At 30.4% G+C, this 115,343-nt stretch carries 106 protein-coding genes and 1 CRISPR repeat array (1 of these 107 running past the window's edge); of the genes, 64 read left to right on the forward strand and 42 right to left on the reverse strand.

All coding sequences use genetic code 11. The annotated features are described in order from the left end of the window. From rho to FBFL15_RS07690, 3 genes are all read left to right on the forward strand, one after another. Positions 1 to 172, forward strand: partial view of a transcription termination factor Rho gene (gene rho / locus FBFL15_RS07675; protein ID WP_014084047.1) — the 3' portion only. The gene continues 1,733 nt to the left of window position 1, outside the view; only the last 172 of its 1,905 coding nucleotides appear in the window; the start codon falls outside the window, past its left edge; the stop codon is at positions 170 to 172. 309 nt (positions 173 to 481) lie between these two features. Beyond that, the gene (locus FBFL15_RS07680) at positions 482 to 2,896 is read left to right on the forward strand and encodes a TonB-dependent receptor (protein WP_014084048.1); all 2,415 of its coding nucleotides are present in this window, start codon (positions 482 to 484) and stop codon (positions 2,894 to 2,896) included. A 456-nt stretch (positions 2,897 to 3,352) separates the two neighbouring features. Next, positions 3,353 to 3,577, forward strand: coding sequence for a hypothetical protein (locus FBFL15_RS07690; RefSeq protein ID WP_014084050.1), 225 nt, complete (start codon positions 3,353 to 3,355; stop codon positions 3,575 to 3,577). Positions 3,578 to 3,613: 36 nt separating this feature from the next. Here the strand turns inward: FBFL15_RS07690 and FBFL15_RS07695 are convergent, their stop codons facing one another. Together FBFL15_RS07695 and FBFL15_RS07700 are read right to left on the reverse strand one after the other, a co-directional pair. Continuing rightward, positions 3,614 to 4,321, reverse strand: a complete 708-nt coding sequence (locus FBFL15_RS07695; protein WP_014084051.1) for an endonuclease/exonuclease/phosphatase family protein — start codon at positions 4,319 to 4,321, stop codon at positions 3,614 to 3,616. Between the two features lie 53 nt (positions 4,322 to 4,374). Then, a complete protein-coding gene (locus FBFL15_RS07700; RefSeq protein ID WP_014084052.1) occupies positions 4,375 to 4,623 on the reverse strand; it encodes a DUF2683 family protein in 249 nt (82 codons plus the stop codon). A 15-nt stretch (positions 4,624 to 4,638) separates the two neighbouring features. Between FBFL15_RS07700 and FBFL15_RS16985 the strand changes: the two genes are divergently transcribed. The 4 genes from FBFL15_RS16985 (at position 4,639) to FBFL15_RS07720 (ending at position 7,715) form a co-directional block, all read left to right on the forward strand. Beyond that, positions 4,639 to 4,761: a hypothetical protein gene (locus FBFL15_RS16985; RefSeq protein ID WP_262493545.1), complete on the forward strand. Its 123-nt coding sequence runs from the start codon at positions 4,639 to 4,641 to the stop codon at positions 4,759 to 4,761. A gap of 32 nt (positions 4,762 to 4,793) precedes the next feature. Further along, entirely contained in the window at positions 4,794 to 5,216 is a 423-nt protein-coding gene (locus FBFL15_RS07705) for a VOC family protein (protein WP_014084053.1), read from the forward strand. Between the two features lie 135 nt (positions 5,217 to 5,351). Further along, entirely contained in the window at positions 5,352 to 6,353 is a 1,002-nt protein-coding gene (locus FBFL15_RS07710; RefSeq protein ID WP_014084054.1) for a M28 family peptidase, read from the forward strand. A gap of 168 nt (positions 6,354 to 6,521) precedes the next feature. Then, positions 6,522 to 7,715 carry a hypothetical protein gene (locus FBFL15_RS07720; RefSeq protein WP_014084055.1) on the forward strand — a complete coding sequence of 398 codons (1,194 nt, stop codon included), beginning with the start codon at positions 6,522 to 6,524 and terminating at the stop codon, positions 7,713 to 7,715. 14 nt (positions 7,716 to 7,729) lie between these two features. Here FBFL15_RS07720 and FBFL15_RS07725 read toward each other — a convergent pair whose 3' ends face one another. Then, the gene (locus FBFL15_RS07725) at positions 7,730 to 8,698 is read right to left on the reverse strand and encodes a glycosyltransferase family 2 protein (protein WP_014084056.1); all 969 of its coding nucleotides are present in this window, start codon (positions 8,696 to 8,698) and stop codon (positions 7,730 to 7,732) included. Positions 8,699 to 8,795: 97 nt separating this feature from the next. Between FBFL15_RS07725 and FBFL15_RS07730 the strand changes: the two genes are divergently transcribed. The 4 genes from FBFL15_RS07730 to FBFL15_RS07745 are packed head-to-tail and all read left to right on the forward strand — an operon-like array spanning position 8,796 to position 12,524. After that, the gene (locus tag FBFL15_RS07730; RefSeq protein ID WP_014084057.1) at positions 8,796 to 9,974 is read left to right on the forward strand and encodes a glycosyltransferase family 87 protein; all 1,179 of its coding nucleotides are present in this window, start codon (positions 8,796 to 8,798) and stop codon (positions 9,972 to 9,974) included. After that, entirely contained in the window at positions 9,974 to 10,909 is a 936-nt protein-coding gene (locus tag FBFL15_RS07735) for a glycosyltransferase family 2 protein (protein ID WP_014084058.1), read from the forward strand. Before FBFL15_RS07730 ends, FBFL15_RS07735 begins: the two co-directional genes overlap by 1 nt. After that, on the forward strand, positions 10,906 to 11,700 hold the full coding sequence (locus tag FBFL15_RS07740) for a polysaccharide deacetylase family protein (RefSeq protein WP_014084059.1): 795 nt from the start codon (positions 10,906 to 10,908) through the stop codon (positions 11,698 to 11,700). The genes FBFL15_RS07735 and FBFL15_RS07740 overlap by 4 nt, the downstream gene beginning before the upstream one ends. Next, positions 11,697 to 12,524: a glycosyltransferase family 2 protein gene (locus FBFL15_RS07745; protein WP_014084060.1), complete on the forward strand. Its 828-nt coding sequence runs from the start codon at positions 11,697 to 11,699 to the stop codon at positions 12,522 to 12,524. The genes FBFL15_RS07740 and FBFL15_RS07745 overlap by 4 nt, the downstream gene beginning before the upstream one ends. Here FBFL15_RS07745 and FBFL15_RS07750 read toward each other — a convergent pair. The 7 genes from FBFL15_RS07750 to FBFL15_RS07780 form a co-directional block, all read right to left on the reverse strand. Further along, entirely contained in the window at positions 12,512 to 13,318 is an 807-nt protein-coding gene (locus tag FBFL15_RS07750; RefSeq protein WP_148267903.1) for a hypothetical protein, read from the reverse strand. The two genes, FBFL15_RS07745 and FBFL15_RS07750, sit on opposite strands and share 13 nt — an antisense overlap. Positions 13,319 to 13,334: 16 nt before the next feature. Next, entirely contained in the window at positions 13,335 to 14,318 is a 984-nt protein-coding gene (locus FBFL15_RS07755; protein ID WP_014084062.1) for a glycosyltransferase family 2 protein, read from the reverse strand. Between the two features lie 10 nt (positions 14,319 to 14,328). Then, complete coding sequence (locus tag FBFL15_RS07760) at positions 14,329 to 15,210, reverse strand: glycosyl transferase (protein WP_014084063.1); 882 nt, start codon at positions 15,208 to 15,210, stop codon at positions 14,329 to 14,331. Positions 15,211 to 15,240: 30 nt separating this feature from the next. Beyond that, complete coding sequence (locus FBFL15_RS07765; RefSeq protein WP_014084064.1) at positions 15,241 to 16,383, reverse strand: glycosyltransferase family 4 protein; 1,143 nt, start codon at positions 16,381 to 16,383, stop codon at positions 15,241 to 15,243. A gap of 58 nt (positions 16,384 to 16,441) precedes the next feature. Beyond that, on the reverse strand, positions 16,442 to 17,257 hold the full coding sequence (locus tag FBFL15_RS07770; RefSeq protein ID WP_014084065.1) for a 2,3,4,5-tetrahydropyridine-2,6-dicarboxylate N-succinyltransferase: 816 nt from the start codon (positions 17,255 to 17,257) through the stop codon (positions 16,442 to 16,444). A gap of 86 nt (positions 17,258 to 17,343) precedes the next feature. Next, positions 17,344 to 18,195: a hypothetical protein gene (locus tag FBFL15_RS07775; protein WP_014084066.1), complete on the reverse strand. Its 852-nt coding sequence runs from the start codon at positions 18,193 to 18,195 to the stop codon at positions 17,344 to 17,346. Between the two features lie 22 nt (positions 18,196 to 18,217). Next, a complete protein-coding gene (locus FBFL15_RS07780) occupies positions 18,218 to 19,276 on the reverse strand; it encodes a hypothetical protein (RefSeq protein ID WP_014084067.1) in 1,059 nt (352 codons plus the stop codon). A 427-nt stretch (positions 19,277 to 19,703) separates the two neighbouring features. Between FBFL15_RS07780 and panB the strand changes: the two genes are divergently transcribed. From panB to FBFL15_RS07820, 8 genes are all read left to right on the forward strand, one after another. Then, complete coding sequence (panB, locus tag FBFL15_RS07785) at positions 19,704 to 20,522, forward strand: 3-methyl-2-oxobutanoate hydroxymethyltransferase (RefSeq protein WP_014084068.1); 819 nt, start codon at positions 19,704 to 19,706, stop codon at positions 20,520 to 20,522. A 9-nt stretch (positions 20,523 to 20,531) separates the two neighbouring features. Beyond that, positions 20,532 to 21,230, forward strand: a complete 699-nt coding sequence (locus FBFL15_RS07790) for an RluA family pseudouridine synthase (RefSeq protein WP_014084069.1) — start codon at positions 20,532 to 20,534, stop codon at positions 21,228 to 21,230. A 72-nt stretch (positions 21,231 to 21,302) separates the two neighbouring features. Continuing rightward, on the forward strand, positions 21,303 to 22,628 hold the full coding sequence (locus FBFL15_RS07795) for an aldehyde dehydrogenase family protein (protein WP_014084070.1): 1,326 nt from the start codon (positions 21,303 to 21,305) through the stop codon (positions 22,626 to 22,628). Between the two features lie 327 nt (positions 22,629 to 22,955). Further along, complete coding sequence (locus tag FBFL15_RS15750; protein WP_158309092.1) at positions 22,956 to 26,684, forward strand: PAS domain S-box protein; 3,729 nt, start codon at positions 22,956 to 22,958, stop codon at positions 26,682 to 26,684. 60 nt (positions 26,685 to 26,744) lie between these two features. Next, positions 26,745 to 27,599 (forward strand): KPN_02809 family neutral zinc metallopeptidase, encoded by an 855-nt coding sequence (gene ypfJ / locus FBFL15_RS07805; protein WP_014084072.1) that lies wholly within the window; start codon positions 26,745 to 26,747, stop codon positions 27,597 to 27,599. A gap of 187 nt (positions 27,600 to 27,786) precedes the next feature. Beyond that, positions 27,787 to 29,142, forward strand: coding sequence for a hydroxymethylglutaryl-CoA synthase family protein (locus tag FBFL15_RS07810; protein WP_014084073.1), 1,356 nt, complete (start codon positions 27,787 to 27,789; stop codon positions 29,140 to 29,142). Positions 29,143 to 29,147: 5 nt separating this feature from the next. Then, a complete protein-coding gene (yaaA, locus tag FBFL15_RS07815) occupies positions 29,148 to 29,906 on the forward strand; it encodes a peroxide stress protein YaaA (protein ID WP_014084074.1) in 759 nt (252 codons plus the stop codon). Between the two features lie 59 nt (positions 29,907 to 29,965). Further along, positions 29,966 to 30,730, forward strand: coding sequence for a dienelactone hydrolase family protein (locus FBFL15_RS07820; protein ID WP_014084075.1), 765 nt, complete (start codon positions 29,966 to 29,968; stop codon positions 30,728 to 30,730). Between the two features lie 15 nt (positions 30,731 to 30,745). On the opposite strand, the gene FBFL15_RS07825 is transcribed toward FBFL15_RS07820, so the two are convergent. Then, positions 30,746 to 31,204, reverse strand: coding sequence for a DUF1801 domain-containing protein (locus tag FBFL15_RS07825; RefSeq protein ID WP_014084076.1), 459 nt, complete (start codon positions 31,202 to 31,204; stop codon positions 30,746 to 30,748). 461 nt (positions 31,205 to 31,665) lie between these two features. After that, positions 31,666 to 32,124 carry a hypothetical protein gene (locus FBFL15_RS07830; RefSeq protein ID WP_014084077.1) on the reverse strand — a complete coding sequence of 153 codons (459 nt, stop codon included), beginning with the start codon at positions 32,122 to 32,124 and terminating at the stop codon, positions 31,666 to 31,668. Positions 32,125 to 32,332: 208 nt separating this feature from the next. Between FBFL15_RS07830 and FBFL15_RS07835 the strand changes: the two genes are divergently transcribed. From FBFL15_RS07835 to prfB, 4 genes are all read left to right on the forward strand, one after another. Continuing rightward, complete coding sequence (locus FBFL15_RS07835; protein WP_014084078.1) at positions 32,333 to 35,233, forward strand: class I SAM-dependent DNA methyltransferase; 2,901 nt, start codon at positions 32,333 to 32,335, stop codon at positions 35,231 to 35,233. Positions 35,234 to 35,240: 7 nt separating this feature from the next. Beyond that, the gene (locus FBFL15_RS07840) at positions 35,241 to 35,969 is read left to right on the forward strand and encodes a hypothetical protein (RefSeq protein WP_014084079.1); all 729 of its coding nucleotides are present in this window, start codon (positions 35,241 to 35,243) and stop codon (positions 35,967 to 35,969) included. A gap of 354 nt (positions 35,970 to 36,323) precedes the next feature. Continuing rightward, on the forward strand, positions 36,324 to 37,796 hold the full coding sequence (gene guaB, locus FBFL15_RS07845) for an IMP dehydrogenase (RefSeq protein ID WP_014084080.1): 1,473 nt from the start codon (positions 36,324 to 36,326) through the stop codon (positions 37,794 to 37,796). Positions 37,797 to 37,863: 67 nt separating this feature from the next. Then, positions 37,864 to 38,959, forward strand: a protein-coding gene (gene prfB, locus FBFL15_RS07850; protein ID WP_148267904.1) for a peptide chain release factor 2 whose coding sequence is annotated in 2 segments (ribosomal slippage) — positions 37,864 to 37,926 and positions 37,928 to 38,959 — 1,095 coding nt in all. Because the reading frame shifts where the segments join, the coding sequence is not laid out codon by codon here. Between the two features lie 40 nt (positions 38,960 to 38,999). Here the strand turns inward: prfB and FBFL15_RS07855 are convergent. The 3 genes from FBFL15_RS07855 to FBFL15_RS07865 all read right to left on the reverse strand — a co-directional run bounded on the left by FBFL15_RS07855 (position 39,000) and on the right by FBFL15_RS07865 (position 41,948). After that, entirely contained in the window at positions 39,000 to 39,788 is a 789-nt protein-coding gene (locus tag FBFL15_RS07855; protein WP_014084082.1) for a polysaccharide deacetylase family protein, read from the reverse strand. Positions 39,789 to 39,824: 36 nt separating this feature from the next. Further along, entirely contained in the window at positions 39,825 to 41,171 is a 1,347-nt protein-coding gene (purB, locus tag FBFL15_RS07860; protein ID WP_014084083.1) for an adenylosuccinate lyase, read from the reverse strand. A 93-nt stretch (positions 41,172 to 41,264) separates the two neighbouring features. Further along, positions 41,265 to 41,948 carry an SIR2 family NAD-dependent protein deacylase gene (locus tag FBFL15_RS07865; RefSeq protein ID WP_014084084.1) on the reverse strand — a complete coding sequence of 228 codons (684 nt, stop codon included), beginning with the start codon at positions 41,946 to 41,948 and terminating at the stop codon, positions 41,265 to 41,267. A 292-nt stretch (positions 41,949 to 42,240) separates the two neighbouring features. On the opposite strand from FBFL15_RS07865, the gene FBFL15_RS07870 reads away from it, so the two are divergent. Next, complete coding sequence (locus tag FBFL15_RS07870; protein WP_014084085.1) at positions 42,241 to 42,903, forward strand: TrmH family RNA methyltransferase; 663 nt, start codon at positions 42,241 to 42,243, stop codon at positions 42,901 to 42,903. Between the two features lie 100 nt (positions 42,904 to 43,003). Continuing rightward, the gene (locus FBFL15_RS07875) at positions 43,004 to 43,561 is read left to right on the forward strand and encodes a DUF1003 domain-containing protein (protein WP_231847454.1); all 558 of its coding nucleotides are present in this window, start codon (positions 43,004 to 43,006) and stop codon (positions 43,559 to 43,561) included. On the opposite strand, the gene FBFL15_RS07880 is transcribed toward FBFL15_RS07875, so the two are convergent. The 7 genes from FBFL15_RS07880 to rsfS all read right to left on the reverse strand — a co-directional run bounded on the left by FBFL15_RS07880 (position 43,515) and on the right by rsfS (position 49,052). After that, positions 43,515 to 44,270, reverse strand: coding sequence for a superoxide dismutase (locus FBFL15_RS07880; RefSeq protein ID WP_014084086.1), 756 nt, complete (start codon positions 44,268 to 44,270; stop codon positions 43,515 to 43,517). The genes FBFL15_RS07875 and FBFL15_RS07880 overlap by 47 nt on opposite strands. Positions 44,271 to 44,310: 40 nt before the next feature. Further along, positions 44,311 to 44,583, reverse strand: coding sequence for an acyl-CoA-binding protein (locus FBFL15_RS07885; protein ID WP_014084087.1), 273 nt, complete (start codon positions 44,581 to 44,583; stop codon positions 44,311 to 44,313). Beyond that, positions 44,583 to 45,239 carry a phosphatidylserine decarboxylase family protein gene (locus FBFL15_RS07890; RefSeq protein WP_014084088.1) on the reverse strand — a complete coding sequence of 219 codons (657 nt, stop codon included), beginning with the start codon at positions 45,237 to 45,239 and terminating at the stop codon, positions 44,583 to 44,585. Before FBFL15_RS07890 ends, FBFL15_RS07885 begins: the two co-directional genes overlap by 1 nt. Position 45,240: 1 nt before the next feature. Next, entirely contained in the window at positions 45,241 to 46,041 is an 801-nt protein-coding gene (locus FBFL15_RS07895; RefSeq protein WP_014084089.1) for a phosphatidate cytidylyltransferase, read from the reverse strand. Between the two features lie 2 nt (positions 46,042 to 46,043). Continuing rightward, positions 46,044 to 46,643, reverse strand: coding sequence for a hypothetical protein (locus FBFL15_RS07900; protein ID WP_014084090.1), 600 nt, complete (start codon positions 46,641 to 46,643; stop codon positions 46,044 to 46,046). 95 nt (positions 46,644 to 46,738) lie between these two features. Next, a complete protein-coding gene (ftsH, locus tag FBFL15_RS07905; RefSeq protein WP_014084091.1) occupies positions 46,739 to 48,670 on the reverse strand; it encodes an ATP-dependent zinc metalloprotease FtsH in 1,932 nt (643 codons plus the stop codon). A 10-nt stretch (positions 48,671 to 48,680) separates the two neighbouring features. Further along, positions 48,681 to 49,052 (reverse strand): ribosome silencing factor, encoded by a 372-nt coding sequence (gene rsfS, locus FBFL15_RS07910; RefSeq protein ID WP_014084092.1) that lies wholly within the window; start codon positions 49,050 to 49,052, stop codon positions 48,681 to 48,683. Positions 49,053 to 49,138: 86 nt separating this feature from the next. Between rsfS and FBFL15_RS07915 the strand changes: the two genes are divergently transcribed. Continuing rightward, entirely contained in the window at positions 49,139 to 49,870 is a 732-nt protein-coding gene (locus tag FBFL15_RS07915) for a biotin--[acetyl-CoA-carboxylase] ligase (protein WP_014084093.1), read from the forward strand. Between the two features lie 45 nt (positions 49,871 to 49,915). On the opposite strand, the gene FBFL15_RS07920 is transcribed toward FBFL15_RS07915, so the two are convergent. After that, a complete protein-coding gene (locus tag FBFL15_RS07920) occupies positions 49,916 to 51,835 on the reverse strand; it encodes a DUF349 domain-containing protein (RefSeq protein ID WP_014084094.1) in 1,920 nt (639 codons plus the stop codon). A 209-nt stretch (positions 51,836 to 52,044) separates the two neighbouring features. Here FBFL15_RS07920 and FBFL15_RS07925 point away from each other — a divergent pair, with 209 nt between their 5' ends. Together FBFL15_RS07925 and FBFL15_RS07930 are read left to right on the forward strand one after the other, a co-directional pair. Next, positions 52,045 to 52,374, forward strand: coding sequence for a hypothetical protein (locus tag FBFL15_RS07925; protein ID WP_014084095.1), 330 nt, complete (start codon positions 52,045 to 52,047; stop codon positions 52,372 to 52,374). A 12-nt stretch (positions 52,375 to 52,386) separates the two neighbouring features. Further along, positions 52,387 to 53,292 (forward strand): ribonuclease Z, encoded by a 906-nt coding sequence (locus FBFL15_RS07930; RefSeq protein WP_014084096.1) that lies wholly within the window; start codon positions 52,387 to 52,389, stop codon positions 53,290 to 53,292. A gap of 11 nt (positions 53,293 to 53,303) precedes the next feature. On the opposite strand, the gene FBFL15_RS07935 is transcribed toward FBFL15_RS07930, so the two are convergent. Together FBFL15_RS07935 and FBFL15_RS07940 are read right to left on the reverse strand one after the other, a co-directional pair. Further along, positions 53,304 to 55,088 carry a chloride channel protein gene (locus tag FBFL15_RS07935; RefSeq protein ID WP_014084097.1) on the reverse strand — a complete coding sequence of 595 codons (1,785 nt, stop codon included), beginning with the start codon at positions 55,086 to 55,088 and terminating at the stop codon, positions 53,304 to 53,306. Positions 55,089 to 55,093: 5 nt separating this feature from the next. Further along, positions 55,094 to 56,245, reverse strand: coding sequence for a S1 family peptidase (locus tag FBFL15_RS07940; RefSeq protein ID WP_014084098.1), 1,152 nt, complete (start codon positions 56,243 to 56,245; stop codon positions 55,094 to 55,096). A gap of 375 nt (positions 56,246 to 56,620) precedes the next feature. Between FBFL15_RS07940 and purL the strand changes: the two genes are divergently transcribed. Further along, positions 56,621 to 60,307, forward strand: coding sequence for a phosphoribosylformylglycinamidine synthase (gene purL / locus FBFL15_RS07945; RefSeq protein WP_014084099.1), 3,687 nt, complete (start codon positions 56,621 to 56,623; stop codon positions 60,305 to 60,307). A 115-nt stretch (positions 60,308 to 60,422) separates the two neighbouring features. Here the strand turns inward: purL and sppA are convergent, their stop codons facing one another. Next, positions 60,423 to 62,180: a signal peptide peptidase SppA gene (gene sppA / locus FBFL15_RS07950; RefSeq protein ID WP_014084100.1), complete on the reverse strand. Its 1,758-nt coding sequence runs from the start codon at positions 62,178 to 62,180 to the stop codon at positions 60,423 to 60,425. 224 nt (positions 62,181 to 62,404) lie between these two features. Here sppA and dnaX point away from each other — a divergent pair, with 224 nt between their 5' ends. The 17 genes from dnaX to FBFL15_RS08035 all read left to right on the forward strand — a co-directional run bounded on the left by dnaX (position 62,405) and on the right by FBFL15_RS08035 (position 80,788). Continuing rightward, on the forward strand, positions 62,405 to 63,490 hold the full coding sequence (gene dnaX / locus FBFL15_RS07955) for a DNA polymerase III subunit gamma/tau (RefSeq protein ID WP_014084101.1): 1,086 nt from the start codon (positions 62,405 to 62,407) through the stop codon (positions 63,488 to 63,490). 185 nt (positions 63,491 to 63,675) lie between these two features. Next, positions 63,676 to 64,083 carry a DNA polymerase III gene (locus tag FBFL15_RS07960; RefSeq protein ID WP_223302248.1) on the forward strand — a complete coding sequence of 136 codons (408 nt, stop codon included), beginning with the start codon at positions 63,676 to 63,678 and terminating at the stop codon, positions 64,081 to 64,083. A gap of 33 nt (positions 64,084 to 64,116) precedes the next feature. Continuing rightward, complete coding sequence (locus FBFL15_RS07965; RefSeq protein ID WP_014084103.1) at positions 64,117 to 64,533, forward strand: META domain-containing protein; 417 nt, start codon at positions 64,117 to 64,119, stop codon at positions 64,531 to 64,533. Between the two features lie 163 nt (positions 64,534 to 64,696). Further along, entirely contained in the window at positions 64,697 to 66,100 is a 1,404-nt protein-coding gene (gene lpdA, locus FBFL15_RS07970; protein WP_014084104.1) for a dihydrolipoyl dehydrogenase, read from the forward strand. A gap of 65 nt (positions 66,101 to 66,165) precedes the next feature. Then, positions 66,166 to 66,831, forward strand: coding sequence for a hypothetical protein (locus FBFL15_RS15755; RefSeq protein ID WP_014084105.1), 666 nt, complete (start codon positions 66,166 to 66,168; stop codon positions 66,829 to 66,831). Positions 66,832 to 67,079: 248 nt separating this feature from the next. Beyond that, complete coding sequence (locus FBFL15_RS07980) at positions 67,080 to 68,030, forward strand: phosphoribosylaminoimidazolesuccinocarboxamide synthase (RefSeq protein WP_014084106.1); 951 nt, start codon at positions 67,080 to 67,082, stop codon at positions 68,028 to 68,030. A 6-nt stretch (positions 68,031 to 68,036) separates the two neighbouring features. Next, positions 68,037 to 68,420 (forward strand): RidA family protein, encoded by a 384-nt coding sequence (locus FBFL15_RS07985; protein ID WP_014084107.1) that lies wholly within the window; start codon positions 68,037 to 68,039, stop codon positions 68,418 to 68,420. 121 nt (positions 68,421 to 68,541) lie between these two features. After that, a complete protein-coding gene (gene wecB / locus FBFL15_RS07990) occupies positions 68,542 to 69,627 on the forward strand; it encodes a non-hydrolyzing UDP-N-acetylglucosamine 2-epimerase (protein WP_014084108.1) in 1,086 nt (361 codons plus the stop codon). Positions 69,628 to 69,639: 12 nt separating this feature from the next. Beyond that, a complete protein-coding gene (locus FBFL15_RS07995) occupies positions 69,640 to 71,508 on the forward strand; it encodes a heparinase II/III domain-containing protein (protein WP_014084109.1) in 1,869 nt (622 codons plus the stop codon). Beyond that, a complete protein-coding gene (locus FBFL15_RS08000) occupies positions 71,508 to 72,749 on the forward strand; it encodes a glycosyltransferase family 4 protein (RefSeq protein WP_014084110.1) in 1,242 nt (413 codons plus the stop codon). Before FBFL15_RS07995 ends, FBFL15_RS08000 begins: the two co-directional genes overlap by 1 nt. A 3-nt stretch (positions 72,750 to 72,752) precedes the next feature. Continuing rightward, the gene (locus FBFL15_RS08005; protein ID WP_014084111.1) at positions 72,753 to 73,355 is read left to right on the forward strand and encodes a sugar transferase; all 603 of its coding nucleotides are present in this window, start codon (positions 72,753 to 72,755) and stop codon (positions 73,353 to 73,355) included. Then, positions 73,345 to 73,959 carry an acetyltransferase gene (locus tag FBFL15_RS08010; RefSeq protein WP_148267905.1) on the forward strand — a complete coding sequence of 205 codons (615 nt, stop codon included), beginning with the start codon at positions 73,345 to 73,347 and terminating at the stop codon, positions 73,957 to 73,959. Before FBFL15_RS08005 ends, FBFL15_RS08010 begins: the two co-directional genes overlap by 11 nt. 1 nt (position 73,960) lies before the next feature. Continuing rightward, the gene (locus tag FBFL15_RS08015) at positions 73,961 to 74,512 is read left to right on the forward strand and encodes a sugar transferase (RefSeq protein WP_014084113.1); all 552 of its coding nucleotides are present in this window, start codon (positions 73,961 to 73,963) and stop codon (positions 74,510 to 74,512) included. Continuing rightward, positions 74,509 to 75,657 (forward strand): DegT/DnrJ/EryC1/StrS family aminotransferase, encoded by a 1,149-nt coding sequence (locus tag FBFL15_RS08020; protein ID WP_014084114.1) that lies wholly within the window; start codon positions 74,509 to 74,511, stop codon positions 75,655 to 75,657. The genes FBFL15_RS08015 and FBFL15_RS08020 overlap by 4 nt, the downstream gene beginning before the upstream one ends. Beyond that, on the forward strand, positions 75,657 to 77,576 hold the full coding sequence (locus FBFL15_RS08025; protein ID WP_014084115.1) for a polysaccharide biosynthesis protein: 1,920 nt from the start codon (positions 75,657 to 75,659) through the stop codon (positions 77,574 to 77,576). The genes FBFL15_RS08020 and FBFL15_RS08025 overlap by 1 nt, the downstream gene beginning before the upstream one ends. Before the next feature lie 84 nt (positions 77,577 to 77,660). Continuing rightward, positions 77,661 to 78,422, forward strand: coding sequence for a polysaccharide biosynthesis/export family protein (locus FBFL15_RS08030; RefSeq protein ID WP_014084116.1), 762 nt, complete (start codon positions 77,661 to 77,663; stop codon positions 78,420 to 78,422). Next, on the forward strand, positions 78,419 to 80,788 hold the full coding sequence (locus FBFL15_RS08035) for a GumC family protein (RefSeq protein WP_014084117.1): 2,370 nt from the start codon (positions 78,419 to 78,421) through the stop codon (positions 80,786 to 80,788). Before FBFL15_RS08030 ends, FBFL15_RS08035 begins: the two co-directional genes overlap by 4 nt. A gap of 39 nt (positions 80,789 to 80,827) precedes the next feature. On the opposite strand, the gene FBFL15_RS08040 is transcribed toward FBFL15_RS08035, so the two are convergent. Next, entirely contained in the window at positions 80,828 to 81,571 is a 744-nt protein-coding gene (locus FBFL15_RS08040) for a tyrosine-protein phosphatase (RefSeq protein WP_014084118.1), read from the reverse strand. 28 nt (positions 81,572 to 81,599) lie between these two features. Next, positions 81,600 to 82,913 (reverse strand): beta-propeller fold lactonase family protein, encoded by a 1,314-nt coding sequence (locus tag FBFL15_RS08045; RefSeq protein WP_014084119.1) that lies wholly within the window; start codon positions 82,911 to 82,913, stop codon positions 81,600 to 81,602. Positions 82,914 to 83,195: 282 nt separating this feature from the next. Here FBFL15_RS08045 and FBFL15_RS08050 point away from each other — a divergent pair, with 282 nt between their 5' ends. Continuing rightward, positions 83,196 to 84,926 (forward strand): hypothetical protein, encoded by a 1,731-nt coding sequence (locus FBFL15_RS08050; RefSeq protein ID WP_148267906.1) that lies wholly within the window; start codon positions 83,196 to 83,198, stop codon positions 84,924 to 84,926. Here the strand turns inward: FBFL15_RS08050 and FBFL15_RS08055 are convergent. Further along, on the reverse strand, positions 84,904 to 85,332 hold the full coding sequence (locus FBFL15_RS08055) for a DUF2721 domain-containing protein (protein ID WP_014084121.1): 429 nt from the start codon (positions 85,330 to 85,332) through the stop codon (positions 84,904 to 84,906). The genes FBFL15_RS08050 and FBFL15_RS08055 overlap by 23 nt on opposite strands. A gap of 106 nt (positions 85,333 to 85,438) precedes the next feature. Here FBFL15_RS08055 and nadC point away from each other — a divergent pair, with 106 nt between their 5' ends. The 4 genes from nadC to priA all read left to right on the forward strand — a co-directional run bounded on the left by nadC (position 85,439) and on the right by priA (position 90,243). Beyond that, positions 85,439 to 86,296 carry a carboxylating nicotinate-nucleotide diphosphorylase gene (gene nadC, locus FBFL15_RS08060; RefSeq protein WP_014084122.1) on the forward strand — a complete coding sequence of 286 codons (858 nt, stop codon included), beginning with the start codon at positions 85,439 to 85,441 and terminating at the stop codon, positions 86,294 to 86,296. A 13-nt stretch (positions 86,297 to 86,309) separates the two neighbouring features. Next, entirely contained in the window at positions 86,310 to 87,236 is a 927-nt protein-coding gene (locus tag FBFL15_RS08065; RefSeq protein WP_014084123.1) for a YihY/virulence factor BrkB family protein, read from the forward strand. Between the two features lie 114 nt (positions 87,237 to 87,350). Next, positions 87,351 to 87,776 (forward strand): DUF2147 domain-containing protein, encoded by a 426-nt coding sequence (locus FBFL15_RS08070; RefSeq protein WP_014084124.1) that lies wholly within the window; start codon positions 87,351 to 87,353, stop codon positions 87,774 to 87,776. Positions 87,777 to 87,792: 16 nt separating this feature from the next. Further along, positions 87,793 to 90,243: a replication restart helicase PriA gene (gene priA, locus FBFL15_RS08075; protein ID WP_014084125.1), complete on the forward strand. Its 2,451-nt coding sequence runs from the start codon at positions 87,793 to 87,795 to the stop codon at positions 90,241 to 90,243. Here priA and FBFL15_RS08080 read toward each other — a convergent pair. The 3 genes from FBFL15_RS08080 to FBFL15_RS08090 form a co-directional block, all read right to left on the reverse strand. Then, a complete protein-coding gene (locus tag FBFL15_RS08080; RefSeq protein ID WP_014084126.1) occupies positions 90,212 to 90,937 on the reverse strand; it encodes a LytR/AlgR family response regulator transcription factor in 726 nt (241 codons plus the stop codon). The genes priA and FBFL15_RS08080 overlap by 32 nt on opposite strands. A gap of 247 nt (positions 90,938 to 91,184) precedes the next feature. Further along, the gene (locus FBFL15_RS08085) at positions 91,185 to 91,481 is read right to left on the reverse strand and encodes a winged helix-turn-helix domain-containing protein (RefSeq protein ID WP_014084127.1); all 297 of its coding nucleotides are present in this window, start codon (positions 91,479 to 91,481) and stop codon (positions 91,185 to 91,187) included. Between the two features lie 2 nt (positions 91,482 to 91,483). After that, positions 91,484 to 92,083: a hypothetical protein gene (locus FBFL15_RS08090; RefSeq protein ID WP_014084128.1), complete on the reverse strand. Its 600-nt coding sequence runs from the start codon at positions 92,081 to 92,083 to the stop codon at positions 91,484 to 91,486. A 316-nt stretch (positions 92,084 to 92,399) separates the two neighbouring features. On the opposite strand from FBFL15_RS08090, the gene FBFL15_RS08095 reads away from it, so the two are divergent. Together FBFL15_RS08095 and ung are read left to right on the forward strand one after the other, a co-directional pair. Beyond that, positions 92,400 to 93,296, forward strand: a complete 897-nt coding sequence (locus FBFL15_RS08095) for an IS1595-like element ISFbr1 family transposase (protein WP_014082661.1) — start codon at positions 92,400 to 92,402, stop codon at positions 93,294 to 93,296. Positions 93,297 to 93,365: 69 nt separating this feature from the next. Continuing rightward, the gene (gene ung, locus FBFL15_RS08100; protein ID WP_014084129.1) at positions 93,366 to 94,037 is read left to right on the forward strand and encodes a uracil-DNA glycosylase; all 672 of its coding nucleotides are present in this window, start codon (positions 93,366 to 93,368) and stop codon (positions 94,035 to 94,037) included. 117 nt (positions 94,038 to 94,154) lie between these two features. On the opposite strand, the gene FBFL15_RS08105 is transcribed toward ung, so the two are convergent. Continuing rightward, positions 94,155 to 95,690: a YifB family Mg chelatase-like AAA ATPase gene (locus FBFL15_RS08105; RefSeq protein WP_014084130.1), complete on the reverse strand. Its 1,536-nt coding sequence runs from the start codon at positions 95,688 to 95,690 to the stop codon at positions 94,155 to 94,157. A gap of 63 nt (positions 95,691 to 95,753) precedes the next feature. On the opposite strand from FBFL15_RS08105, the gene FBFL15_RS08110 reads away from it, so the two are divergent. Continuing rightward, positions 95,754 to 96,161 (forward strand): PH domain-containing protein, encoded by a 408-nt coding sequence (locus FBFL15_RS08110; RefSeq protein ID WP_317044981.1) that lies wholly within the window; start codon positions 95,754 to 95,756, stop codon positions 96,159 to 96,161. Between the two features lie 41 nt (positions 96,162 to 96,202). On the opposite strand, the gene FBFL15_RS08115 is transcribed toward FBFL15_RS08110, so the two are convergent. From FBFL15_RS08115 to aroB, 4 genes are all read right to left on the reverse strand, one after another. Next, complete coding sequence (locus FBFL15_RS08115) at positions 96,203 to 96,613, reverse strand: hypothetical protein (protein ID WP_014084132.1); 411 nt, start codon at positions 96,611 to 96,613, stop codon at positions 96,203 to 96,205. A gap of 62 nt (positions 96,614 to 96,675) precedes the next feature. After that, the gene (locus FBFL15_RS08120; protein WP_014084133.1) at positions 96,676 to 97,647 is read right to left on the reverse strand and encodes a deoxyhypusine synthase family protein; all 972 of its coding nucleotides are present in this window, start codon (positions 97,645 to 97,647) and stop codon (positions 96,676 to 96,678) included. Between the two features lie 47 nt (positions 97,648 to 97,694). Next, positions 97,695 to 99,089, reverse strand: a complete 1,395-nt coding sequence (locus tag FBFL15_RS08125; protein WP_014084134.1) for a type III PLP-dependent enzyme domain-containing protein — start codon at positions 99,087 to 99,089, stop codon at positions 97,695 to 97,697. A 291-nt stretch (positions 99,090 to 99,380) separates the two neighbouring features. Next, on the reverse strand, positions 99,381 to 100,451 hold the full coding sequence (gene aroB, locus FBFL15_RS08135) for a 3-dehydroquinate synthase (RefSeq protein ID WP_014084135.1): 1,071 nt from the start codon (positions 100,449 to 100,451) through the stop codon (positions 99,381 to 99,383). A 144-nt stretch (positions 100,452 to 100,595) separates the two neighbouring features. Between aroB and ruvX the strand changes: the two genes are divergently transcribed. From ruvX to FBFL15_RS08180, 9 genes are all read left to right on the forward strand, one after another. Further along, positions 100,596 to 101,006: a Holliday junction resolvase RuvX gene (gene ruvX / locus FBFL15_RS08140; protein WP_014084136.1), complete on the forward strand. Its 411-nt coding sequence runs from the start codon at positions 100,596 to 100,598 to the stop codon at positions 101,004 to 101,006. Positions 101,007 to 101,137: 131 nt separating this feature from the next. Continuing rightward, positions 101,138 to 102,637 (forward strand): malate:quinone oxidoreductase, encoded by a 1,500-nt coding sequence (locus FBFL15_RS08145; RefSeq protein ID WP_014084137.1) that lies wholly within the window; start codon positions 101,138 to 101,140, stop codon positions 102,635 to 102,637. Positions 102,638 to 102,721: 84 nt separating this feature from the next. Beyond that, a complete protein-coding gene (def, locus tag FBFL15_RS08150) occupies positions 102,722 to 103,309 on the forward strand; it encodes a peptide deformylase (protein ID WP_014084138.1) in 588 nt (195 codons plus the stop codon). A gap of 48 nt (positions 103,310 to 103,357) precedes the next feature. Then, entirely contained in the window at positions 103,358 to 103,783 is a 426-nt protein-coding gene (locus FBFL15_RS08155; protein WP_014084139.1) for a DUF5606 family protein, read from the forward strand. Positions 103,784 to 103,876: 93 nt separating this feature from the next. Then, positions 103,877 to 104,650 carry a nucleoside triphosphate pyrophosphohydrolase gene (mazG, locus tag FBFL15_RS08160; RefSeq protein ID WP_044032505.1) on the forward strand — a complete coding sequence of 258 codons (774 nt, stop codon included), beginning with the start codon at positions 103,877 to 103,879 and terminating at the stop codon, positions 104,648 to 104,650. A gap of 11 nt (positions 104,651 to 104,661) precedes the next feature. Continuing rightward, positions 104,662 to 105,306: a pyridoxamine 5'-phosphate oxidase gene (gene pdxH / locus FBFL15_RS08165; RefSeq protein WP_014084141.1), complete on the forward strand. Its 645-nt coding sequence runs from the start codon at positions 104,662 to 104,664 to the stop codon at positions 105,304 to 105,306. Between the two features lie 85 nt (positions 105,307 to 105,391). Next, positions 105,392 to 105,877, forward strand: coding sequence for a SixA phosphatase family protein (locus tag FBFL15_RS08170; protein WP_014084142.1), 486 nt, complete (start codon positions 105,392 to 105,394; stop codon positions 105,875 to 105,877). Beyond that, positions 105,874 to 107,970, forward strand: a complete 2,097-nt coding sequence (gene ppk1 / locus FBFL15_RS08175; protein ID WP_014084143.1) for a polyphosphate kinase 1 — start codon at positions 105,874 to 105,876, stop codon at positions 107,968 to 107,970. Before FBFL15_RS08170 ends, ppk1 begins: the two co-directional genes overlap by 4 nt. Further along, a complete protein-coding gene (locus FBFL15_RS08180; RefSeq protein ID WP_014084144.1) occupies positions 107,967 to 108,872 on the forward strand; it encodes a Ppx/GppA phosphatase family protein in 906 nt (301 codons plus the stop codon). The genes ppk1 and FBFL15_RS08180 overlap by 4 nt, the downstream gene beginning before the upstream one ends. Here FBFL15_RS08180 and FBFL15_RS08185 read toward each other — a convergent pair. After that, positions 108,869 to 109,432, reverse strand: a complete 564-nt coding sequence (locus tag FBFL15_RS08185) for an exonuclease domain-containing protein (RefSeq protein ID WP_014084145.1) — start codon at positions 109,430 to 109,432, stop codon at positions 108,869 to 108,871. The genes FBFL15_RS08180 and FBFL15_RS08185 overlap by 4 nt on opposite strands. A gap of 2 nt (positions 109,433 to 109,434) precedes the next feature. Further along, positions 109,435 to 111,342: a DUF294 nucleotidyltransferase-like domain-containing protein gene (locus tag FBFL15_RS08190; RefSeq protein WP_014084146.1), complete on the reverse strand. Its 1,908-nt coding sequence runs from the start codon at positions 111,340 to 111,342 to the stop codon at positions 109,435 to 109,437. Positions 111,343 to 111,741: 399 nt separating this feature from the next. Here FBFL15_RS08190 and cas2 point away from each other — a divergent pair, with 399 nt between their 5' ends. Next, positions 111,742 to 112,071: a CRISPR-associated endonuclease Cas2 gene (cas2, locus tag FBFL15_RS08200; protein ID WP_044032506.1), complete on the forward strand. Its 330-nt coding sequence runs from the start codon at positions 111,742 to 111,744 to the stop codon at positions 112,069 to 112,071. Between the two features lie 106 nt (positions 112,072 to 112,177). Then, positions 112,178 to 114,106: a CRISPR direct-repeat array (repeat unit 36 nt; unit sequence CATATCGTGTTTTCTAATCTTTAATCAAACCACAAC). 137 nt (positions 114,107 to 114,243) lie between these two features. Here cas2 and FBFL15_RS16500 read toward each other — a convergent pair. The 3 genes from FBFL15_RS16500 to FBFL15_RS08215 all read right to left on the reverse strand — a co-directional run bounded on the left by FBFL15_RS16500 (position 114,244) and on the right by FBFL15_RS08215 (position 115,261). Further along, entirely contained in the window at positions 114,244 to 114,414 is a 171-nt protein-coding gene (locus tag FBFL15_RS16500; protein ID WP_158309093.1) for a hypothetical protein, read from the reverse strand. A 97-nt stretch (positions 114,415 to 114,511) separates the two neighbouring features. After that, complete coding sequence (locus FBFL15_RS08210) at positions 114,512 to 114,760, reverse strand: ribbon-helix-helix domain-containing protein (protein ID WP_231847455.1); 249 nt, start codon at positions 114,758 to 114,760, stop codon at positions 114,512 to 114,514. Between the two features lie 147 nt (positions 114,761 to 114,907). Continuing rightward, complete coding sequence (locus FBFL15_RS08215; protein WP_014084149.1) at positions 114,908 to 115,261, reverse strand: hypothetical protein; 354 nt, start codon at positions 115,259 to 115,261, stop codon at positions 114,908 to 114,910. Between the last annotated feature and the right edge of the window lie 82 nt (positions 115,262 to 115,343).

The raw sequence follows: 115,343 nt of genomic DNA on the forward strand, positions 1-115,343 counted from the left end.
GAGTACTCGAAGAGACGACCTTTTGTTAGACACGCAAACGTTACAACGAATGTGGATTATGAGAAAATATTTAGCTGACATGAACCCTGTAGAAGCCATGGATTTTATTAATGAAAGATTTAAAGGCACTAGAAACAACGAAGAATTTTTAATATCGATGATGAATGATTAATTAAAAGTTATTCCTAATTTATAAAGTTTATTAAACAAAATCTCAAAATAATTATTATTCTGAGATTTTTTTTATTTATATAAAATAGGATTATTTATTAAGTTACATGACAATACTTTATCATTTTGTAATAAAATAAGTTTTTATCTTTATTACATAAATAAAATAGAGTGAAAATTTAAATTTATTTTATAATATTTTTCAAAACAAGACTTGCTTTTTCTTTTTTATTAAAAAAAAGTACTCATTATTTGTAACAAAATTAGCTTACAGTTGTCTTGTATGTAGTTAAAAAATAAAATATAAATTATGAAAATTAAATTATTTATCACTTGTCTTTTTAGTTGTATTTCTTTTGGTTTTGCACAAAACACTGGAAGTATAAAAGGAAAAATTATTGATAAAAACACTAAAAATGCTTTGCCTTATGTGAATATTGTTATAAAAAATGACAATAAAATTGTTACAGGAAGTGTTACCAAAGACGATGGTAGCTTTGTAATCAATCAGTTACAAGCTAAAAATTATGTTGTTGAATTTCAGTTTATTGGATACATTACTCAAACAAAGAATGTTGATTTGACAAAAGAAAGTAATTTCAATTTTGGAACAATATTTCTGGTAGAAGATGTCAAAGAATTGAAAGAAGTACAAGTAGTTGCAGAACGCTCGAGCATGGTTCAAAAAATTGATAGAAAAGTTTTTAACGTTGGAAAAGACTTGATCGCATCGGGAACCACGGCTTCAGAAATTATGAATAATGTGCCAACGGTGAGCATTGACCCGCAAACCAAAGAAATCAGTATGCGTGGCAATAGCAATGTGCGTGTGTTGGTTGACGGAAAGCCATCAAACGTGTCTGTGGAGCAGTTATTGCAACAAATTCCGTCGGCTTCTATCAAGCAAATTGAATTGATTACCAATCCTTCTGCCAAATACAATCCGGAGGGAATGAGTGGGATTATCAATATTATTTTGCATAAAAATTCGCAAGATGGTTTTAATGGATCCATAAATACTGGAGTAACTTTTGGAATTACACCAAAAACCAATTCGGCATTAAACATGAATTATCGCGTGGGGAAAGTCAATTTTTATACCAATTATGGTTTCAATCATGGTATCAATGCCAATCACGGATTTGTGAATAGCGAACGACCAACGCAAGAAAACAGACAAGATTTCAACTTTAGAGATAAAAATACTACTAATTTGATCAAGCTAGGAATGGATTATTACATCAACGACAAAAACACTTTGTCGGTCTATACCAATCAAAGTTTTACCAATGGTTCGGGCAATGGAAAAACAATTGTTGCTTATCAAGATGCTTTGGCAAATGGAAATACCAACCAACTTTTTTCAAGCAAAAGCAACAATAAAAATCAGACGTATGATTTGGTTTTCAAACATGATTTTGAGAAAAAAGAGGAGAATTTAGAAATACAAATGAATTTTTCGCATACCGAAGATGATGAAAATACTAATTATGATGAAACGATTTTGAGTCCATTTTTCAATTATAATCGGATTAATTTGGTAAATGGAACAACCGATTATTTTCAATTCAATACCGATTATGTAAATCCAATTTCTGAAACTTCAAAAATAGAACTAGGAGTTGAAGCACGTATTCAAAACTCTGGAAATCAATTTGATGATGTCAATCCGAGTTTTTCTAGTGCTAATAATTCATTTGATTTTGGAAGAAATATCTATTCGGCTTATACCAATTATAGCAAACAATTTGGAAAATGGAGTACACAATTGGGCGTTCGTTTAGAATATTTTGAATTGGATGCCAATTTTGCCATCAATCAAACCAATCCTATTTTTTCTGAAGTGCAAAACACCAAAGACAAATTGTTTACTGCCTATCCATCAGCATTTTTTACCTATACCATAAACGACAAAAATTCATTCAACTTCAATTATTCCAGACGAGTAGATCGCCCAAGCATTGGACAAATAAGCCCTATCAGAGAATGGACCACGCCTTTGATGGAATCGAGAGGAAATCCCGACTTGCTGCCGCAATTCACCAATTCATTTGAAGTAAATTACACCAAAGGAACTAAAATCGGCTCCATCACAAGTGGTGTTTTCTATAGATTAATCTCCGATGAAATATCCAGAACCGTTTATAATGACCCTAATAATGTTAATAGAAATATTTTGTCTTATGCCAATTTTGACAGCAACAAAGCTTACGGAGCCGAAACATCTGCCAACTTAAAGTTCACCAAATGGTGGGCTGTAAATGCGAGTGCCGACGTTTATTTTAAAACGGCAAAAGGAACCATTCAAAACGCTTCGACCAACGTTTTAGAAAATGCCGAGGTAGATATTGTAACCTTCAATACCCGAATCAACAACACCTTTACAGCATCTAAAAATTGGAGATTTCAATTGTTTGGGATGTATCGCGGAAAAGATAGAGGCTTGCAATATGACAGAAAAGCAATGTATAAAATGGATTTTGGCACCACATACAACATTTTGAAAGGAAAAGGCACCATCACCGCAAGATACAACGACGTATTTGAAAACATGCGATTTGCATTTGAGGGTAATATTCCCTACCGTCAAACAGGAGCCTTCTATTGGGAGAGTCAAACCTTCTACCTTGGCTTCAACTATGTTTTTGGTGGAGGAAAAAATCGTGCATTAGCAAGAAAACAAAGAGATGCCAACGAAACACAAGGCGGAGGCGGCATGTTCTAAGAGTATTTCGACAAAAATAACTTAAATTATTTAAAAGCGTTTTGAAGCAATTCAATACGCTTTTTAATTTTATAGCAATTGGGAATAAAAAAGTAGAAATCAGAAGATATAAATGTAATTTTTTATAGAGAATATGACAAAAAATAATTTATTTGTTGAAGATATAATTCTAAATATGTCAAATTCAATTGTAAATATGCCAAATTCAATTATGAATATGCCAAATTTAATTGTAAATATTCCAAATTCAATTGTAAATATGCCAAATTCAATTATAAATATGCCAAATTCAATTGTAAATATGCCAAATTCAATTGTAAATATGCCAAATTCAATTGTAAATATGCCAAATTCAATTATGAATATGCCGAATTCAATTATGAATATGCCAAATTCAATTGTGAATATGCCAAATTAAATTATAAATATGCCAAATTCAATTGTAAATATGCCATATTGAATTATGAATATGCCATATTCAATTATAAATATGCCGAATTCAATTATGAATATGCCGAATTCAATTATGAATATACCAAATTCAATTGTAAATATGCCGAATTCAATTATGAATATGCCAAATTCAATTGTAAATATGCCAAATTCAATTGTAAATATGCCAAATTCAATTGTGAATATGCCAAATATAATTATAAAAATTCTAAATCGAATTATAAATAATTAGAAATTAAAAAGAAATAATAAAGAAACTATCTATTATTTTGGAATTAGATGAACAGCAATGCCTTTATGGTCGCTTAATTTGTTTTTTTCTATAAAAACTTTTGCATCTATTCTTTCAAAATCCAAATGGGAAGGAATAATAATGTGATCAATGTTTTGAGGTAATTGCTTTGTTGCGATTATAAGCTGATGTTTTTTAAATAAATTTTCAAGTCTATCGGTGGTGCTTTTGTTTATGGTATAATTTGCTTCACTTTTAATAAAAGAAGTATTCAAATCACCAACAATAAAAATATTTTTATTTTCTTTAGCTATATTTTCGCAATCGATAATACAATTTTGGAGTTCATTTTCAGCAAAAGGTTGTTCTTTATAGCGAGTTCCGATAATTGTTGCATAAATAACAATTGGTCCAAATATGGTTTCAAATTCTAAAGCAACACTCGTTTTATCATCACATACAAGAAATTGTTTTTTTGGGGCAATATTTGAATAAATCGATGTTCTATATGCTTTTTCGCCATTCAAATAATCGGAATAATTTAATTTTTCATAAATAGAATTTTCAGGAATTGCGGTAGAAAAATGTCGAAATTTGAAATTAGAAAGGTTTAAAGGGATGGATTCAGTTAAAATTAAAAAATCAAAATGTTGTTCATTTAAAAAATTTTCAATTTTCAAATACTGCTTTTTTGTAGAATATTTTTTAGCCCAATCAATATTAAACGTAGCGATTTTCATGTAATTATTTATTTGAAGGCGATTTTATTTATTAATAAAGCAGCACTTTATGTTTAAAATAGTATAGATTTCGAGTTCTTAAATCCTAAACTTCCCCATAAATCATTTGCATCAATTTCCACAACATTACCATTTTTAGCACTTTCTGCACGTTCCAAAACCATTTTTACAAATTCTGGATCATAAGTGTTTTCCTCTTCTTTTTTATCTTTTCTCATTTCAAAAGAAACATTTAAAGCTTTGAATATAGCAATCAATGCTTTTGAAACTTTAGAATCTGCATGAACTATAAATGTATTCATAACTTTATAAAATTAATGATTACAAAATTACAAATTTTATTTGATATGAAAACCAATCATTTTCAACAAAGTGCAATTAAAAAATGGGCCTATAATGCTATCGATATTGATGATTTAAGTATATTTGTAATTCAATAAAATAAATAATTAATTAAATATATTAAAATAAAATGATCAAAAATTCCATATATAGTTGTTTATGGTGTCCAAACAATGCAATAGAAATGGCCCATTATTATGTTGATGTTTTTACAAACGCCAAAATATTATCTGAAAACCCAATGGTTGTAAAAATAGAAATCAATAACACCATTTTTATGTTATTAAATGGAGCCGAAAGCCCTTTTAGTGTAGCAAATTCTTATGTAATTGAATGTGATACACAAGAAGAAATCGATCATTATTGGAACAAATTAGGCTATAAAGGGCAATATAAAAATTGTGGTTGGCTCGAAGATCAATTTGGGGTTTCTTGGCAAATTGTTCCAAAGATTTTAGGAGAATTAATGAATGATCAAACAAAATCGAATCGAGTAATTGAGGCATTTTTAAAAATGCAAAAGTTTGATATTCAACAACTTATAGATGCTTAATGTTACATTATTTTGAGTTGATGTTAAAAATAGGGGAGGGCAAGACTGATTTAGATAGGTGTAGCTTGTTAAAATATTGTGATTTAATTTTATTGTAAATCAAAATTGTTATTTTTGTTACAAAATTAAAAAAAAATGAAAAGAAAATTATTTATTGGCATAATGAGTGTCATGTTAGTAAGTTGTGCTACTACAAAATCGACTTTATCTGAAGATTATACTCAAAAATACCTTAACTCCATAACAGCATCGGAGTTAAAACAGCATTTGACCATTGTGGCATCTGACGAAATGGAAGGAAGAGATACGGGGTCTGAAGGGCAAAAAAAAGCGGGCTTGTATTTGATTGAACATTATAAAAAAAATGGCATCCCATATCCAAAAGGGGCTACCAATTATTATCAAAAAGTTCCAGCTGCCTTTATGGGAGGTGGATTACCTGATTCAGAAAACATTTGGGCTTTTATTGAAGGGTCGGAAAAGCCGAATGAAATAGTAGTAATTTCTGCACATTATGACCATGTTGGAGTTCAGGGAGGCGAAATATATAATGGCGCTGATGATGATGGATCTGGAACTGTAGCTTTGATGGAGATAGCTCAGGCTTTTCAGTTGGCAAAAAATGAGGGGCATGGGCCAAAACGTTCTGTATTAATTTTTCATGCCACCGGCGAGGAACATGGCTTGTATGGCTCGCAATATTATTCTGAAAATCCACTTTTTCCATTTGCCAATACCATAACAGATGTGAATATTGACATGATTGGTAGGAGAGACGAGTTTCATCCAAATACCAATGATTATGTTTATTTGATAGGCTCAGATTATTTGTCATCTGATTTGTATGCTATTTGTGAAAATGTAAATACTAAATATATTAATACTACATTAGATTATAAATTTAATGATAAAACAGATCCAAACCGATATTATTACCGATCAGATCATTACAATTTTGCAAAACATGGAATTCCGTCTGTGTTTTTATTTAACGGTGTGCATGAAGATTATCATAAAAAAACTGACGAAGTAAGTAAAATAGAGTTTGATGCTTTGACAAAAAGAACCAAATTAGGTTTTGCCATTGCTTGGGAGTTGGCAAACAGACCCAACCGACCTGTAGTAGATAAAAAATAATTGAAAATATTTGTAAAAGAAGTTGCTTTTTAGCAGTAAATCAATGCGTTAGGGATAGAAGCGGCATCCTTTTTTTGTAGTTGGGTAGGGCTTTTTCTGCCCTGCCCAACTACAATAAAAGATATAGCGAATAGCCCGGCCCCTTGTGGGAACGCCCAAATTATAGTTATGAAAAAATTAAATAAAATTGGACTTTTGGCATTTATTATCATGTTTATATTGTCATGTGGAGTAAAAAAAACAAGAAATATGCTTGTAAATGGTGATTATGATGCTGCAATAAAAAAATCGGTTGAGGGGTTGCGAAGCAATAAAAACAGCAAAGGCAACCAGGAATATGTATTGATTTTGGAGGAAGCATTTGCAAAGGCCAAGGAGCGGGATTTGAGAAATATTGCGACATGGAGCAAGGAACAAATACCATCTAATTATGAGAAAATATTTAACACATACAGCCTTTTAGAACAACGGCAAGAACAAATTAGACCCTTACTTCCCCTTCAAGTATTTGCGGAAAATAGAACGGCTGTTTTTGAATATGAAGATTATTCTGATGAATTGGTAACAAGTAAAAACAAATTAGTAACCTATTTGTATGATAATTCAAAGGCTTTATTGCTTACAAATGGTAAATTAAATTGCAGAAGGGCTTATGAAGATTTGAAGTATGTGAATGAATTGGTAGCAAACTACAAAGATGTGCTTACGTTGAAAGACAAAGCATTTCAAAAAGGTTTAGATTATGTATTTGTAAGCACAAAAAATGAGACTAATATGGTAATACCGAGCCGATTGCAACAAGATTTATTGGATTTTAGTACGTATGGTTTGAATGACCAATGGACGGTGTATCATAATAAAAAAACATCTGGAATAGATTATGATTATGAAATTATTGTAGGTTTTAGGAATATAATAATATCGCCAGAACAAATCAAAGAACGTGAATTTATCAAAGAAAAACAAATCAAAGATGGAGAAAAAAATGTTGTTGATACAAAGGGTAATATTGTAAAAGACAACTTTGGAAATCCAATAAAAACAGACAATATAATTACAATAAAAGCTCAAGTATATGAATACAGACAATATAAATCTGTACAGATTATGGCAAAAGTAGATTATATTGACGGTAAAAGTAAGCAGTTTTTAAAAACATTTCCTATAAGTAGCGAGTATGTTTTTGATTATATTTATGCCAATTATAATGGCGATAAACGGGCTTGTGATGATCAATATTTGACTAATTTTAATAAAAGAGCGGTTGCTTTTCCAAGCAATGAACAAATGATATATGATACAAGCGAGGATTTGAAAAGAAAATTAAAGGATATCATGAATAATTACCATTTTAGGGGGTAGATGCGTTTGATTAATTAAACTTTTAATTGTCTTTTTCCTGAAATGCTATCCATTCTATTTAATAGAAAACTTCTTACAGGAAATTTTTTTGACATTATTTTTTTAATATATATAAAATTATCTACTATGGCTAATAAATTTTGTTCAAATAGCGGTTTATGTTTTGTATCAACTTTAGTTAATTTTAAAGCTTTTTCATAAGAAAATGTTAATTTTTTCAATTGACTTTTACAGTTTTTGAATTTATGCAAATTATAATTTATAGAATATGTTTCTAGTAATTTTATTTTTGTAATGTCTGTTTTGTTAAAAAATACACCTCCAACTTGTTGATTTTCATGTATTCTATAATAAAATAGTTTATTAGGAATTAATAAAAAAGCATCTTTTGATGCTGCAATAATGGCAATCCATTCATCATGATGAAAATCTTTTACGAGAGGAATAGGTAATATTTCATTTATAAAAGAAGATCTGATTGCCATAGAAGCTCCAGTTGCAAAATTGCCAGCATGAGTAATTATTTTAAAATAATCAAAAGGTATTTTTTTTTCTTCAAAAAATTGAGGGATATCCCAAATGGCATGTTTTTCAATTACCTCGCTTTTATTATTAATGCAAAAACCATTTGATGCAATTACATTTATATCTTTTTTTTTAAGAAATATATCAATATATGTGGCTACTTTTGTGTTTACCCAAATGTCATCTTGATCAGATAAAAAAATATAATCACCAGTACATAATGAAATGGCTTTTTCAAAGTTTTTAACGCTTTTTAAATTGATTTCATTTTGAAAAAGTGTTATTAAACTTGGATTTTTCATAGCATAATTATCAATAATACTAATTGTTTTATCAGTAGAACCATCATCACAAATAATAATTTCATCAACCTTTAAAGTTTGATTTAGTATAGAGTCTAATTGTTCTTCTAAAAATAATTCGCCGTTATAGGTACAAAGTGCTACTGAAATTGTCATTTTTAAATTTTATTTTGAGCAAAAATAAATGAAAAAAATTAAAATTCTAAACATTCAAAATGAAAAAAAAATTATATTTGCTAAATAAATTGTATGTATGATTAAAAAGTTACAAAATAGCCCTTTTTTTAAATCCCAAAATAGTATAATTACTTTATGGATCTTGTTGAGCATTTTTGCAGCTTATAAACAATTTCAAATTAATCGTATTAATAATTATTTAATATATAAAAATGTTTACAATCATACCCTTCATCAATGGTCGTTATATGCCTCATACCCGAATGAATATTTAGACCACAATCATTATGGCCCCATTTTTAGTTTGTTAATTGCCCCATTTGCTATAATGCCTGATCAGTTGGGGTGTATGCTTTGGAATGTTTTTAACGCTGTTGTGTTGGTGTATGCCATAAAACAATTGCCTTTGAATTATCAGAAAATCAATCTAATATTGTGGATATGCTGTCATGAATTTTTAACTACTTCGTTAAGTTTTCAATTTAATCCTATAATGACAGCTATTATAATTTTAAGTTTTGTGAAAATTCATCAAGAAAAAGATTTTTGGGCAGCATTTTTCATCATTTTAGGAGCATTTGTTAAAATATATGGTATTGTAGGATTAGCTTTTTTCTTTTTTTCAAAAAATAAGTTAAAATTGCTTCTTTCTTTGTTATTTTGGGCAATCATATTGTTTATTCTACCTATGTTTATTTCGTCTAAAGACTTTATTATACAAACGTATTTTGAATGGTTTGATAGATTAATTGTTAAAAATAGCGAAAACGCATCACTAACTTCTATGCAAGATATTTCTGTAATGGGAATGATCAAACGGGTTTTGGCTAATCCAGATATTAGTACTTTACCTATTTTAGGTTTTGGATTATTACTATTTGGATTACCTTATTTAAAGTGGAAATCATTTTCTGATCTACAATTTAGATTGTTACTCTTGGCTTCGGTATTGCTATTTACAGTTATTTTTAGTTCAGGATCAGAATCTCCTACCTATATAATTGCTTTTTTGGGTGTCGCAATATGGTATGTAGTTCAAGAAAAACCCATTAATACTATCAGTTTATTTTTATTTATATTTGCGCTACTGCTTACAAGTTTGTCTCCATCGGATTTGTTTCCAAAATACATCAAAACACATTACGTACAACCTTATGCCTTGAAAGCCTTACCTTGTTTTTTGATTTGGCTCAAAATAATAGTTGAAATGATGTTTATAAATAAAAATAAACCTACAAATTATTTAGATAATTAATGAAAAAAAATATTACAATTGTAATCCCATCCTATAATGAAGCTACAAATATTCCAGTAATGATTGATGCTTTGCACAAAGTATTAGAGCAATTGCCTTATTTGTATAAAATAGTATTTGTAGATGATGGTAGTTCAGATAACAGTTTGTCAATCCTCGAAAATATTTCAAAAACAGATTCTAAAGTATTTTACATTCAATTGTCTAGAAATTTCGGACATCAAAATGCTTTGAAAGCTGGTGTAGATTTTGTAAGAAACCAATCGGCTGCCATTATAACGATGGATGGCGATATGCAACATCCACCTGAATTAATTGCAAATATGCTCGAAAAATGGGAAGAACATTATGATGTAGTTTATACAATTAGAGAAGAAGATAAAGATTTGTCATGGTTTAAAAATAAAACATCCAAAGGATTTTATTCATTAATTAACCAACTATCTGAAGTAAAAATCGAACCTGGCACGGCTGATTTTAGATTAATGGATAGAAAAGTAGCAGATGTTTTTTCAAATTTTTCTGAAAATGAGTTGTTTATTAGGGGTTTAATTTCTTGGGTTGGATTTAAACAATTTGCCATACATTATAAGCCTAATGCAAGATTTTCTGGGAAAAGTAAATATACTATTGTTAAAATGATACGATTTGCCATGCAAGGCATCACGTCATTTAGTACTAGGCCGTTGTATCTTGCTGTATTTCTTGGAGTTGTACTGTCTGCTTTTGCATTTTTATTTTTTATAATATACGTATTATATAGTGTTTATTTTGGACATGTCATTTCAGGATGGGCTTCATTAATAAGTACTGTGGTATTTTTTGGTGGATTAAATCTTATAGTTTTAGGAATTATAGGAATATATGTTGGAAAAATGTTTATTCAAAGTAAAAATAGACCTAATTATTTAATCAGTAAATCTAATTTTCAATGATATTATTAAGTTTTGATATAGAAGAATTTGATATGCCTATGGAATACGGCAAGTCGATTCCTTTTGAAGAGCAAATTTCAATTTCAAAAGCTGGAACAACAGCCATTTTAGATTTATTAGATGTACATCAAATAAAAGCTACATTTTTTTCGACTGTTGTTTTTGCAAAAAATGCTCCAGACATCATCAAAAGAATTATAGCTTCGGGTCATGAATTGGCCTCTCATACCTATTTCCATAGCGATTTTAAGGTAGCACATCTCAAAATGTCAAAAGATGAATTGGAACAATTATCTCAATCAGAAGTAATAGGATTTAGAATGCCTCGTATGTATCCTGTAGATGAAATGGAAATTTTTAAAGCTGGATACCAATACAATTCTTCTATAAATCCTACATTTTTACCAGGAAGATACAATCATTTAGACAAACCTAGAACTTATTTTATGCAATCGGGCGTGCTTCAAATTCCAGCTTCTGTAAGTCCAATGATTAGATTTCCACTATTTTGGTTGAGTTTTCATAATTTACCATTATTTATATATATATTTTTGTCAAAAATAACTTTAAAACATGATCAATATTTGAATATATATTTTCATCCATGGGAATTTACCGATTTGGATCAACCCAAAAAATTCAATTTCCCAGGATATGTTTCCAAAAATACGGGTGCAAAAATGATAGCAAGATTTGATCAATATATCGTGCAAATGAAACAAAAAAATTATATATTTGGAACTTTCAAAGAGTTTATAACTACAATTGACGCTAATACTATTTCAAATTGATTGATATATCTATTATTATTACAACTTATAACGCCGAAGAATGGCTACAAAAAGTACTAATTGGTTATTTGAATCAATCATTTACTAATTTTGAAATAATAATTGCAGATGACGGATCAACATCCAAAACAACATTATTAATAAAACAATTTGAAAATCAATTTAAACACCCCATTATTCATGTTTGGCAAGAAGATCAAGGGTTTCAAAAACCCAAAATATTAAATAAAGCTATTCTTAAATCTAATGCTTCATATTTAATATTTACTGATGGTGATTGTATTCCGCACCAGCATTTTGTAAAAACTCATTTTAAACAAAGGGCTGAAGGCTATTTTCTTTCTGGAGGCTATTTTAAATTGCCGCTATCTATATCAAAATTAATTAGTCCAAAAGATATAGCAACACAACGTTGTTTTGAAGCTAAATGGCTGATACATAATGGGTTAAAAATTAATTTTAAAATTACAAAACTGATAAAAAACGCTTATTTTGCAGCATTTATGAATTGGATTACTCCCACTAAGCGGTCTTGGAATGGGCACAATGCTTCGGGGTGGAAGCAAGATATATTAGACATCAATGGCTTTAATCACGAGATGCAATATGGAGGTTTAGACCGAGAAATGGGGGAACGTTTATTTAATAATGGTTTGTTATCAAAACAAATTCGATACAGTGCCATTTGTATTCATTTAGAGCATAAACGCGGGTATGCTAATGCTGAAATATGGAAAAAAAATAATGAAATAAGAAAATATAATAAGAAAAATAAAATAACATTTATTAAAAATGGAATTAGTAGCTTAATTTATACAGAATAATCTTTCTTTTTTGTAAAAAATTTATAATATTGTCTTACTAAAAATAACACCAAACTACTATTATTTAATAAAAATAAAAATGATGTTCCAGAAAAGTAAATTCTAGAAAAAGTGGTGGTAATGAACCTGTTTCTAAACGCAAATTTGTATTTTTGTTTGATATTTTTTAACGATTTGTAAAAACTGTCGTCTATTTTTCCATTACTTTTATGTATCAAATTAAACCCAATAACATAAGATGTAAATCCTAAAACATCTGCAATTAAGCAAATATCGGTTCCGTAAAAATGAAAACCAGATAAATTATTAGACAAAGATAAATTAGCAGCGTTTTTTACTAATATAAAATTTTCATCTACAGTTTTTACTTTTAAAGGTAAATACTTTTCTGTGATTATTCTTCCATTTCCTTGTGTGATATGGGTAGCTATCCATTTTAAATTGATGCCACCTGCATTTGATAATATAGCCCAATTCTTATCTTTAACTTCAATTTCGTTAATTAATTGTTGTAAATATTGAATATCATGATCATGTAAAATAATATCTTGATGACATAAAATAATATATTTTCCTTGTGCTTCTTGCAAAAATCGATTCAATCCTTGATAAGCATCAAATGTACAACCTTGAGTATTATCTATTTTTAAAAATTCTGAATTATCTTTTGTAAAACCTTTAGCAATAAATGAATGCATCATTTCTAAATATTCACTGTTTTTTGTTACTAAAGTACAAATAGAAAAATCATATTTATAAGTTTTTTCTTTAGTAATTACTTGAATTTCCGTCATATTTTGTTGCATTATTTTATAAATAATTGATTTTTCTTGCAGACATAGATTGATCAATCAATTCAATGATCTCGTTTATATTTTTTGAATCATGATTCTTTTTCAATTCTCGTAATCTTTTTTGCGAAATCATAATTTTGTTATTCATTTTTAAATAACCAAAATAACTTTTATATATCCAAAACTGACATTGAATAAACCGATTTAGAACGGTATTAATAAAAATTTGAATATTCCAAAAAATATTTTTATTTGCATAAATATGTATAGCTTGTAAGATAAAACTATTTCTATTGTATGTAATTTTGACAAAATTTGATTTATTCATTGTATTTGTAGAAGCACTCACTTTGTGGTAACATACCGATTGGTGCTCATAAATACACCGCCAACCTAGCTGCCATGCTCGCAATCCTAAATCAAAATCTTCAAAATAAAATGGGGAATATATTTCGTCGAATCCATTCAATATTTGTAATTTTTTTCTATCAATTAAAGCATTTGCACCTGATAGATATGCAGTATATACTGGTTCCGTACTTTCAGAAACAAAATAAAATTTATTCGCTTTTAGTTTACAACCTTTAAGTCTAAGGGTTCGTGCTGCATCTTCAATTTTTTTGCCATCAAAGTTCATGATCCTGCCCATAACACCAAACGTTGTTGGAAGTTGAAAATATTGAAATTGATTTTCAAAATAATCCTCTTCGAGTGCAACATCTGTGTTTAATAAAAAAATCAAATCTTTTTGTGCCTTTGCTATGCCTTTATTGCAAGTTTTTGAAAAGCCAAGGTTTTTATCATTTTTAATGATATTAATTTCAGGATATTCATTTGTTATAAAAGCGATAGATTGGTCTTTTGATGCATCATCAATCAAAATAATTTCATAATCAATTTTTGAAAAATGTAAAGCCTGAAACACACTTGGAAGATATTCTTTCAACAAATGTGCACCATTATAATTGGGCAATATTACAGATATACTTTTTTTAAGCATTTTTCAAAAATTATTGTATTCTTTTATAATTTTTATATTCAAATAAGCGAATTCCCGTTATTTCTTCAAAATAAGCTAAAAATTTTCTTCTTAAACTAATTTTATTTTTTATTTTTGTAGGATCAATTTCAAATTTCCAATTGGTTTTGTTAATTCTATCAGAAAATACTTTTGGATGTGTCTCCTCAAAGGCTATTAAATGATCGGCATTTCCATAATCAAAGTCGGCTGCCAAAGGATAGGTTTCCGAAATCCATTCGTCGTCCGAATTATAAAAAGTATTAAAATTTCTTACTTTATTAGTTAATCCTTTAGGTGGTTTTACCCAACCATAGTGATATATATAAGCATCTATTAATTTTACTTTTATTTTTTTATTATCTAGTCTAAACCCTTGAGCATCTTTGTAAGAATGTATCCCTTTAATATTTTTAACTATTCTTATTTCTCTTCTGTACCATCTTCTTGAATGTGCAAAATAATCATAAGAACCATAAAAATGTTTATAATGAAATAATAACCCTTCTATTTTAGGATTATTCAAACAAATTTCCATCTCTTTTTGAATGGTTGCTAAATATTTTTCATGAACACATTCATCTCCTTGTATATAAAAAGCCCAATCAACATCAGTACTTATAGCCTCAAATGCTTTATCAGTTTCTAATGCAAATACGGTTCCGCCTTCTCGCAAATTATCGTTCCATTGGGTTTGGATAATTTTAATTTTTGGATCTTTCAGACTTTGCAACAAAGCTAAAGTTTCATCATCTGAATTGCCGTGAGCTACAATAAATTCATCGCAAATGGGCAATATAGATTGTATAGCCTCTAAAACCGTATAATCGTTTTTTACAGCATTTCGTATAAATGTAAATCCAGCTACTTTCATCTTTTTTTTAAACGTTGTTTTAAATAGAAATTAATCATTTGATACTAATGCTTGATATAAATCCATCACTTGTTTTGCAATAATAGGATCGTTAAATTTTTGAACAAATTCAAAACTTTTCTCTACCATATAGGCTCTTTTTTCAGATGAGTTCCATAATTCTAATATTTTGTCCTTAATTTCATCACAATTATTTGGATCTATATATGCCGAAAATGGTCCTCCTGCTTCTGGAAAAACACCATCTTTGCTAGTGATTACGGGTACTTTTGAATACATTGCTTCAATAATTGGTATGCCAAATCCTTCAAATAATGATGGGTAAACAAACAGTGTTGCCAATTGGTATAATGTTGCCAACTCTTGATGCGATAAGCCATTGATAAAAAATACTTGATCATTCATTTGATTGTCAGAAATATATTTTTCTATTTCTAAACAATATTTTGTTTTTTTTCCTAAAATTACTAATGGAATGGAAGTATCTTTTATGGCTTTTACTACCTGAAAAATGTTTTTACGAGCCTCTATTGTTCCTACATTTAAAATAAATGTTTCAGGTAAATCTAATTTTTTTAATAATGCATTTTTTTCTGAATCAGTACTTTTTTCTTTAAATATATTATGACACCCTTGATAAATTACTTCAATTTTATTTTCTTTAATTTTAAAAAATTGCATAATATCTGATTTCGTTTGTTCAGAAATAGCAATGATTTTATCAGCATTTTGTGCTGCTTTTTTAAACTTATAGGTATATATTTTGCGGTCTATCCATTTATAAAAATGGGGATGGTGCAAAAATATTAAATCATGTATCGTAACTACGCTTTTAATGGAAGTTGATTGAAGTCCAAACGGGAGTTCTCCTGATAATCCATGATAAATATTTATATTATCGTTAATTAAATCATTAACTACAAAATATTGTCTCCATAAATTATAAAAATATTCAAATAATTTATTTTTTGGTCTTTTTTCTATACAGTTATTATTTGAATATCCAAATAAATTTTTATCACTTTTTTTAGGATTATATAAAAAGTATGAATTTTTACTATAATTTGTACTTAATATTCTAATCAAATCCCGACAATAATTGCCCAAACCAGTTTTATTATGGTAAATTCTTTTGGCTTCGTATCCAATAATGATGGGATTTTCTAAATTCATAAAAAAAAATTTATAAAAAAACTAGTATCACGTTTTTTTGTAATACTAGTTTTGTTAATTATATAGCTACATCATATTCTCTTAAAGCATCATTCAAACTTGTTTTCAAATCTGTTGATGGTTTACGTGTTCCAATAATCAAAGCACAAGGCACTTGAAATGATCCTGCTGCAAATGTTTTTGTATAACTTCCTGGTATTACTACAGATCGTTCTGGTACAAATCCTTTCATTTCTTTTGGTTCTGCACCCGTTACATCTATAATTTTTGTAGAAGCTGTAAGACAAACATTAGCCCCTAAAACCGCTTCTTTACCAACATGTACTCCCTCTACAACTATACATCTCGAACCAATAAAAGCCCCGTCTTCAATAATAACGGGGGCAGCTTGCAAGGGTTCTAACACACCACCAATCCCAACACCACCACTTAAATGTACGTTTTTTCCTATTTGAGCACAGCTCCCAACGGTAGCCCATGTGTCCACCATAGTCCCTTCATCTACATAAGCACCAATGTTTACATAACTTGGCATTAAAATGACTCCTTTTGAAATATAGGCTCCATGTCTGGCAACCGCATTGGGAACCACTCGAATGCCTTTGGCAGCATAACCTCGTTTTAATGGCATTTTGTCATGATATTCAAATATTCCAGCTTCCAATGTTTCCATTTTTTGAATAGGAAAATACATGACAACAGCTTTTTTTACCCACTCGTTTACTTGCCACCCATTTGTTGTTGGTTCCGCAACCCTCAAGGCTCCCGAATCCAATAAATTAATTACTTCTCGTATGGTATTTTGTGTGTTTTCTTCTTGTAATAAGGCTCGATTTTCCCAAGCATTTTCAATTATTATTTGTATATTTTTCATTGTATTGTTTGATTTTTTGGCAAATATAATGCTTTTAAAGTATTAACCAAATTGTTTTAATAGCATCATACTTCATTTTCTTGTATTTAAGGCAATTTAATTTCATACACCTTGCCACCTCCTTTGTTTTCGTTTTCATCACACAACCACATCGTTTGATTGTCTGTAAAACAAATGGCTTCTTTTTGCGAAAAATGATTTAACTCTATCAATTTTGTTTTATTTTTCAATATGTTATCGGAAGAAAATGCTTCTAAAATCCAAATTTTATCATGTGCCAAAACTGCAATTTTTTGCTTATCTGGACTTATCGCTAAACTCGTAATGGCTCCATGCTGATACTCATTGTTTGTATAAAATTTGCCAATCAATTCGGCTTGATGGTCTCCAGCTCGATTTGGAATTTTATAGACCAAACTCATCCCATCAAACTTTTTACTCCTATTTTTTGTAAACAAATAAAAGTAACCGTCCATTTCAAAAAAACCTTCCAAATCAAACCATAAGGCTGTTTTTTTTGGCGGAAAATCAGTTTGTTCAGGATACGAAAAACCAATTCTTTCTGTATATTTTGTGCTTTTTTGGTCTAAATCGGTTGCTGCTATTTTATATATAGCCAAATCTTTTCTTTCATTATCATTATTACCAAAATCACCAATATATAAATTGCCCGCTGCATCTTTTGTAATATCTTCCCAATCGGTATTTTCTAAATTTGTAATTTCAATTTCATGCACTTTTTTGCCATTTTTATCTATACATGTCAAAGCATTTGGATTGCCACTATCTTCTAATGTCCACAATACTTGCCGTTTGTCGTCATAAATCATGCCCGAAACTTCTTTCAATTTTTTGGGCAATGTAAACACTTCTTGAATGACTTCTTTTTTTGATTCACAGCCCATGAAAACAAAAGCAATAAATATAATTTTTTTCATAAATTTATTATATATGTATTATTTATTTTAATAAAATATTAATATTGTTAAAATTTCTTGTAATATACTCAAATGCAGCCGACATCAAATTTCCCATAGATTGGGCTTTTTTAAAATTCAAATCATTGGTATAACTATAAATTTCCATTTGCAACCGTTCCAAATGACTTTTTGGAGCAATCTCATCTTTTCCCATAATTCGTAATAAATTTTTTATTCTATGTTCTGCTGTAAGTATTCTTTTGGCTAAAACTGCTCTTTCTTCATTTTTATATTGTTCTATCGAACTATCTTGCAGTTTTTCTTTAACCATTTTTACCATCGGATAATTTTCCTTAAAAAATTGTGGCCTGTATATCTTAAAACTGCCTTCATACGACTGCTGGTCAAAATCGATGGCCCTTATTTTATACACCACATGATCAAAATCATGTATGGGAATAATCACATAATTATAAGCCCGCATATCGCCAAGAAGTCTAATCATACATCTTTCGTTAAACTTTACAAATTCTTTTGCAATTTGAGATTTTTCTGTTTCCGTGCACTGATCCAACAAGGTACTAATAAACACATCTCCAGGAATTCCCAAGATATGTTCCTCTATCAATGTATCCTTATATAACAAAAAATTGATTTTATCGGCAGATAATATATGTTCTAATTCCAACCCATAAACCCGAGAGGCATCGGCTTTTTTAACATAAAAATACGTATAATTATCATTCAAAATATTTCGTACTTTTATACGAAATGGTTTCGAATTGCCAAACGTACAAAAATCAATTGCATCTATATTTAAAAACTTCAAAATATCATTGTTCCCATCCGAATGCAGCAAAGAGTAAATTTTTTTCAAAGTCAAATCTATTTCATCTCTTTCAAATTCATTATAATATACACGAATCCATAGCGTATCCTTGTCATTTTTGTCAAAAACACTTATAGCACCCGAAAACCTTAGCAAATCATCATACGAAATCGATACCTTCGAAACCCTATCATATCGTTCCAAATAACCCATCAAATCCAAATTTACAGGATAAGTTGGCTTTTTAAAAAGCACTTCTGCTTCACTCATTATTATTTTGTTTTTCACAAAAATATACATTTTTTTCAAAAAAACACCATTCCTCAAAAAAATTTAACCATTTTATTGAAATATTCTAAACAAAAATGTTCAATAGGGGCGTGCCATCAAAACAAGGCAGGCCCTTATCAACTAAACTGTCTATTTGGGCCTGCCTTGTTTTGATGTCGGGCTATCACGAGCACATGGTGCCTTGCTCTATCCCTCACGCAAACAAACACTTTGCCAAAAAAATGAAATCTTTTTAAAAATAATGTGCTTACCGCTATCAAAAAAACATATTTTTCATTATTTTGCTTGTTTTTTGAAATTAATCCATTAATTTTACCTCAAATTTAATGGTGTTTTAAAATAATCAAACACCCTTTCCATACAACAAAAAATCATTTGAAAATAAGACTTTTATAAAAATTAAAACATGTCAGTAGCAAAAAAAGATTACAAACGAATAACTACAAAATCGCTCATTGAAATGAAAGCCAATGGCGAAAAAATTTCTATGCTTACAGCATACGATTATACGATGGCAAAAATTGTTGATACCGCAGGAGTAGATGTCATTCTTGTTGGTGATTCTGCTAGTAATGTTATGGCTGGACACGAAACTACGTTGCCCATCACACTCGATCAAATGATTTATCATGCTTCTAGCGTTGTAAGGGCCATCGAGCGGTCTTTGGTAGTAGTGGATTTGCCTTTTGGTAGCTATCAATCCGATTCTAAAGAAGCCCTCCGATCGGCAATTAGAATTATGAAAGAGAGTGGGGGACATGCCGTAAAATTAGAAGGAGGTAAAGAAATTAAAGATTCTATCAAAAAAATATTAAACGCTGGCATACCTGTTATGGGTCACTTGGGTTTAACACCACAATCGATATATAAGTTTGGTACCTACACTGTAAGAGCAAAAGAAGAAGAGGAGGCAGCCAAGTTGCTAGAAGATGCTAAATTATTAGAACAAATAGGATGTTTTGCATTAGTTTTAGAAAAAATACCTGCTCATCTAGCCGAAAAAGTAGCCAAAAGTATCAGCATTCCTGTAATAGGGATTGGTGCTGGTGGTGGTGTAGATGGTCAAGTTTTAGTGATTCATGACCTTTTAGGAATGAATAACGAATTTAGTCCAAGATTTTTAAGACGGTATATGAATTTATTTGAAGACATGACTCGTGCTATTGGCCAATATGTGTCTGATGTAAAAAGCAAGGATTTTCCTAATGTAAAGGAACAGTATTAGAACCAAATTGTGAATAAAAAAATCATTTCGACAGCAGAAAATCTTCAAGTTATATATGAAGACAACCATTTAATTGCCATAAACAAAAGGGTAGGCGATATAGTGCAAGGCGACAAAACAGGCGACAAACCTCTTGTAGATATTGTAAAAGAATATTTAAAAAATAAATATAATAAAGAAGGAAATGTATATTTAGGTGTAGTCCATCGTTTGGACAGGCCTACTTCTGGCATCGTGATATTTGCAAAAACAAGTAAAGCCCTTCCTCGAATGAATGCTATTTTTAGCAATCGATTGTCTCAAAAAACCTATTGGGCTATTGTTAAAAATCATCCTGCACTATTTGAAGGTAATTTAACACATTATATTAAAAGAAATACTATTAATAATACTTCAAAAGCTTATTTAAAAGAAGTTCCTGATTCAAAATTGGCAAGTTTGGATATTAAAATTATCCAAAATTTAACCCATTATACTGTTTTAGAAATAGCACTGCACACAGGCAGACACCATCAAATAAGGGCTCAGTTGGCAGCCATAGGAGCTCCAATCAAAGGCGATTTAAAATATGGTTTCGATAGAAGTAACCCCGACGGCGGAATCCATTTGCATGCTAGAAAACTACAATTTGAACACCCCGTTTCAAAAACTACTATACTTATAGAGGCTACACCCCCAAATGATGTGTTATGGAATAATTTAATTTGAAATAACTTCCATTATTTCGTTTTTTTTTATTATTTTTGACTGATAATGTGTATTTAAAATTAGTGAAATAAAATGGAATATCGTTCAAATATAAGCAAAAGAAAACAGTTACTAAAAAAATTATTATCAACGATATTATTTTATGAAAAAGATATCATAAATGCTTTATATCTTGATTTCAAAAAACCCGAACTAGAATCTGTTCTAACAGAAATTAATATTGTTCAAAATGATTTAAAGGATGCCATTTCTAATATCAATTCATGGTCTAAACCCCAAAAAGTTTGGCCTTCACTTTTAAATTTTCCGTCGAAAGATTATATTATAAAAGAACCATTTGGTAAAGTACTTATCATGTCGCCATGGAATTATCCCTTTCAATTGGCATTATGTCCAATGATTGCTGCAATTGCTGCGGGTAATCAAGTGGTACTAAAACCATCGGAACTTTCAGAAAACACCTCGTTAATTTTGAAAAAAATTATTGACGAAGTATTTGAAAAACAACATGTAGAAGTGGTACTTGGTGATAAAATAGTAGCCCAAAACTTACTAGAAAGACGTTGGGATTTTATATTTTTTACAGGGAGTGTTGCTGTTGGTAAAATAGTGGCACAATATGCTGCAAAACACCTAACACCAACCATTTTAGAATTAGGAGGTAAAAATCCCTGTATTGTAGATCAAAATAACGACATTAAATTAGTAGCCAAGCGGATAGTTTGGGGAAAATTTATGAACACAGGTCAAACCTGTATAGCACCCGATTATGTTATAGTGCATCAAGCGGTTAAATCAGATTTGATAGCATGTTTGAAAACTGAAATTGTCAATGCTTTTTCAGAAAATCCTTTTCAATCACCAGATTATGCAAGAATTATAAACAAATCACATTGGCAAAGGTTACATCACATGCTCAATGAGAAAGTGATATTTGGAGGAGTATCTGATGAAAAATCACTTTACATTGCCCCAACCCTAATAGATGAACCACATTTTGACGATTTGGTTATGCAAGATGAAATATTTGGCCCCATTTTACCAATACTAACTTATGAAAATGAGTCTCAAATAGAAGCCATTATTTCAAAATATGAAAAACCATTAGCCTTGTATGTTTTTTCAACTAATAAAAATTTTTATAATACTATTATTTCAAAATACAGTTTTGGTGGCGGCTGTATTAATGATACTGTAATCCAATTTACTAATAAACGATTACCATTTGGAGGAGTGGGCCATTCAGGGCACGGAGCTTATCATGGTAAGTTAAGTTTTGATAACTTTTGTCATCAAAAATCTATTATTTATAAATACAATTGGCTAGATCTTCCATTTAGATATGCCCCTTATGGAAATAAAATAAAATATTTAAAAAAATTAGTCAAATTAATTTAAATATTAAACTAAAAACAAATTATTGCCCCAAACAATTAATTTTTTTGTAAGATGAATAATATAATTAGCCTATTTTATGATTTATGTAAAATCAATTCTCTTAATTGTTTTAGATGTTTAGATATACAATCTAATTTTATAAATAATTACGTTTATTTAAGTATTATTTTTATCGTAATTCTTATAATATTATTTGGCCTATGCATCAATATATTAGTAAAAAAATCTAAAGTTATTTATAAAAATAACATCAAAGCTTCAAACAAGTTTAACGCTATATACAGTTTAGGTTTTTTACTCATTGGATTTACTTTTCCAACCATAGAGATGGTATATCAACTTTACCATGTCAGAGAAGATTTTATTTCAAATATAACTAGTATAGTTGGGATAAGTTCATTATTAATGTATTTTTTTGCAAGAAAAATAAAATGGTTTTTTAATAATGTGGTTATATTATTTCAGTTATTTATTTTAGCTTACTTTTTTATTGTATATTATGATTTAATATCCCATTTTCAAATAGACAAAGTAACACTTTCAAATTATTTTGTTATATTAATTTTATCACATATCATTTGTAATGATATAAAAAAATATAAAATATTTGTAATTATTGACGTTATATTATTAATAAATTTATTATTTAATAATGTATTATTATTTAATGATATATTAGTTATAGTATTTACTTCTTTATTTCTACTTACATCAAGTTATTTGACTAGTTTTATGATTGATATTCAAAATGAAAACTTACAAATATCTAATGAAATTTTAAAAAGTATAGATTCTATTGTTATTATTGCAGATAAAAATGATCAAATTATATATTGCAACGATGGTATTGCCACAGTTTTAGGAATGATGCCAAAGGATTTTATAGGTAAAAATTTTAAAACACTTTTTTTATCGAATATATTAGATGAAAATAACTTTAATTTTTCGCAAATTAATATTACAAAATCTAAAAATGGCGAATTTAAACACATCAAATGGAATGATACTTTATTTACAAATAATCAAATTATTCATATTGGCCATGACGTTTCGGATCAAATTAAATTACAAAAACAATATATTGGATTAATAGAAAGTGCCAATGAAATTATTTGCGAATTAGATGTATATGGCAATGTAACTTTTATAAATAAATTTACCGAAAAAATTACAGGATATACACATGAGGAATTAAAAAATAAACGAGTTACATATTTTATTGAATCTAACTTTTTACCACAATTTGTTCAATTTTATAAATATATATCACCCGAAATGACTTGTTTTTCGGCCTTAGAAATACCTTTAATTTGCAAAGATGGTTCCATAATTTGGATTTCACAAAAAGTTTCGATCAAACGAGATTTTCAAAACAAGGTAACGGGATTTTTTTTAATAGGACGCGATGTAACAGAATATAAGTTGTTAGAATTTCAAAAACAAAAAAGAGAAGAAAAAATTAAAAAATACAATGAAACTTTACGATATTTATCTATAAAAAGACAGTTTAATTTAGAAAAATTTGATGCAATACTTCAAAAATATTTGAATGTTACGTTTGAAGCCCTTCAAATAGATACTGTAAGTTTTTGGAAATATAGTGCCGATTTGCTTGTTTGTCATTATTCGCTTTCATCAGAAAACATTTGTTCTTTGGATAAACAAAAAATGAATCGTGCTGGTTTTTTTAAATATTTTAATACAATTGAAACCAAAAAACAAATTATTATTGATCTAGAAAACCCTTCGGAAATTTCGATTGAATTGAATCAAAATCATTTTAAATCGCTTTTTAAGGCCATGTTGGATACACCAATCATTATCAATGGCGAAATAAAAGGTATTTTATGTTTGAGTGCCATTGACGAAAATAAAATTTGGGATAACGAGGATATTAATTTTGCTAAATCAATTGCAGATTTAATTGCCATTGCCATGGAATCTAGTACAAAATTAGAAGCAGAAAAGAATTTGGCTTATCAAAATGAGCTTTTATCTGTAATTGTTAATAATACGGAACAATTTATTACCAATAAGACTACAGAAGAAGTTTTTGAAATTACCATTAATGCTATTGCAAAAGTTACACAACCTGATAGATTATCTTATTTTGAATTTGATAGCACAGAAAATATTTTTAAACAAAAATACAATTGGCTTCAATCAAGCAATCAATTAGAACCTGCCTATTTAGAATATCAAAATGTGCCATTTGATTTTATTGAAAATTTGTTTAAACGGGGTTCAAAATTTCATTATTATCATGCTAAAATAGATGATATTCCTGAATCTGAATATAAAAATTGTTTGCAAAAATTAGGAATTGAAATCATTATATTATTACCATTAATAGTAAATAATGCTATTTATGGCTATTTTGCATTTGATTTCACAAATAGTGATCATGTTTGGATATCTAATGAAATCAAAATATTACAAACATTGGCAAATAATGTTTCTTATACTATCGAAAAAAACATTTATAATACCTTAATTACTAATAGCGAAGAACGTTTTAGGCTCATTGTAAACACCATTCCAGGTACCGTATATTTGTCTAAATTTGATGATAAATCTACAAAAATATATGTTAATAATGCCATCGAAAGTCTTACAGGATACAATACACAAGACTTTTTAGACAACAAAATATATTTTATTGATTTGATTCATCCAGAGGATAAAAATTTGGTTTATAACCAACAATTAAACGCTTTGATGAGTGGCAAAAAATTCAATACTATATATAGAATTATTAAGAAAAACGGAGATTTTGTTTGGATTGAAGAAATTGGAGATGCTATTCGCCGAAATGGTGAAATTTTGTATATTGGTGGAATTTATATTGATATTACAGAACGAAAGATTGCCGAAAAAGCCATTATAGATAAAGAATTTGCTGAAGCTGCAAACCGGGCTAAATCAGAATTTTTAGCCAATATGTCGCATGAAATTAGAACTCCATTGAATGGAATTATTGGATTTACAGATTTGCTTGTCAATTCAGAAATGAATGAAGTGCAAGTCAAACAAATGAATACCATTCATGAATCTGCAAACATGTTAATGGAAATTGTGAATAATATTTTGGATTTTTCTAAAATTGAATCAGGCAAAATTGAGCTCGATATGGAAAGAACTGATTTTCAGGAATTTGCAGATAGTGTTATCAACTTAACTCGACATGACATCATTTCAAAAGACATTCAATTTAATAATTTTATTGATACTGAAATACCAAAAAACTTATTGGCCGATAATTTTAAAATTAAACAAGTGCTCCTTAATTTGTTGAGCAATGCAACAAAATTTACCGAAAAAGGGGCTATAACATTTAACATAAAAATGTTGCAAAATGTCAATAATTCAAAATACACATTAAGATTTTCTGTTCATGATACTGGTATAGGCATTCAAAAAGAAAATCAATATAAAATTTTTAAAGCCTTTTCACAAGAAGATAGTTCAACAACCCGAAAGTTTGGTGGTACAGGTTTGGGACTTACCATTTCAAATAATTTATTGGGATTGATGGACAGCAAACTCCAATTGGAGAGTACCTATAACAAAGGGAGCCATTTTTATTTTGATATTACTTTTGATAAAGATGATACAGAAATTATTGAAAAAGAATCGCTTTTAATACCTAAACATTTTGAAATACCTGATTTTGATGACAATCAAAATAAACAAGTTAAGATATTAATTGTTGAAGATAATAAAATTAATATGCTACTGACCGTTGCATTAGTTCGAAAAATATACCCAAATGCAACAATTTTTGAATTGTACGATGGCAAACAAGCAGTTGAAAATTTGGAAAAAATAAATCCTGATTTAATCATATTAGATATACAAATGCCCATTATGAATGGATTTGAAGCTGCTATTGCCATAAGAAAAATGGATGCTTTTAAAAATTTACCTATAATTGCGCTAACAGCTAGTGCCATTGTAGGAGAGGGCAAAAAATGTTTAGATGCTGGAATGAATGACTATGCAACCAAACCCATAACAAAGGATATTTTGGAAAAAATTCTTCAAAAATGGTTGTAAGTTTCAATTAAAAATAATTAATTTGTATCCATAATTTAAGAAACATTTAAAATCAAAAATATGAAATGGATTGGAAGAAGACAAAGTGATAATGTAGAAGACCAACGTGGCGTTTCTGGTGGAGGTAAAGCGCTCGTAGGTGGCGGAGCTATTGGAATTATTATATTATTACTCAATTTATTTGGTGGACAAACTGGCAAAATGCTGACACCAATGTTGGAACAAGTGCAACAAAATCAGCAAACGCAACAAACTACCGCTGCTCCATTAAGCCAAGAGGACAAAAAAATGGGTGAGTTTGCTGCCACCGTACTTGCAGATACCGAAGATGTATGGACAACAATATTTGAACAATACAATGGTCAATATGAAAAACCAAAAATGGTTCTTTTTACTGGCGAAGTGCAAACAGCTTGTGGCGGTGCATCTGCTGCTTCAGGGCCATTTTATTGTCCGGGCGATCATAAAGTATATATGGATTTAGATTTTTTTCAAGAACTCCAAACCCGTTTTGGTGCAAAAGGAGGGGATTTTGCTATTGCTTACGTCATTGCTCATGAAGTAGGACATCATGTACAAAATTTATTGGGAACCTCTACCAAAATGCGACAAATGCAAGAAGGAAAATCGGAAGCAGAAGCCAATAGACTATCTGTTGCATTAGAATTGCAAGCCGATTTTTATGCAGGAGTTTGGGCAAAATACAATCAAAAATATTTGGATGTGGACGACATTGATGAAGCATTAAGTGCTGCACAAGCCGTTGGCGATGATGCTATTCAGTCTAAAATGCAAGGGCATGTTGTACCTGAATCGTTTACGCATGGCACTTCGGCACAAAGAAAACATTGGTTTATGAAAGGATTTCAAACGGGCGATATCAAACAAGGAAATACATTTGAATCTTTAGAATAATCGCATTAAAGTATTTCATATAATGGAGAATTTCGATGAGTTTGTTAAAGAATTATACAAATTTCACTGATTTTTTATCATTATCATAAAACTGCTTGTTTTGTGCTAAAAAAAGTCATTTTCAAGTCGATTTTGAGAATGGCTTTTTTTACTTTTGTCTAATAATTATTAAAAAACAATAAACAATATGAATGTTGGAATCGATAGTATCAGCTTTGACATACCTCAATTATTTTTGCCCATCAAAACATTGGCCGAGAATAGAAATATTGAACCAGACAAGCTTATAAAAGGACTTGGACTTACAAAAATGTCATTTCCAGATGTATATCAAGACGTTGTAACTTTTGCTTCAAATGCCGTTTGGAAACTAATTGATAAAGAGCAAATTAATCCAAATGAAATAGATAGAATATATGTTGGGTCTGAAAGTGGTGTGGACAGTTCAAAGCCCATTGCATCTTATTTGATTTCCAATTTGGAATCAAAATTAGGTATTGGAGTCTTTAAAAATTGTGATGTAGTGGACATGACTTTTGCTTGTATTGGAGCGTTTGATGCCTTACAAAACACCTTAGATTATATTAGACTCCATCCTGATAAAAAAGCCATTGTTGTGGCTACCGATAATGCCAAATACGATTTGAATTCTACGGGCGAATATACGCAAGGAGCAGGTTCTATTGCAATGTTAATTACGTCAAATCCAAGAATTTTAAAGTTTGAATCTGTTGTAGGGCTAGCTACTCAAGGTGTTTTTGATTTTTTTAAGCCTAGAAGAATCATTTCTAAAAATGAAATTACCAATCAAAGCGATAATCCAGAGTGGTTTGGAGTATTAGAGCAAGAAGTTGCCATTTATAAGGAGCAACCCGTATTTGACGGACAATATTCAAACACTTGCTACATTCAACGTATTACTGAAGCTTATTTTAACTACAAACAAAAAAGCGGACAAAACGGTCCCATTTATAAAAATTGGACTAATGTATTGATGCACCTGCCTTATGCTTTTCAAGGGAGACGTACTTTTGTTGAAATTTTTGCACAAGAAAACCCTAATGTATTATTAAATCCCAACGACCCAACTTATAAAGAGGACATAAAGGGGATTGCCAAAAGTGAGGATTATTTGAATTTTGTAAATGATAAAATTAGACCTTCTGAAATTGCTTCGGGACAAATTGGAAATATCTATACGGGTTCAATATTTCTAGGAATGTTATCTACTTTATGCTATCATTTTAAAGAAAATAATGATATAATTAACCATAAAATGGGCTTTATTGCTTATGGTAGTGGTTCAAAATCTAAAGTGATGGAAGCTCAAGTCATGCCACAATGGCAGTCTGTATTGCAAGATATTCAATTATTTGAAACTTTGGATCAATGCCACGAAATAGATTTTGAAACCTACACCGTTTTGCACAAAAAAGAACGTAAAGAGGCTGTTATAGCTCCTAAAAATGAATTTGTTTTAGACCGAATTGAAAAGGAAAATCCAGTGCTTGTTGGGGCAAGATATTATAAATTTATAGATTAAAACCTATGAAAATTATCATATCACCAGCAAAATCATTAAATTTAGAAAAACATATTCCAATAGCTACCCATACATCTTGTGAGTTTTTAAAGGAAAGTATTGCTATTCATAAAGTGTTAAAAAAACAAACACCTCAGGATTTAAAAAAACTGATGTCTATTTCTGATAACTTAGCACAATTGAATTGGCAACGAAATCAAGATTGGCACACCCCTTTTGATGAACAAAATGCCCGCCCGGCCATTTATACTTTTGACGGTGATGTATATAATGGATTACAAATTGAAACATTGGAGGTGTCAAAATTACCTTTGCTTCAAGACAAATTGCGTATTTTGTCTGGGTTATATGGTATTTTAAAACCTTTGGATTTAATTCAACCCTATCGATTAGAAATGGGAACTCCATTAGCAATTGGTAATTACAAAAATTTGTATGAATTTTGGAAGACAAAAACAACAAAATCATTAAACAAAGAGTTACAAAAAAATGAATTGTTTATCAATCTTGCTAGTGTTGAATATTTTTCTGCTATTGATACAAAATTGCTTAAAGTTCCAGTAATAACTCCAGAATTTAAAGATTATAAAGATGGAAAACTAAAAGTAATTAGTTTTTTTGCTAAAAAAGCAAGAGGTATGATGGTACGGTATATCATGGACAATCAAATAGAAAGTTTCAACGATTTGAAACAATTTGATATAGAGGGTTATCAATTTGATACTACTTTGTCCAAAGAAAATACTTTAGTTTTTGTAAGATAATATAAAATGAATATAATAACCAAATACTATATATAAATTAACATTTTACATGTAAAATAATGAAAAACATAACACTTATTGGATTATTTTTTTGGGTAATTGCTACAAATGCTCAATTAAAACCGATTATTTATCAAGATGAAACCCAAAAATTAAATGGTTTTGTAAGTAAGCCTCAAAAAAACCTGAAAGACAAACCAGGCATATTAATTTTGCCAGCTTGGCGTGGCATTGATAATTTATCTAAAGTAACGGCCCAAAAATTGAGTAAGTTGGGATATTTTGCATTTATTGCCGACATTTATGGCGAAGGCAATGTGCCAAAAGACAATGCCGAGGCAGGACAAAAAGCGGGTTTTTATAAAAAAAATTACGAATTGTATTTGAAAAGAATCCAATTGGCTTTAAATCAATTGATTATCAATGGAGCAAATCCAAATAAAATTGTAGTCATTGGATATTGTTTTGGAGGTACAGGGGCTTTAGAGGCTGCACGTGCCAATATGAAAGTTCAAGGTGTTGTTTCGTTTCATGGTGGTTTGGCCAAAGAGGCCACTAGAGAAATCCATCAAATGGCACCAAAGGTTTTGGTTTGTCATGGTGCAGACGACCCATTTGTTTCGGCTAATGAGGTGAATGCTTTTCAACAAGAAATGAAAACAGCCAAAGCCGACTGGCAAATGATTTATTATGCAAATGCTGTACATTCATTTACCAATCCAGAAGCAGGTACAGACAACAGCCAAGGTGCTGCTTATAATGAAAAGGCAGCACAACGTTCTTGGCAGCATTTTATCAATTTTATAAATGAAATATTAAAATAGTTATTTATAACTGTGTTATTTTTTTACAAAGGCCGTTTCATATTGGTTTATCCATTCTGAAACGGTCATTTTTTTTACCAATTCGGCAATTAATAAATAAGGAATATCATCCATTTTTTTAAATCGGATGCAACCTTTTCCCATGTCCAATTTGTATTTGCAATGTTTTGGATATGCTTCAGACAACCAATTGGTCAAATTCACGTCTGCATATAAGCCCATGTGATACAACGAGATGAAATTTTTTTGCGAAGCTACATTCATAAAAGGCAAGGCTTGTTTGGCATCGCAATGATAGCCTTTTGGATAAATTTCGTGTGGTACTACATAACCAATCATGCCATAACACATGGTTTCATGAAAGCCTTTGGGCAAATTTTCGAGGATAATTGCTCTAATTTTTGCTACATATTCTTGCCTTTCTGTAGGCAATGATTTGATATAATCATCTGGTGTTTTTTCTGTTGATGTCATAAATTTATTATCTATTCTAAAATAATTTTACCTTTACCACTTATGCTTATTGTTTTATCAATTTCAAAATATTGAGCCTTATTTTACTTACCATAAATGGCTTGTGTTAGCCTACAATATTCCTGTTTGTTTTCGTTATAGAATTTTATTTAAATTTAATATTTAAAATTTTTATAAAAAACGACATAAATACTTAAAAAATCTTCTTTGTCATTCTTGGAATTTATTAATATTTTTCCTGTTGATTGTGCTTTTTGTTGCAATATTTTTGAAATCTCAATTGAATTCATAAACGATTTTTCAGCCCCATCAAACAATCCATCTACAAATTAAGAGCCTTTTTTTGAAACAATTTCGCCACTTTTGTTGATAGATACTCTTGTTTTTTGTTTAAATCAATTACATAACAAAAAAATAAAGATAAGTAATATATATATTATTTTTTTTATAAAAAAGTAAATTTATTGATAGTTATACTTGTTTTTCTCAATCACTCTATTGATATAATGATGTACGTTTTCTATATTATTTTTTATTTTATCATTCGATAGAACTAAAAATCCTGCTATTTGATCGATATTCAAATGAACTTCAAAATGTAAATAAACAATTTGTTTAATTGTTAGTTCTATAAAATAATCATTCATCTGCAATTTTTGAATCAGCTCTATATCACCATTTATCAATTTATTTCTTTCATTTCTAGACAATGATGTGGTTAAATAAGGTGTTTTTACAGGTAATTTCCGAATAATATCAATAGATACTTCGCCATTTCCGTTGCAATAAGCACATTTGCCAGGCTCCCAACGCAATTCCATATCGAGTTTTCTAATAATATCCCAATCAAGCTGTTTTTTCCCCAAACAACGAGGGCAAACAATTTTTTTTGATGGAAATAAGCGACGCATTAAACTCATGTAACAATTTTTTTATGTATTGAAAAAATTCTTTTTATCGGCTTCAAATATAAAATTTATTTTTAAAAAATGAACTTTTATCTTAATAAAAATGAACATGATGACAAATTATTTGTTAATTCAAATCCAAAAATTTGGATAAACAAAATAGTATAATTGTTGTAATTTTTTCTTATTTTTGAAGCCTTAATTTTTCAACTTACAAACCATGGCACTCAATTGGAATGAAATCAAAGAAAGAGCGGTAAAATTCTCCAAAGAATGGAAAAATACCACCAATGAAGAAGCAGATGCGAAACCTTTTTTAGATGCTTTTTTTGAAGTTTTTGGAATACCTCGCAAGAAAATAGGAACTTTTGAACACCGTGTCAAGAAACTTTCTGAAGCGGATGGCTACATTGATATGCTTTGGAAAGGCATGATTCTAGTTGAAATGAAAAGCCGAGGTAAAAATTTAGACAAAGCTTTTGAACAGGCATTAGATTATACACACGGGCTGAAGTTTCATGAGTTGCCAAAATATATTTTAGTTTCCGATTTTGAAAATTTTCGTTTGTATGATGTGGAGGAACAAACCACACATACTTTTTTATTAAAAGATTTGGTTTTGAATGTACGGTATTTCAATCAAATGATTGGGTATCAAAAACAAATACTTAAGGAACAAGACCCTGCAAATGTGAAAGCAGCCGAATTGATGGGCAAACTCCACGACCGATTAGAAGAAATTGGCTATGTAGGACATCCGTTAGAAGTATATTTGGTTCGTATTTTATTTTGCTTGTTTGCCGAAGACACCACCATTTTTTTGAAACAACAATTTCAATACTATATAGAACAACGTACTTCAGAGGATGGAAGCGATTTGGCCTCTAAAATTCAGGAATTGTTTCAGGTTTTAAATACACCAAAAGACATGCGTTTTAAAAATTTAGATGAAGACTTAAATCATTTTCCTTATATTAATGGCAAATTATTTGAAGAAGTCTTGCCAGTTGCCAGCTTTGACAGTAAAATGCGTTTAGCCTTATTAGAATGTTGCTATATGGATTGGAGTCAAATTTCGCCTGCAATTTTTGGTTCCATGTTTCAAAGTGTCATGAATCCAAAAGAACGACGAAGCCTTGGAGCACATTATACCAGCGAAAGCAATATTTTGAAATTAATCAAACCCTTATTTTTAGATGAATTGTATGAGGAGTTTGAAAAATGCAGTCATGACCCTGCAAGATTAACTACTTTTCATAACAAATTGGTAAGTTTAAAATTTTTAGATCCCGCCTGCGGGTGTGGTAATTTCCTTATTATTACTTATAGAGAAATTCGACTTTTAGAATTGAAAGTGATTTTAAGTTTGCAAAAGCTAAATTTACGAGTTTATCAAATGGAATTTATAGATATTTCTATGTTTTTCAGAGTAAATGTAGATCAATTTTATGGCATCGAATATGAAGAATTTCCTGCTCGTATTGCTGAAGTGGCTTTATGGCTAATGGATCATCAAATGAACATGAATGCGGGTGCTGAAACAGGAAAAAGGATGCTTAGAATACCCCTTAAAAAATCAGCTAAAATAGTACATGGAGATGCAATGGAACTGGATTGGAATCAAATAATTTCAGAAAATAACATCTCATATTTTGACGCAAAAGATGCAGAAATTATTGTAAATTCAAAAGTAAACGAGCCCATCCCAAATTACGGCTCAGTAAAAATAAGAGTTGAAAGTTATAAAATTGTTGATGAATTTTCAGAAATAAAACCAGATTCAAAGTTTGATTATATCATTGGAAATCCACCATTTATTGGGTCAAATGTGATGACACAATTTCAAAGAAATCAAATTGTAAAAGTCTTTAATAATATTCAAGGTAGTGGCGTATTAGATTATGTAGCAGGCTGGTATATAAAAGCGGCTAAATATATTCAAGGCACAACAACAAAAGTAGCTTTTGTCTCTACTAATTCTATTGTTCAAGGCGAACAAACAAGTATTTTATGGGGACAAATGATTAATAAATATGGGGTTAATATTCACTTTGCGCATCGCACTTTTAAATGGAGTAATGAAGCAAAAGGTAACGCAGCAGTGTATTGTGTAATTGTTGGTTTCGCAAATTTTGATTCAATAAATAAAAGAATATTTGAATACGAAGACATAAAAGGCGAGGCCCACGAACTCAAAGTAAAAAACATAAATCCATATCTAGTTGACACAAAAAATTTATTAATTTCAAAAAGAACTAATCCAATCTGTGAAATTCCAAAGATGTACAAAGGGAGTCAGCCAACTGATGGTGGAAATTTTCTTTTTACTGAAGATGAAAAAGATATTTTTTTAGAAAAGGAGCCTAAAGCAGAAAAATATATAAAACCTTTAATTTCTGCTCATGAATTTTTAAATGGTGAAAAAAGATATTGTTTATGGCTAGTTGATGCAGACCCAAATGATCTAAAAAAATTACCCCTTCTATTAAAAAGAGTTGAAGAAGTAAGAAAAATGAGATTAAAAAGCACGAAAACCGCAACAATAAATTGGGCTACTAAACCTACTTTATTTACAGAAAATAGACAACCATTATCAAATTATATATTAATTCCTTCACATTCATCTGAAAACAGAAAATATATACCAATTGGCTTTATGACTAAAGATGATATATTAAATAATTCATGTTTTTCAATACCTGGAGCAAATTTGTTTCATTTTGGAATAGTCACTTCTTCAATGCACATGGCTTGGGTTAACTATATATGTGGAAGATTGAAAAGTGATTATAGATATTCAGCGAGTATCGTTTACAATAACTATCCTTGGCCTGAGAATCCATCTGAAAAACAAATTAAAAAAATTGAAGAAAAAGCACAACAGGTTTTAGATGTGCGAGCTTCTTTTCCTTCAAGTTCATTAGCAGATTTATATAGTCCATTAACCATGCCACCCACTTTAGTAAAAGCCCACAACGAATTAGACAAAGCCGTTGATGCCGCCTACAGCAAACAAACCTTCACCACCGATGCCAAACGCATGGAGTTTTTGTTTGAGTTGTATGAAAAATATACAGCGGGGTTGTTTGTGAAGGAGAAGAAAGGTAGAAAGAAAATTTAATTTAAATATGGAAATTAAAAAAATAATCGAAAATTTAATAAATAATTCATTGGAATTAGAAATGTCTATTAGAAATAAAAATGGAAATATTTTAGAAAATTCAAATTTATTTCTTGTTAATGGATTAATTAGAACAAATCACATTCTTAAATCTGTTAATAGTTTAATTGACAATTTTAATGAAAATAAATATGCCATTTACATATTATTAAGACCATTAATGTTAGATTATTTACTTTACTTTTACTTATTTCAAGAAATTGAAAAAGAAAATAATGAAGTTTTAAAAAAAGAAAAATTAGAAAAACTTTGTTTTGATTGTTTGCTTGACGGGATAGATAAATTATATTTAGATATTAAGAGAAGGTATGTAAATATAGAATTAAACGAAGCATTAAATGGTTTTCTAAATAGGTACCATTGGTTTATTGATGACAAAGAAGATTTGCTTAATTTATCATTTAAAAAACCTGAACTTATATTAAAAAATATTACTGCTTCAAATTTGTATAGTATGATAAATAATAAATCCAAAACTATAGAGAGTTTGTATTTTAATTATAATCTATTATCAAAATATGAGCATTTTACTTTTGTTAGCTTAGATCATTTGACTTCTAAAGATGGAAATCATGAAAGTATTATTAATGAAGTTGTGTATTTAGTAGATGATTTTTATAGGTATCTAGAATTATTGATATATAATGAAAACAAGTCAAAAGAAATTGAATTATAACTAACTAATATAATGAATAATGAAATAAACAGAAAATCTTTATTTAAATAAATAACTTTTTAGAACTAAAGAAAATGCTTTTACCTTAGAATATTAACAAATCCCTCCACCTTAAAATAAATTATTTTTTATAAAAAACTTTAGTACAAAATATTTTTAACAACTTATATTCTACAAATTAAAAAACCATGCAATCATTATTATAAATTTCAATACGCTGCCATTATTTTACAATATAAATCTAAAATTTATGCATTTGTTAGTTGAATTTAGCTAATTTAAAAATCAAAGCAAAATAATGCTTGATTTAAAAATTTTTATTTATATTTGCACGCAATTTAATCACAAATTGCAATGAACGCACACCTATCTAAAATTATCGGCGAAGGACTTACGTATGACGACGTATTATTAGTTCCAAATTACTCAAATGTACTTCCTAGAGAAGTGAGTATTCAAACAAAATTTTCTAAAAACATTACCTTAAATGTACCAATTGTGTCGGCAGCAATGGACACTGTTACAGAAAGTGCCATGGCAATTGCAATGGCTCAAGAAGGAGGTATTGGAGTTTTGCACAAAAACATGACTATTGCTCAGCAAGCTGCAAAAGTGAAAAAAGTAAAACGAGCAGAGTCTGGAATGATTATAGATCCTGTAACACTTTTGTTATCTTCGACTGTGGCCGATGCTAAAAATGCTATGAAAGAATATGGTATTGGCGGCATTCCAATTGTGGACGAAAATAAAGTTTTGAAAGGTATTGTTACCAATAGAGATTTACGTTTTGAAAAAAATAATGCCAGACCTATTCAAGAAGTCATGACGGCTAAAGACTTAGTTACCGTTTCGGAAGGGACTTCATTAGAACAAGCCGAGGAAGTATTGCAAGGATATAAAATAGAAAAATTACCTGTTGTTAATGCTGATTATCAATTAGTTGGCTTGATAACGTTTAGAGATATAACCAAGCATAATCAAAAACCAATTGCCAATAAGGATGTTTTTGGAAGGTTGCGAGTAGCGGCTGCAATTGGAGTAACTGGTGATGCAGTAGAACGAGCAGCAGCATTAGTAAAAGCGGGAGTGGATGCAATTATTATAGACACTGCCCACGGACACACTCAAGGCGTTGTAAATGTATTGAAAGACGTAAAATCAAAATTTCCTCAAATTGATGTTATTGTAGGAAATATTGCAACACCCGAAGCTGCCTTGTTTTTAGTAGAAAATGGTGCCGACGGCGTAAAAGTAGGCATTGGCCCTGGTTCTATATGTACCACACGAATTGTTGCAGGTGTTGGTTTTCCTCAATTTTCTGCTGTTTTAGAAGTAGCTGCCGCATTAAGAGGAACAGGGATACCCGTAATTGCTGATGGTGGTATTCGCTACACAGGCGATATTCCAAAAGCATTGGCTGCTGGAGCCGATTGTGTAATGCTTGGATCCTTATTGGCCGGTACAAAAGAATCTCCTGGTGAAACTATTATTTTTGAAGGTAGAAAATTCAAATCCTACCGAGGCATGGGATCTGTAGAGGCCATGGAAGGAGGGTCTAAAGACCGTTATTTTCAAGATGTTGAAGACGATGTAAAAAAACTTGTACCCGAAGGCATTGTTGGTCGAGTTCCATATAAAGGCGAACTCAACGAAAGTATGTTGCAATTTATTGGTGGATTGCGAGCAGGGATGGGGTATTGTGGTGCAAAAGACATTCCAACATTACAGCAAAATGGTAGATTTGTAAGAATTACAGCAAGTGGCATTAGAGAAAGCCACCCACATAATGTAACCATTACAAAAGAAGCACCAAATTATTCGAGGTAATTAGAAAATAGATGAAAAATTATATTTTTTTAAAAAGTTTATAAAATAATTAATTAACAAAATTTTAATGACAACTACCGAACAAGTTAAGGGAATTGTGGAACGCCTTGGGGCGTTGAGGAGGTATCTTTGACGTGGATGCCAAATTGATAGAAATCACAAATGAAGAGGAAAAAACACTTGCACCCAATTTTTGGGACAATCCAAAGGAAGCTGAAGCATATATCAAAACTTTAAGAAGTAAGAAAAAATGGGTTGAAGATTATGATAAAGCTGTTGTACTTGCGGACGAATTGCAATTGGCATTTGACTTTTATAAAGAGGGCGAATTGACAGAAGCAGAATTAGACGAGCACTATATGAAAGTTAACCATCATATTGAAGCTATCGAATTTAGAAATATGCTTGCAGACGAAGGGGACTCTTTAAGTGCTGTACTACAAATAACTGCAGGTGCTGGTGGTACTGAAAGTTGTGATTGGGCTTCGATGTTGATGCGGATGTACATGATGTGGGGCGAAAAAGAAGGCTATAAAATCAAAGAATTGAATTTTCAAAAAGGCGAAGCGGCTGGAATAAAAACCGTTACACTAGAATTTGAGGGTGATTATTCGTTTGGATACCTCAAAGGTGAAAATGGTGTGCATCGGTTGGTTCGTATTTCGCCATTTGATAGCAATGCCAAAAGGCATACCTCGTTTGCATCGGTATATGTATATCCGTTGGCAGATGATACCATCCAAATTGATATTAATCCAGCAGATATATCCTGGGAAACCATGAGGTCGAGTGGGGCAGGAGGACAAAATGTAAATAAAGTTGAAACTGCAGTAAGGTTAAGGCACCATCCTACTGGTATTATTATAGAAAATTCTGAAACAAGATCGCAATTAGATAATAAAACCAAAGCCATGCAACTTTTAAAATCTCAATTATATGAAATTGAATTAAAGAAAAAACAAGCAATGCGAGATGAGATAGAAGCCAATAAAAAGAAAATTGAATGGGGTTCACAAATAAGAAATTATGTAATGCATCCTTATAAATTAGTAAAAGATGTACGCACTCAAGAAGAAACAAGTAATGTGGATGGGGTAATGGATGGTGAAATAGATCATTTTTTGAAAGCTTATTTGATGATGATGGGACAAAAACAAGAATAAAATCAAAAACTCGATACTGTAATTTATAGTATCGAGTTTTTTAATTCAAATCTTTAAATGTATAAAATTTCATATTGTTTTTTTGTACATACTGACAAATATAAACTAATGTTTTCAAATCAACTTCGTATTTACCTTTAACAGCTTTTACGGGTTTGTGTGCATATAATATTAATATTTTGTTATTTTTTTTTGCAAATGCTAATAATTTTTCAAGATATGTAATGCTAAATTGAGGGTAAAAATCGTCAATTCCCCAACCTAATACCAATCGTGAGGCATAATCATTATAACAATTTTGTCTTTCAGGTTCAAAACTAGCATAAGTTGTACCTCTTAATATCTTAAATTTTTGATACAAATTTTTATCTAAAATTTCATTTCTTTCCCCATAAGGATAAGAAAAAGAGTGTAATTTTAAATTATTCTGTCTAAAAAAATTTTGCATCGGTAAAATTTCCAAATTCATATACGAAGCAATAGAATGGTTTTTCAAATACAATGGTGCTTTGGTATGTAACCATCCATGCCCCGCAATTTCATGTCCATTTTGTTGAAATTTTAACAATTGAATCAATTGCGGATATTTAATTTTATTTATTTTACTTACAAAAAAAGTAGCTTTCCAGTGGTAATTTTTCAAATAGTCATCTGCCATTTGCCATTCAGCTACATAATCATCATCAAAACTCAATACAACACCAGCTTGAGGTATAATATTTGTAGTTTTTGATTGATTGTAATTCATTTCTGCATAAAATAAAAAAACGAGCAAAATCAAAAAACAAAAACTCAATAAAGCCCAAAATTTAGAAGAAATTACATTCATTTAAATAAAATATTTTGTAATATACTAATTATAATTTTATATACCTGTAAAATTACTTGGAGAAATATTTAAAAGAGTCGATTTAATTTCGTCTGAAACTTCTAATGTATGAATAAATTCATGAATAGATTGTTTTGTAATCGTTTCATTAGTTCTGGTTAATCCTTTTAATGCTTCATAAGGATTTGGATACGCCTCACGTCTTAAAATTGTTTGAATTGCTTCAGCTACAACAGCCCAATTTTTTTCTAAATCTTCTTCAAATTTAATTTTGTTCAATAATAATTTATTCAAACCTTTCAAAGTAGATTCAAATGCAATGATGGTATGGCCTATAGGTACTCCAATGTTTCTTAAAACGGTACTGTCTGTTAAATCTCGTTGCAACCTAGAGGTAGGCAATTTTGCAGCTAAATGTTCAAATATTGCATTTGCTATACCTAAATTTCCTTCAGAATTTTCAAAATCAATAGGGTTTACCTTATGAGGCATGGCAGAGGAACCAATTTCGCCTGCTTTGATTTTTTGTTTAAAATAATCCATCGAAACATAGGTCCAAATATCTCTGTCTAAATCTATAACGATGGTATTGATGCGTTTTAAAGCATCGAAAAATGCTGCAAAATGATCGTAATGTTCTATTTGTGTTGTAGGAAAAGAATGATGTAAACCTAAGTTTTCGCTAACAAATTTTGTACCAAAAGCTTTCCAATCTATTTGAGGGTATGCCACATGATGGGCATTATAATTGCCTGTGGCTCCACCAAATTTTGCCGCAAAAGGAATGTTAAAAAGCAACCGCAATTGTTCTTCGATACGAGTAACAAATACCGCAATTTCTTTGCCCAAACGGGTAGGAGAGGCGGGCTGTCCGTGAGTTCTGGCCAACATTGGTATAGATTGCCATTCGATGCTCAACTCTTTTAATTTAGCAGTTAATTCGATTAAAAGTGGTAAATAAACCTGTTCAAATGCTTCTTTTGTTGATAGAGGTATCGCAGTATTATTTATATCTTGCGAAGTTAAACCAAAATGAATAAACTCTTTATATGCACCTAATCCATGTTTTTCAAATGCTTCCTTAATAAAATATTCTACAGCTTTTACATCGTGATTAGTAATTTTTTCAGTTTCTTTAATCCATAATGCATCTTTTGTAGAAAAATTAAGGTATATATTTCTTAAATCTGAAAAAATAGTTGAGTTAATTTCCTTTAATTGTGGTAATGGTATTTCGCATAATGCAATAAAATACTCTATTTCTACTTGAACTCTATATTTTATTAAGGCTTCTTCCGAGAAAAAAGGAGCTAAATTTTGGGTTTTATTTCTATATCTGCCATCAATCGGCGATATGGCATTTAATTCTGTAAGAGATGTCATTGTAATTGTTGTTTATTTTCAAAGCCCAAAGATAATTAGTTTTTTGAATAAATGGGTTGTATTTATCGAAAACTAATTATCAAATATTGAATGTTAATTTATTAATATTTTATATAATTTTTCCATACCAACTGATGCTTTTTCTTTAATAATATATACATCATTAGGCAAATCATACATTTCAGCAGGATTTGGATCAATATAATATATTGTAGTATTTGCACTGGCATATTGCATCAAACTAGCTGCTGGATATACTTGCAACGAAGTACCAATTATAACCAAAATATCGGCCTTCTCTACTATTAAGGCTGCTTTTTCAATCATAGGAACGGCTTCGCCAAACCAAACAATATGGGGTCGTAATTGATGACCATTTGAATCAGTATCGCCCCAATTCAAATCGTCATGCCAATCTAAAACTACATTAGCATGTTTTGTGCTTCTAACTTTGGTTAGCATGCCATGCAAATGTATTATAGCACTACTTCCTGCTTTTTCATGCAAATTATCAACATTTTGTGTGATAATTTCTACATCAAAATGATCCTCTAAATCTTTTAATATACTATGAGCCTTATTCGGAAATACACTGTTCAGTTGTTTCCTCCTTTGATTATAAAAATCCAAAACCAACTTTGGGTTTTTTTGCCATCCTTCTGGGGTTGCCACATCCATAACATTGTGATTTTCCCACATACCATCACTATCTCTAAAGGTTTTTATGCCACTTTCTGCACTTATTCCTGCTCCTGTGAGTACTACTATTTTTTTCATTTGCAAATTATTAGATGTATTGATTATTTTCAATTTCAAAAAGTTATATTCTTTATTTACAGTATTTTGCGTTTGGGATAGTTGTGGAAATCCTTTTTTGAGGCTTTTTCTGCCTCAAATAAGATAATTTCACAATATTTCATTTCATTTGGAATTCAATGAACGTTGTTTGCAACGGATAGCCTACCCCTTGGGTTACGCCAAAAAAACATTAATTATTGGCTGTTTTATTTAGAATTTAACTCCCTAAAATTAACCATTTTTTTTAATTTTGCCAAATATTTTATAAATTATGATTGATTTAGATTATTTAGCGTATTTAGAAACTTTTTTGACAGAAAATAGAAAAGAAAATTTTTTAAAAATATTAAAAAACCGTACTAATCATTTTACAGTTGCTATTGAAGATGTGTACCAACTCCACAACACTAGTGCTGTAATGAGAAGTTGCGAAGTATTTGGTGTACAAGAACTTCATGTCATAGAACAACGATTTGGAAAATCAATTGATAGAGAAATAGCCATGGGAGCTCAAAAATGGGTTGATATTTATAAATATGAATCACAACAAACGTGTATTGAAACACTACGAAACAAAGGGTACCAAATCATTGCTACTACGCCACATGAAAATGATTGTTTATTAGAGGATTTTGATATTTCTAAACCAAGTGCATTATTTTTCGGAACTGAGAGGGCAGGTTTGTCAGAAGAAATAATAAAAAATGCAGACGGTTTTTTAAAAATTCCAATGGTTGGATTTACAGAAAGCTTAAATATCTCTGTTTCAGCTGCTATAATATTACAAAATTTAACATCCAGATTGAGAAAATCTACTATTGATTGGCAATTAAACGAAGCTGTTTTGTTAGAAAAAAGACTCAATTGGACCAAAAATTCTATAAAAGACATCAAAAGAATTGAAAGCAGGTATTATAATGAAAATATAAAATAATTTGATATCATGTTATATTAATTCTTATATTTGAATATCATAATTAAATAAAATAGAAAATATAAATATAAAAGAATTTATTAAAGAAGAACAAAAGCAATTGAAAAAATTGCATGATATTGTAAAAAAATCTATTGATGCTGAAGAACTGATTATTCAAAATTTAATTCATCCGCCATTAGAAAAACTAACAAAAGGACAAAAAATATCTGACAAAGTAGCTCAATTTGGTGGAAGTTGGAATTTCATAATTTCTTTTTTTCTTCTTTTAATTGTATGGATTATATTTAATGTTTTGGCTAAAGGTTTTTATAAATTTGACCCATATCCTTTCATATTAATGAACCTTATTTTATCTTGTATAGCAGCACTGCAGGCACCAATTATTATGATGAGTCAAAAAAGGCAAGAAGAAAAAGACCGTAAAAGAAGTGAAAATGATTATTTAATCAATTTAAAAGCGGAAATGCAGGTTAGAAGTTTAAATCAAAAAATGGATTTGTTACTCGAAGAACAAATTAAAACACTTTTTGAAACACAAGAAAAACAATTTTTATTATTGAAAGAATTAAATGATAAATTAGATTATTTGAAATTCATGCAAAAATTGTTTATTTTAAACTTTCTTCGTAATTTCTTGCAATATTTTCCCAATTGATGATATTGAAAAAAGCATCAATATATTGATTTCTTTTATTTTGATAATTCAAATAATAAGCATGTTCCCACAAATCAATTGCTAAAATTGGTTTTCCTTTCACAATAGCATTAGGCATTAATGGATTATCTTGGTTTTGGCTATTTACCACTTCTAACATTCCTTTTTTTGTGATTATCAAAAAAGTCCAACCAGATCCAAATTGTTTTGAAGCACTTGACTTAAAAACTGAAGTAAAATTTTCAAAAGAACCAAAACTTTTGTTTATTGCCCCCGATAGGGTATCCTTTGGAATTTGATTTTTTTTACCACCGATAGATTCAAAATACAAATTATGGTTGTAAACGCCACCTAAATTATTTTTTAAATCTTCATTTTTAACATCTAAATTTATTAATAATTCTTCTAATGATTTTGTTTGATTTTCAGTATTAGCAATAGCTTTGTTTAAATTATTAAGATAATTTACATAATGTTTCGAATAATGGATTTCCATTGTTCTGGCATCAATACTGGGTTCAAACGCATCGTAATTATATGATAATTTTAATAATTTGAAAGTTCCTTCTACAGCATTAACATCATTTGGATTACCAATCTTAGTGGTTTCTTGAGCTGTGGGCAACGGAACTTCAACAACTTCAGTCAATTTTTTTTTATGACATGATTGTAACACTAACAAACAAAAAAACAATTTTAATATCTTCATTTTTTTTTTATTTTTTTTAAATAATGTTTTACAAAAATAATTAAATTTTATTTTTTATAGATAAAATGGATGCTATATACAATTCTTTTGCTTCCTCTACACTCAAATGACTTATTTGCATCCAAGCATTGGTTTTAAAAGCATTTCTTAAATCAAAACTCATTTGTTTAGAGGATTCGATAGTACCTAAAGTGGCTTGTTTATAATAAGCATACAACCGCAATTGAACATCTTGCGGCAAAGATGATTGCGGAATGGTTAAAGCAATGGTTACTGCTTCCTGAAATCTAATATCTAAATCTTTTTCCAACATTATTTTGATGCAATAATGGTTTTATTTCCGATTGCTTTTTGCCCTAATACTACATCTATTTTGGTGCCAATCGGAAAATACAAGTCAACTCTCGATCCAAATTTAATAAATCCAGCATCGTCACCTTGAATTACTTCTGTACCTTCAATCGCATAATTGACAATTCTTTTGGCCAATGCTCCCGCTATTTGACGATACAAAATTTCGCCAAATTCAGCATTTTCAAGTACAATCGTAGTACGCTCATTTTCTTCACTTGCCTTTGGGTGCCATGCCACTAAAAATTTTCCTGGGTGGTATTTACTAAAATTTATTTTACCACTCATGGCATATCTCGTTACATGAACATTAATTGGCGACATAAATATAGATACTTGTAATCTTTTATCCTTAAAATATTCTTTTTCGAAAACCTCTTCAATTACAACAACTTTTCCATCAACAGGAGCTAACACTACATTTTTATTTGGGGTAATTTGTCTGTTTGGATTTCTAAAAAATTGTAATACGATTATTAATAGTAATAATGCAACAATTTGTATTGATAATTTTAACCAACTTGTTTCCATTAACTTATCTGCACCAATTACTAAAACGGTTGTCAAAAATAATGTGGTTGTAATAATTACAGTTCCTTCTTTATGAAATTTAATCATCTTATAATATTTGAATAATTTGTAAATATAAATATATAAATGGTGCCACAAAAATAACACTATCTAATCTGTCTAAAATCCCTCCATGGCCAGGCATAATACCGCCACTATCTTTGACGCCCGCCAATCTTTTAAATCTCGACTCAACTAAATCGCCAATTGTGCCGAATATACCTACAATTATTGCGATTGTTGGCCAAAATAACAATGTCATTGGTACAAAATATTTTGCAATTAACAAACTTCCAATGCAAGCAAACACTAAGCCACCAAAAAAACCTTCTATTGTTTTTTTGGGCGAAATCGATTCAAATAATTTGTTTTTTCCTATCGATTTACCAACTATATAGGCAAAAGTGTCGTTTACCCATATTAAAATAAAAATAGAAATTATTATTTTTGGATAAAATATAGCATTCAAATAGGGTATTTTTATTAGTATTACAAATGGTAAAATGATATAACCAATAAGTAAAACATATTTTGATAAAACATCAAATTTAACAAATTTATTTTGAAATAACGATACCAATAATCTTATACATACAAATAATGATCCACACAAAAGTAATATTTGATTGTATGTAGTTGTTTCAATAACTACAAATAAATTATAAATTACTAATCCAATAATCCATGAAATAACTTTATTTAAATCTAATAAATTACAAAATTCATATATAGAAACTATTAAAAAAAACAAAAAAAGTAAATTAAAACTTAACTTAGAATACATAGTGGCACTTATCAAAATAATGATATAAATTATGCCAGATAGGGCTCTTGTAGTAGTTTCTCTCATGATTACTCTTCTAAAAGTAATAAATACAAATTTTTGGAACAAATACCATAATTCATAAAATTTTCGTCAATTTTTTCAGTAAAATTTTTTATTGCCATAATATTAGAGGGATAATTGGCTGTATATTTCTTTTTGATAGCTCTTAAACCATCACTTTTAGTTTCATTAAATTGATTAGTTTTCGAAAAAATAACAATATTTTTTGGTAAATCATTAGGTTTAAAATGTTTTACTTGATTAGATGACATTAATATTGAGCCTTCTTCAGCTATCAATCCTTCACAAGTGGCAAATAAAAATTGTGGTTCCTCATTTGCTTTATAAAATAATTTATTTTCTTCAAGCAAAGGAATCAATTGATTTTCAAAACATAACACACTACATTCAAACCAATCATTTTCTACTAAAATATTCAAAAATTGTTCTCGGAGTTCATTAAAATCTTCACAATAAATAAATTTACCTCCATTTTCATGAAATAGTTTTACAAAACGTTCCTCTATACTAATAGTCATTTCACTGTCTATTTCACTTAAAATAGACACGTTATCAACTTGTTCTACTTCTGGAGTTAAACCAAAAATTTTTTTAAATAAATTCATTTTTATTTACACCTATTACTTGTAACCTATAAATATAAAAAAATCTTAATTCAAATATACATTGAATTAAGATTTTTTATTAAGATTTATTAACATTATGATATTTCAGTGTCGAATGTGTTTTGGTTAAAATCTCTTTTTCCAAAAATCAATTCTAAATCATCTTTAAATATAACTTCTTTTTCTATTAATATATCTGCTAATTGGTTTAATTTATCTTTGTTTTCTGTCAAAATTCCAATAGCTCTTTGGTATTGCCCTTCTATTAATTTTGAAATTTCTTGATCAATAACTAAAGCCGTTTCTTCTGAGTATGGTTTTGTAAATCCATATTCACTTTGTCCAGAAGAGTCGTAATAAGTAATATTTCCAAGTTTTTCATTTAATCCATAAATCGTAACCATGGCTCTAGCTTGTTTGTTTACTTTCTCTAAATCACTTAAAGCTCCGGTTGATATTTTATCAAAAATTACTTTTTCCGCTGCTCGACCTCCCATAGTCGCACACATTTCGTCTAACATTTGGTCGGGTCTTACAATTAATCGCTCTTCTGGCAAATACCAAGCTGCTCCTAAACTTTGACCTCTTGGCACAATGGTTACTTTTATCAGTGGAGCTGCATGCTCCAACATCCAACTCACTGTTGCATGCCCTGCTTCATGAATAGCAATGGCTCGTTTTTCGTTTGGTGTAACAATTTTATTTTTTTTCTCCAATCCACCAATAATTCTATCTACTGCATCCAGAAAATCTTGTTTATCAACCGCTTCTTTGTTATTTCTTGCTGCAATCAATGCTGCTTCATTACAAACATTGGCAATATCTGCTCCAGAAAAACCTGGTGTTTGTTTGGCTAAAAAGTCAATATCTAATCCTTCAACTTTTTTTAATGGAGCCAAATGTACTTGAAATATTTCAGCTCTTTCTCGAATGTCTGGCAAATCTACATAAATTTGTCTGTCAAATCTTCCTGCTCTCATCAGGGCTTTGTCTAAAACGTCTGCTCTATTAGTTGCAGCTAAAACAATCACATTAGAATTGGTTCCAAAACCATCCATTTCTGTAAGCAGCTGGTTGAGTGTATTTTCCCTTTCATCATTGCCGCCAGACATACTGTTTTTTCCTCTTGCCCTTCCTACAGCATCAATTTCATCTATAAATATTATAGCTGGCGATTTTTCTTTGGCTTGCTTAAATAAATCTCTTACTCTTGAGGCCCCAACACCAACAAACATTTCAACAAAATCCGAACCTGATAATGAGAAAAAAGGGACTTGTGCTTCTCCAGCTACCGCTTTTGCCAACAACGTTTTTCCTGTACCAGGTGGGCCAACTAACAAAGCACCTTTTGGTATTTTTCCTCCTAAATTAGTATATTTTTCAGGATTTTTCAAAAATTCTACAATTTCTTGTACCTCTTCTTTTGCACCTTCAAGCCCTGCTACATCCTTAAATGTTACTTTTATATCTGTTTTTTCGTCAAAAAGTTTGGCTTTTGATTTTCCTATACTAAACATTTGCCCAGGTCCGCCACCGCTTCCTCCTGACATTTTACGCATTACAAAAATCCAAATTCCAATGATAACTAAGAATGGTAAAATATCTACAAACAATGACATGGCTTGGTTTTTTGGTGCAAAACTATAGTCTTTTAATTTGCCTTGTGTTCTGGCTTTCTCCAAAATGTTTTGAAAAGATTCCTCATTACCTATTTGTACAAAATATTGAGGGCCTTTGTTGGGTTTTTTAAATACATCCAACTTTACTTTTTCATGCTCTTTGTTATTTTTACCTTTGTCAGATAAAAATATTTCTGCTTGTACTTTTTCATATACAATTACATTTGAAATATCTCCTTTTTCTAAGAAATTATTGAATTGTGCAACTGAAATTTTTTCGGGCTGTGCATAATTTTTGATGCCATCATCAAAAATATTGTAAACTAAAATAATGGCCAATATAGCACCATATATCCACCACGGACTAATTTTAATCTTTTTTGGAGTAGGTTTGTTATCTTTAGACATGCTTTATTTTTTAATATTTATTTTCTATCGAAGTCATTTTGGCATCGCCCCAAAGGCTTTCAATATTGTAATATTCACGTATGTGTTTTTGAAAAACATGCACTACAATATTTACATAATCCATCAAAACCCACTCTGCATTATCAGATCCTTCTACATGCCATGGTTTGTCTTTGATGGCCTTTGAGACCGTTTTTTGAATGGAATTGACAATAGCATTGACTTGTGTATTTGAATTTCCATTACAAATTACAAAATAATCGCATGAGGCATTGTCTATCAATCTCAAATCCAAAATATCTATATCGTTTCCTTTTACTTCTTCTATCCCTTTGATGATGAAAGCTAAAAGTTCATCATTATTAATTTCTTTTTTTGTCATTTATTATTTTTGTATATTTTGCAAAGTTATCATTTTTTGTTGTTAATTTTGAACCTTAACAAAAGTTTAAATTATTTTTATATTTTATGAATATTATCAAACTCAATGCCATAGATTCTACCAATGATTATCTAAAACGTTTAAGTAGTACTCAAGTACTCGAAAATTTTACTGTTGTAACTGCCGAAAACCAAACCAATGGCAAAGGGCAAATGGGCGCAAAATGGAATTCTGAAAATGGTAAGAACCTTATAGTTAGCATTTTAATAAAGAACATTTTAAAACAAACTTCAGACATTTTCAATCTTAATGTAGCCATTACAGCAGCCATTGCTACTACATTAATAGATATTGACATTCCACATATTTCGATCAAATGGCCTAACGACATTTTGTCAGATTCTAAAAAAATAGCTGGCATACTTATTGAAAATACGCTCAAAACTGATGGCAGTATTATTTCTATTATCGGATTTGGACTAAATATCAATCAAACCTCATTTGAAAATCTTCCTCAAGCTTCCTCATTATGTAATATTACACATCAAATTTATGATAAAGATTTGATATTATCTAATATTATAGACAATATTCAATTCAATATATCTTTATTATCAAAAGGGATAAACGATATTTTGTGGGAAAAATACCATGATTTATTGTTTAAAAAAAATATTTTTATGCCTTTTAAAGATTCAAATCATCAAACTTTTATGGGTAAAATAGTAGGAGTTACTGCTCATGGAAAATTAGAAATAGTACTCGAAAACAATATCATCAAAACTTTTGATCTAAAAGAAATAACAATGCTTTATTGATTTTTTAACAAAAAGCCTCAATAGGTTTTGAGGCTTTTTAAAATACTATTCTTCCGATTTGAAATTTCTAATTTGTTTTAATTTATCTTTCAATAATACCAATTCTTCCTTATGCTTTTCAATGTTTTTTCTAACCTCTAATACTATAGAATTTTCTTTTTTGGCATTTCTTGTATTGGCAAAAAATTGAATATTATTTTCAAGTTGAAATATTTCACTTTGAACTTCTTCAATTTTTCGAATGATAAATATTTTTTCGTTTTCTAATTTTCTTCCATCGTTACTTTCAGATATTTGTTCTAGCTTGTTTGAAAAACGAACCATTTCAGATTCTTTTTTGCTTAAACTCAATTTTTCAAACAAGGCATCTAAAATTTTGTTGAATTTTCCATCAATATGTCTTCTTGTAAATGGCACTTTTCCAAATGATTTCCAATTGTCTATATGAACTTTGATGGCATTCAAATCTGTTCTATGATCGCCTGTCATTTCAAAAGCTCTAATGACTTCCATGTAGTCTTTTTTCTTCTCAAAAGCTTCAACTTCGTCGGTATTTTCAATAGATTTGAATTCTTTTAATTTTTCAAAATAATGATTGCAGGCCTCACGAAATTCTTTCCAAAGACTGTCAGAAATTTTTCTTGGAACATGACCAATGGTTTTCCATTCGTCTTGAATTTGTTTCATTATTGGTGTTGTCAATTCAAAATCGGTACTGTCTTTCAGTTCATTAGCTTTGGCCACCAATGCTTGTTTTTTGGACAAATTATCATGCTGATCTTTCTTAATTTCTTTGTAAAACGAATTTTTTAAAGTATTAAAATCTTTTACAGCATTTTTAAAACGTTGCCAGGTAGCTTCATTTACCTCCACAGGAACTTTTCCTACTTGAAAAAAAGCATTTCTTAAGGCTTCAACTTGATCTATTTGTGACAACCATAAATTATGAGAATCTACTTTATGTTTTGCTAAAACTTCTAATGCTTCTATAATAATAGACTTTTGAGATAAGTTGTCTTGCTCTATCAATCGGACTTGTTCATACATTTGCTCGCGTTTGTCGTGCATTTGCTTGGTCAAATCGCTAAATTTGATCCAAATTTCTTCACGATGCTCTTTTGAAACTGGACCAATATCCTCTTTCCACATTCTATGCAAATCTTGCAACTCTCTAAATGCTTTATTCAAATCAGTTTCAGATAATAATTGTTCGCATCTGGCAATGATTTTGAGTTTTAAATCTAAGTTATGCTTAAAATCTAAATCTCTTGCTTCTCTGTCTAAATGTAAAAAATCATAAAAATTTTCTATATGAAAATGATAATTATTCCAAACATGATTGTATTTATCTTTTGGAATTGCACCAGCATTTTTCCAACGCTCTCTTAAATCATTCAACTGCTTTAAAGCATTTGGAATATTATCTTGGGCACCAACTAAATTTTTTAATTCTTCAACTATTTCTAATCTTTTATTTAGATTGGCTTGTAAATCATTTTGCAATGACTTAAAATGTTTGTTTTTTTGGTCTTTAAATAAAGTATAAAGTTGATCAAATTTATTTTTTAATGGAAAATGATATTGAAATTCTTCATTAGTATCTGCATTTTCTGCCTCAAATTGAGCTCTCTTTTCATCAATAAATTCATAATATTTTGACAAAAATGCGGTTTTGGCTTCTTCAATATGGCTTTTAAAGGCCATAATTTGTTCGTTTTGTACCAAACTTTCTAATGAAGTTACGATGTCTTCCATTGCCATACTTTCGTAATTTTCAATTGGAATTTGCGATATATTCTTAATATCACTTTCGCCTTGTGCTGCAACTTCACTTGAAATTGCTTCCACTGCTGCGTTATTCATCGAATTTTCAAAATCTTGACTTTGAGTTGATGCTGTCATTTGATTTGCATTTTCTAATGCTCCATCTGCTTCTTGCAGGTTATCATTCTTTTCTTCTAACATTTGATCAATGTTTAAGGTTTATATTTATACCATTATTTCGAGGGCGAAAGATACTAAAGCAGTTCTAATTTTCAAAGAAAAAATTAAAATTATGTTAAAAAAAAATATTTTAGTAGTTTTTTAATTTGAATTAGCCTTTTTAAAAAATTTTAATTTAATTTTGAATTTTAATTATAAAACCATAACATTTTAAATAATTTATTATCAAAATGAACGATATATCGAATACAATCGTTATCCAAGCTTCCGAAAATGTTGATTTAACAGCCATTTGTACTCAATTAGAATCTAATAATCCGTCAATTCTAAACGCTAATGTCATCATCAATTTGAATTTTTATACTGATTTGAATAATAAAAATCTAAAAATATTTTTACCTATTTTTAAAAATTTTAAAAAAAATAATAAGTCTATTGTTTTAGTTTGCGAACATGTAGATTTTAATATTATTTCTGACAAATTTCCAATTGTTCCCACACTTCAAGAAGCTTATGACGTGATTGAAATGGAAGCAATTGAAAGAGATTTAGGAATTTAAAACTTTAATATATTGAACCTTACCATTTTAGGCTGCTATGCTGCTACCCCCAGAACGTTTACAAATCCTACAGCACAAGTTTTAGACATCAAAAATAGATTGTTTTTAATTGACTGTGGTGAAGGCACCCAAGTGCAACTTCGTAAAAACAAGATTAAATTTTCTAAAATAAATCATATTTTCATATCTCATTTACATGGCGATCATTGTTATGGGTTAATTGGTTTAATTTCGACATTTATGCTACTCAATCGTACTACGGATTTGCATATTTATGGGCCAAAAGGAATCAAAGAGTTGGTTACGGTTCAGTTACGATTATCCCATTCTTGGTCTAGTTATGGATTGTTTTTTCATGAATTGGAGGCTACAACTAGTCAAATTATTTACGAAGACGAAAAAGTTTTGGTTGCTACTATTCCTTTAAAACATAGGATTTATACCAATGGTTTTTTGTTTAAAGAAAAAAGGAATGAAAGAAAACTACATTTAGAAGCGGTTCAAAAATGGGGAATAGATACTTGCTTTTATCAAAATATTAAAAACGGAAAAGACATTATACTTGATGATGGCACTTTTTTACCCAATAGTACGCTGACTTTTGATCCTGATCCCCCAAAAAGTTATGCGTTTTGTTCAGATACGATGTTTCATGAAAGTATTATTCCACTAATTGAGGGGGCCTCTGTTTTGTATCATGAAGCCACTTTTTTAGAATCAGAACATGAAAAAGCACAAAAAACAATGCATGCTACAGCTATTCAGGCAGCAACAATAGCATCAAAAGCTGGCGTTGGTAAATTAATTTTAGGACATTTTTCTACCAGATATGAAAATATCGATCTGTTTAAACAGGAAGCTGAAACTGTTTTTTCAAATGTTGAAACCGCCGATGATGGTAAGATATTTGAATTTTAAATTTTTAAAATCTATTCTATACTCATCGATTTTAACTTGGCTCTATAAGCTTCTAAAGCTACCGATTTTGATACAAATCCGTGGTATTTTCCATTTTTAATTACAGGTAAAAAAGCCACTTTTGATTTTTCAAATTTATTCATCACCGTTTCCATACTGTCTATTGGATAAATAATATCAGAAGGCTGTGTCATGATTTCTGAAACTTTTGTAAATTTTACGGTATAGGAATTGAAAATTATTTCACGGATATGATTAAAATGGACAATGCCAACTAATTGATTATCAAGATTGACAACACCAAAAATGACTTGATTGGAATGTGAAATTAAATCTACTAATTTTTCTAAATTTTCATTTGGAGTAATAGTTAAAAAATCCGTTTGTATGACTTGATTGATGTCTAATGTTGTAAGTACATTTTTATCTTTATTATTAGTAAAAACATGACCTTTTTTGGCTAAATTTTTGACATCCATCGAATGTTTTTCAAATCTTTTTGAAATTGTAAAACTAATAGAAGAAACAATCATTAATGGAATCATCAAATTGTATCCTCCCGTAATTTCGGCAATTAAAAAGATAGCTGTTAGCGGTGCATGAAACAAGCCACTTAATATTCCTGCCATTCCTACTAAAGTGAAATTGCTTATAGGAAGGTGAGCAATACCAATAAAATTAATGATTTTAGAAAATAAAAAACCGCAATAAGACCCTAAAAATAGGGAAGGGGCAAAGTTGCCTCCATTACCTCCACATCCTAAAGTAATACCAGTAGCAAATGCTTTAATAAACATTGTTAGTCCTACAAATATTAATAAAATCCAAGTATTTTGATTGTATTTTTCAAAAAGAGTGTGGTTTAAAATCCGACCAGGGTTTTTATCTGAAAGTATCCGAATACTTTCATAACCTTCTCCAAATAGGGTTGGAAAAACATATATCAAAATGGCCAATATACTGGAACCAATCAGCGCTTTTTGATAAGGCTTCCATCTTTTTCTAGCAAAAAAATGCTCCGTTCTTTGAAAATTTCTGATATAAAAAACAGCAATTAAGCCAGTAATAATTCCTAAACCAATGTAAAACGGAACATTATGGTAATCAAAATTTTCTTGTTGTTTGAAATTTAATAAAATTGTAGGGTCTAATATCAAAGCGGAAACTAATGCTCCTGTGGCAGCCGCAATCATGATTGGAGTAAATGCAGAAATGCTTACATCTACTAAAAGCACTTCTATGGCAAATAATACACCGGCTATTGGTGCATTAAAGGCGGCTGCAATACCCGCAGCTACACCACATCCAATTAATAAGGTCCTGTCCTGATAACCAAGTTTGTAATTTTGTGCATAATTGGAACCAAATGCAGCTCCAGTAATCACTATCGGACTCTCTAAACCTGCAGATCCGCCTAAACCAACAGTTAGTGAGCTCGTTATAATTTGAGCAAACATTTGCTTTTTTGGAATGATACTCGCTTTTTTGGCTACGGCATACAAAATTTGAGACGTCCCTTTTTCTATTGTTCCTCCTAATATATTTTTTACCACAAATACAGTTAAAATTATACCAAAAATAGGAAAAAAACTATTAATAAATCCTAATTTTAATACACTTTCAATATAATTTGCAAACGTAAATACAGCATGTGCAAAGGTTTTTAATACTATTACTGCAAATGCAGCAGAAATACCAACTAAAACACTAGATAAAAAGATAAACTGTTTTGGCTCAATAAAGGATTGAGCCAAAAATATAGTTGTTTCTAAATAGGTTTTAATTTTTTTTATCATATTTTCTAATTGATAAGATTTAAAGCATGTTTAACAACAATTCCAAAATTGTAACCTTGTGCTTGGTCAAATCCAGCATAATTTACGGCTATCAATTGACCACATTCGTTAAAAACGGGTGATCCACTGGCACCATGTGTTGAGGTTACACTATATTGTAAACTTGTGCCATCTGATTCTTTATTGATTTGACCTTCATAAATTTGTACTTTAATCCCTTTTTTGGTATTTGCTAATGTCATACCCATTGGATAACCTATCAAAACAGCATTTGTTCCTGGCTTGATACTGGTATCGTCGCTAACGGCAGATTGCAAATCAACCACATTTTGAACACTTTCTGGTATTTTTTTGGTTTTAATTTGCAAAACAGCCACATCTATTTCGCCATCATCTGCTGTTTTCAAAATTTCACATTCTAGCCATTCATCATTTGAACCATGTAAAGCAATGCTTATATTTACAGATACTGGAATAACTTCTATATCTTCAATTGCCATTTTCCTTGAGGTTTCTAGTGCTGCTTCTAATTGATGGTTTTCTTCAACCAAATTTGCTGCTTCTTCACTAATATCTATTGAATCTGTGGCGGTTATGGTTTGCTGTGGCGATGTGTTCTCGTTATTTTCTGATGTTCCTTGTTCAGAATTTGCTCCTCCTTCTTCATCATAATTTACCATATCCCAATTTTTTTCCAAATATTCTTTAGCCTCGTCTGGATCTATATTTTCTGGTAATATATATGAAATTTCTTGAGCTAAGTTATCACTTAAATTTTTATTCAAATCTTCATATTTCCAAGGTTCTGCCACATGATGATTGGTAACTATTTTACCATCTTCAGATACAAAAAAACCAGTTCCTGTAATGGTTTGTTCGCCATAATTGGCATCATTTACATTCAAAATAAACGGTTTTGCACCTTTAATCGAAACTTGATAACTGTAAGTATGTTTTACTAAAACAACTGCATCTTTATATTTTTCGTAAATAGCATTCTTATTTGGCAAACATGTAACTTCTTTTTGTTCAAATTGTTTCAATATTTTTGGTATTGCAAAACCAAATAATACTAATACCGCAATTATGATGATAATGTATTTTTTTTTGTTTGATGGTGTAGGCTCTAAATTGTTATTTAAGTTTGTGATTTTCATTGTTTTTAATTATTAAATCATTAATCATTAGGTTTATATGTAAATTTATTTTTTTTTATAAAATATTTATGACATTAAAATGTATTCATATAAATATCAATTTTTATAATCTTATATTTTTTTAAAAATAATTAATGTTTTTTAATAAAATAATATTTCTATAATTATTAAATGCTATATTTTTAATTGTCATTTCGCTACAAATTTATAAATTATTTTAGCTTTTACAATTCATAACTTTAATTTTAATACAAAAAAAAAATCAAATCTTTGTTATTTGGTAAACTATACAAATAAAATGTATTTTAAATCATAAAGTTTTTGTGTTTTGAATTGTAAAATACTAATTTTGCCAACACAACTAAATTCAGCACCATGATTACATTTTTCGGTAACGAAACAGCTACAGTTTTTGCGGTTCAAACGCAAACCAACTTATCGACAGAAGATTGCAACAAATTAAATTGGCTTTTTGGCAACGCACATAAAATAGAAAAATCCGTACTTGCGGATTTTTTTGTTGGTCCAAGAGCCACAATGATTACGCCTTGGAGTACAAATGCGGTTGAAATTACTCAAAATATGGGTATTTCAGGAATTATCAGAATTGAAGAATTCCAAAAAGTAACGGCTGATTTTCAAGATTTTGATCCAATGTTGTTTCAAAAATATACAGAATTACATCAAGAAATATTTACCATCAATATTCAACCTGAACCTATTTTAGAAATTGACGATATTTCATCGTACAACAAAACAGAAGGTTTAGCATTGAGTGCTGAAGAAGTCGATTATTTAAACAATCTTTCTACTAAATTAAATAGAAAATTAACCGATTCTGAAATTTTTGCCTTTTCACAAGCCAATTCAGAACACTGCCGTCATAAAATTTTCAACGGAACTTTTATTGTTGATGGCGAAGAACAACCAACATCGTTATTCAAATTAATTAGAAAAACATCTGAAACACATCCAAACGAAATTGTTTCGGCATATAAAGATAATGTGGCTTTCGTTAAAGGTCCAAAAGTAATACAGTTTGCACCAAAAAGCGCTGATAAACCCGATTTTTACGAAGAAAAGGAATTTGATTCGGTACTTTCATTAAAAGCAGAAACGCATAATTTCCCTACAACAGTTGAGCCTTTTAATGGAGCGGCAACAGGTTCGGGAGGAGAAATTCGGGATCGTTTAGCGGGTGGACAAGGTTCGTTGCCTTTAGCGGGAACTGCAGTGTATATGACTTCTTATTCTCGTTTGGCAGAAAATCGTCCTTGGGAAAACGATATGGCAGCTCGCCCTTGGTTGTATCAAACGCCGATGGATATTTTAATTAAAGCCTCAAACGGAGCATCCGATTTTGGAAATAAATTTGGACAACCCTTAATTACAGGTTCTATTTTAACATTTGAACACGAAGAGGAAGCACGCAAATTAGGTTACGATAAAGTAATCATGCAAGCCGGTGGAATTGGATACGGAAAATTAGACCAAGCGAAAAAAAAGAAACCAACTGCAGGTGATAAAATTGTCATTCTGGGTGGTGAAAATTATAGAATTGGAATGGGTGGTGCCGCAGTATCTTCAGCAGATACAGGTGCTTTTGGTTCTGGGATTGAACTAAATGCCATTCAGCGTTCCAATCCAGAAATGCAAAAACGTGCTGCCAATGCCATTCGTGGATTGGTGGAAAGTGATAACAACCCTATTGTTTCTATTCACGACCATGGTGCTGGTGGACATTTGAATTGTTTATCGGAATTGGTAGAAGAAACAGGAGGTTTAATTGATTTGGATAAATTACCTGTGGGCGACCCAACTCTTTCGGCAAAAGAAATCATCGGAAACGAATCGCAAGAACGAATGGGCTTGGTTATTGGGCAAAAAGACATCGAAACCTTACAACGCATTGCCGATAGAGAACGTTCGCCAATGTATGAAGTGGGTGATGTAACCAACGACCATCGTTTTACATTTGAATCCAAATCGAAAGGCGAAAAACCAATGGATTATGCCTTGGAAGATTTCTTTGGAAGTTCGCCAAAAACCATAATGACAGATACTACTGTTGCTAGAAATTATAGTAATTCGGAATATAATGCCAGTGAAATTCCAACCTATTTAAATCAAGTATTAAAATTAGAAGCCGTAGCTTGTAAAGATTGGTTAACCAATAAAGTAGACCGTTGTGTAGGTGGAAAAGTAGCCAAACAACAATGTGCAGGTCCGTTACAATTGCCTTTAAATAATGTAGGTGTAATGGCTTTAGATTATAAAGGAAAAGAAGGAATTGCTACTTCTATTGGGCACGCTCCTATTTCAGCTTTAATTGATCCGGTAGCCGGAAGTAGAAATGCCATTGCAGAATCGCTTTCAAATTTAGTTTGGGCACCATTAAAAGACGGTTTAGCTTCGGTTTCTTTATCGGCAAACTGGATGTGGGCGTGTAAAAACGAAGGTGAAGATGCCCGTTTGTATCAAGCCGTAAAAGGATGTTCGGATTTTGCTATCGAATTGGGAATCAATATTCCAACAGGAAAAGATTCCTTATCAATGAAACAAAAATACCCAAATGACGAAGTAATTGCACCAGGAACGGTTATTATTTCAGCAGCAGGAAATTGTTCGAATATCACTAAAGTAGTAGAACCAGTTTTTAAACGAAATGGCGGAAACATTTACTACATCAATTTATCACAAGATGATTTTAAATTAGGAGGTTCTTCATTTTATCAAACGCAAAATAAAGTTGGAAATGAAACGTCAACTATTAAAGACGCTACGTTTTTCAAAAAAGCATTCAACACCTTACAAGAGTTAATTAAAGACAGAAAAATTAATGCTGGACACGATATTGGAAGTGGTGGTTTGATTACTACTTTATTAGAATTATGTTTCAGCCCCCTAACCCCCGAAGGGGGAACCTCAAACTTTGAGGAAACGGGAATGAAATTAAGTTTTGATTGTTTTGAAGAAAAAGATTTAGTCAAAATATTATTTTCAGAAAACATCGGCGTTGTCGTTCAACCTGCTAATAATGAAGAATTTGAAGCTTATTTGAATGAAAATAAAGTAGAATTTTTCAATCTTGGTGAAGTTACTAATTCTGGAAAATTGGAATTTGGAACTTGGAAATTGGATATTGCCACGTGCCGAAGAACTTGGTATGAAACCTCGTATTTATTAGACCAAAAACAAACAAAAAACGGAAAAGCAAAAGAACGTTTTGAGAATTTTGATAAACAACCATTACAATTTTCATTTCCATCGCATTTTGATGGTAAATTACCTGTAATTCCTGCTGGTGCAAAGCCTAAAGCAGCCATTATTCGTGAAAAAGGAAGTAACTCCGAACGAGAAATGGCAAATGCAATGTTCTTGGCTGGTTTTGATGTAAAAGACGTTCACATGACCGATTTAATTTCGGGAAGAGAAACTTTGGAAGATATACAATTTATTGGTGCTGTGGGTGGTTTCTCCAATTCCGATGTGTTGGGTTCGGCAAAAGGTTGGGCAGGTGCCTTTTTATACAATGAAAAAGCAAACACGGCTTTAAAAAACTTCTTTAAAAGAGAAGATACCCTTTCTGTTGGAATCTGTAACGGCTGCCAATTGATGATGGAATTGGAACTCATCAATCCAGAGCATGAAGTGCATGGAAAAATGAAACACAACGATTCCCACAAACATGAAAGCGGCTTTACATCGGTAAAAATTCAGAAAAACAACTCGGTGATGCTTTCCACATTAGAAGGGGCTACTTTAGGCGTTTGGATTTCGCACGGTGAAGGGAAATTCAATTTGCCAATGCCTGAAAATCAATATAATATAGTTGCAAAATATGGCTACGAAGGCTATCCTGCCAATCCAAACGGTTCGGATTACAACACCGCCATGCTATGCGACACTACTGGAAGACATTTAGTAATGATGCCACACATTGAGCGTTCAACGTTCCCTTGGAATTGGGCAAATTATCCAGACAGAAATCAAAAGGATGAAGTTTCACCTTGGTTAGAAGCCTTTGTAAACGCCAGAAAATGGATTGAAAATCAAAAATAATATTCAAAAATTAAGATAAAAAAGGCTGTCCATTTATTTTGGACAGCCTTTTTATTTGCGAAAATGCCATTAATTTAATGCCATTTTCAAAAAAACAAATGTAATAACAAGTCAACTATTTAATTTCTAATTCGTAAGGCAATATGGCTTGAACTCCTTGTCGTGCTTTAAGTTGTTTGATTTTTTGTAATATTTGATAATTTTCATTACCAATTTCTTCTTTTATCAATTCCGTTTTTGAAGAAGCAAAAGGTAAATTTTTAAACATATCTTTAAAATCTTTTTCGTATTCAGGAAAATTTACGGTTCCATAATCTTTTGTATTTGTAATTTTAGCAGCATATTGAATGGCCGCATCAAGACCACCAATGTCATCTACAAGTCCGATTTTTTTAGCATCGGCACCGCTCCAAACCCTTCCTTGACCAATTGCATCTACTTGAGCTATGGTTAATTTACGTCCTTTTGAAACCCTTTGTAAAAAAACATTATAAATATTTTCGACTCCTTCTAATGTAAATGCTCTATATTTATCATCTAAAGGAACAAATGGACTATAACTAGAAGCATTTTCGTGAGTTTTAACTTGATCAGCATGAATCCCATATCTATTTGCCGCTTCATTAAAATTAGGCAACATTCCAAATACACCAATAGAACCCGTAATGGTATTGGCTTCGGCAAAAATTCTATTAGCATTACAAGAAATATAATAACCACCTGAAGCAGCATAATTTCCCATTGAAACCACTACGGGTTTAACTTTTTTTGTAATTTCAATTTCTCTCCAAATCAATTCAGAAGTTAAAGCACTTCCTCCTGGCGAATTGACTCTCAACACTATAGCTTTGATATTTTCATCTTTACGAGCATCTTGCAAGGAACGTCTCATAGCCCCTTCGCCAATAATGTTTACATCTCCTTCACCACCATTGATTTCGCCTTGTGCATAAATCACGGCAATTTTATCTGTTTTTAAAACTCCTGAAGCCGTAGTAGCAACATTATTAGAATAATCACTGATGCTTATAACATTATAGTCCTCTTTTTTATCAATTTTTAATAATGTTTTAATGTCATTATGGTATTCATCTTCATAAGCGATTTTATCAATCAAGTGAACATTTTTTGCCATTTGTGGTGTTCTAGCTAAAAGTCCGTTTGCTATTTCATTCAAAGTTTGAACAGGAATTTTTCTACTAATTGCTATATCATTTACAATTGAATTCCATAATGAAGTTAATAAAGCCGAAGTTTGTTCTTTATTGGCGTCGCTCATTTTATTTTCTAAAAACGGTTCAACAGCCGATTTGAATTTACCGTGTCTGATCACCTCCATTTTGAGGCCCGTTTTTTCTTGAAAATCTTTAAAAAATAAATATTGGGCAGAAAGACCTTTAAAATCTAAATCGCCAACGGGATTCAAATAGATGGTGTTGGCCACCGAATTTAAATAATACTCTTTTTGAGAAAACCCGTCAGAATAAGCCAAAACAAATTTTCCTGATTTTTTAAAATCTTCCAAAGCATCTCTCAAAGCTTTTGTTTGAGCAATTCCTAACATCGAATAGTTATTCAAAATAGAAATACCTTTAATATTTTCGTCTGTTTTTGCATAGTCTATAGCATTTAAAATATCAATTAAACCATCGTGCTTGGCTTCAAAATAATTAATATCTTTATAGTTGGTTTTTCCAGCATAATCTTCTGTAATTTCGGATAAATTTAATTCTAAAACGCTATCTTTTTCAACAGATACGGCATCATCGCCACCTCCAAAAATCAAACCTAAAATGATGATTCCAAAAAAACTTACCATCAAAAAAACAAAAATACCAACAACCGTGGATAATACATTGCCTAAAAATTTCATATTCTAAATATATTAAATTAACTATTAATTTTATTTGTAAGTCGTAAAAATAATAAATTGTTACAACATATACTAATTTTTTGAAAAATAGGGATTTAATTTTAATTGAAAAACCTAAAAAGTTGCATTTATTAGTTGCATTTAGCTTTTTTAAAAAGAATAATTTTTTTTTGAAATATTAAAATTTACAATTACATTTGTCAAATCAAAAAATATAAAATCAAATGGAGCAATTTGTTGTATCAGCTAGAAAATACCGTCCACAAACATTTAAAGATGTTGTTGGACAGAAAGCGATTACAAATACATTGCTCAATGCAATAGAAACAAATCATTTAGCATCGGCACTATTATTTACGGGGCCAAGGGGTGTAGGTAAAACCACGTGTGCAAGGATTTTAGCCAGAAAAATAAACCAACCAGGCTATGACGACCCAATGGAGGATTTTGCATTTAATGTTTTTGAATTAGATGCGGCTTCCAACAACTCTGTTGATGACATAAGAAATTTGATAGAGCAAGTTCGCATACCACCTCAAACAGGAAAATATAAGGTTTATATTATAGACGAGGTACACATGCTTTCGTCTGCAGCATTTAATGCTTTTTTAAAAACATTAGAAGAACCGCCAAGTCATGCAATATTTATATTAGCAACAACTGAAAAACATAAAATTTTACCTACAATATTATCTCGTTGTCAAATATTTGATTTCAAACGAATTACGGTAAAAGATGCAAAAGAACATTTAGCAGAAGTAGCAGAAAATCAAGGGATTGCTTTTGAAGATGATGCTTTACACATTATTGCACAAAAAGCAGACGGTGCTATGAGAGATGCCTTGTCTATTTTTGACAGAGTTGTTTCATTTTGTGGAAAAAACCTAACAAGACAGGCGGTTACAGAAAACTTAAATGTTTTAGATTACGAAACTTATATTGACATAACCGATTTAATATTAGACAGAAAAATACCCGAAATATTAGTTGCATACAACGACATATTGTCAAAAGGGTTTGATGGACATCATTTTATAGCTGGTTTGGCCTCGCATTTTAGAGATTTATTAGTGGCTCAAACTCCAGCTACATTAATATTATTAGAAGCAGGCGAACAAGCCCAAAAAATGTATGGCACACAGGCACAAAAAACCCATCAAGCATTTTTATTAAAAGCTATAGATTTGACAAATGATTGTGATTTGAAATATAAATCCTCACAAAATCAAAGGCTATTGGCAGAATTATGCTTAATGCAATTGGCCTCTATCGATTTTGATGGAGAAAAAAAAAAGTTGAATCCTTCATAATTCCAGCAACCTACTTTAAAAAAGTAGCTTATACTATTGTTGAAGACAAACCCGTACCAAAAACACCAAGCCAAAATTTTGAGACAAATCAACAAACTGTAAAGCCAAAAGAACCTGATTTTAAGCCAAATGAACCAAAGGTTTCTGCATTTTCTTTGTCGAGCATCAAAGCTAAAAAAGAGTTAATGCAACAAGCTGCAACAGTGCAACATGATCCTACACATTTGCCAAAAGAGCCTTTTACAGAAACAGAAATGCGATTGTATTGGAACAAATATGCTGAAAGATTAGGACAAAAAGGATATAAAATCATGGAATCGTTATTGATTATGAATAATCCTATTTTAGATGGCACAACTATTACATTGGAGCTTGCTAATGAAGGCTCAAAAATTGATTTTGAAACTGAAAAAAATGGGTTATTAGGATATTTAAGAGGTCATTTGCATAATCATGAAATTACAATTCAAGTAAATGTTAATGAAAATGTTGAAACAAAATTTGCATTTACGCCAATTGATAAATACAATCGATTGAAAGAAATCAATCCCAGTATCGAATTACTGAAAAAAACTTTTGATTTGGATTTTTAAATTAATTATGATAATCATTATATAGTACAACAAATGAAAAAATACATGTTACCTTTATTACTTATTTTGTTTCCAATGACATTCTTTGGTCAAGCTCAAAAAAATAATTTAGAAAAACTCAAAAATGTGTGGATGCTAGTCAAATTTGAAAAATTTAGCAAAGAACAACTGGTACAAAATGAAGCACAAATACGAATAAATGACTCCAATTCTGGTTCGGCTCAAATGGGTTGCAATGATTTACATTTTAGTTTTAAAATAAAAAACGATAAGAACATACAATTTTCTGATGTGATAAGCACCAAAAAAATGTGTATGGATATTGCATTAGAAAACGCTTTTTGTAAAAAATTAAAAACTTTTACAAAATACAAAATAGAAGGTCATTTTTTAATTCTTACAAATAGTAAAAATGAAGAAATGAAATTTATTGAAGCCGCATGGGATTAAAATTGGGTATGATTCTATAATTATATGCAAGAAAAAAGACTAAACATTAGATAAAATTTAACAAAATTACAAAATCATTTGTTTTTAATTAAAAAATAACAAAAAAAATATTTGTTAAAAAAAAATAATTTGTACTTTTGTAAGCATAAAAAAAAATAAAACTATGAGTTCATTTGACGTAGTCGTAATAGGTTCAGGGCCTGGAGGATATGTGTCAGCAATACGCTGTGCACAATTAGGATTTAAAACAGCAATCATCGAAAAATACAGTACCTTAGGGGGTACATGTTTGAACGTAGGATGTATTCCATCAAAAGCATTGCTTTCATCATCGCATCATTATAGCGATTTGGCCCATTTGGCCGATCATGGCATTGAAATTAGTGGCGACATTGCATTCAATTTAGAAAAAATGATTGCCAGAAAACAAGCCGTTGTAGATCAAACATCGGGAGGAGTAAAATTTTTAATGGATAAAAATAAAATTACAGTTTTTGAAGGACTTGGTTCGTTTATAGATGCCAATACGATTGCCATTGCTAAAGCAGATGGTACAACAGAAACCCTTTCGACCAAAAATGTAATTATAGCAACTGGTTCAAAACCATCTAATTTACCATTTATCAAAATTGATAAAGAAAGAATCATTACATCAACAGAGGCATTAAAATTAAAAGAAGTGCCTAAACACTTGGTTGTAATTGGAGGTGGGGTTATTGGTATTGAACTTGGACAAGTTTATTTAAGATTAGGTGCACAAGTATCTGTAGTTGAGTATCTTGATAGAATTATTCCTGGGATGGATGCAGCCCTTTCAAAAGAATTGACCAAAGTTTTGAAAAAACAAGGTATGAAATTTTATACCTCTCATAAAGTCAAATCTGTTGAAAGAAGTGGAGAGGGTGTTGTGGTACAGGCAGAAAATGCTAAAGGAGAAATGATTACATTAGAGGGTGATTATTCCTTAGTTTCTGTTGGTAGAAGACCTTATACTGATGGCTTAAATGCTGCAAATGCTGGTGTAAAAATTTCAGACAGAGGTCAAATTGAAGTAAATGATCATTTACAAACAAATATTCCAAACATTTACGCCATTGGCGATGTAGTTAGAGGAGCCATGTTGGCCCATAAAGCAGAAGAAGAAGGTGTTTTAGTAGCCGAAATTTTGGCGGGACAAAAACCCCATATCGATTATAATTTAATTCCAGGTGTTGTATATACTTGGCCAGAAGTTGCGGCTGTAGGAAAAACAGAAGAGCAATTGAAGGAAGCTGGCATTACATTTAAGTCTGGAAGTTTTCCATTTAAAGCATTAGGAAGAGCAAGAGCAAGTGCCGATTTGGATGGTTTTGTTAAAATATTAGCAGATGCCAAAACAGACGAAGTTTTGGGGATCCATATCATTGGAGCAAGAGCAGCAGATTTGATTGCTGAAGCAGTAACTGCCATGGAATATAGAGCTTCTGCCGAAGATATTTCGAGAATGAGTCATGCCCATCCCACATTTGCAGAAGCAATAAAAGAGGCCGCATTAGCAGCAACAGAAAATAGAGCTTTGCATGTTTAATAATAATAAAAAATTAAAACCTCCCATTATGAAAACGGGAGGTTTTTTTATTAAATGGTTTTATAATGAGATTTTTATTTGTAATTTTACTATTTTTCACTAAGTTTATTTGGTGTTTTTCTCAAATCCAACCCAATTCAATAAAATATTATTATCCAAAAGATTCACTAAAATTTAAGAAGGAAAATTCTTATTTAGAATTTGAATATGATAAATTATTATATGGAAAAACTACCATGATAATTCATTGTGAAATGAATAATAAAGTATTTGATTTTATTTTTAAAAAAAACATTCGTAAATTATCAAATTATGGGGGTAATTATAGTGATGTATATGGTATTCAAAAAAATGGTAATTACGGAGTAGTTGAAAAATATTATAATGAACCTTTTACAATTTCTGAGCACAATTTGTATGCCTTTATAATAGAAAATAAAAACAATGTTTTAATAAAAAAAATAACATTTCAAGATTTTGGCAATGAGGTTTTTTGGCCTGAATTTGATTATTCAAATTGTAGTATAAGTGACGAAAATCAAGATGGAATGCCAGAATTTTATTTATCCTATATGTGTGAAAGTGATGGATTAGATGCCAAGCCTTTTAAACAAATAATATATACATTTGATACGAAAAACCAAACTAAATTAATAAAATCAAAGACTACAGCTTACTATCCTGCCGGAAATGAAGGTGAAACATACAAAACGGAATCAGATTTTAATTAGAATAAACTTCCAAAATTAATAAGATTCAAAAGTAAGTTAATATTAAATAAACATAAGATTTTATATTTTAAAAATCAAAATTAAAATCTATTAATCATATTAATAATTAATTTTTTATGCTTTTATATTATACTAAATAATGTTATTTGTAATTTACATCAAAAAAAAGATAGCAATAAATACTTTTTGAAAAAACGAAATTAGTTATTAAATTTATTATTTTTGCAAAAAATACAACACATTGACAAATGAATACAATTACTACTACTCAATTCCATTTTCCGAACCAAAAATCAGTATATAGAGGTAAAGTGCGAGAAGTTTATCAAATAAATGATGATTTATTGGTGATGATTGCTACGGATAGATTGTCTGCCTTTGATGTAGTTTTGCCAAAAGGAATTCCATATAAAGGACAAATATTGAATCAAATAGCTACAAAATTCATGGAAATGACAGCGGATATAGTTCCAAATTGGTTACTTGCCACACCAGATCCTAATGTAGCAATCGGACATTTGTGTGAACCATTTAAAGTAGAAATGGTAATTAGAGGTTATTTATCAGGTCATGCAGCACGAACCTATTCTGAAGGAAAAAGAGTATTATGTGGTGTAGAAATGCCAGAGGGCATGCGAGAAAATGATCGTTTTCCTAGTCCAATAATAACACCAACAACAAAAGCAGACAACGGGTCGCATGATGAAGATATATCAAGAGAATCTATTTTAGAACAACAATTAGTTTCTGAAGAAGATTATATCATTTTAGAGCAATATACCCGAGCATTATTTGAAAGAGGTACTGCGATTGCGGCATCGAGAGGGTTGATTTTGGTAGATACCAAATATGAGTTTGGAAAAACAAAAGAGGGTCAAATTGTGTTGATTGATGAAATACACACACCCGATTCGAGCAGGTATTTTTATTCAGAAGGCTATGAAGAAAGACAAGCAAGTGGCGAAGAACAAAAGCAATTGTCAAAAGAATTTGTAAGAAGATGGTTGATTGAAAATGGTTTTCAAGGAAAAGAAGGACAGCAAATTCCTGAAATGACTGATAAATATATAGAATCTGTATCTGATAGATATATAGAATTATTTGAAAATATATTAGGAGAAAGTTTTGTTAAGGCAGATATTACTGATATACAATCAAGAATTGAGAAAAATGTATTGAATTATTTAGCAAACAATTAATTAGAAATGAGAAAAAATATACTTACAGGTTCGCCTTGGGAAGATAAAATGGGATACTGCAGAGCAGTACGGATTGGAAATATTATAGAAGTATCTGGAACAGTTGCAATTGTAGATGGAGAAAAAGTAACCGCAACAGATGCTTATAGTCAGACATTGAATATATTAGAAAGAGTAGCAGTAGTATTACAAGATTTGGAGGTGAGTATGCAAGATGTCATTAGGACCCGAATATTTACTACAAATATTAATACTTTTGAAGAAGTTGCCCGTGCCCATGCAAGCTTTTTTAAGGATGTAAAACCTACAACTGGATTTTATGAAATAAGCAAACTTGTAGCACCAGAATATTTGGTAGAGATTGAATTTACTGCCATTGCCCAAAAGTAGCAAATTGCCCTAGCCCAGATTGAAGTGGAAATCCTTTTAATTTTTTTCTTTAAAAAAATTAAAAGATTGAAACGAAAAGCTGGAAATAGCTCCAAATTTATAAATAAAATAATCGAATTATATGAAAATAGACTTAATTGCGGGTGCAAGACCTAATTTTATGAAAATTGCACCTATCACACATGCCATTCAAAAAGCAAAATCTGAAGGAAAAGATATTTCCTTTAGGTTGATTCATACAGGACAGCATTTTGACAAGAATATGAGTGAATCGTTTTTTGAGCAATTGCAAATTCCAAACCCTGATGTGAATTTAGGAGCAGGAGGAGGCACACAAGCAGAGCAAACAGCTGCCATAATGATAGGTTATGAGAAATTACTGATGTCATCGCCTTCAGAATTGTGTTTGGTTGTAGGAGATGTAACCTCTACGATGGCATGTGCGATTGTGGCACAAAAAATGAAAATTAAAGTTGCTCACGTAGAAGCGGGTATTCGATCTGGAGATTGGAGTATGCCCGAGGAAATAAATCGTATGGTTACCGATGCTATAACAAATTATTTTTTTACGACATCGGAAGTAGCCAATATTAATTTAAAAAATTCAGGTATTGCTGAAAATAATATTTATTTTGTAGGCAATACAATGATTGATACTTTGATGATTCAAATGCATAATTTAAGAAAACCTGATTTTTTTGATGCACTTGAATTAAAAAACAAGCAGTATTTGGTGATGACTTTACACCGCCCAGCCAATGTGGATGAGGAAGGAAAGTTAAAACAATTGATTCAAGAAATTGTTTTACATTCAGAAAGGTTGCCCATTATTTTTCCAGTACATCCAAGAACGGCAAAAATTTTGGAAGGCATTGGTATTCAATATGATAACTTGTATTATGTAGAACCGTTAGGGTATTTGGAGTTTAATTATTTGGTAAAAAATGCTAAGGCTGTAATAACCGATTCTGGTGGAATAACAGAAGAAACTACGGTGATGGGCATTCCTTGTTTGACATTGCGAGACAATACAGAGCGTCCCGAAACAGTTACCGTTGGTAGTAATGAACTTGTGGGAACAGATCCAAAAAAAATTGGACCATTCTTACAAATATTAAATGCTGGAAAATGGAAAAAAGGATCGATTCCAGAAAAATGGGATGGTAAAACAGCAGAAAGAATTGTAGAAATTTTATTAAATATGTAACCATTTGAACTAATGAACATTCAATTGGCATTACAGCTTTATAAAAATATGGGGTTCCGATACACTAGATATCGGATATGGCATGAATTGGAAAAAAGAACAGGTTTATTGCAAAAAAAACATCCCGTGTGCCCTGAAACGAAATCATTTATATCGCTAGACACATGGCGACAACAATCTCCCTTATTTATATTTGAATGTAGAAAAACGATTCAAGATAAAAAAATAAGAGATGAAAAATTAAAAGAAAATGCTTTCAATATTTTAAATGGCTCAATTTTATTCTTTAGTAATGAATGGATTCATTTAGGATTGGATTACAATTGGTTGAAAAATCCTGATTCGGGATATGAATACAATATACAAGATCATTGGACAAAAATTCAGGATTTTAATGCAGCAATTGGTGATATAAAATATGTATGGGAAAAAAGCAGATTTACCTATTTGCTTACAATAATGCGATATGATTATCATTTTGATGAAGACCATTCGGCATTTGTTTTTTCGGAAATTGAAAGTTGGATAGACCAAAATCCCATAAATCAGGGGCCAAACTGGAAATGCAGTCAGGAAATTTCATTACGATTATTGAATTGGTTATATGTGTTGAATTTTTACAAAGATACTACTAATTTAACAGAAAAATTATGGCAAAAAATACAAAATGCGGTATATTGGCAATTGCATCATGTAAATGAACATATTCATTTTTCTAGAATAGCTGTAAGAAATAATCATGCAATTACGGAAACCATGATACTTGCTTTGAGTAATATGCTGTTTCCATATATTCCTGAAACCAAAAAATGGAGCCAACGTGGTATTACCTATTTTGAGCAAGAAATTGATTATCAAATATATGAAGATGGTGCATTTATACAGCATAGTATGAATTATCATAGGGTTTTGATACAATTATTATGTTTTGGATTTCAAATATCCAATATTCATAAAAAATATTTTTCAAAAAAAGTGTATGAAAAGGCCTATTCGTGTTTGAATTTTTTATATCAATTTGTAGAAAAATCTAATGGACATTTGCCAAACTATGGGTCAAATGACGGTGCCTTATTTTTTCCATTATCAAATCACGAGTTTAGAGATTATAGGCCGCAACTCAATACACTTCATGTAATATTAACAGGACAAGACTTATTTGAAAACCAGCAAGAAGACTTTATTACAAAGTCAAAATGTTTGTATTCATTTGATGTTTTAGTTCAAAAATATGGAGTAACATTGTTTAAACCTAGCGGGTATTATTTGATTAGAGAAGCAAATTCATTTACATTTTTTAAGTGTGGTAGTTATAAAGATAGGCCCTTTCAGGCAGATAATTTGCATTTGGATATTTGGAAAAATGGCATCAATGTTTTTCGAGATGCTGGTTCTTATAAATACAATACCGATCCGAAATGGGTGCAATTTTTTATGGGTACACAATCACACAATACAGTTATGCTAGAAGGTGCCAATCAGATGTATAAAGGGAGTCGATTTATATGGTTTTATTGGACAAAGGCACTCGACTTTACGTTTAATGAAACAGAAGATTCATATATTTTTGAAGGAAAAATAAGCGTTTTTACTTATATTAATCCTAAAATAACACATGTTCGTAAAGTAACAAAATACAAAGGACAATTGAAATGGTTAGTAGAAGATAGATTAGAAAATTGTACTGGAAAAATGGCACAACAATGTTGGAATATAGCTCCAAATAGTCTAGTTGAAATCATTGCAAACGATACACAAAATACAGTTAATGCAAAATCTTTTGAATCGTATTATTCATCATTATATGGTCATAAAGAACAGCAAATAGGATGCTATTTTGAATTTGAAGATGAGATAAAAACCCAAATAACAATCAATTAATGAATATTTTACTATTACATCAATATTTTTTAGAAGAAAATGACCCTGGAGGTTCAAGGTGGAATGAAATGTCAAAAGTTTGGATAGATCAGGGGCATCAAGTAACTGTACTGGCAGGTATGATTCATGCAAATGGGTCTGAAAAAATGCCAGAATATAAAGGAAAATACTTTGTTGCAAAACAACAAGGAGGAGTTCAAGTAATTAGATGTCATGTATCTGAAAGTTATAATACCAATTTTTTAGGAAGGCTTTGGGGTTATTTTTCATTTGTTTTTTCGTCATTATATGCAGGAATATTCAAAACAAAAGGAAAATTTGATTGTATTGTAGTTACCTCACCCCCCTTATTTATAGGTATAAGTGGTTATTTACTTTCAAGATTAAAAAGAATACCTTTTGTGTTTGAAATTAGAGATTTATGGCCAGAATCGGCAATAGATACAGGAGTAGTTACCAACGGTTTGATTATCAAATTAGCCTATTGGCTTGAGGCATTTTTATACAAAAAAGCAAAACTTATCAATGTTTTGACTCCTGCATTTAGGACTACATTGATAGCACATAAAAAAGTGGATCCCGAAAAAATTATTTTTATACCAAATGCGGCTGATTTCACATTGTCCGATGGTTTATTAAACTCTTTAGATGTTGCACAATTTAGAAAAGACAATCAACTGGAAGGACATTTTGTGATAACTTATGTTGGGGCTCATGGAGTAGCGAATCATTTAGATCAGGTATTAGAAACTGGTAAATTATTGGAAGATACTAATATTTTATTCCTGTTGATTGGGCAAGGAATGGAAAAAGAACGTTTGAAAAAGAAAGCAAAAGATCTGAATTGTATTAATGTAAAATTCATAGACTCTGTACCTAAAGCCTTGGTATTTAAGTATATTTTAGCTTCAGATGTAGGGACCTCTGTATTGAAACGGGTAGATACTTTTAAAACTGTATATTCAAACAAAACATTTGATTATATGGCCTGCAAAAAACCTATATTGATGGCCATCGATGGCGTGTCAAGAGCGTTAGTAGAAGAAGCACAAGCAGGTTTGTTTGTAGAACCAGAAAGGCCAAAGGATTTTGAAGCAAAAATAAGGTTTTATATAGAAAATCCTGAAATATTAAAAAAACATGGCGAGAATGGTTATGAGTATGCTAAAAATAATTTTGACAGACACGTTTTAGCTAAAAAGTACTTACAATTAATTGAATTAAAAATATTTAATAAATAAAGTATGTATAAAAAAATAATTAAACCTTTTTTTGATGTATTTTTTGCAATAATAGGATTAATTTTAATTTTTCCTGTATTTATAATTATTACAATAGCCTTATATTTTGCCAATTCAGGTCAACCCTTTTTCTTTCAAAAGCGGCCTGGAAAAAATGGACACATTTTTACGATCATCAAATTTAAAACGATGAACGATAAAAAAGATGCACTAGGAAATTTATTGGATGATGCACATAGACTAACAAAAATAGGATATTTTATACGAAAAACATCGTTAGATGAAATCACCCAACTCATTAATGTAGCCAAGGGAGAGATGAGTTTTATAGGACCAAGACCCTTATTGCCCGAATATTTGTCTTTATATTCTGTAGAACAAAATCGCAGACATGAAGTAACGCCAGGAATTACTGGTTGGGCACAAGTAAATGGAAGAAATGCCATAAGTTGGAAACAAAAATTTGAATTTGATGTCTGGTATGTGGACCATTGTACTTTTATTTTGGATCTTAAAATCGTTTTTATGACTATCAAGAAAATATTAATAAAAGAAGGAATAACTGCTGAAAATTCAGTATCAATGGAAAAATTTGATGGGAACTAAAAAAATGTTATATGGAGCAAGTGGCCATGCAAAAGTAATTATTGATATTTTATGTTGTAATAATTATCAAATTAATGGTATATTAGATGATTTTTCTGAAGAAAAATATTTATATGAAATTCCAATATACAAGCCTAATATTTATGAAATAAGTAATAATACGGAATTTTTAATTACAATAGGTGATAATACAATACGAAAAAATATAACATCACAAATATTTAATCCATTTTTTAATGCCATCCACCCTAAATCCATAATCTCGAGGTTTTCAAAAATTGGAAATGGCACAGCAATCATGGCAAATGTGGTAATCAACGCTGATGTAACAATAGGAGATCATTGCATCATCAATTCAAGTAGTATAATTGAGCATGAATGTATTATAGGTAATTATGTACATATCTCGCCAAATGCCTGCTTGGCTGGCAATGTAAGCGTAGGAGAGGGCAGTCATATTGGCATTGGAGCGAGTATAATTCCAAATATAAAAATTGGAAAATGGGCAAAAATTGGAGCTGGAGCTGTCATCATCCAAGATGTACCCGATTTTGCATGTGTAGTTGGTAATCCTGGTAAAATAATCAAATTTTTAAATCCATAAAATGCTGAAACGACTATTTGACATTTTATTCTCCATAATTGGTTTGCTATTTTTATCATGGATAATTATTATATTTGTATGTATTGCTACAATAGATACCCAAAGTTTAGGTATATTTTATCAGAAAAGAGTTGGTCAATATGGTAAACTTTTTATTATATATAAAATTAAAACCATTGAGGCAAAAACGGGTAAAATATCTAAAATAGGTCAATTTTTAAGAAAGAGTAAAATAGACGAATTTCCACAATTATGGAACATTTTGATAGGAAACATGAGTTTTGTCGGACCTAGACCAGACATTGAAGGATATTACGACAAATTAGAAGGAGAATATAGAAATATATTGAAATTAAAGCCAGGATTAACATCTGAAGCCTCCATAAAATATGCCAATGAAGAGGAGATTTTGTCGTTTGTCGATAATCCACTAACATATAACGATGAAATTATTTTTAAAGATAAAATAAAAATGAACTTAGAATATTATAATTGTCGGACTTTTTTATTAGATTTGCACATTATATATAAAACATTATTTAGAACAATATGAATCAATCAAAAATATGGCTCTCTTCTCCACATTTAGGAGATTCAGAAAGAAATTTCGTTCAAGAAGCATTTGATAGTAATTGGGTAGCCCCTCTTGGACCAAATGTAAACGGATTTGAACAAGATTTAGAGCAATATTTATCAGAAAATGTTCACGTAGCCGCTTTAAGTTCGGGAACAGCTGCTATTCATTTAAGTTTAATATTACTAGGTATAGGACAAGGCGATGTAGTAATTTGTCAAAGTTTTACATTCTCAGCCTCGGCAAATCCCATATTATACGTTGGTGCTACACCTATATTTGTAGATAGCGAGCACCAAACATGGAATTTGTGTCCAAAAGCAGTTGAAGAGGCAATAATTTCGAGCATCAAAGCAGGCAAAAAACCAAAAGCTATTATTGGTGTACATTTATATGGTATGCCATTTCAAATTGATCAATTAAGAAAATTATCTACTCAATATGATATTCCAATTATTGAAGACAGTGCAGAGGCTTTAGGAAGTACCTATAAAGGTAAAAAATGTGGAACATTTGGTAATATTTCGATATTATCATTTAATGGCAATAAGATTATTACTACATCTGGAGGTGGTGCTTTAGTGTCAAAAGAAAAAGCTATTAAAGAAAAAGCTGTTTTTTTAGCAACACAGGCAAGAGACCATGCAGTGCATTATCAACATTCAGCAATTGGATACAATTATAGGTTGAGCAATATTTGTGCTGGAATAGGGAGAGGCCAAATGGAAGTTTTAGATAAACATGTTGCATTAAGAAGAAATATGCATGTATTTTATAAAGATTTATTTAAAAATATAGATGGAGTAACAGTTTTTGAAGAGCCAAACGAAGATTTTCGTTCAAACCATTGGCTTTCTGCCATTGTGATTGACCCTAAAATAACAAATGGAATAACAAGAGAAGACTTGAGAATAGCATTAGAACAAAATAATATTGAGAGCAGACCTTTATGGAAACCCATGCACTTACAACCTATATTTAATTCCTATTCTTATTTTGGAACAAATGTATGTGAAAACTTATTTGAAAATGGCCTTTGTTTGCCCTCTGGATCCAATACAACAGCAGCAGAAAAATTAAGAATTAAGACCATAATATCAGAAGTTTTTACTTCTAAATACTAATGAAAAAAAACTTAAAAATACAATTGAGAGAAAAAATTACTAATTTGAATTATCTACCGAGGTGGATCATTCTTATTATTGATTTTACAATTATTATTGCTTGTTTGTTTTTTACAGATTTTCTGTTGTCCAAAATGAATAAGGCTTTGTATTTTCATGGCTATTTTGTAGAAGCATTAAGCTTGTATTTTGGAACAAATTTATTTTGTTTTTATTTTTTTAAATCCTATTCAGGTATTATTAGACATTCCTCTATTCAAGATACATTTAAAATTTTTAAAGTACAAGTTGTAACATTATTAACATTATTATTTATAAATAATGCTTATTTTTTTAATTTTGTAAAATATTTTGGCAATGCAGGGTTGGTCATCAATTTTATATTTTGTTTTACACTTTTAGTATTGTTTAGGGTTTTTGTAAAACTAACATTTGAATACTACTTTAGTACTGTATCAAGCAGAAAAGATGAAATAAGAGTATTGGTATATGGAACAGATACCAATTCTATTTCGGTAGTGAATTCAATTCAAACTAATAAAACACAAAAGTATAAAGTTGTAGGATTTATAGATCATAGATATGGTAATACTAATAAATTACTTTTAGCCCTACCTATTTTTTCAAATAAATCTCGTATTCCCGCTTTATTAAGAGTGAATAATTGTCAAGGAATTATACTTACAGATGCTTCATTAACCATTATTGAAAAAACTAAAATTGTAAATGACTGCTTAGAGTTTAATTTTAAGGTTTTTACAGTCCCAAAGATTTCCAATTTAGAAAATGGACAAGAAGTTTCTAATAGAATTAAACATTTTGACATTAACGATTTACTTGAAAGGGATTCGATTATTATTAACAATCATAAAATTGCTGAACAGCACGAGGCTACATGTGTATTAGTAACGGGTGCAGCAGGGTCTATTGGAAGTGAAATTGTAAGACAAATGTATAAATTTTCTCCAAAAAAAATTATTTTACTAGACCAAGCAGAATCGCCTTTGAATGATCTAACATTAGAAATTGAAAAAATATTTACCAATCAAATCGAATTACTTCCATTAATTGGTGATGTAAGAAATTACAACTATATTGATGCTATTCTTAAAGAACACAAACCTGATATCATTTATCACGCGGCCGCCTACAAACATGTTCCTTTAATGGAAATCAACCCCAAGCAAGCCATTCAAACCAATATTATTGGTACAAAAACTGTTGCAACATTGGCCATCAAATATCAAGTTAAAAAATTTGTATTGGTATCTACAGACAAAGCAGTTAATCCAAGTAGTGTTATGGGAGCATCAAAACGAATAGCAGAGCTTACGGTGCAATATTTGAATCAATTAAGTTTTATGAATAAAGATTTTCATACAGAATTTATCATTACTAGATTTGGAAATGTATTAGGGTCGAATGGGTCGGTTGTTCCTTTATTTACCAGACAAATCAATGAAGGAGGCCCCGTAACTTTAACACATCCAGATATTATAAGGTATTTTATGACAATTCCAGAGGCATGCCAATTGGTTTTAGAAGCTGGAATAATGGGAAGTGGTGGTGAAATATTCATTTTTGATATGGGTGAACCCGTAAGAATTTATGATTTGGCTGTTAAAATGATAAAATTAGCAGGTTATCAGCCTAACAAAGATATAGAAATCAAGGTAACAGGATTGAGACCAGGCGAAAAACTTTATGAAGAATTATTGAATGATAAGGCTAAAACTAAAGAAACCTATCATAAAAAAATCATGATTTCAATTGATCATGAAACCAATTTAGAGGAAATATACCAACAAATTTTACAACTTATTGAAAATTACTTAGAAAATAATGATGAAGTAGTAGTTTCTCAAATGAAAGAAATTGTTCCAGAATTTATTAGTTTAAATTCGTTTTATAAAAATTAAAATATTTTATAAATCAAATAGTATAAAATTCTATATTTGCAAAAAAATCAAATAAATAATAAATAATTAAATCAGTATAAATATATGAAATTGAATAAGCAATTGATTGTAATATTATCAATTATTTCATTAACTTCTTGTGTATCTAGAAAAAAATACATTTATTTTCAAGGTAATGAACAAGTTAAAGAAAGTATAGTATCGCAATATGAAACTCGAATACAGCCAGATGATATTATATATTTAGGGTTTTCTTCACAGAATCCTGAATCAGTTGATGTTTTTAATTTAGATTCTAAGTTAGCCGCTCAAAACGTTAATTTTAATGTCAATCGACAATCCTATTTAGTTGATAAAAATGGAAATATTGAATTTCCTGTATTAGGTTCAATTAAAATTGCAGGTATGACTAGAGTTGAACTTACTGATTTTTTTAAAGAAAAATTAAAAAAATATGCAACAGATATAGTTGTAAATCTAAGGATTATAAATTTTAAAGTATCAGTACTTGGCGAAGTTGGGAGACCAGGAATTATCAATGTGGGAAGTGATAGGTTTACAATATTAGATGCTTTGGCACAAGCGTCTGATATTACGCTTTATGGTAAAAAAGAAAATGTACTTATTATTAGAGATGTTGAAGGAAAAAAAACTTATAATTATGTAGATATTACTAAAGCAGATTTAGTCAATTCGCCATTTTATTATTTAAAACAAAATGATGTGATCTATGTAGAACCAAGAGAAGTTAAAGTAAATTCAACTGCTATTGGATCAAATTTAACCACAACACTTTCAATATTTGGAAGTTTACTAACTTTATATATACTAATTACTAGAATATGACAGATAAATCAACCCCAAACAGTCAAAGTCATACCGTACATTTAGAAGAACAATTATACAAATATGTTGTACATTGGAAATGGGTGGTATTATCCATATTAATTTCATTATCGATTGCTTATTTTTATTTAAGATACACTATAACAACTTATGGTGTATCATCTACAGTATTAATAAAATCAGATAAAAAAGGTGGATCTGAATTAGATGCTTTTAGTGAATTAAGTGTATTTCCAGGAAGTAAAAATAGTATTGACAATGAAATAGCTATTTTTCAATCCAGAAGTTTAGCAGAAAGAGCTGCTAGAAAATTAGGAATGAATGTATCTTATTTTGTTGAAGGTATGGTTATTAATACTGAAGCCTATAAAAATTCGCCTGTTAATATAATATTTTTATCGAAAAGTAAAAATTTTGAGGAATCTTACTTTCAGATAAATATGACACCAATTTCAGATACTAAGTTTAAAATTCAAGGAATGAATTTTGATGCTAAAAAAGTATATACATACAACACTGTTCTTAAATCAGATATTGGAACATTTGTAATAAAAAAAGTATCTAATGACATTGAAATTGATAAAAAAATTACAATAGTAGTTGCACCAATAAAAAATACTGCAATAGCATTAAGTAGTGCACTGAAAATTTTAAACGCAAAAAATACGAATATCATTTCTATTGATATGGCTACAGCTAATGAAGCAAAAGCCATGGATTTTATTAATGAATTAGTTGAACAATATAATTTAGATGCTACAGAAGACAGAAACATTATTGCTAATAATACCTATACTTTTATTAAAAAAAGATTAGAAGTAATATCAGAAGAGTTAGAAGGAATTGATAAAAAATCTGAAACATTTAAGAAAAATAATGGTTTAACAGATTTAATTTCAGATGCTTCTTTAAATTTGAATCAAAATTCACAATATAGAAGAAATGTTACGGACATTAGCACAGAAATTTCTGTAAATGGCTATATGGCAGAGGAAGTTTCAAAAGCAACTAATCAAGATTTAATTCCAAGTAATATATTGCCATCAAGTAGTCCCGCAATGCGACTAATAGACGAATTTAACAATGGAGTTTTGGATAGAAAAAGGGTTTTAAAAACTTCAACAATTGCCAATCCCTATATCGTTAATTTAGATGAGAAATTAAAATGGCGGAAAGCTGAGATTTTAAAAGTTTTGAGTAACGAAGGTCGTGCTTTGAGAATCAGACAAGGAAATTTGCAAAACCAAGAAAACTTTTTTCAAACAAAAGTTAGTATGGTTCCTACAAATGAAATGAATTATAAAAAAATTGATAGACAACAAAAAGTTAAGGCAGAATTATATTCTTATTTATTACAAAAAGCTGAACAAACGGCTATCGCATTATCTGTAACTTCGCCAAAAGCTAAAGTTATTGATGCTGCATTTTCTAAAGGTGCTATTGGACCAAACAGAAAATTAATCATGTCGGTAGCATTTGTTATTGGTTTGATTATTCCTTTAGGTATATTATTTATTATATTTTTATTAGATAATAAAATACACACAAGATCTGATATTGAAAGAATTTCATCTATTCCATATCTTGGAGATGTACCTTTGACAAAAGATATTTTAGAAGATGTAACTTCCATAAGTCGTTCAAGTGTTGTTGAATCTTTCAGAATAATACTCACAAATCTTGAGTTTATGCTCACTAATTCCAAAAAAGATACAGCAAAAACTATTTTTATAACTTCGACTATTCTAAAAGAGGGTAAAACGTTTGTTTCTGTAAATTTGTCGAGAACTTTAGCACTTTATGGTAAAAAAGTTCTTTTAATGGGAATGGATTTAAGAAATCCAAAAATTTCTGATTATTTAGATGTAAAATCAGATTTTGGTATGAGTAATTATCTTTCAAATGAAAAAATTAATTTAGAAGACATTATATACAAACAAGAAGGTTACACTGATTTTTATGTGCTTCCATCTGGAATTATACCACCAAATCCAGCCGTTTTATTAAATAGTAAAAAAGTTGAACTTGCTTTTGATGAATTAAAAAAACAATTTGATTATATTATTGCAGATACCGCTCCTGTAAGTTTAGTTACAGATACGTTATTACTTAATAAATATTCTGACATGTTTATTTATGTGGTAAGAGCAAATTACATAAGAAAAAATTCCATTACAATTCCAAACTCATTATTTAAAGAAAATAAATTAAATAATTTATCTATTGTAATCAATGGTGTTAATGCAAAGTCTGGTTATGGATACGGTTATGGCTATGGTTACGGTTACGGTTACGGTTATGGTAATGATGGAAATAATAAACCAAAAAATATTATAGAAAGGATTTTTAATATTTTTAGAAAATAATACATTTAAAAAAGCTGTTCATACTGAACAGCTTTTTTTTTATTGAAAATCAAAAAAAGCATTATTTTTAAATACTTGATTTAATTTTTCATGATTTTTTAAAATGATTTTATTTTGAAGAAATGTAATGTGTTTTTCGTGATGTGTATCCGAGCCAATATAAGTAATTAAATCATTTTTCAATAAATAATCTGCTGTCTTGCTAATCATTGGGCCATAATAACCAACTGTAGATAACATATTCAATTGAAATTTACATCCTGCTTTAATTAGTTTATCATATTCTTTCAAATTATTATGATAGGAATTATACCGTTCTGGATGGGCTAAAATAGGCTGATAACCCGCAATTTGTATTTCAAATAAAATATCATACAATTGAATTGGTGGTGCTAAATAAGACATTTCTACTAAAATATGATTGTCTTTCAAAGGCAAAATTTTATTTCCATTTTTAAGTAAATCATAAAAATGATTGTCCATCATATATTCAGCAGCGGCTTTAAAAGCAATTTTTTTATGTGATTGCACAAAATTTTCTTGAACTAAAGTTAATTTTGAATTGATAATTTCATCATCATTATCCCAAACATTTTTTAATATGTGTGGTGTCGCAATAAAATTTTTAAATCGAAGCTGTTCTAACTTTTCAACTAATACATTCGTATCTTCCAAATTCTTTGCTCCATCATCTATTCCTGGTAATAAATGTGAATGAATATCTGTAAAATTATCTGGAATATAATCCATCAAATAACTACTTTTTTTAAATATTGAAAACATGTTTTTATAAATTTATTTATATATAAAACTAATTGTAAATAATTTCAAAGACACTAACCGCATTACCAGCAAATAAAACATCTTTTTTGCCTTGGGAAGTAATAATTAATTGTCTTGAATTTGGTGATATTGCCATACCCACTGGAAATTTAGACACTGAAATACTATCAACAACGGTCATACTTGAGGCTTCAATAACTGCAATTTTACAGTCATTATTAACACATGCAAAAATATACTTTCCGTCATTTGTAACATCAATTGTTCTGGCACCTTTTCCAACATGAATCGTTTGCCATTTTTCATAAGTAATAATCTTATTTTTATTCGAAAAATCTAAATGTAACAAGTCTTTTAAAGTGGCTTTTTGAACAAAACCATATTTATTAGAACTCAATATCAAGTCATTATTATTGATGACTAAATGCCTTAAATTTTGTTTCATTCCTGTTATGGTTCCAAGATATTTCATTGTAGTCAAATCGATCAATGCAATCCCGTTGCCACCCATTTTTGCAACTAATATTTTTTTACTATCAGGGCTAAAAACGGTGCCACGCAAACAATTACCACATTCATTATCCCGATCTATTTTTACATCCGATTGATAATTCATCGTTAATCTTTCGTCAATAATCACATGAGAAATATATTTAAAATCCATAACATTTTGACTAGATATATCTAAAATACCTACCGTATTATCGCCCCAATGTGTAATGGTAATGTATTGATTGTCTGGCGAACAAGCAATCATTTTTGGCAATGGCCCACTAGGTATAACCCGTACAATTTGATCCGTTTCGGTATCAATAATAGCAACTGCCGACGGAGATTCAGCATTCTCGTCCCAATCTCTTCTGTAATACGTTACCCACAAATATTTTCCATTGTGAGATAAACATCCTTCTACTGGTTTGCCTTTAAAAGTGTTAAAATCGGGTAATTGTTGCTTAAATTGATAATCAAAAGCTGTAGTTTCATTATTTTTAAATAAGTTTTTATTTCTAATATCGAATACATGTTTTATGACTCCAATTTTTTTTAATGTTTTGGAATCAAAAACGATAGTTGCAAATCCTTCTAAAGAATTTACATAAAATTTATTTCCATCTTTTGAATAAATTACTGATTTTGGTGAATTTATTGTAGGCTCAAACACATCCAAACTATCTAATTTTGTAGAATCTATAGCTTGGATTCTTTGTTTTAACATTAATTTTTTAAATTGTCCAACAGGTTTAATGCTATCTAAACCAACAGCAACATTATTTTTATCTGCATGTAAATTTTGGCAATTTATAAAAAAATTAAATAATAATATTAAAAAAAATGGTCTCATTAGCATTACAATTTATTTTGCAAATATAGTAATTTATCAATTAGTAATTTGATTAAATATTTAGTAATTATGAACTTATTTCTAATAATAATGTAATAATATTAACTTTTAATCTGTTACATTTGTTTTATTTTATTGGTATAATTGTACCCATTTTTGAATTCAATTAATATCTTAAAAGCTTCTAAATATTTAATAAACATCAAAATGTGTCAAATCAAAATAAAATTGTTAATCATTTTTGCAATATTTTGTTCTAATCAACTCCTATTATCACAAAAAATGGATACTGTAAAGTGGTTCAAAAAACTTGAAAAAAATAAAAAAAATAATCGTTTTAACCAATATTTATTTGAAAATATTCGCAAAAAAAATAAGACAAAACCAATTATACAAAACAAATTTGTTTGGAAAAAAGTCAATTGCAAAATTATAAGGCATATTATTATTCAAATCAACGATCCTTTTGCAATTGATAGTATTTCAAAAAATAATTTTAAGAACCGAATAAAAGATTTAGCTAATACATATCATATAAAAACTAAAGAAAAAATAATAAATAACTTATTGCTGTTTCATAAAAATGATGAAATAGACTCATTAATTATCAATGAATCTGAAAGAATTATTAGAAATCAACGTTTCATACATGAAATTGAAATAAAACCAATAGGTAGCGATGCTTCAACTGACTCCATAGATATTGCGATAAACGTGGTTGATTCTTGGAGTTTGAGCCCTAGTTTTAATACTTCTATTAATACATCTAATTTTCAATTAAGTGAAAATAATTTATTAGGATTTGGACATGAAATATATGTTAATATGCATAAAAATAATACAAAAAATGAAAATACTTTTGGATTTGGATATACTGCAAATAATATATGGAAAACTTTTTTAAATTTCAAGGTAAATTATCAAAAAGAAATTGACTTTAGTTATGAAAAAAATATTTCTTTAGAAAAAAACTTCTTTACTTCATATCAGAATTGGTCATTTTTTTCTCTTTTTTCACAGCAATATAAAAAAATTGTATTATATAATGATTTGCAAATACCTGATTTACAAAACTATAAATTGAATTTATTTGAATGTGGTGGTGGTTATGCTTTCAGGGTATCCAACGGAAATTCTGAATCCCAAAGAACCACTAAAATATACAATATGTTCAGATTTATTACTAAAGATTATTATTTTACTCCTAATTTTGAATATGATAAATACCGTATATTTTCAAATGAAAATACATTTTTGGCAAGTATAGGGATTGCTCAAAGTAGATTTATAAAAAATAAAAACGTATTTAATTTTAATATATATGAAAATATACCTACTGGATATATTTTTAATCTCACATCTGGTTTCATATTTAAAAATAATTTAAGTACACTATATTTAGGTTCTAAATGGACACATGCCGCTTTTTATCATTTTGGTTATTTGAGTGCAAATATAGAAATTGGTACATTTTTTGATCAAAATCAAACCAAACAAAGTGCTTTTAACGCGTCTGTTACATATTTTACGAATTTATTCAAATTTGGAAATTGGCAAATTCGACAATTTGTAAAACCTGAAATTACATTAGGTTTTCATCGTCTTGATACCAATTTGGATAAATTGACTTTAAACGGTAATTTTGGAATTTCAGGTTTTTCAAATGCTAATTTATTAGGTACAAAAAAAATTGTTTTCAATTTTCAAACACAAATGTATGCTCCTTGGAAAGTATGGGGCTTTAGGTTAAATCCATACTTTAATTATTCAGGAGGTATGTTGTCTAATAGTAATAATAGTTTTAGGCATAGTCCATTATTATCAGAATTTGGTATAGGTTTTATTGTAAGTAATGATTTCTTATCTTTTGACACTTTTCAAATTTCATTTTCATTTTTTCCAAAAATACCTGGTATTGGATACAATATATTAAAAACAAACGCTATAAAGTCAAATGATTTTCAACTTTCAAATTATGAGTATCCAAAGCCTAGTTTTGCTCATTATCAATAAGTTTTTGCTGAGTATTATACTTACTTAAACTACTCAAATGCAATTTTAAAGCATCAATGGATATACTGATTTCCCAAAACGATATGCCGAGTGAAACCAACAAACTCAATAAACTAATTCCAAACAATAGTAAGGCACCATTATCAAAGTTTAAAAACAACATCAACATGGAAAAAACGGATAAAAATAAGCTAAAAACACCCGATAGCTGCATGTATTTTATTAATGTTAATCGTAAATGTAAGTTTTTTATTTCAAGTAATATTGTTGCATCGGCTTCTTTCAAATAGGATTTTTTCAATCCTCGAATAATTCCAGCAATGGTCAAAAACCGATTTGTATAGGCCAACAAAATCAACGAAGTGGCAGAAAACAGTAGGGCAGGGGTTGCAATTTGAATGGTCATGTTTTTATTTTTTGCAAAATTCTAAAATATTTACAACAAAATCAGTATGGAGTTGTTTTTTTATTAAAAAAAAAATATTGTACATTTGAAAAAAAATATAAACATCATGATTTCAGATCTACAATTTCAACAAGAATTGCACCATATCATTCAAAATGCTATTAATGAAGACGTTGGGCCAGGCGATTATAGTTCTTTAGCTTGCATTCCAATTACCGCCACTGGAAATGCTAAATTATTAGTAAAAGATCAAGGCATCATTGCAGGTGTAGATTTTGCAATTCAAGTTTTTAATTACGTTGATCCCAATTTAGTCATACAAAAATACATTAATGATGGTTCTAATGTACAATTTGGAGATATTGTTTTTACAGTATCTGGAAGTTCTCAATCAATATTAAAAGCAGAAAGAGTTGTATTAAATTCAATGCAAAGAATGTCGGCAATTGCAACCAAAACAAATAAATATGTACAATTATTATCAAATTATAATACAAAAATTTTAGACACCCGAAAAACAACTCCTGGTTTTAGAGCATGCGAAAAATGGGCTGTAAAAATTGGAGGTGGCGAAAATCACCGTTTTGCCCTGTATGACATGATCATGTTGAAAGACAATCATATTGATTTTGCAGGAGGTATTACACAAGCCATCCAAAAAACAAAGAAATATCTTAAAGATAATAATTTAGATCTGAAAATTATTGTAGAGGCTCGAAATTTGGACGAAATTAAAGAAATATTAAAAAATGACGGTATTCATAGAATATTAATTGATAATTTTGATTTCGAAACAACCAAACAAGCTGTAGCATTAATTGGAAATACATGTCAAACAGAATCATCTGGCAATATTAATGAAAACACGCTGCAACAGTATGCTGCTTGTGGTGTGTTGTATATTTCTTCAGGGGCCTTAACACATTCTGTACATAATATGGATTTAAGTTTAAAAGCTTTTTAAAATAAACTTATAAATGAGCCACAAAGTAGAAAAATATATTCGTAAAATTCCAATAATACGAAATTTACTTCCTATATTGCAAGCCATCAAACTACCATGGCTCGAGGGATTATCTTTATATGATTTGTTGGAATTGTATGGAATTTCTTTAGTAGAAGGTGCTTTATCATACAGAGCTGCCGCTATTGCTTTTAGCTTTTTTATGGCTTTATTTCCATTTGCTTTATTTATTTTAAATTTAATACCCTATATTCCTATCAATGGATTTCAAGATGATTTCCTACAATTTGTAGCAGAAGGGGTACCCCCTAGAACTTTTGATGCCATCAAAAACATTATCAATGATATTTTGCACAATAGTCATTCTGGCTTATTATCATCGGGTTTTATTTTGTCTATTTTCTTGATGGCCAATGGTTTAAACTCTATTTTAGCTGGTTTTGAAAATTCCAAACACATCACTATCAAACGCTCTTTTGTAAGACAATACATGGTAGCTTTGGGTATGTCGCTTTTGTTGTCAATATTACTGTTATTTACAGTTGCAGCCATTGTGGTTTTTGAAGTATTCATCCAAAAAACAATGATTCAAAATGTTTTGTCAGATAATATTCCTTTAATTAGAATTGGTAGGTATATATTTGTTATCATTATGATTTTGCTAACCATTTCCATCATGTTCAAGTTTGGAACAAAAAGGGAACAAAATAGGGCGTTTATCTCAATTGGTTCTGTATTTACTACTTGTCTTATTGTTGTATCTTCCTATTTTTTTGGAATATGGGTAGTTAAATTTTCAAAATACAATGAATTATATGGCTCTATCGGTACATTACTTATCATGATGTTTTATATTTGGATCAATTGTATGATCATGCTCATCGGTTTTGAACTTAATGCGCTTATTTCAAAATTAAAAAAAATAAGAAAATACGATTAATTTGGAGCTAATCCCGCTATCCGCTATATCTTTTCTTTTTTTAAAGAAAAAAAAGAAAAGGATGTCGCTACTATCGGGGCTAGTTCGTGCTAATAACTTTAAACTTTACTAAAAATGAAACATTTTATCTTATCTATCTTCTTTTTAATTTCCAATTTGTCTTTTTCTCAACATTCAATTGTAGGAAAATGGAAAACACACGACGATAAATCCAACAAATCTGAATCCGTTGTCGAAATTTATGCTGTGGGTAATGCCTATTATGGCAAAATTATAGATATTTTCAATCCTGATCAACGTGTAGCCCTTTGCAAATTGTGTACTGGTGCCGATAAAGATAAACCCGTTTTGGGCTTGATTATTATTAAAGATTTAGTCAAATCTGATAGTGAATATGATTCAGGAAAAATAACAGACCCCAAAACGGGCAACGTATATAAATGCAAAGCTTCGCTTATCAATAAAGACCAATTAAAAATCAGAGGGTATATTGGATTTGCCTTAATGGGCAGAAGTCAAATTTGGACAAGAGTCAAATAAATTATAATAAGATTTTATGTATTTTATAGATGTAATCATTGCTTTATCGTTACCAAAAACATTTACTTATCAAATTAATGAACATGAATTTCATTTCATTCAAATCGGTATGCGTGTTGTTGTGCCTTTTGGTAAAAGCAAATTATATACAGCTATAGTAGTAAAAATCCATCAAAACGAACCCCTTTTGTACCAAGCCAAAGAAATTGATCAAATATTAGACGAAAAACCCATCGTAACACCCATTCAAATTCAACATTGGTTTTGGATTTCAGATTATTACATGTGCAACATTGGCGAGGTACTCAAAGCTGCTTTGCCCTCGGCATTATTATTAGAAAGTGAAACCACAATCGAGTGTGATACATCTAATTTTATAGACGAAAAGACTTTAAATGATGAGGAATTTTTAATATATGAGGCTTTAAAAATACAAAATGCCTTAAAAATAAGTGATATTATTAAAATTTTAAATCGTAAAAATGTTTTCCCTATAATTCAAAAATTAATACAAAAAAAAGTCATACTCCTGCACGAAGAAGTAACAGAAGTGTACAAACCAAAATTAGTAAAATATATTCAATTAAATCCTATTTATCAAGAAGAAAATGGGCTAAATTTACTATTAAATGAATTAAAAAAATCCGAAAAACAACGAAACTTAGTCATGCATTATTTTCAAATGGTGGCCAAAGAAAAAAATCCTTTAGCAGTAAAGAACCTTTTAGATGCTGCTGCTTCAAACACAACAATTTTAAAATCTTTAATTCAGAAAAATATTTTTGAAATATATTATATTCAAGAAAATAGAATACAATTTGACGGTAAAGCTACTAGTAAAGACTTGATTCTCAATGAATACCAACAACAAGCGTTCCAAGACATCCTTTTGCAACTGCAAACTAAAAATGTTTGTTTGTTGCATGGAGTTACTGCATCTGGAAAAACAGAGGTATATATAAAAATTATAGAAAAATATTTAATAAATAATAAACAAGTACTCTATTTATTACCAGAAATTGCTTTGACCACTCAATTAGTACAACGTTTAAGAAAACATTTTGGTAATAAAGTAGCGGTATATCATTCAAAATTCAATATCAATGAGCGTGTAGAAGTTTGGCATCAAGTTTTGAATCAAGCCGACACGGCTCAAATTGTAATTGGTGTAAGGTCGTCGATGTTTTTACCTTTTCAAAATTTAGGTTTTATCATTATAGACGAAGAACACGAACAAACTTTCAAACAAATTGATCCTGCACCCCGCTATCATGCCCGAGATGCCTCTATTGTATTAGCAAATTTACATCAAGCAAAAGTATTATTAGGATCGGCTACACCAAGTTTGGAAACCTATTTTAATACTCAAAATCAAAAATATGGCATAACTCATATCTCTAAAAGATATGGAAATGTAAAAATGCCAAATATAGAACTAGTTGATTTGAAAGACAAGTATTACAGAAAAAAAATGACAGGCCATTTTAGCGATGTATTACTTGACGAAATCAATACAGCACTTTCATTACAACAACAAGTAATTTTATTACAAAACCGTCGTGGATTTTCACCTATTTTGGAGTGCATCACTTGTGGACATATTCCTGGTTGTTCGCAATGCGATGTCAGTTTGACTTATCATAAATCAAAAAACCAACTCCGTTGTCATTATTGTGGCTATGCAATTGCAAAACCTATTACATGCCATGTGTGTTCAAGTCCACATTTAGACACAAAAGGCTTTGGAACGGAACAAATCCAACAAGAATTGGTCGAACTTTATCCTTCTTCAAAAATTGGACGTATGGATCAGGATACCACTAGAGGCAAATTTGGATTTGAAAAAATCATAGACAGTTTCAAAAACAAAGAGTTTGATATTTTAGTAGGTACTCAAATGTTAGCAAAAGGACTTGATTTTGATAATGTAAGTTTAGTAGGAGTAATGAATGCCGATAATCTTTTGTATTATCCCGATTTTAGAGCACTTGAACGAAGTTACCAACTATTGGCACAAGTAGCTGGCAGGTCTGGTCGATCAGAAAATCAAGGCAAAGTTATTGTACAAACCTATAATCCTTTGCACCATACGCTTCAACAAATGGTATTAAATGACTATATCTCTATGTACAACGAACAAATATACGAAAGAAAAATATATCATTATCCGCCATTTTATAAACTCATAAAAATATCATTACGTCATCGTGATTACGAAAAACTAAATCATGCCAGCGTGTGGCTAGTTCAGGCATTAACACAAAATTTGAATATACCAATTCTTGGCCCAGAAGAGCCTGCCATTTCCAGAATTAGAAATGAATACATCAAAAACATTTTGGTAAAAATTCCTCAAAATAGTGCATTGGCCCAAACCAAAAAAACTATTCAGAAAATTCTAAATAGTTTTGAAAATGTGGCTCCTTATAAATCCATTAGGATTGTTCTAACTGTAGATTTTTATTAATATAATTTTCTATTGCTTCCTCAAATCCTTCTTTTTTCTGACGGCTTAATGGAATTTCTATATTATCAATTTCAACAATTTTTCCGTTAAATCTTACTATTTTGTCTAAATTAACAATATAGGATTTGTGTATTCTAAAAAATTGATCCATCGGCAAATCTTCTTCAAATGATTTCATCGTACGCAATACAGAGTGCGAAGCATCATCTGTAACCACTTTAATATAATCACCATCGGCTTCAATAAATCTAATTTTATTGATAAATATCTTTAATTTTTTTGAATTACTCTTTATAAATATGTGATCTCCCGTTTCTGCAGCAGTATCGTTTTTAAGATTATACAATTCAACCACACGTTTTACGGCCATATTAAAACGTTCAACTTCTATTGGCTTTTGCAAATAATCCGTTGCATCATATTCAAATGCCTTTACTGCATATTCTGGTTTTGAGGTAATAAACACAATTTGAGGTTTGTTTTTTAATCCATCCAAAAAATCAAACCCACTTATTACAGGCATTTCTATATCTAAAAAAACTAAATCTATTTTATTCAAAGAAATACAATTCTTTGCCTCAATTGCATTGGGAAAATCACCAACTAAATGCAAATCAGGATGGTTTTTTACTAATCTGGTAATAATCATTCTCTGAATAGAGCTATCATCAACAACAACGCAGAATAATTTCATTTTTTATTTTTTGTATTTTTTTTGAATGTAAAAGTACATATATTTATTTTTTTAAACAAACCTCAAGTAAAAAAATATATAACAGAAACGGGGGCTGCTTATCAAATAATATTATTTCTATTTTTTTAACTAAATAATAACGTAATTTAAAGATCTTTATTTTGAATATTTTATTAATAATTTATATTTCTATAAAAAAAATGGCAGTTACTTTTTTTTAAATTCCTTTATTTAGAATCAAAATAAACTATTTTTTTTGAATCAACTGTTCTAATGCGTCAATATGTAATTCAAATGCCAATCGTCCTTTTTTGGATACCTGATAACTGGTATTCGGCTTTTTTCCAATGAATTGTTTCTCTATAATAATATACTCTTCAGCTTCCAATGCCTTGATATGACTAGACAGGTTACCATCGGTTACGCCTAATAATTCTTTCAAACTACTAAAATCCGAAGATTCATTTACCATCAAAACCGACATAATTCCTAATCGAATGCGGTGGTCAAAGGCTTTATTAATATTTTGTATAATATTTTTCAAGTTTATTTATTTTTTAAATCATATTTTACATACATTATTGAACCATACAAAATATGACAAAACCCAAAACCAATAGTCCAAAACAACAAACCATATCCTATAAACAACGACGACAGTAATCCTAATAACAACATCGTCAATCCTAAATACAATACATCTCTAAATGTGTATTTACTTGCATTAATACAAGATAAACCATAAAAAATCAAGGTTATTGGAGCAATAAATTCATAATTTTCTGAATTTAACATAACCAATACTAAAAAACCTCCCGAAAATAAAGGTACCAAAAAATGAAACAACATCCTACGTGAGGTCGCTGTCCAAATGGATACTTCCTGTTGTTTGGCTTTCATCAATGTCAAAACAAATGCTGTAATAACAGATAATATGAGTACAAATGATCCTATATAAATCAATTTAAATTTCAAATTTATAATATCTATTGTATAATCATTTATGTTTTTATTTGCAAAATAAGCTCCAACTAACGCGTAAACCCCTGCCAAAACTCCCGTCAATCCACTCAACGATATAAATTGCGATGATTTACTCATCATTTTTTTTATTGCAACTAAATCTTCTAAATATTTTTCTTCCATTTTTAAAGTTCTTTGAATAGCAAAGTAAAGTTATTATTTTCATTTGAGCAAATTTTTTTTTTTTGAAGCAGTACCCTTTCTTTCAATCCACTATACAACTCTCTTTTCGTTACAATCTTTAATAGCGAACCCCGCTATTAAAGGATTTTCACTTCAATCGAGGCTACAAACAGCTTCTGACTTTCAAAATGCAATAACATCAAACTATATAAGAAAAAGTTTATTGTTTAAAAAAAAATTATATAATAGTAGCAATATAAATTTATAGAGTTATCCATTTAAATACTTATATTTGTAATAACTAAAACAATAGGCTATGGAACAATTCTTAGGTCAAGGAATAATAGAGTATTTTGATAAATTCAAAACAGATTTAGATTGTCTAGAATATCTAGCAGATCGGAAATGGTCAAACGGTTATAAGTGTGTAAAATGTGGCAATAGTAAATATACTGTTAGAAAAGCAAATTTTGCAAGAGACTGTAATAACTGTCATCACATCGAAAGTCCATCGGCTAACACTATGTTCCATAAAGTTAAATTTGGTATGAGAAAAGCTTTTACAATCGTTTTTGAAATGAGTGCAACCACAAAAGGTATTTCTTCAAATCAGATGGCAAAGCGATTAAATATAAGGCAATCTACGGCTTGGTTGTTTATGAGTAAGGTTAGAAAAGCAATGAAAAGTAGCGAGTGTTATCCCATTAAAGGTACTGCAATCGTTGATGAATTCGTTTTTGGTGGTAAAGAAACACTCAAGCAAGGAAGAAGTACAGATAGTAAGAAAAAGAAAATTGTTGCTGCAGTTGAAATAGATAAAAACGGTGGTGTAAAAAGAGCCTATTTTAAGCTAATAAATGATTATTCTTCGGTATCACTAGAAAAAATATTTGATGCACATATATCCACTGAGGCAAAAATAATAACTGATGAATGGACAGGATACAAACCATTAAAAGAGATGTATGATATAACCCAAATTAAGAGTAATAGTTCTGATTTTTTTGAGATAAATACAATTATACATCAAGTTAAGGCTTGGTTAAGAAGCACTTTCTCATGGATGCATGAAGAACATATTGAAAAATATTTGGACGAGTACAGCTACAGATTAAATAGATCAAATAGCAAACAAACTATATTTGATAACTTAATTAAAAGGATGGTAATTACTAAACCCCTTAAATATAGTGAGATTATAGTAAGTACCTAAACGGATAACTCTATAAATTTATTAGGAAAATCCAAAATCTAGCATTATTTTTGTAAAAACATACAATTTATGATAGCATTGGAACATTCGTGGCATGACATTTTATACACTGAAATTAACAAAGAGTATTTCAAAAAATTAATCGCAGACGTGGACACTGCCTACCAATTAAATGAATGCTATCCTCCTAAAAATCAAATATTTAGAGCGTTCAATTCCTGCCCTTTTCATGACATTAAAGTAGTAATTATTGGTCAAGACCCTTATCATGGAGCTGGCGAAGCCAACGGTTTGTGCTTTTCTGTAAACGATGGCATAAAAATACCGCCATCTCTCAAAAATATTTTCAGAGAATTAGCAAATGATTACCATTCGATTTTATTTCCTACATCGGGTAATTTAGAACCATGGGCAAAACAAGGGGTGCTGTTATTAAATGCCACACTTACTGTTCAAAAAGACAAACCAAATTCTCATAAAAAAATTAAATGGCAAACATTTACCGATCAAGTAATCAACCTCATTTCTGAACAAAAAAAAGATATTGTTTTTCTACTTTGGGGTTCATTTGCTCAAAAAAAAAGTATTTTGATAGACCATTCAAAGCATTTTGTTTTATCAGCGGGTCATCCATCGCCACTAAGTGCCAATAAAGGACGCTGGTTTGGTCATAAACATTTTAGCAAAACCAATGAATTTTTAAACGCTAAAAACATTCCAACCATCCAATGGCATTTGTAATAATCAATTTAATCGATAAATATTTCAGTTATTCATTATAAAAAATTTATATTTACACAATAATACTTTCAATTTTTTTAAAAAATAAACGTTGGTAAAGGGATTAATTGGGTATATTTACCCCAACCAACCCTCTCTGTCCAAGCTCCTATATTGTATGGCCTCTGCTATATGCGAAGGACTAATTTGTTCTGATTGGTCCAAATCGGCTATGGTTCTCGATACTTTCAAAATCCTGTCATAGGCCCTTGCCGAAAGATTTAAACGCTCCATTGCAGTTTTCAACAGTTGTAACGAGGTATCGTTCAGTTCACAATATTGTCTGATTTGTTTGGTATTCATTTGGGCATTATAGTTGATGGCAGGCAATTCTAAAAACCTTTTGCTCTGAATTTCTCTTGCTTTTGTTACCCTTTCTCTAATCACACTACTACTTTCTGCTTTTCTATTGTCAGATAATTTTTCAAATGGTACAGGGGTAACTTCTATATGAATGTCTATCCTATCCAATAATGGCCCCGATATTTTGCTCATATACCTTTGCATTTCATGTGGCGAAGCACTGTTTGGTGAGTTGGGGTCATTAAAAAAACCACTCGGACTCGGATTCATACTTGCAACAAGCATAAAAGAAGAGGGGTATGTAACGGTAAACTTGGCTCTCGATATTGTAACCTCTCTATCCTCAAGGGGTTGCCTCATCACTTCGAGTACATCTCGTTTAAATTCTGGTAATTCATCTAAAAACAAAACACCATTATGGGCCATCGAAATTTCTCCTGGCTGTGGATAACTCCCTCCGCCAACCAATGCCACGTTTGAAATCGTATGGTGAGGACTTCTAAATGGTCTTTGGTTCATCAACCCAATTTCTTTCAACTTTCCAGCTACACTATGAATTTTTGTTGTTTCAAGGGCTTCTCTTAGTGTCATGGGAGGTAAAATACTCGGTAGTCGTTTGGCTATCATTGTTTTACCAGACCCTGGAGGTCCTATCAATATGATATTATGACCACCAGCCGCTGCAATTTCCATGCATCTTTTGATGCTTTCCTGTCCTTTTACATCGCTAAAATCGTGTTCAGGAAAATCTAATGTTTTATAAAATTCTGCCCTTGTATCAATTTTAGTAGGACTTATAGTTGGTTTTCCTTCAAAAAAATCAATAACTTCTTGTAAGTTTTCAACCCCATAAACCTCCAAATCATCTACAATAGCAGCTTCCTTTACATTTTGTTTTGGAAGAAAAAATCCTTTAAATCCTTCTTCTCTTGCCTTTATAGCAATTGGCAAAGCCCCTTTTATGGGTTGCAAACTGCCGTCTAAGGATAGCTCGCCCATGATAATGTATTGTCCTACACAATCTGCCTTTATTTGTTGTGATCCTGCTAATATTCCTATTGCAAGTGTCAAATCATAAGCAGATCCTTCTTTTCTTAAGTCGGCAGGTGCCATATTAATTGTAATTTTTTTTCCTGGCATGGCAAAACCATTGTTTTTCAATGCGGCTGCTATTCTAAAACTACTTTCTTTTATGGCATTATCTGGCAGGCCTACTAAATGATAGCCAATACCTTTATCCATGTTTACTTCTACTGTAATTGTTGTAGCTTCTACCCCAAAAACGGCACTACCAAAAACTTTTATAAGCATTTTACAAAATTTTTTATTAAAAAAGTGATTTTTTTTTCTTATAACAAATAAAATAAATTAATTTTGAAAATAATAATTTTAATTCAAAAAAATATGGGAATTTTTAATGCTATTTTAGGTAATGCTTCAGAGGTTGATATCGAAAAAATTAATAAAGAGTTTGAGCCTATATTAATTGATACTGAAAAAATTGAAAAAGCTTTTAAATTAATTAAAGATATGTTTATTTTTACTAACAAAAGAATTATTTTAGTAGAAAAAGAACTTACAAGTACAAAGGCCAATTATATTTCGATTCCATACAGCAGTATCATCAAATTTTCAAAAGAAAGTGCAGGAATTTTAGATTTAGATGCCGAATTAAAAATTTGGATCAAAGGAAACGACATGCCAGTTGTCAAACAATTTGGAAAAAACAACGAAAATATCAATGCCGTTTACCGTGTATTGTCCCAACACATTTTAAAATAAAAAAGGGAACTTATTGAGTTCCCTTTTTTTATAAAATTTATTTATTCCTCGTCGTCGTCGTCGTCGTCATCCAAAGGTTCTTCATCGTCATTATCATCGTCATCATCATCGTCATCATCATCGTCAAATTCAGGTTTATCTAAATCCTCTTCTTCCTCTTCATCGTCCTCCATCTCCATTTCTTCATCCATTTCAATTCCTTTAATTGCTTCTAATGGTACTACAATATCATCTTCATCATCAAAATTAATGATTCTTTCAGACAATTTTGTACTAATTTTTACTAAATAAATGGTGTCTTCTGTACGAACTTCAACAGCTTCAATGGTTTCGTCTTTATGATTTTTAAAACGAATAATATCTGAATCGTCATATCCGTCTGGAAATTTTTCAACTAGTAAATTTAAGATTTCGTTGGTCAGTTTTGCGTAATCAACAATAACTCTTTTCATAATGTAATCAATATTTGTTTTTTAGAAATGGTATGTTTTTTTTTGAATATTAAAAGTATTTTTTACATATCTAATAAATAGGCAAAAATCAATGGGGCAACAATCGTAGCATCTGATTCAATAATAAACTTAGGAGTAGTAATATCTAGTTTACCCCATGTAATTTTTTCATTTGGCACAGCACCAGAATAGGATCCATAACTAGTTGTCGAATCTGATATTTGACAGAAATAACTCCAAAATGGTACGTCGTGCATTTCCATATCTTGATAAAGCATAGGTACAACACAAATAGGAAAATCACCTGCTATACCGCCACCAATTTGAAAAAATCCAATACCATTGGCACTATTTTTAGGATACCAATCTGCCAAATAAGTCATATATTCTATACCAGATTTCATTGTAGATGCTTTCAAATCGCCTTTGATTACATACGAAGCAAAAATATTTCCCATCGTACTGTCTTCCCAGCCAGGTACAATAATTGGCAAATTCTTTTCTGCAGCTGCATACATCCAACTGTCTTTCAAGTCAATTTCATAATATTCTTCTAAAACACCCGAAAGCAACATTTTATACATAAACTCATGCGGAAAATAGCGTTCGCCTTTATCATCTGCATCTTTCCAAATTTTATAAATGTGTTTTTGCAACCTTCTAAAAGCTTCATGCTCTGGAATACAAGTATCTGTAACTCTATTTAATCCTCTTTCTAATAAATCCCATTCCTCTTGTGGGGTCAAATCTCTATAATGTGGCACTCGTTCATAATGGGAGTGGGCTACCAAATTCATGATATCTTCTTCCAAATTGGCTCCTGTACATGAAATAATTTGCACTTTATCTTGACGAATAAATTCTGCAAATATTTTTCCTATTTCAGCAGTACTCATAGCTCCTGCCATTGTTACCATCATTTTAGCACCATTGGCTAATTGTTGTTCATACGCTTTTGCAGCATCTACCAACGATGCGGAATTAAAATGTAAATAGTGTTTCTCTATAAACTGACTTATTGGCCCTTTACTCATCTTTATCTTACTTTATATGTATCGTTAATGTATTTTTATGCAAATATTTATTTATATCCTAATATTTTCAAAACTTCGTCGGATGTTTGTTGATCAGAAAATATTTCAGTAGCCAAAATGCCATTTTCGTCTCTATCTATCAATACATGTTTGGGTTGCGGAATCAAGCAATGGTGCAATCCACCATAGCCCCCAATCGTTTCTTGATAGGCTCCCGTATTGAAAAATCCTATATACAAGGGTTTTTCTTTATTATATCGAGGCAAATAAATGGCGTTCATATTTTGTTCAGAATTGTAATAATCGTCGCTATCACAGGTCAATCCGCCCAATAAAACCCTTTCATAATTATCATTCCATCTATTGATGGCCAACATGATAAACCTTTTGTTGATTGCCCAAGTATCTGGGAGCGTAGTGATAAATGAGGAATCTATCATATTCCATTTTTCTCTATCATTTTGTTGTTTTTGATATAAAATCTGATAAATAGCACCGCCACTTTCTCCTACTGTAAATGAACCAAATTCTGTAAATATATTCGGAACATCCACTTCTGCTTCATCACAAGCAATTTTGATTTGGTTGATGATTTCATCAATCATGTACTGATAGTCATATTCAAATGCTAATGAATTTTTTATAGGAAATCCCCCACCAATATTCAACCCGTCTAATGTTGGACATTCCCGTTTTAAAGCAATATACACCTTAATACATTTTACCAACTCGTTCCAATAATAAGCATTATCATTTATACCAGTATTGATAAAAAAGTGTAACATTTTGAGTTCCAAATTTTTATTCTCTTGGATTTGCTTTTTATAAAACTGAACAATATTTTTATAACCTATACCTAATCTGGAGGTATAAAATTCAAATTTTGGCTCTTCCTCGGCAGCAATTCTGATGCCTATTTTAAATTTACCTTTAATAGTTGCTTGCAATAAGTCCAACTCCTCATAATTATCTATAATAGGTATTGTATTTTTATGACCGTTATTGATCAAACGAGCTATATTTTCTATATACAAATCACGTTTAAATCCGTTACAAATGACATAAGTACTTTTATTTATTTTACCATTTGTCAATAAATTCTCAACAATATTAATATCAAATGCAGATGATGTTTCTATATGAATATTATTCTTAAAAGCTTCGTTCATAATGTACTCAAAATGAGAACTTTTTGTACAATAACAATAATAATACTTTCCTTCATATTTATTTTTTTCCATTGCACTTCTAAACCAGCCTTTTGCTTTGCTTATGTTTTTTGAAATTTGTGGCAAATAAGTAAATTTTAAAGGAGTTCCATATTTTTCTACCAATTTCATCAAATCGATATTGTGAAACAATAAATTGTCTTTATTTAATGTGAATTCTTCTTGTGGAAAATAATAAGTTTGATTGATTAAATCGATATATTTTGTGTTCATTTAGTTTTACTTGATTTTGAAAATTAATTACTTATTTTAATAAAATAATTCATTTTCAAACTCTTAAATTTTCATATTTTATGGGTAATTTTTCCCCATAAATATAAAAATGAAACGCTAAAAACAAGGCATCAATGGATTTTAAATCTGAAAAATTTAAAAACAATTCTACACACCGACATTTAAAATTGTCTATGTGCAGCTTTAAGTTTATGTTTTTGGTGTTCTTTTTCATCATTGCAAATGTAAAAAATAAATTTACCTAATAACAAGGCTTTACAAAAAAAAAAATTAAGATTTATAATTTTCAAATGCAGCTTCAATCAATTGATTTTCAACTTCTTGATTCAATATGATGGAACCAATATTTTGTATTAATGCAAATTGAATCGTACCATATTCATTTTTTTTGTCATGAATCAACAAATCTTTGATAGGTTCTAAATCATTTGGTTCAAATATTATATCATCAAAAATCAATTTAATTGTCGTTTTTATTTCCTCAAATGCAGCTTGAGAAATCAAGTTTTTTTGCCAAGCAATATAACTTTCCAAAATCATGCCTGCTGCTATAGCCTCGCCATGCAATAAGGTTGTTTTATTTGGATTTTCTAAAAAATAACTTTCTATGGCATGTCCTAATGTATGTCCAAAATTCAAAGCTTTTCGTATGCCATTTTCACGAGGATCTTCGGTAACAATCTCGTTTTTTATTACAACCGATTGATAAATTAAAGTATCTATTGAATCAATTTTTGCAGATTGTGCAATTTCTTTGAACAAATTCCAATATTGTTCATCATATATCAAACCATGTTTTAACATTTCTGCCAATCCAGATCTAAATTCATTTTGAGGCAAAGTGTCTAAATAATTACTGTCGATAATTACCATTACTGGAGTATTTATTACACCAATTTGATTTTTCAAGTTGCCCAAATCAACACCTGTTTTACCACCAACAGAAGCATCTACCATGGCAAGTAATGAAGTAGGAATATTAATAAAATCAATACCTCTTTTGAAAGTAGATGCCACAAAACCGCCTAAATCAGTAACAACACCTCCACCTAAATTGATGATCAAACTTTTACGATCGGCACCGTAATCAGTAAGTATTTTCCATAATTCTATACAGGTATCAAGGTTTTTATGTATCTCACCATTTTCAAATTCTATGATTTCAATTTTTAAATGGGTTTCCAAATGGGGCAAAAAAACATCCAAACAATGTTCGTTTGTATTGGTATCAACAATTATAAAAATAGTAGAATATTTCTTTTGATTTAAATGTTGATGAAGTGCTTCGTATCCAGATTCATTAAAAAAAACTTGATACCCATTGGCCAATATAGCTTGCATAGTTGTTGTATTATTTGAATATAATTGTTGTTTTCGTTGTGCAAAATAAAGCATTTTTATTTAAAAAAAAGATTTTTTTTTGCAGTTTATAAAATTTTAATTTTTGTTAAAAAAACCATACTTTTACACCAAAATCAAATGTATATGTCAAGAATTTTAGCTTTAGATTATGGTCTAAAACGAACAGGAATTGCAGTTACCGATGACTATCAACTTATAGCCTCGGGTTTAACCACAGTGCCTACCCATGAATTAATGTCGTTTTTGACTCAATATTTTCAGACAGAAAATGTAAAAACGCTTGTCATTGGCGATCCCAAACAAATGAATGGTTTACCGTCTGAAAGTGCTGCTATTATTAATGGTTTTGTAACTCATTTTAAAAACATTTTCCCTAATATTGAGGTAGTAAGAATAGATGAAAGATTTACGTCAAAAATGGCTTTTAAAACCATGATTGACAGTGGTTTGAAAAAAAACCAACGCAAAAATAAAGCTTTAATAGACGAAATTGCCGCTACCATACTGCTACAAGATTTTTTGGCTACAAAATAAATTATTATTAGTGTTTTGGCAAATTCGTTGCAAACAATTTTCATAAAAGATAAATTTACCTCAAAATTTGTATTAAAATAAAAAAATAACATAGTATCTTTGCACCAGAAAATAACACACACAACACTATTATGTCATCAAATCATATTAACCGAATTAATTCGGATGTAATTCTTGTTGGTACAGGAATTATGAGTGCAACTTTAGGTATTTTTTTAAAATTATTAGATCCCAGTATTAAAATTAGTATCTTTGAAAGCTTAGACCAGCCAGCATTAGAAAGTACAGATGCCTGGAATAATGCAGGGACAGGTCATGCTGCTTTTTGTGAATTAAACTACACTCCACAAAAAGAAAATGGCGATGTTGATATAAAAAAAGCCTTAAATATTGCTGAAAATTTTGAAGTAACTCGACAATTTTGGAGTTATTTAGTAGAAAATAATATCATTCAAAATCCAGAACAATTTATCAAAAAAACACCCCACTTGAGTTTTGTATGGGGCGAAGAAAATGTTGATTTTTTACGAAAAAGATTTCAATTATTAAAAGAAAATGCCCTTTTTTCGGAAATGTTATACAGCGAATCATTTGAACAATTATTAGCATGGATGCCTCTTGTAATGAATGGTCGAGATTCAAAAGAAACATTGGCAGCAACTTTTATGAAATATGGTACAGATGTTAATTTTGGTAAATTATCAGAATCGATTTTTGAATTTTTGCAAAAACAAGAAGGAGTTCACATATTTTACAACCATAAAGTACGAAAATTAAAACAAAGAGATACCAAAGTTTGGCGACTTAAAATTAAAGATACTCAAAACAATATACGAATTAAAGCCTTTGCAAATTTTGTGTTTATAGGAGCAGGTGGTGGGTCGTTGTTGCTATTAGAAAATGCCAATATCAAAGAAGGTGAGGGATACGGAGGGTTTCCTGTAAGTGGACAATGGCTTAAATGCAACAACCCAGACATCATACAAAATCATGCTGTAAAAGTATATGGTAAAGCCAGCGTTGGGGCACCTCCTATGTCTGTACCTCATTTAGATTCTAGGATAATCAATGGCAAAAAAGAATTGTTATTTGGCCCTTTTGCTGGGTTTTCTACTAAATTTTTGAAAAATGGTTCGTATATGGATTTAATTAAATCTATCGAAATCAATAATATGTTGCCCATGTTATCTGCAGGATTTAAAAATGTGCCACTTACTAAATATTTAATTCAACAAGTGATGCAATCGCAAGACGACAGAATTGCAGCTTTACGAGAGTATTTCCCTGAAGCAAAATCAGAAGATTGGGAGTTATTACAAGCAGGACAAAGAGTGCAGGTGATTAAAAAAGATGAGAAAGAAGGAGGGGTTCTTGAATTTGGTACAGAAATTATTTCAAGTTCCGATGGTACACTTGCAGCTTTATTAGGTGCATCTCCTGGAGCTTCAACAGCTGTTTCGATTATGATTGATGTATTGAATAAATGTTTTGCAGACAAAATGCAAAGCGAATCTTGGACTGCAAAATTAACCGAAATGATTCCTTCTTTTGGAAAATTATTAAACGAAAATCCAGAATTATTAGCCACCTTACGGGCTAAAACCAATCAAATTTTGAAATTAAATGATTAATTTGAAATAAAAAAATAAAAAATTGATATAATTTTGATTACTTTTGCCGTTTTAAAACCAAAATCAGCATAATAATTTTAAAATATGATACTACCAATTGTAGGATATGGCGATGTTGTACTTAGAAAAGTTTGTGAAAATATTTCAGAAGACTATCCAAATCTAAAAGAACTCATTGCAAATATGTATGATACCATGTATAATGCTTATGGAATTGGGTTAGCAGCACCACAAATTGGATTACCCATTCGTTTGTTTGTTGTTGATACAGAGCCTTTTAGCGACAGTGAAAACCTTTCAGACGAAGAAAAAATCAAATTAAAAGACTTTAAACAAACATTTATAAATGCCAAAATGCTAAAAGAAGAAGGCGAAGAATGGGGATTTAATGAAGGCTGTTTGAGTATTCCAGATGTGAGAGAAGATGTATATCGCAAAGAAAAGATTACAATTGAGTTTTTAGATGACAATTTTGAAACTAAAGTTGAAACTTTTGATGGTATGATTGCCAGAGTTATTCAGCATGAATATGATCATATCGAGGGTATTTTATTTACAGATTTAGTATCTACATTAAAAAAGCAATTGATAAAAAAGAAATTACAAAATATTATGGATGGCAAGGCCAGACCTGATTATCGAATGAGATTTTGTAATAAAAAAGGTAAATAAAACGAATATTAATAAATATCAATTAATTTAAAATTAATCAAACATTTTATGAATTTAGAAAAAATATTAGCTATCTCTGGAAAACCAGGTTTGTATGTATTAAAAGTACAAACTCGTACAGGATTTTTAGTAGAATCTTTGATAGATGGAAAAAAAATTACAGTAAATCTAAAAAGTAATGTCAGTTTATTGTCTGAAATTTCCATGTATTCTTATGAAGGAGAAAAACCATTGAGAACTGTTTTTGAAAATATTGCAGCTAAAGAAAATAATGGCGAAGCAATTTCACACAAAGCGGGTCAAGAAGATTTAACCGCTTACTTTTTAGAAGTATTTCCTGATTATGATCAAGATAGAGTGTATATTTCCGATATAAAAAAGGTTTTAAACTGGTACAACATTTTACAAAACAAAGGTTATATTGAAGCCAGTCCAACTCTTGAAACTGAAAAATCTAAAGAAATAACTGCATAATATTTGTATAATTTATTCCAATAAAAGTCCTGTTCAATTGTATTCATGATTGAACAGGATTTTTTAATATCAATCATTAGTAAATTTCAAAAAATGGAAAATAAAGACAATCAATTGAAAGCTTTTGAGCGTTTGCTGCACATTATGGACGATTTACGAGCCCAATGCCCGTGGGACAAGAAGCAAACATTTGAAAGTTTACGGCACCTAACAATTGAAGAAACTTATGAATTAGGAGATGCAATTTTAGATCAAAACCTTACAGAAATAAAAAAAGAATTGGGCGATTTATTATTGCATATTGTATTTTATGCCAAAATAGGCAGCGAAACCAATAGTTTTGATATTGGAGCGGTATGTCATGAAATTTGTGATAAATTGATTTTTAGACACCCGCATATTTATGGCAATACTAAAGTATCAAATGAAGATGATGTAAAACAAAATTGGGAAAAACTCAAACTAAAAGAAGGAAAAAAATCTGTATTAGAAGGAGTACCCAAAAGCTTGCCAGCACTAGTAAAAGCAAGTCGCATTCAGGATAAAGCTAAAAGTATTGGTTTTGATTGGGAAAATAGCCAACAAGTATGGGAAAAAGTAGAAGAAGAAATACAAGAATTGAAAATAGAAATCGAACATCAAAATCACAACAAGATAGAAGAGGAATTTGGTGATGTATTGTTTTCATTAATCAATTACGCTCGTTTTTTGAAAATAAATCCCGAAGATGCACTCGAAAAAACCAATAAAAAATTCATTAAACGATTTCAGTATATTGAACAAAAAGCAATTGAAAGTCAAAAAAGTATAGCAGATTTATCTTTGAACGAAATGGAAATGTATTGGAACGAAGCTAAAAATATTTAATATTAAAAATTATGAAAGATTTACATGATTATAGAAAATCTTATGAAAAATCTGAATTATTAGAGCATCAACTAACAGAAGATCCTATTAATTTATTCAACAGATGGTTTCATGAAATGGAAGCATTTGGTGGTACAGAAGAGGTAAATGCCATGACGGTTTCTACATTTGGACTAGATGGCTACCCAAAATCGAGAGTGGTTTTGTTGAAAAAATTTGACGAAAATGGTTTTGTCTTTTTTACAAACTACGAGTCCGAAAAAGGAAGAGCCATGGCCAACAATCCAAAGGTTTGTTTATCTTTTTTTTGGCATTCGATGGAAAGGCAAGTTATCATAAAAGGAATAGCTTCAAAAGTGGCCGATAACATATCAGACAATTATTTTGCCTCGAGACCCCTTGGAAGTCAATTAGGAGCTTTGGCATCAAATCAAAGCGAAATTATTGAGAACAGAACATTTTTAGAAAATAAATTAAAGCAATTAGAAGAAAATTATAAAGAAAATACAATACAAAGACCTGATTTTTGGGGCGGATATATAGTGTCTCCGGTTGAAGTCGAATTTTGGCAAGGCAGACCCAATAGGTTACATGATCGGATTAGATTCCAATTAAAGGAAGATTTTTCTTGGAAAATTGATCGATTATCGCCTTAAAATTGATGTAAAAAAAAACAAAAAAATAATTTTTTATTAAAAAAAATGATTATATTTATAGTCCCAAATTTAACCATTTTATAATATGAAAAATTTAACACTTATTAGACATGCAAAGTCTAGTTGGGAAACTCCCATGTATGACAAAATGCGACCAATTATGGTACGAGGCATCATTGATGCACAAAAAATTGCCCATACCACTTGCCAATTTTTGCCCGATAAATTTACGGTGTGGAGTAGTCCAGCAACTAGAGCCACTCAAACTGTAAAAATTTTTTCAAACTCATTATTATTCCCCTTAGAATCAGTTAATTATATAGAGGATTTATATACGTTTGACGAAAAACAACTCGAAGATATTGTCAAATCTTGTAAAGACGATGTTAAGAATTTGATAATTTTTGGACATAATGGGGCTATTACCAATTTTGTTAATAAATTTGGCGATAAATTTATAGAAAATGTTCCCACATCAGGAGTGGTTTCTATTAATTTTAATGCCAATTCTTGGGAAAATATTTCTCAAGGAACCATACAAAAAATACTGTTTCCAAAAGATTTAAAATGAATTTAGAACAAAATAGTTACATAGACAGAGAAAAAAGCTGGCTCAATTTTAATGCCCGAGTACTTCAAGAAGCCTCAGACGAAAACGTCCCTTTGCTGGATAGATTGAGATTTTTGGGCATTTTTTCAAATAATTTAGATGAATTTTTTAGAGTTCGATTTGCAGCCATTCGAAGATTGACGCTTAATAAAGCATCGCAAAACAAAATGATTGGTACCATTACTGCAAAACAATTGATTAAAGATATTACCGAAATAGCCATCAAACAACAGTCTGAAAGCTTGAGAATTTTGGGTATTATCGAAAAAAAATTAGAAGAACAAAACATTTTTATTATTAACGAAAGTGAAATTTTAGACGAACATAAAACCTATATTAAAGATTTTTTTGTTCAAAAAGTGGCTCCTGCTTTAGTAACTATTATTCTAAATGATTTGGCAGAATTTCCGCTGCTAAAAGATACTTTTGGCTATTTGGCTGTAAAATTAACCATGAAAAGCAAAGTAAAATCTAAACTTTTAAATTTGCCTTTGTTAAAACCCGAAATCAGATATGCTGTAATTGAAATACCAAAATCCATCAATCGTTTTGTGGTATTGCCTTCTATTCATGAAAAGCAATATATTATCATGATTGACGATGTGATTAGGCTGCATCTTCAAAGCATCTTTAATATTTTTGACTACGAACAAGTGTCGGCACACATGATCAAAATTACTCGTGATGCTCAATTGGAAATAGATAGCGATTTGAGTAAAAGCATGCTCGAAAAAATAGCTACTAGTGTCAAAGAAAGAAGAATTGGGGAGCCCGTTCGGTTTATATATGACCAATCTATTGAAAAAGATACCTTAAAGTTTTTCCTAAAAAAAATGGGAATAGATGCTTCGGATAGTATCATTCCAGGGGGGAGGTACCACAATAGAAGAGATTATATGGATTTTCCCGACTTGGGTCGTAAGGATTTATTGTATAAAACGAATCCACCATTATTAGTGCCTGGATTGAGTTTGGACGAAAATATAATGAAAAAAATAGGAGAAAAAGATTATCTTGTAAACGCACCTTATCAAACATTTTCTTATATTATTAAATTTTTACGAGAAGCTGCTCTAGACCCTCAAGTAACAAGTATCAAAATTACTTTATATCGATTGTCTAAAAATTCTCAAATTATTAGTTCCTTAATCAATGCTGCCAAAAACGGCAAAAAAGTAGTGGTTCAAATTGAATTACAAGCCCGTTTTGACGAGGCCAGCAATATTTCTTATGCAGAACAAATGCAAACTGAAGGTATTGAATTGATTTTTGGGGTAAAAGGGCTTAAAGTACATAGCAAAATTTGTGTAATTGATAGAATTGAAGAAGGCAAATTAAAACGATACGGTTTTGTATCTACTGGCAATTTTAATGAATCAACGGCAAAAGTTTATACCGACGTTACATTATTAACAAGTCATCAGCAAATTCTTAAAGATATTTCAAAAGTTTTTGATTTTTTTGAAGTAAATTTTAGAATACACCGCTACCAACACTTAATAGTTTCGCCACATTATACCCGCTCAAAATTGGTTAAATTGATAGATAAAGAAATCAAATTAGCACTTGCCGGTATTCCTACTTTTATAAAACTAAAAATGAATAGTTTGTCAGATTTTCAAATGATAGACAAATTGTATGAAGCCAGTAGGGCAGGGGTCAAAATTCAGTTAATTGTAAGAGGAATTTGCTCTTTGATTCCTGGCAAAAAAGGCTTGAGCGACAATATTGAAGCCATTAGTATAGTAGATAACTACTTGGAACACACACGGTTATTTATTTTTGGAAACGGCGGAAAACCTGATGTATTTATTTCGTCGGCCGATTTTATGGCCCGAAATTTAGATGGTAGGGTCGAAGTAACTTGCCCAATATACGACCCCAAAATCAAACAGGATTTGATTGATAGTTTTGATTTGGGTTGGAAAGGAAATGTAAAAGTAAGGCTTCATTCTGAAAATTTAGATAATAAATACCGTATAAGAAAAGACAACGAACCTGTATTTAGGGCTCAATTAGAATCTTATAGATTTTATCAAAAAAAAATTAAATGAGTACAACAGAACATATAAACATAAAAAAATATGCCGCAATAGATATTGGTTCTAATGCCATGCGGTTGCTCATTACTAATATTATCGAATACAAAGGCAAACAAACCCAGTTTAACAAAAGTTCGTTGGTTAGAGTACCTATTCGTTTAGGTCAGGATGCCTTTACGGTAGGAGAAATAACTTCCGAAAATATTGAAAGAATGGTCGATGCCATGAAAGCTTTTAAATTGTTGATGAAAGTTCATAAGGTAGAACGTTATTTGGCCTGTGCCACTTCGGCCATGAGAGAGGCTTATAATGGCAAAGAGGTTGTGGACATTATCAAAAGAGAAGCCGAAATTGACATCGACATCATTGATGGCAAAAAAGAAGCGGCCATCATCGCATCAACCGATTTGCATTTCTTATTAAAAACAGAAAAAACATATTTGTATGTAGATGTTGGTGGTGGTAGTACAGAGTTTTCGTTGTTTTCCGACGGCAAAATTATTGCTTCTAAATCCTTTAAAGCGGGTACGGTTCGATTGCTCAACGAAGTCGTAAGCGATATCGTTTGGAAAGAAATTGAAAAATGGATTGTAAGCAATACATCTGGTTATGATAGTATTTCCTTGATAGGTTCTGGTGGAAATATTAACAAATTATTTAAAATGTCGGGTAAATCACAAGAAAAACCTTTAACCTATATTTACTTAAATGCTCAATTTACAATGCTCAACAATTTGACTTATGAACAACGTATTGCAGAGTTGGGCCTCAATCCTGATAGAGCAGACGTTATCATTCCTGCCATGAAATTGTATTTGAATGCCATGAAATGGAGCAAAGCACAAAACATTTATGTACCCAAAATTGGACTTTCAGACGGCATTGTAAAAGCCATGTATTATGGCAAAATCTAAGGCATATTCAGTTTTGATTTTAATTTCAAAAACAACAAAGCGAGAGACAATGCGTCCTCTGAAGCCGTATTTCTTTCGCTTTTTTCAATCTTAAATTCTTGTAATAATTCTTCTACTGTAAAAGTTTTTTCATTAGTATCTTTCCATTTTTTATACATCACTTCTACATCCAATGCCTCATTTTTCAGTCGGCCACATTGCATTTTTTTGAGATATTCATTTAATATCGCAATATCAAAATGAATTCTATGGCCTATAAGTGTAGCATTACCTATAAAATCAATAAAATTGATGATAAGTTCTTGTTCTTTTGCATTCAATTGCTCTTCTAAATTGTATGAAAATTCATTCAAATTAAAATCAAAAACCTGCCGTACTAAAATTTCATTTTGGTTGATAACAATAGCCCCAACAGACATGATGTAATCCTCTGTAGGATTCAAACCCGAGGTTTCTATACTCAAAACAACAAACTGTTTGGATTTGGTTTGAAATTTTTCTGTATATGTTTTCCAAAAATCTGGATAATTGCTTCCGATATTGATGAGCCAGTCTAGCATAATTACGAAAAATGGGTTAGTTGAAATTGTTCTTTGATGATTTCTTCTAAATCTTTCAAACTTAATAAAGCATTTTTTAATTTTTCTTTATCCAACTTTGAAAATTCTTCTAAATCTATATACTGCCCCTGGCTATCATTTTTCAATCCATCCAAAATTCTAAATTTAGAAAGCGTGATAAAGGCCTCGGCACAATTCAAAAATAAAGCTTGATGCTGCGGATTCAAATGTGCTAACTGCTTGAACCTAAAGTAGGTATGACCATTACCTTTGATGTTTTGACTCAATACAAACAACCTTGCCGCATCTACCAGCGGCAGTAGCCCTCGGGTTTTGATATCAAATTTCCCTTTTTCGGCACCTTCTTCTTCCAAATTAAATTTTTTGAAAAAATTCAAGGGGGCTGGTTTTTTTATGGCTTCGTTACCTAAATAATCATAAAACAAATGATTGGATTTTCGTTCTTTAAACACAATATTCTGTAAGGTTTCTTCTATTTTTACTTCGCCATAAATCAATTCAAAATCAAAAAAAACACTACATACATCGTCTGTGTTTTCACCTGGAGTATTAATCCAATTGTTAAACTGTTTAGTCCAGTCGCTCAACGACTTACACCAAATATAATTGCTGGCCACATGACCATTGGAACACATCGGATACCCTATTTTTTCGAGCGTTGTGGTTACTTTTTTAGACAATTTCAAAAAATAATCTTTCACATTGCGGTACATATCGGCCGCAACATCATCAAACACCAAAAAACTATCCTGATCTGTTTGCAAAATTTGTTCTTTTCGACCCTGACTGCCCATACTAAACCATGCAAAAGTAGTTGGAGGAGTCCCCAACTCCATAATAGCCAGCTCAATAACCCTTTTATTTAACGCAAAAAATATTTCGCCCACTATCATGGCAATACTTTGTATAGGTATGTTTTTTGAAATAGAAGTTTGAATCAATTCATACAATTTTTCCTGAATATTTTTCAATTCTTTAGTACTTTTTGCCTTCTTTATTTCTTTCAACAACACCCCAGGATTGTTAGAATGTGCTACAATTAAATCATTTTGTGTAATAATTCCCTTTACCACCGACTTGTCGCTCCCATCTTCTGTAACACACAAGTGGGTAACACTGTTTTTGAGCATCAACAATTGAGCCTCTGTCAACGAAATGTTTTCGGTAACCGTTATCACGGGCGACGACATGATTTTGTCTATTGAGGACAAAATAGGGTAGCGGCCTGTTGCAACTTTCGACCGAAAATCTTCATCGGTTACAATACCAATTGGTAAATTATTTTCTATTACAAGCGAATAATCAGTATTTTTTTCACTAATCAACTGTGCCACCTGATGTATCGTTTGCTCTACTACCACCTGCAAGGTTGTTTTGGAATAGTTTAATGCCTGAAAATACTGAATTTCCGACCCATTTTCTGTCATCGAAATGGCATCCGAAATCGTGTTTTTACTATCTTTGGACGTACTAGACACCGAGGCAAAACTTTCCAATAAATAATCCAAAACCTCTGTGTTTGAAGCCAATAGCGGTTTAAAAACCGCCAACGGAATCGCATACACCATAGCATCTTCTCGGGCCGTGGCCGTCATCATGTAGTTGTTTTTTGCAAAAAAAGGCCTCAATCCAAAAATATCCCCCCTCTGACACTTGTTCAACAACGTTTCCTCGGCATCTGCAAACACCGTCAATTTGACACTTCCCGAATAAATCACATAAAAACAATCGTGCAACGCATCGTTTACCTGAAACAACGTTTTGCCCTTATCTTTGTACAATATTTTCACTTCTCTAGACACCAACAACAAATCGCTGTGGCTCAATAAGTTAAATGGTTTAAAATCCGATAAAAAATCTGCTATTTTATCTGCTACGGGATTGTTCATTGGTGCATTATTTTATGGCAAATGTAGCAAAATACTTTGAACGGTGCAAACAATTTCAAACCACAGCCCTACACACAATTTACTTGATGAATAATATCAAAAAAAAAACTTCACTACAAAACCACAACCCTTTTTTGGGCGTTCCCACAAGGGGCCGGGCTATCCGTTGCAATCTTTTTTGGGGCAGGGCCAAAAAAAAGCCCTGCCCCAAAAAAGGATTTCCACTACTATCCCTAACGCAGCGTCTGCAAAAAAGCCACTTTATTTGTAATAATAAACTTCTTTTAAAAAATAGTTGAAAACGAAAAAAGCCCTTTGATGGTGGCTTTACAAAAAACAGCCAGCTCGCTACAACAATGTTATACGGGCGAACGCAAAAAAAATAAAATATGCCAAGTTATGGAGCTCAACGGATATCGGATAATGTGGTTGTTTGTATTTTTTGACCTGCCCACAGCAACAAAAAAAAACCGTAAAGATGCCTCGGTTTTTAGAAACAAATTATTGAACGACGGATTTACGATGATGCAATATTCTGTATATACAAGACATTGTGCCAGTAGCGAGAGTGCCGACGTACACGAAAAACGTATCGTACAATTGTTGCCCCCACTAGGCAAGGTGAGTGTTGTACGGATAACCGACAAACAGTTTGGCAATATTATGAATTATTGGGGCCAAGCTCCGTTGCCAAAAGTACCAATGCCTGTACAGCTAGAGCTGTTTTAGAAAACAAAAAATGCCTCAATATAGGGTTATCAGTCCTATAAAGAGGCATTTTTTATAACGATATTTACAATTAATCCCTTGAATATCAGAAGGCAACAAGCCAACTCATATCGTGTTTTCTAATCTTTAATCAAACCACAACGATGTTTGTAGAATAGAGTCAAACCCTTATCATATCGTGTTTTCTAATCTTTAATCAAACCACAACTTCTTAAAAAGAAAAAATAATGATTAGAAACATATCGTGTTTTCTAATCTTTAATCAAACCACAACTAGTTCCGTTTTCATATTCTTTTATAAACTCATATCGTGTTTTCTAATCTTTAATCAAACCACAACATTGAAGGGTTTTCATTAACAACTGAAAAACATATCGTGTTTTCTAATCTTTAATCAAACCACAACCTGTATTTGCCTGAAATGGCATTTGGAAATCATATCGTGTTTTCTAATCTTTAATCAAACCACAACAATGGCTATGAAGAAACTAAGATAGCCAAACATATCGTGTTTTCTAATCTTTAATCAAACCACAACTGCCTGTGGTGTGTTATTATTTGTCGGAAACATATCGTGTTTTCTAATCTTTAATCAAACCACAACGCTAATACAGTTGATACAGCCAAAAGATTTCATATCGTGTTTTCTAATCTTTAATCAAACCACAACTATTTGAACTCCATTTTGGAAACTTCAAGCCATATCGTGTTTTCTAATCTTTAATCAAACCACAACGTAGGCCAAAACAATTGCACCAATAAAACGCATATCGTGTTTTCTAATCTTTAATCAAACCACAACGCTTGTAATCGCTTGAATTAAAGCGTTAAACATATCGTGTTTTCTAATCTTTAATCAAACCACAACATTCTCACAATTTGTGAGTTTTTCTTTGGTCATATCGTGTTTTCTAATCTTTAATCAAACCACAACATTTAACGAACTTAATGTTTTAGCACAATCCATATCGTGTTTTCTAATCTTTAATCAAACCACAACGGGGCAAATATACAAACACTTGCAAGTATTCATATCGTGTTTTCTAATCTTTAATCAAACCACAACACCCCAACGTATCGGCAGCTGCTGGTATGCATATCGTGTTTTCTAATCTTTAATCAAACCACAACTATACATAATAACATCGAAAATCATGGCGACATATCGTGTTTTCTAATCTTTAATCAAACCACAACCCAAGTGCCGCCCACACCATCGGGCGTAATCATATCGTGTTTTCTAATCTTTAATCAAACCACAACTCGTCCTTAATTTCATTTTCTTTTTGCTTGCATATCGTGTTTTCTAATCTTTAATCAAACCACAACTATGGCTCCTGCTGGCACTTTTATTTGAGCATATCGTGTTTTCTAATCTTTAATCAAACCACAACGGATGCGTTGGATATTAATTTAATACTAGGCATATCGTGTTTTCTAATCTTTAATCAAACCACAACACGCCAGCTGCTACGGTACATGTTGCCCCACATATCGTGTTTTCTAATCTTTAATCAAACCACAACGTAGGCCAAAACAATTGCACCAATAAAACGCATATCGTGTTTTCTAATCTTTAATCAAACCACAACGCTTGTAATCGCTTGAATTAAAGCGTTAAACATATCGTGTTTTCTAATCTTTAATCAAACCACAACGGGGCAAATATACAAACACTTGCAAGTATTCATATCGTGTTTTCTAATCTTTAATCAAACCACAACACCCCAACGTATCGGCAGCTGCTGGCATGCATATCGTGTTTTCTAATCTTTAATCAAACCACAACCCAACGAGCTACCAGACTACTCTAACCCGCCATATCGTGTTTTCTAATTTTTAATCAAACCACAACACTAAAAATGTAATTATTAAAAAATATGTTCATATCGTGTTTTCTAATCTTTAATCAAATAAATTCACAAACACACCTATAAAAAATATTATTTTGGTGTTTGTAAACCACAACTCAATACCGTTGATTTTCAAAAAATCTGAACATATCGTGTTTTCTAATCTTTAATCAAATAAATTCACAAACACACCTATAAAAAATATTATTTTGGTGTTTGTAAACCACAACTTTAAAATTGCCACTGATGCACAGATTACTCTTATATCGTCTTTGTGGTTTGGCTGTTTAAGACCATGAAAACGTATGTCAAAGAACTTTTAAAAATTTTGTCTTCCAATGATGGTAACGATTTCAATTTCATCACCTTTGATATTGTAATAAATCGTATCAACACCACAAACACAAAATCGTTCTACATTTTTATAATTTGAGACCATCGGAAACATATAAAGATTGCTTGCAATTTTGTCAAAACAATCATGAAACATTGTAAAATAATTATCTGCTTAAGCAGCTCCAAATTTGTAAACACCAAATTCATAAATTCTCTACAAATCTTCTTTTGCTTCTCGAGTTAAAAAATAACTATAGTACATTCAATCTTTCTTTGAACTCGGCTAACATTTCTTCTTTGGTTTGCTTCACAGCAAAACCACTTTTTAATCCGCTATCAATTTTCATTTGAACATATTCATGATACGCATCGCGTTCACGAGCTTTTTTAATCAAATAATTTACCGCTTCACTTTTACTTGTAAACACTTCGTTAGCTACTTGGTTTTTCAACCATTCGTCGTTTTCTTCTGCTAGAGTAATGCTTTGTCGTGCCATCATGCTATCATTTATTAGTGCAAATATAAACCGAATTATTTAATTTTTAATTTTTTATGGTTTCGAATTGATTATAAGCTTAAAAAAATAAAACACCCCTTTCTTTAAAACCATAAAAAAATCCCAATCTTTACATTGGGATTTTGATCTTTAGGCACTTGGTTTTGGCGTTTGTTTTTTACGTTCGCTCTTTTTTACGCCACCAGCCATTTCATACTGCGAACTGTTTTTGCCAAATTTGGTTGCAACGCCAGTCAAAACCCTGTCATTCCAATCTCGTACCACATCTATTTGTATAATACACTCGTTATACAAATCATCAATAGTACTCAAAGCCGTGTTGTAATTGTTTAGCTTGGTGCGTAACAAATTAATCTGTGTTTCATAATTTTCAGCAGTGATGCCGTTACCTAAATCGATAACTGGATCGATACTTTTTACTGATGCCAAACGAGTAGTCCCTTTATCAAGGTCGGGTACTCTGACTAATTTTTTTCTTGCCATTGTTTTATATTTTAAAAATTTATATAAAATTATAAAAAAAAAGTTATACCATAAAATTATTTTGCATTATTTTAACATTTTT

Source organism: Flavobacterium branchiophilum FL-15, assembly GCF_000253275.1.
GTDB classification, from domain to species: domain Bacteria; phylum Bacteroidota; class Bacteroidia; order Flavobacteriales; family Flavobacteriaceae; genus Flavobacterium; species Flavobacterium branchiophilum.

Coding starts and splice junctions, on each gene's coding strand:
- FBFL15_RS08040 (WP_014084118.1), bottom strand. CDS start 81,571: ATGTTTTCAATATTTAAAAAAAGTAGTTATTTGATGGATTATATTCCA.
- FBFL15_RS08210 (WP_231847455.1), bottom strand. CDS start 114,760: ATGATGGCACGACAAAGCATTACTCTAGCAGAAGAAAACGACGAATGG.
- def (WP_014084138.1), top strand. CDS start 102,722: ATGATACTACCAATTGTAGGATATGGCGATGTTGTACTTAGAAAAGTT.
- guaB (WP_014084080.1), top strand. CDS start 36,324: ATGAACGCACACCTATCTAAAATTATCGGCGAAGGACTTACGTATGAC.
- yaaA (WP_014084074.1), top strand. CDS start 29,148: ATGAAAATTATCATATCACCAGCAAAATCATTAAATTTAGAAAAACAT.
- FBFL15_RS07705 (WP_014084053.1), top strand. CDS start 4,794: ATGATCAAAAATTCCATATATAGTTGTTTATGGTGTCCAAACAATGCA.
- ppk1 (WP_014084143.1), top strand. CDS start 105,874: ATGAATTTAGAACAAAATAGTTACATAGACAGAGAAAAAAGCTGGCTC.
- FBFL15_RS08145 (WP_014084137.1), top strand. CDS start 101,138: ATGTCATCAAATCATATTAACCGAATTAATTCGGATGTAATTCTTGTT.
- FBFL15_RS07710 (WP_014084054.1), top strand. CDS start 5,352: ATGAAAAGAAAATTATTTATTGGCATAATGAGTGTCATGTTAGTAAGT.
- FBFL15_RS08125 (WP_014084134.1), bottom strand. CDS start 99,089: ATGAACACAAAATATATCGATTTAATCAATCAAACTTATTATTTTCCA.
- FBFL15_RS08115 (WP_014084132.1), bottom strand. CDS start 96,613: ATGAAAAGAGTTATTGTTGATTACGCAAAACTGACCAACGAAATCTTA.
- FBFL15_RS07980 (WP_014084106.1), top strand. CDS start 67,080: ATGAATACAATTACTACTACTCAATTCCATTTTCCGAACCAAAAATCA.
- FBFL15_RS07830 (WP_014084077.1), bottom strand. CDS start 32,124: ATGAGTTTAATGCGTCGCTTATTTCCATCAAAAAAAATTGTTTGCCCT.
- ruvX (WP_014084136.1), top strand. CDS start 100,596: ATGTCAAGAATTTTAGCTTTAGATTATGGTCTAAAACGAACAGGAATT.
- FBFL15_RS08180 (WP_014084144.1), top strand. CDS start 107,967: ATGAGTACAACAGAACATATAAACATAAAAAAATATGCCGCAATAGAT.
- FBFL15_RS08155 (WP_014084139.1), top strand. CDS start 103,358: ATGAATTTAGAAAAAATATTAGCTATCTCTGGAAAACCAGGTTTGTAT.
- purL (WP_014084099.1), top strand. CDS start 56,621: ATGATTACATTTTTCGGTAACGAAACAGCTACAGTTTTTGCGGTTCAA.
- FBFL15_RS07855 (WP_014084082.1), bottom strand. CDS start 39,788: ATGAATGTAATTTCTTCTAAATTTTGGGCTTTATTGAGTTTTTGTTTT.
- FBFL15_RS08120 (WP_014084133.1), bottom strand. CDS start 97,647: ATGAGTAAAGGGCCAATAAGTCAGTTTATAGAGAAACACTATTTACAT.
- FBFL15_RS08185 (WP_014084145.1), bottom strand. CDS start 109,432: ATGCTAGACTGGCTCATCAATATCGGAAGCAATTATCCAGATTTTTGG.
- FBFL15_RS07700 (WP_014084052.1), bottom strand. CDS start 4,623: ATGAATACATTTATAGTTCATGCAGATTCTAAAGTTTCAAAAGCATTG.
- FBFL15_RS07895 (WP_014084089.1), bottom strand. CDS start 46,041: ATGAGAGAAACTACTACAAGAGCCCTATCTGGCATAATTTATATCATT.
- FBFL15_RS07965 (WP_014084103.1), top strand. CDS start 64,117: ATGAAAAAATACATGTTACCTTTATTACTTATTTTGTTTCCAATGACA.
- FBFL15_RS07960 (WP_223302248.1), top strand. CDS start 63,676: ATGCAACAAGCTGCAACAGTGCAACATGATCCTACACATTTGCCAAAA.
- FBFL15_RS07750 (WP_148267903.1), bottom strand. CDS start 13,318: ATGACGGAAATTCAAGTAATTACTAAAGAAAAAACTTATAAATATGAT.
- FBFL15_RS08170 (WP_014084142.1), top strand. CDS start 105,392: ATGAAAAATTTAACACTTATTAGACATGCAAAGTCTAGTTGGGAAACT.
- FBFL15_RS08070 (WP_014084124.1), top strand. CDS start 87,351: ATGAAACATTTTATCTTATCTATCTTCTTTTTAATTTCCAATTTGTCT.
- FBFL15_RS15750 (WP_158309092.1), top strand. CDS start 22,956: ATGGTATATCAACTTTACCATGTCAGAGAAGATTTTATTTCAAATATA.
- FBFL15_RS08105 (WP_014084130.1), bottom strand. CDS start 95,690: ATGCTTATAAAAGTTTTTGGTAGTGCCGTTTTTGGGGTAGAAGCTACA.
- FBFL15_RS08015 (WP_014084113.1), top strand. CDS start 73,961: ATGCTGAAACGACTATTTGACATTTTATTCTCCATAATTGGTTTGCTA.
- FBFL15_RS07890 (WP_014084088.1), bottom strand. CDS start 45,239: ATGATTAAATTTCATAAAGAAGGAACTGTAATTATTACAACCACATTA.
- FBFL15_RS08080 (WP_014084126.1), bottom strand. CDS start 90,937: ATGAAATTATTCTGCGTTGTTGTTGATGATAGCTCTATTCAGAGAATG.
- FBFL15_RS07985 (WP_014084107.1), top strand. CDS start 68,037: ATGAGAAAAAATATACTTACAGGTTCGCCTTGGGAAGATAAAATGGGA.
- nadC (WP_014084122.1), top strand. CDS start 85,439: ATGATTTCAGATCTACAATTTCAACAAGAATTGCACCATATCATTCAA.
- FBFL15_RS07720 (WP_014084055.1), top strand. CDS start 6,522: ATGAAAAAATTAAATAAAATTGGACTTTTGGCATTTATTATCATGTTT.
- FBFL15_RS08005 (WP_014084111.1), top strand. CDS start 72,753: ATGTATAAAAAAATAATTAAACCTTTTTTTGATGTATTTTTTGCAATA.
- panB (WP_014084068.1), top strand. CDS start 19,704: ATGTCAGTAGCAAAAAAAGATTACAAACGAATAACTACAAAATCGCTC.
- FBFL15_RS07995 (WP_014084109.1), top strand. CDS start 69,640: ATGAACATTCAATTGGCATTACAGCTTTATAAAAATATGGGGTTCCGA.
- FBFL15_RS07680 (WP_014084048.1), top strand. CDS start 482: ATGAAAATTAAATTATTTATCACTTGTCTTTTTAGTTGTATTTCTTTT.
- FBFL15_RS07835 (WP_014084078.1), top strand. CDS start 32,333: ATGGCACTCAATTGGAATGAAATCAAAGAAAGAGCGGTAAAATTCTCC.
- FBFL15_RS08190 (WP_014084146.1), bottom strand. CDS start 111,342: ATGAACAATCCCGTAGCAGATAAAATAGCAGATTTTTTATCGGATTTT.
- FBFL15_RS07840 (WP_014084079.1), top strand. CDS start 35,241: ATGGAAATTAAAAAAATAATCGAAAATTTAATAAATAATTCATTGGAA.
- FBFL15_RS07870 (WP_014084085.1), top strand. CDS start 42,241: ATGATTGATTTAGATTATTTAGCGTATTTAGAAACTTTTTTGACAGAA.
- FBFL15_RS07900 (WP_014084090.1), bottom strand. CDS start 46,643: ATGAATTTATTTAAAAAAATTTTTGGTTTAACTCCAGAAGTAGAACAA.
- FBFL15_RS07695 (WP_014084051.1), bottom strand. CDS start 4,321: ATGAAAATCGCTACGTTTAATATTGATTGGGCTAAAAAATATTCTACA.
- ypfJ (WP_014084072.1), top strand. CDS start 26,745: ATGAAATGGATTGGAAGAAGACAAAGTGATAATGTAGAAGACCAACGT.
- FBFL15_RS08000 (WP_014084110.1), top strand. CDS start 71,508: ATGAATATTTTACTATTACATCAATATTTTTTAGAAGAAAATGACCCT.
- FBFL15_RS07880 (WP_014084086.1), bottom strand. CDS start 44,270: ATGAAGATATTAAAATTGTTTTTTTGTTTGTTAGTGTTACAATCATGT.
- FBFL15_RS07940 (WP_014084098.1), bottom strand. CDS start 56,245: ATGAAAATCACAAACTTAAATAACAATTTAGAGCCTACACCATCAAAC.
- FBFL15_RS07820 (WP_014084075.1), top strand. CDS start 29,966: ATGAAAAACATAACACTTATTGGATTATTTTTTTGGGTAATTGCTACA.
- wecB (WP_014084108.1), top strand. CDS start 68,542: ATGAAAATAGACTTAATTGCGGGTGCAAGACCTAATTTTATGAAAATT.
- FBFL15_RS07770 (WP_014084065.1), bottom strand. CDS start 17,257: ATGAAAAATATACAAATAATAATTGAAAATGCTTGGGAAAATCGAGCC.
- FBFL15_RS16985 (WP_262493545.1), top strand. CDS start 4,639: ATGATTACAAAATTACAAATTTTATTTGATATGAAAACCAATCATTTT.
- FBFL15_RS07825 (WP_014084076.1), bottom strand. CDS start 31,204: ATGACATCAACAGAAAAAACACCAGATGATTATATCAAATCATTGCCT.
- FBFL15_RS07735 (WP_014084058.1), top strand. CDS start 9,974: ATGAAAAAAAATATTACAATTGTAATCCCATCCTATAATGAAGCTACA.
- FBFL15_RS07725 (WP_014084056.1), bottom strand. CDS start 8,698: ATGACAATTTCAGTAGCACTTTGTACCTATAACGGCGAATTATTTTTA.
- FBFL15_RS15755 (WP_014084105.1), top strand. CDS start 66,166: ATGAGATTTTTATTTGTAATTTTACTATTTTTCACTAAGTTTATTTGG.
- FBFL15_RS08025 (WP_014084115.1), top strand. CDS start 75,657: ATGAAAAAAAACTTAAAAATACAATTGAGAGAAAAAATTACTAATTTG.
- FBFL15_RS07935 (WP_014084097.1), bottom strand. CDS start 55,088: ATGATAAAAAAAATTAAAACCTATTTAGAAACAACTATATTTTTGGCT.
- cas2 (WP_044032506.1), top strand. CDS start 111,742: ATGGAGCTCAACGGATATCGGATAATGTGGTTGTTTGTATTTTTTGAC.
- aroB (WP_014084135.1), bottom strand. CDS start 100,451: ATGCAAGCTATATTGGCCAATGGGTATCAAGTTTTTTTTAATGAATCT.
- ung (WP_014084129.1), top strand. CDS start 93,366: ATGATAGCATTGGAACATTCGTGGCATGACATTTTATACACTGAAATT.
- FBFL15_RS08215 (WP_014084149.1), bottom strand. CDS start 115,261: ATGGCAAGAAAAAAATTAGTCAGAGTACCCGACCTTGATAAAGGGACT.
- mazG (WP_044032505.1), top strand. CDS start 103,877: ATGGAAAATAAAGACAATCAATTGAAAGCTTTTGAGCGTTTGCTGCAC.
- FBFL15_RS07885 (WP_014084087.1), bottom strand. CDS start 44,583: ATGTTGGAAAAAGATTTAGATATTAGATTTCAGGAAGCAGTAACCATT.
- rsfS (WP_014084092.1), bottom strand. CDS start 49,052: ATGACAAAAAAAGAAATTAATAATGATGAACTTTTAGCTTTCATCATC.
- sppA (WP_014084100.1), bottom strand. CDS start 62,180: ATGAAATTTTTAGGCAATGTATTATCCACGGTTGTTGGTATTTTTGTT.
- FBFL15_RS08050 (WP_148267906.1), top strand. CDS start 83,196: ATGGATACTGTAAAGTGGTTCAAAAAACTTGAAAAAAATAAAAAAAAT.
- FBFL15_RS08090 (WP_014084128.1), bottom strand. CDS start 92,083: ATGGAAGAAAAATATTTAGAAGATTTAGTTGCAATAAAAAAAATGATG.
- FBFL15_RS08065 (WP_014084123.1), top strand. CDS start 86,310: ATGAGCCACAAAGTAGAAAAATATATTCGTAAAATTCCAATAATACGA.
- FBFL15_RS16500 (WP_158309093.1), bottom strand. CDS start 114,414: ATGTTTCATGATTGTTTTGACAAAATTGCAAGCAATCTTTATATGTTT.
- purB (WP_014084083.1), bottom strand. CDS start 41,171: ATGACATCTCTTACAGAATTAAATGCCATATCGCCGATTGATGGCAGA.
- FBFL15_RS08030 (WP_014084116.1), top strand. CDS start 77,661: ATGAAATTGAATAAGCAATTGATTGTAATATTATCAATTATTTCATTA.
- FBFL15_RS07915 (WP_014084093.1), top strand. CDS start 49,139: ATGAATATTATCAAACTCAATGCCATAGATTCTACCAATGATTATCTA.
- FBFL15_RS08055 (WP_014084121.1), bottom strand. CDS start 85,332: ATGACCATTCAAATTGCAACCCCTGCCCTACTGTTTTCTGCCACTTCG.
- FBFL15_RS07740 (WP_014084059.1), top strand. CDS start 10,906: ATGATATTATTAAGTTTTGATATAGAAGAATTTGATATGCCTATGGAA.
- FBFL15_RS07810 (WP_014084073.1), top strand. CDS start 27,787: ATGAATGTTGGAATCGATAGTATCAGCTTTGACATACCTCAATTATTT.
- priA (WP_014084125.1), top strand. CDS start 87,793: ATGTATTTTATAGATGTAATCATTGCTTTATCGTTACCAAAAACATTT.
- FBFL15_RS07775 (WP_014084066.1), bottom strand. CDS start 18,195: ATGAAAAAAATTATATTTATTGCTTTTGTTTTCATGGGCTGTGAATCA.
- FBFL15_RS07760 (WP_014084063.1), bottom strand. CDS start 15,210: ATGAAAGTAGCTGGATTTACATTTATACGAAATGCTGTAAAAAACGAT.
- FBFL15_RS08095 (WP_014082661.1), top strand. CDS start 92,400: ATGGAACAATTCTTAGGTCAAGGAATAATAGAGTATTTTGATAAATTC.
- dnaX (WP_014084101.1), top strand. CDS start 62,405: ATGGAGCAATTTGTTGTATCAGCTAGAAAATACCGTCCACAAACATTT.
- FBFL15_RS07795 (WP_014084070.1), top strand. CDS start 21,303: ATGGAATATCGTTCAAATATAAGCAAAAGAAAACAGTTACTAAAAAAA.
- pdxH (WP_014084141.1), top strand. CDS start 104,662: ATGAAAGATTTACATGATTATAGAAAATCTTATGAAAAATCTGAATTA.
- FBFL15_RS07920 (WP_014084094.1), bottom strand. CDS start 51,835: ATGTTAGAAGAAAAGAATGATAACCTGCAAGAAGCAGATGGAGCATTA.
- FBFL15_RS07730 (WP_014084057.1), top strand. CDS start 8,796: ATGATTAAAAAGTTACAAAATAGCCCTTTTTTTAAATCCCAAAATAGT.
- FBFL15_RS07865 (WP_014084084.1), bottom strand. CDS start 41,948: ATGAAAAAAATAGTAGTACTCACAGGAGCAGGAATAAGTGCAGAAAGT.
- FBFL15_RS08020 (WP_014084114.1), top strand. CDS start 74,509: ATGAATCAATCAAAAATATGGCTCTCTTCTCCACATTTAGGAGATTCA.
- ftsH (WP_014084091.1), bottom strand. CDS start 48,670: ATGTCTAAAGATAACAAACCTACTCCAAAAAAGATTAAAATTAGTCCG.
- FBFL15_RS08045 (WP_014084119.1), bottom strand. CDS start 82,913: ATGAGACCATTTTTTTTAATATTATTATTTAATTTTTTTATAAATTGC.
- FBFL15_RS07780 (WP_014084067.1), bottom strand. CDS start 19,276: ATGAGTGAAGCAGAAGTGCTTTTTAAAAAGCCAACTTATCCTGTAAAT.
- FBFL15_RS08010 (WP_148267905.1), top strand. CDS start 73,345: ATGGGAACTAAAAAAATGTTATATGGAGCAAGTGGCCATGCAAAAGTA.
- lpdA (WP_014084104.1), top strand. CDS start 64,697: ATGAGTTCATTTGACGTAGTCGTAATAGGTTCAGGGCCTGGAGGATAT.
- FBFL15_RS07925 (WP_014084095.1), top strand. CDS start 52,045: ATGAACGATATATCGAATACAATCGTTATCCAAGCTTCCGAAAATGTT.
- FBFL15_RS07765 (WP_014084064.1), bottom strand. CDS start 16,383: ATGAATTTAGAAAATCCCATCATTATTGGATACGAAGCCAAAAGAATT.
- FBFL15_RS08035 (WP_014084117.1), top strand. CDS start 78,419: ATGACAGATAAATCAACCCCAAACAGTCAAAGTCATACCGTACATTTA.
- FBFL15_RS07755 (WP_014084062.1), bottom strand. CDS start 14,318: ATGCTTAAAAAAAGTATATCTGTAATATTGCCCAATTATAATGGTGCA.